This is a genomic window from Paenibacillus sp. NPDC058367 (genome assembly GCF_042723305.1).
In the GTDB taxonomy this organism is placed as follows: Bacteria; Bacillota; Bacilli; order Paenibacillales; family Paenibacillaceae; genus Paenibacillus_AQ.
In genome coordinates this window covers 1-115,343 of record NZ_JBHXIZ010000005.1, presented here as the reverse complement: position 1 = coordinate 115,343, position 115,343 = coordinate 1, and the positions used below count along the sequence as shown (strand labels likewise).

At 44.2% G+C, this 115,343-nt stretch carries 100 protein-coding genes, 10 tRNA genes, 1 rRNA gene, 1 other RNA gene and 1 pseudogene (1 of these 113 running past the window's edge); 27 read left to right on the top strand and 86 right to left on the bottom strand.

Features of this window, described 5'->3' with window-relative positions; all coding sequences use genetic code 11:
* The 4 genes from ACFWMP_RS23860 to ACFWMP_RS23845 form a co-directional block, all read right to left on the bottom strand.
* On the bottom strand, positions 1-387 hold the 5' end (the start) of the coding sequence (locus tag ACFWMP_RS23860; protein ID WP_042184130.1) for a LacI family DNA-binding transcriptional regulator. Its footprint begins 645 nt before the window's first position; the window shows 387 of its 1,032 coding nt (coding positions 1-387); its start codon is at positions 385-387; its stop codon lies off the left edge, out of view.
* Positions 388-487: 100 nt separating this feature from the next.
* Entirely contained in the window at positions 488-1,321 is an 834-nt protein-coding gene (locus ACFWMP_RS23855; protein ID WP_379424862.1) for a carbohydrate ABC transporter permease, read from the bottom strand.
* Positions 1,321-2,163 carry a carbohydrate ABC transporter permease gene (locus tag ACFWMP_RS23850; RefSeq protein WP_060626540.1) on the bottom strand — a complete coding sequence of 281 codons (843 nt, stop codon included), beginning with the start codon at positions 2,161-2,163 and terminating at the stop codon, positions 1,321-1,323. Before ACFWMP_RS23850 ends, ACFWMP_RS23855 begins: the two co-directional genes overlap by 1 nt.
* A gap of 156 nt (positions 2,164-2,319) precedes the next feature.
* Positions 2,320-3,702, bottom strand: a complete 1,383-nt coding sequence (locus ACFWMP_RS23845; protein ID WP_076286658.1) for an ABC transporter substrate-binding protein — start codon at positions 3,700-3,702, stop codon at positions 2,320-2,322.
* A 404-nt stretch (positions 3,703-4,106) separates the two neighbouring features.
* Between ACFWMP_RS23845 and ACFWMP_RS23840 the strand changes: the two genes are divergently transcribed.
* Genes ACFWMP_RS23840 through ACFWMP_RS23830 form a run of 3 tightly spaced genes read left to right on the top strand, consistent with a single transcriptional unit; the run spans position 4,107 to position 7,118 of the window.
* Positions 4,107-4,640, top strand: coding sequence for a hypothetical protein (locus ACFWMP_RS23840; protein WP_379424861.1), 534 nt, complete (start codon positions 4,107-4,109; stop codon positions 4,638-4,640).
* Positions 4,633-5,754 (top strand): hypothetical protein, encoded by a 1,122-nt coding sequence (locus ACFWMP_RS23835; protein ID WP_143759509.1) that lies wholly within the window; start codon positions 4,633-4,635, stop codon positions 5,752-5,754. The genes ACFWMP_RS23840 and ACFWMP_RS23835 overlap by 8 nt, the downstream gene beginning before the upstream one ends.
* 14 nt (positions 5,755-5,768) lie before the next feature.
* Positions 5,769-7,118, top strand: coding sequence for a bifunctional folylpolyglutamate synthase/dihydrofolate synthase (locus tag ACFWMP_RS23830; RefSeq protein WP_379424860.1), 1,350 nt, complete (start codon positions 5,769-5,771; stop codon positions 7,116-7,118).
* Here the strand turns inward: ACFWMP_RS23830 and ACFWMP_RS23825 are convergent.
* Complete coding sequence (locus tag ACFWMP_RS23825; protein ID WP_379424859.1) at positions 7,113-7,910, bottom strand: ATP-grasp domain-containing protein; 798 nt, start codon at positions 7,908-7,910, stop codon at positions 7,113-7,115. The genes ACFWMP_RS23830 and ACFWMP_RS23825 overlap by 6 nt on opposite strands.
* A 362-nt stretch (positions 7,911-8,272) precedes the next feature.
* Here ACFWMP_RS23825 and ACFWMP_RS23820 point away from each other — a divergent pair, with 362 nt between their 5' ends.
* The 7 genes from ACFWMP_RS23820 to ACFWMP_RS23790 all read left to right on the top strand — a co-directional run bounded on the left by ACFWMP_RS23820 (position 8,273) and on the right by ACFWMP_RS23790 (position 16,059).
* Positions 8,273-9,166, top strand: coding sequence for a carbohydrate ABC transporter permease (locus tag ACFWMP_RS23820; protein ID WP_042184117.1), 894 nt, complete (start codon positions 8,273-8,275; stop codon positions 9,164-9,166).
* Positions 9,163-10,041, top strand: a complete 879-nt coding sequence (locus tag ACFWMP_RS23815) for a carbohydrate ABC transporter permease (protein WP_042184115.1) — start codon at positions 9,163-9,165, stop codon at positions 10,039-10,041. Before ACFWMP_RS23820 ends, ACFWMP_RS23815 begins: the two co-directional genes overlap by 4 nt.
* A 52-nt stretch (positions 10,042-10,093) precedes the next feature.
* Positions 10,094-11,479, top strand: coding sequence for an ABC transporter substrate-binding protein (locus tag ACFWMP_RS23810; protein ID WP_042184113.1), 1,386 nt, complete (start codon positions 10,094-10,096; stop codon positions 11,477-11,479).
* A 133-nt stretch (positions 11,480-11,612) separates the two neighbouring features.
* Complete coding sequence (locus ACFWMP_RS23805) at positions 11,613-12,602, top strand: LacI family DNA-binding transcriptional regulator (RefSeq protein ID WP_042184112.1); 990 nt, start codon at positions 11,613-11,615, stop codon at positions 12,600-12,602.
* A gap of 30 nt (positions 12,603-12,632) precedes the next feature.
* On the top strand, positions 12,633-13,646 hold the full coding sequence (locus ACFWMP_RS23800) for an N-acetylglucosamine kinase (protein ID WP_379424858.1): 1,014 nt from the start codon (positions 12,633-12,635) through the stop codon (positions 13,644-13,646).
* Positions 13,594-14,940, top strand: coding sequence for a 6-phospho-beta-glucosidase (locus ACFWMP_RS23795; protein WP_042184108.1), 1,347 nt, complete (start codon positions 13,594-13,596; stop codon positions 14,938-14,940). Before ACFWMP_RS23800 ends, ACFWMP_RS23795 begins: the two co-directional genes overlap by 53 nt.
* A gap of 21 nt (positions 14,941-14,961) precedes the next feature.
* A complete protein-coding gene (locus ACFWMP_RS23790; protein WP_379424857.1) occupies positions 14,962-16,059 on the top strand; it encodes a polysaccharide deacetylase family protein in 1,098 nt (365 codons plus the stop codon).
* A gap of 80 nt (positions 16,060-16,139) precedes the next feature.
* Here ACFWMP_RS23790 and ACFWMP_RS23785 read toward each other — a convergent pair whose 3' ends face one another.
* Positions 16,140-17,483: an aminotransferase-like domain-containing protein gene (locus ACFWMP_RS23785; protein WP_379424968.1), complete on the bottom strand. Its 1,344-nt coding sequence runs from the start codon at positions 17,481-17,483 to the stop codon at positions 16,140-16,142.
* Positions 17,484-17,623: 140 nt separating this feature from the next.
* On the opposite strand from ACFWMP_RS23785, the gene ACFWMP_RS23780 reads away from it, so the two are divergent.
* Positions 17,624-18,562 (top strand): DMT family transporter, encoded by a 939-nt coding sequence (locus ACFWMP_RS23780; protein ID WP_339244316.1) that lies wholly within the window; start codon positions 17,624-17,626, stop codon positions 18,560-18,562.
* Between the two features lie 94 nt (positions 18,563-18,656).
* Here the strand turns inward: ACFWMP_RS23780 and ACFWMP_RS23775 are convergent, their stop codons facing one another.
* Complete coding sequence (locus ACFWMP_RS23775) at positions 18,657-19,319, bottom strand: hypothetical protein (RefSeq protein ID WP_379424856.1); 663 nt, start codon at positions 19,317-19,319, stop codon at positions 18,657-18,659.
* 158 nt (positions 19,320-19,477) lie between these two features.
* On the opposite strand from ACFWMP_RS23775, the gene ACFWMP_RS23770 reads away from it, so the two are divergent.
* The 3 genes from ACFWMP_RS23770 to ACFWMP_RS23760 all read left to right on the top strand — a co-directional run bounded on the left by ACFWMP_RS23770 (position 19,478) and on the right by ACFWMP_RS23760 (position 23,154).
* Complete coding sequence (locus ACFWMP_RS23770; protein WP_339244313.1) at positions 19,478-20,218, top strand: response regulator transcription factor; 741 nt, start codon at positions 19,478-19,480, stop codon at positions 20,216-20,218.
* The gene (locus ACFWMP_RS23765) at positions 20,196-21,563 is read left to right on the top strand and encodes a sensor histidine kinase (protein WP_339244312.1); all 1,368 of its coding nucleotides are present in this window, start codon (positions 20,196-20,198) and stop codon (positions 21,561-21,563) included. The genes ACFWMP_RS23770 and ACFWMP_RS23765 overlap by 23 nt, the downstream gene beginning before the upstream one ends.
* A 250-nt stretch (positions 21,564-21,813) precedes the next feature.
* Positions 21,814-23,154, top strand: coding sequence for an FAD-dependent oxidoreductase (locus ACFWMP_RS23760; protein ID WP_379424855.1), 1,341 nt, complete (start codon positions 21,814-21,816; stop codon positions 23,152-23,154).
* 54 nt (positions 23,155-23,208) lie between these two features.
* Here the strand turns inward: ACFWMP_RS23760 and ACFWMP_RS23755 are convergent, their stop codons facing one another.
* The 4 genes from ACFWMP_RS23755 to ACFWMP_RS23740 form a co-directional block, all read right to left on the bottom strand.
* Positions 23,209-24,603 carry an MATE family efflux transporter gene (locus ACFWMP_RS23755; protein WP_042184093.1) on the bottom strand — a complete coding sequence of 465 codons (1,395 nt, stop codon included), beginning with the start codon at positions 24,601-24,603 and terminating at the stop codon, positions 23,209-23,211.
* A gap of 120 nt (positions 24,604-24,723) precedes the next feature.
* Positions 24,724-24,807 (bottom strand) — tRNA-Leu (locus ACFWMP_RS23750).
* A gap of 138 nt (positions 24,808-24,945) precedes the next feature.
* Entirely contained in the window at positions 24,946-29,244 is a 4,299-nt protein-coding gene (locus tag ACFWMP_RS23745) for a bifunctional 2',3'-cyclic-nucleotide 2'-phosphodiesterase/3'-nucleotidase (RefSeq protein WP_379424854.1), read from the bottom strand.
* Between the two features lie 264 nt (positions 29,245-29,508).
* On the bottom strand, positions 29,509-29,886 hold the full coding sequence (locus tag ACFWMP_RS23740) for a hypothetical protein (protein WP_042184089.1): 378 nt from the start codon (positions 29,884-29,886) through the stop codon (positions 29,509-29,511).
* A 293-nt stretch (positions 29,887-30,179) separates the two neighbouring features.
* Between ACFWMP_RS23740 and ACFWMP_RS23735 the strand changes: the two genes are divergently transcribed.
* A complete protein-coding gene (locus ACFWMP_RS23735) occupies positions 30,180-30,599 on the top strand; it encodes an LSm family protein (protein WP_339244304.1) in 420 nt (139 codons plus the stop codon).
* 37 nt (positions 30,600-30,636) lie between these two features.
* Here the strand turns inward: ACFWMP_RS23735 and ACFWMP_RS23730 are convergent, their stop codons facing one another.
* The 5 genes from ACFWMP_RS23730 to ACFWMP_RS23710 form a co-directional block, all read right to left on the bottom strand.
* On the bottom strand, positions 30,637-31,551 hold the full coding sequence (locus ACFWMP_RS23730; RefSeq protein ID WP_379424853.1) for a polysaccharide deacetylase family protein: 915 nt from the start codon (positions 31,549-31,551) through the stop codon (positions 30,637-30,639).
* Entirely contained in the window at positions 31,523-32,845 is a 1,323-nt protein-coding gene (locus ACFWMP_RS23725; RefSeq protein WP_379424852.1) for an MFS transporter, read from the bottom strand. Before ACFWMP_RS23725 ends, ACFWMP_RS23730 begins: the two co-directional genes overlap by 29 nt.
* A 183-nt stretch (positions 32,846-33,028) precedes the next feature.
* Positions 33,029-33,574, bottom strand: a complete 546-nt coding sequence (locus ACFWMP_RS23720) for a DUF1854 domain-containing protein (RefSeq protein ID WP_339244302.1) — start codon at positions 33,572-33,574, stop codon at positions 33,029-33,031.
* The gene (locus tag ACFWMP_RS23715; protein WP_379424851.1) at positions 33,567-35,762 is read right to left on the bottom strand and encodes an ABC transporter ATP-binding protein; all 2,196 of its coding nucleotides are present in this window, start codon (positions 35,760-35,762) and stop codon (positions 33,567-33,569) included. The genes ACFWMP_RS23720 and ACFWMP_RS23715 overlap by 8 nt, the downstream gene beginning before the upstream one ends.
* A 276-nt stretch (positions 35,763-36,038) precedes the next feature.
* The gene (locus ACFWMP_RS23710) at positions 36,039-36,227 is read right to left on the bottom strand and encodes a hypothetical protein (RefSeq protein ID WP_042184077.1); all 189 of its coding nucleotides are present in this window, start codon (positions 36,225-36,227) and stop codon (positions 36,039-36,041) included.
* Between the two features lie 234 nt (positions 36,228-36,461).
* On the opposite strand from ACFWMP_RS23710, the gene guaD reads away from it, so the two are divergent.
* Positions 36,462-37,826: a guanine deaminase gene (gene guaD / locus ACFWMP_RS23705; RefSeq protein ID WP_379424850.1), complete on the top strand. Its 1,365-nt coding sequence runs from the start codon at positions 36,462-36,464 to the stop codon at positions 37,824-37,826.
* A gap of 38 nt (positions 37,827-37,864) precedes the next feature.
* The gene (locus tag ACFWMP_RS23700; protein ID WP_042184073.1) at positions 37,865-39,217 is read left to right on the top strand and encodes a uracil-xanthine permease family protein; all 1,353 of its coding nucleotides are present in this window, start codon (positions 37,865-37,867) and stop codon (positions 39,215-39,217) included.
* Between the two features lie 52 nt (positions 39,218-39,269).
* Here the strand turns inward: ACFWMP_RS23700 and ACFWMP_RS23695 are convergent, their stop codons facing one another.
* Positions 39,270-39,611, bottom strand: a complete 342-nt coding sequence (locus ACFWMP_RS23695; RefSeq protein ID WP_076299956.1) for a nitrous oxide-stimulated promoter family protein — start codon at positions 39,609-39,611, stop codon at positions 39,270-39,272.
* Positions 39,612-39,807: 196 nt separating this feature from the next.
* On the opposite strand from ACFWMP_RS23695, the gene ACFWMP_RS23690 reads away from it, so the two are divergent.
* The 3 genes and pseudogenes from ACFWMP_RS23690 to ACFWMP_RS23680 all read left to right on the top strand — a co-directional run bounded on the left by ACFWMP_RS23690 (position 39,808) and on the right by ACFWMP_RS23680 (position 40,895).
* Entirely contained in the window at positions 39,808-40,290 is a 483-nt protein-coding gene (locus tag ACFWMP_RS23690; protein WP_379424849.1) for an RNA polymerase sigma factor, read from the top strand.
* A pseudogene (locus ACFWMP_RS23685) lies at positions 40,287-40,382 on the top strand (zf-HC2 domain-containing protein); the annotation flags it as partial. The gene ACFWMP_RS23690 and the pseudogene ACFWMP_RS23685, both read left to right, overlap by 4 nt.
* A gap of 30 nt (positions 40,383-40,412) precedes the next feature.
* Complete coding sequence (locus ACFWMP_RS23680; protein ID WP_341126473.1) at positions 40,413-40,895, top strand: hypothetical protein; 483 nt, start codon at positions 40,413-40,415, stop codon at positions 40,893-40,895.
* An 83-nt stretch (positions 40,896-40,978) separates the two neighbouring features.
* Here the strand turns inward: ACFWMP_RS23680 and ACFWMP_RS23675 are convergent, their stop codons facing one another.
* The 3 genes from ACFWMP_RS23675 to ACFWMP_RS23665 form a co-directional block, all read right to left on the bottom strand.
* Positions 40,979-41,635, bottom strand: coding sequence for a 2OG-Fe(II) oxygenase (locus ACFWMP_RS23675; RefSeq protein ID WP_371915751.1), 657 nt, complete (start codon positions 41,633-41,635; stop codon positions 40,979-40,981).
* Positions 41,636-41,738: 103 nt separating this feature from the next.
* Positions 41,739-42,626 carry a DMT family transporter gene (locus ACFWMP_RS23670; RefSeq protein ID WP_379424848.1) on the bottom strand — a complete coding sequence of 296 codons (888 nt, stop codon included), beginning with the start codon at positions 42,624-42,626 and terminating at the stop codon, positions 41,739-41,741.
* Between the two features lie 214 nt (positions 42,627-42,840).
* The gene (locus ACFWMP_RS23665) at positions 42,841-44,229 is read right to left on the bottom strand and encodes an MFS transporter (protein ID WP_379424847.1); all 1,389 of its coding nucleotides are present in this window, start codon (positions 44,227-44,229) and stop codon (positions 42,841-42,843) included.
* Between the two features lie 262 nt (positions 44,230-44,491).
* Here ACFWMP_RS23665 and ACFWMP_RS23660 point away from each other — a divergent pair, with 262 nt between their 5' ends.
* Entirely contained in the window at positions 44,492-44,962 is a 471-nt protein-coding gene (locus ACFWMP_RS23660; protein WP_076286808.1) for a MarR family winged helix-turn-helix transcriptional regulator, read from the top strand.
* Between the two features lie 337 nt (positions 44,963-45,299).
* On the opposite strand, the gene ACFWMP_RS23655 is transcribed toward ACFWMP_RS23660, so the two are convergent.
* From ACFWMP_RS23655 to ACFWMP_RS23635, 5 genes are all read right to left on the bottom strand, one after another.
* Positions 45,300-47,120 carry a cyclic nucleotide-binding domain-containing protein gene (locus tag ACFWMP_RS23655; protein WP_379424846.1) on the bottom strand — a complete coding sequence of 607 codons (1,821 nt, stop codon included), beginning with the start codon at positions 47,118-47,120 and terminating at the stop codon, positions 45,300-45,302.
* A 12-nt stretch (positions 47,121-47,132) separates the two neighbouring features.
* Positions 47,133-47,756, bottom strand: a complete 624-nt coding sequence (locus tag ACFWMP_RS23650) for a hypothetical protein (RefSeq protein WP_379424845.1) — start codon at positions 47,754-47,756, stop codon at positions 47,133-47,135.
* Positions 47,757-47,900: 144 nt separating this feature from the next.
* Positions 47,901-48,584, bottom strand: coding sequence for a Crp/Fnr family transcriptional regulator (locus ACFWMP_RS23645; RefSeq protein WP_379424844.1), 684 nt, complete (start codon positions 48,582-48,584; stop codon positions 47,901-47,903).
* A 300-nt stretch (positions 48,585-48,884) separates the two neighbouring features.
* Positions 48,885-49,139, bottom strand: coding sequence for a hypothetical protein (locus ACFWMP_RS23640; protein ID WP_379424843.1), 255 nt, complete (start codon positions 49,137-49,139; stop codon positions 48,885-48,887).
* 253 nt (positions 49,140-49,392) lie between these two features.
* On the bottom strand, positions 49,393-51,534 hold the full coding sequence (locus ACFWMP_RS23635) for a pectate lyase family protein (RefSeq protein WP_379424842.1): 2,142 nt from the start codon (positions 51,532-51,534) through the stop codon (positions 49,393-49,395).
* Positions 51,535-51,869: 335 nt separating this feature from the next.
* Between ACFWMP_RS23635 and ACFWMP_RS23630 the strand changes: the two genes are divergently transcribed.
* Positions 51,870-52,046: a hypothetical protein gene (locus tag ACFWMP_RS23630; RefSeq protein ID WP_379424841.1), complete on the top strand. Its 177-nt coding sequence runs from the start codon at positions 51,870-51,872 to the stop codon at positions 52,044-52,046.
* Positions 52,047-52,187: 141 nt separating this feature from the next.
* On the opposite strand, the gene ACFWMP_RS23625 is transcribed toward ACFWMP_RS23630, so the two are convergent.
* Positions 52,188-53,441, bottom strand: a complete 1,254-nt coding sequence (locus tag ACFWMP_RS23625) for a mechanosensitive ion channel family protein (protein ID WP_379424967.1) — start codon at positions 53,439-53,441, stop codon at positions 52,188-52,190.
* Positions 53,442-53,527: 86 nt separating this feature from the next.
* Positions 53,528-54,385, bottom strand: coding sequence for a LysR family transcriptional regulator (locus ACFWMP_RS23620; protein ID WP_076299966.1), 858 nt, complete (start codon positions 54,383-54,385; stop codon positions 53,528-53,530).
* 128 nt (positions 54,386-54,513) lie between these two features.
* On the opposite strand from ACFWMP_RS23620, the gene ACFWMP_RS23615 reads away from it, so the two are divergent.
* Positions 54,514-55,503 (top strand): zinc-binding dehydrogenase, encoded by a 990-nt coding sequence (locus ACFWMP_RS23615; protein WP_341059059.1) that lies wholly within the window; start codon positions 54,514-54,516, stop codon positions 55,501-55,503.
* A 140-nt stretch (positions 55,504-55,643) separates the two neighbouring features.
* Here ACFWMP_RS23615 and ACFWMP_RS23610 read toward each other — a convergent pair whose 3' ends face one another.
* The 3 genes from ACFWMP_RS23610 to ACFWMP_RS23600 form a co-directional block, all read right to left on the bottom strand.
* Positions 55,644-56,960, bottom strand: coding sequence for a BaiN/RdsA family NAD(P)/FAD-dependent oxidoreductase (locus tag ACFWMP_RS23610; RefSeq protein WP_042184042.1), 1,317 nt, complete (start codon positions 56,958-56,960; stop codon positions 55,644-55,646).
* A 31-nt stretch (positions 56,961-56,991) separates the two neighbouring features.
* The gene (locus ACFWMP_RS23605; protein WP_052404105.1) at positions 56,992-58,299 is read right to left on the bottom strand and encodes an aminoacetone oxidase family FAD-binding enzyme; all 1,308 of its coding nucleotides are present in this window, start codon (positions 58,297-58,299) and stop codon (positions 56,992-56,994) included.
* Positions 58,300-58,741: 442 nt separating this feature from the next.
* On the bottom strand, positions 58,742-59,221 hold the full coding sequence (locus ACFWMP_RS23600; RefSeq protein WP_379424840.1) for a MarR family transcriptional regulator: 480 nt from the start codon (positions 59,219-59,221) through the stop codon (positions 58,742-58,744).
* 170 nt (positions 59,222-59,391) lie between these two features.
* Between ACFWMP_RS23600 and ACFWMP_RS23595 the strand changes: the two genes are divergently transcribed.
* Entirely contained in the window at positions 59,392-60,135 is a 744-nt protein-coding gene (locus ACFWMP_RS23595) for a nitroreductase family protein (protein WP_379424839.1), read from the top strand.
* A gap of 140 nt (positions 60,136-60,275) precedes the next feature.
* Here the strand turns inward: ACFWMP_RS23595 and ACFWMP_RS23590 are convergent, their stop codons facing one another.
* From ACFWMP_RS23590 to ACFWMP_RS23530, 13 genes are all read right to left on the bottom strand, one after another.
* On the bottom strand, positions 60,276-60,953 hold the full coding sequence (locus ACFWMP_RS23590) for a zf-HC2 domain-containing protein (RefSeq protein WP_379424838.1): 678 nt from the start codon (positions 60,951-60,953) through the stop codon (positions 60,276-60,278).
* Positions 60,950-61,441, bottom strand: a complete 492-nt coding sequence (locus ACFWMP_RS23585) for an RNA polymerase sigma factor (RefSeq protein WP_379424837.1) — start codon at positions 61,439-61,441, stop codon at positions 60,950-60,952. The genes ACFWMP_RS23590 and ACFWMP_RS23585 overlap by 4 nt, the downstream gene beginning before the upstream one ends.
* A 473-nt stretch (positions 61,442-61,914) precedes the next feature.
* Positions 61,915-62,280 (bottom strand): hypothetical protein, encoded by a 366-nt coding sequence (locus ACFWMP_RS23580; RefSeq protein ID WP_042184038.1) that lies wholly within the window; start codon positions 62,278-62,280, stop codon positions 61,915-61,917.
* A gap of 229 nt (positions 62,281-62,509) precedes the next feature.
* Positions 62,510-62,874: a transfer-messenger RNA gene (ssrA, locus tag ACFWMP_RS23575) on the bottom strand.
* Positions 62,875-63,072: 198 nt separating this feature from the next.
* Positions 63,073-63,552 carry an SsrA-binding protein SmpB gene (gene smpB, locus ACFWMP_RS23570; protein WP_339244261.1) on the bottom strand — a complete coding sequence of 160 codons (480 nt, stop codon included), beginning with the start codon at positions 63,550-63,552 and terminating at the stop codon, positions 63,073-63,075.
* A 732-nt stretch (positions 63,553-64,284) separates the two neighbouring features.
* Positions 64,285-67,167, bottom strand: a complete 2,883-nt coding sequence (gene rnr, locus ACFWMP_RS23565) for a ribonuclease R (RefSeq protein WP_379424966.1) — start codon at positions 67,165-67,167, stop codon at positions 64,285-64,287.
* A gap of 346 nt (positions 67,168-67,513) precedes the next feature.
* Positions 67,514-67,747 carry a preprotein translocase subunit SecG gene (gene secG / locus ACFWMP_RS23560; RefSeq protein ID WP_042123332.1) on the bottom strand — a complete coding sequence of 78 codons (234 nt, stop codon included), beginning with the start codon at positions 67,745-67,747 and terminating at the stop codon, positions 67,514-67,516.
* Between the two features lie 211 nt (positions 67,748-67,958).
* A complete protein-coding gene (eno, locus tag ACFWMP_RS23555) occupies positions 67,959-69,245 on the bottom strand; it encodes a phosphopyruvate hydratase (RefSeq protein ID WP_042123330.1) in 1,287 nt (428 codons plus the stop codon).
* A 68-nt stretch (positions 69,246-69,313) separates the two neighbouring features.
* Entirely contained in the window at positions 69,314-70,858 is a 1,545-nt protein-coding gene (gene gpmI, locus ACFWMP_RS23550; protein WP_042123328.1) for a 2,3-bisphosphoglycerate-independent phosphoglycerate mutase, read from the bottom strand.
* Position 70,859: 1 nt separating this feature from the next.
* A complete protein-coding gene (tpiA, locus tag ACFWMP_RS23545) occupies positions 70,860-71,612 on the bottom strand; it encodes a triose-phosphate isomerase (protein ID WP_042123325.1) in 753 nt (250 codons plus the stop codon).
* 27 nt (positions 71,613-71,639) lie between these two features.
* The gene (locus tag ACFWMP_RS23540; protein ID WP_042184036.1) at positions 71,640-72,821 is read right to left on the bottom strand and encodes a phosphoglycerate kinase; all 1,182 of its coding nucleotides are present in this window, start codon (positions 72,819-72,821) and stop codon (positions 71,640-71,642) included.
* A 116-nt stretch (positions 72,822-72,937) separates the two neighbouring features.
* Positions 72,938-73,948, bottom strand: coding sequence for a type I glyceraldehyde-3-phosphate dehydrogenase (gene gap, locus ACFWMP_RS23535; protein WP_036687120.1), 1,011 nt, complete (start codon positions 73,946-73,948; stop codon positions 72,938-72,940).
* Between the two features lie 102 nt (positions 73,949-74,050).
* Positions 74,051-75,103 carry a sugar-binding transcriptional regulator gene (locus ACFWMP_RS23530; protein WP_042123320.1) on the bottom strand — a complete coding sequence of 351 codons (1,053 nt, stop codon included), beginning with the start codon at positions 75,101-75,103 and terminating at the stop codon, positions 74,051-74,053.
* 433 nt (positions 75,104-75,536) lie between these two features.
* Here ACFWMP_RS23530 and ACFWMP_RS23525 point away from each other — a divergent pair.
* Both ACFWMP_RS23525 and clpP read left to right on the top strand, forming a co-directional pair.
* Positions 75,537-75,611, top strand: a tRNA-Arg gene (locus ACFWMP_RS23525).
* A gap of 193 nt (positions 75,612-75,804) precedes the next feature.
* A complete protein-coding gene (clpP, locus tag ACFWMP_RS23520) occupies positions 75,805-76,401 on the top strand; it encodes an ATP-dependent Clp endopeptidase proteolytic subunit ClpP (protein WP_042184034.1) in 597 nt (198 codons plus the stop codon).
* Between the two features lie 95 nt (positions 76,402-76,496).
* On the opposite strand, the gene ACFWMP_RS23515 is transcribed toward clpP, so the two are convergent.
* The 26 genes from ACFWMP_RS23515 to ACFWMP_RS23390 form a co-directional block, all read right to left on the bottom strand.
* Complete coding sequence (locus ACFWMP_RS23515) at positions 76,497-77,135, bottom strand: GDSL-type esterase/lipase family protein (protein ID WP_379424836.1); 639 nt, start codon at positions 77,133-77,135, stop codon at positions 76,497-76,499.
* 85 nt (positions 77,136-77,220) lie between these two features.
* On the bottom strand, positions 77,221-78,321 hold the full coding sequence (locus ACFWMP_RS23510) for a PdaC/SigV domain-containing protein (protein ID WP_379424835.1): 1,101 nt from the start codon (positions 78,319-78,321) through the stop codon (positions 77,221-77,223).
* A 126-nt stretch (positions 78,322-78,447) separates the two neighbouring features.
* A complete protein-coding gene (locus ACFWMP_RS23505; RefSeq protein WP_042184030.1) occupies positions 78,448-79,203 on the bottom strand; it encodes an SIMPL domain-containing protein in 756 nt (251 codons plus the stop codon).
* A gap of 150 nt (positions 79,204-79,353) precedes the next feature.
* Positions 79,354-79,623 (bottom strand): HPr family phosphocarrier protein, encoded by a 270-nt coding sequence (locus tag ACFWMP_RS23500; RefSeq protein WP_036687106.1) that lies wholly within the window; start codon positions 79,621-79,623, stop codon positions 79,354-79,356.
* A 97-nt stretch (positions 79,624-79,720) separates the two neighbouring features.
* Positions 79,721-80,650, bottom strand: coding sequence for a DNA-binding protein WhiA (gene whiA, locus ACFWMP_RS23495; protein WP_042123310.1), 930 nt, complete (start codon positions 80,648-80,650; stop codon positions 79,721-79,723).
* A 145-nt stretch (positions 80,651-80,795) separates the two neighbouring features.
* Positions 80,796-81,743: a gluconeogenesis factor YvcK family protein gene (locus tag ACFWMP_RS23490; RefSeq protein WP_179085868.1), complete on the bottom strand. Its 948-nt coding sequence runs from the start codon at positions 81,741-81,743 to the stop codon at positions 80,796-80,798.
* A gap of 57 nt (positions 81,744-81,800) precedes the next feature.
* Positions 81,801-82,700, bottom strand: a complete 900-nt coding sequence (gene rapZ / locus ACFWMP_RS23485) for an RNase adapter RapZ (RefSeq protein WP_042123306.1) — start codon at positions 82,698-82,700, stop codon at positions 81,801-81,803.
* A 45-nt stretch (positions 82,701-82,745) separates the two neighbouring features.
* Positions 82,746-83,696 (bottom strand): ROK family glucokinase, encoded by a 951-nt coding sequence (locus tag ACFWMP_RS23480; RefSeq protein WP_042184026.1) that lies wholly within the window; start codon positions 83,694-83,696, stop codon positions 82,746-82,748.
* 209 nt (positions 83,697-83,905) lie between these two features.
* Positions 83,906-85,168, bottom strand: a complete 1,263-nt coding sequence (locus ACFWMP_RS23475; protein ID WP_379424834.1) for a DUF438 domain-containing protein — start codon at positions 85,166-85,168, stop codon at positions 83,906-83,908.
* A gap of 40 nt (positions 85,169-85,208) precedes the next feature.
* Positions 85,209-85,436 carry a DUF1858 domain-containing protein gene (locus ACFWMP_RS23470; protein ID WP_076299971.1) on the bottom strand — a complete coding sequence of 76 codons (228 nt, stop codon included), beginning with the start codon at positions 85,434-85,436 and terminating at the stop codon, positions 85,209-85,211.
* A 202-nt stretch (positions 85,437-85,638) separates the two neighbouring features.
* The gene (locus ACFWMP_RS23465; RefSeq protein WP_379424965.1) at positions 85,639-87,129 is read right to left on the bottom strand and encodes a UxaA family hydrolase; all 1,491 of its coding nucleotides are present in this window, start codon (positions 87,127-87,129) and stop codon (positions 85,639-85,641) included.
* A gap of 34 nt (positions 87,130-87,163) precedes the next feature.
* Positions 87,164-88,633: a tagaturonate reductase gene (locus ACFWMP_RS23460; protein ID WP_379424833.1), complete on the bottom strand. Its 1,470-nt coding sequence runs from the start codon at positions 88,631-88,633 to the stop codon at positions 87,164-87,166.
* A gap of 162 nt (positions 88,634-88,795) precedes the next feature.
* Positions 88,796-89,794: a LacI family DNA-binding transcriptional regulator gene (locus ACFWMP_RS23455; RefSeq protein WP_379424832.1), complete on the bottom strand. Its 999-nt coding sequence runs from the start codon at positions 89,792-89,794 to the stop codon at positions 88,796-88,798.
* A gap of 57 nt (positions 89,795-89,851) precedes the next feature.
* Entirely contained in the window at positions 89,852-91,279 is a 1,428-nt protein-coding gene (gene uxaC / locus ACFWMP_RS23450; protein WP_379424831.1) for a glucuronate isomerase, read from the bottom strand.
* Positions 91,280-91,587: 308 nt separating this feature from the next.
* A complete protein-coding gene (gene trxB, locus ACFWMP_RS23445; protein ID WP_149647951.1) occupies positions 91,588-92,541 on the bottom strand; it encodes a thioredoxin-disulfide reductase in 954 nt (317 codons plus the stop codon).
* A gap of 40 nt (positions 92,542-92,581) precedes the next feature.
* Positions 92,582-94,318, bottom strand: a complete 1,737-nt coding sequence (locus ACFWMP_RS23440; RefSeq protein WP_076286824.1) for a tetratricopeptide repeat protein — start codon at positions 94,316-94,318, stop codon at positions 92,582-92,584.
* A 234-nt stretch (positions 94,319-94,552) separates the two neighbouring features.
* Positions 94,553-95,503, bottom strand: coding sequence for a ribose-phosphate diphosphokinase (locus tag ACFWMP_RS23435; RefSeq protein WP_042123288.1), 951 nt, complete (start codon positions 95,501-95,503; stop codon positions 94,553-94,555).
* A gap of 23 nt (positions 95,504-95,526) precedes the next feature.
* Positions 95,527-96,354, bottom strand: a complete 828-nt coding sequence (gene hisJ / locus ACFWMP_RS23430; RefSeq protein WP_379424830.1) for a histidinol-phosphatase HisJ — start codon at positions 96,352-96,354, stop codon at positions 95,527-95,529.
* A 15-nt stretch (positions 96,355-96,369) separates the two neighbouring features.
* Positions 96,370-97,086: a bifunctional phosphoribosyl-AMP cyclohydrolase/phosphoribosyl-ATP diphosphatase HisIE gene (gene hisIE, locus ACFWMP_RS23425; protein ID WP_379424829.1), complete on the bottom strand. Its 717-nt coding sequence runs from the start codon at positions 97,084-97,086 to the stop codon at positions 96,370-96,372.
* Positions 97,083-97,841, bottom strand: a complete 759-nt coding sequence (gene hisF / locus ACFWMP_RS23420; protein ID WP_339244238.1) for an imidazole glycerol phosphate synthase subunit HisF — start codon at positions 97,839-97,841, stop codon at positions 97,083-97,085. The genes hisIE and hisF overlap by 4 nt, the downstream gene beginning before the upstream one ends.
* A gap of 755 nt (positions 97,842-98,596) precedes the next feature.
* A complete protein-coding gene (gene hisA / locus ACFWMP_RS23415; protein WP_379424828.1) occupies positions 98,597-99,334 on the bottom strand; it encodes a 1-(5-phosphoribosyl)-5-[(5-phosphoribosylamino)methylideneamino]imidazole-4-carboxamide isomerase in 738 nt (245 codons plus the stop codon).
* Positions 99,335-99,376: 42 nt separating this feature from the next.
* Positions 99,377-100,000 carry an imidazole glycerol phosphate synthase subunit HisH gene (gene hisH / locus ACFWMP_RS23410; protein ID WP_379424827.1) on the bottom strand — a complete coding sequence of 208 codons (624 nt, stop codon included), beginning with the start codon at positions 99,998-100,000 and terminating at the stop codon, positions 99,377-99,379.
* A 1-nt stretch (position 100,001) separates the two neighbouring features.
* Positions 100,002-100,610: an imidazoleglycerol-phosphate dehydratase HisB gene (hisB, locus tag ACFWMP_RS23405; RefSeq protein ID WP_036687073.1), complete on the bottom strand. Its 609-nt coding sequence runs from the start codon at positions 100,608-100,610 to the stop codon at positions 100,002-100,004.
* Entirely contained in the window at positions 100,597-101,907 is a 1,311-nt protein-coding gene (gene hisD, locus ACFWMP_RS23400; protein ID WP_042184000.1) for a histidinol dehydrogenase, read from the bottom strand. Before hisD ends, hisB begins: the two co-directional genes overlap by 14 nt.
* Before the next feature lie 36 nt (positions 101,908-101,943).
* The gene (gene hisG, locus ACFWMP_RS23395) at positions 101,944-102,582 is read right to left on the bottom strand and encodes an ATP phosphoribosyltransferase (protein ID WP_042123270.1); all 639 of its coding nucleotides are present in this window, start codon (positions 102,580-102,582) and stop codon (positions 101,944-101,946) included.
* A 69-nt stretch (positions 102,583-102,651) separates the two neighbouring features.
* Positions 102,652-103,869, bottom strand: a complete 1,218-nt coding sequence (locus tag ACFWMP_RS23390) for an ATP phosphoribosyltransferase regulatory subunit (protein ID WP_042193089.1) — start codon at positions 103,867-103,869, stop codon at positions 102,652-102,654.
* Positions 103,870-104,248: 379 nt separating this feature from the next.
* Between ACFWMP_RS23390 and gntK the strand changes: the two genes are divergently transcribed.
* A complete protein-coding gene (gntK, locus tag ACFWMP_RS23385) occupies positions 104,249-105,778 on the top strand; it encodes a gluconokinase (protein WP_339248359.1) in 1,530 nt (509 codons plus the stop codon).
* A 72-nt stretch (positions 105,779-105,850) separates the two neighbouring features.
* On the opposite strand, the gene ACFWMP_RS23380 is transcribed toward gntK, so the two are convergent.
* The 17 genes from ACFWMP_RS23380 to ACFWMP_RS23300 form a co-directional block, all read right to left on the bottom strand.
* Entirely contained in the window at positions 105,851-107,005 is a 1,155-nt protein-coding gene (locus ACFWMP_RS23380) for an acyltransferase (protein WP_379424826.1), read from the bottom strand.
* Between the two features lie 42 nt (positions 107,006-107,047).
* A complete protein-coding gene (locus tag ACFWMP_RS23375; protein ID WP_379424825.1) occupies positions 107,048-108,244 on the bottom strand; it encodes an acyltransferase in 1,197 nt (398 codons plus the stop codon).
* 293 nt (positions 108,245-108,537) lie between these two features.
* Positions 108,538-109,047 (bottom strand): acyltransferase, encoded by a 510-nt coding sequence (locus ACFWMP_RS23370; RefSeq protein WP_179281711.1) that lies wholly within the window; start codon positions 109,045-109,047, stop codon positions 108,538-108,540.
* Complete coding sequence (gene ppaX / locus ACFWMP_RS23365; RefSeq protein WP_076286834.1) at positions 109,044-109,700, bottom strand: pyrophosphatase PpaX; 657 nt, start codon at positions 109,698-109,700, stop codon at positions 109,044-109,046. The genes ACFWMP_RS23370 and ppaX overlap by 4 nt, the downstream gene beginning before the upstream one ends.
* A 5-nt stretch (positions 109,701-109,705) precedes the next feature.
* The gene (gene lgt, locus ACFWMP_RS23360; RefSeq protein ID WP_042183990.1) at positions 109,706-110,737 is read right to left on the bottom strand and encodes a prolipoprotein diacylglyceryl transferase; all 1,032 of its coding nucleotides are present in this window, start codon (positions 110,735-110,737) and stop codon (positions 109,706-109,708) included.
* A gap of 12 nt (positions 110,738-110,749) precedes the next feature.
* The gene (hprK, locus tag ACFWMP_RS23355) at positions 110,750-111,688 is read right to left on the bottom strand and encodes an HPr(Ser) kinase/phosphatase (RefSeq protein ID WP_042183988.1); all 939 of its coding nucleotides are present in this window, start codon (positions 111,686-111,688) and stop codon (positions 110,750-110,752) included.
* Positions 111,689-111,898: 210 nt separating this feature from the next.
* Positions 111,899-113,020, bottom strand: coding sequence for an ABC transporter ATP-binding protein (locus ACFWMP_RS23350; RefSeq protein WP_042123255.1), 1,122 nt, complete (start codon positions 113,018-113,020; stop codon positions 111,899-111,901).
* A 114-nt stretch (positions 113,021-113,134) separates the two neighbouring features.
* Entirely contained in the window at positions 113,135-114,229 is a 1,095-nt protein-coding gene (locus tag ACFWMP_RS23345; protein ID WP_379424824.1) for a PucR family transcriptional regulator, read from the bottom strand.
* A gap of 149 nt (positions 114,230-114,378) precedes the next feature.
* Positions 114,379-114,451 (bottom strand) — tRNA-Lys (locus ACFWMP_RS23340).
* Positions 114,452-114,456: 5 nt separating this feature from the next.
* Positions 114,457-114,542: transfer RNA gene (locus ACFWMP_RS23335), tRNA-Tyr, on the bottom strand.
* Between the two features lie 9 nt (positions 114,543-114,551).
* Positions 114,552-114,624, bottom strand: a tRNA-Phe gene (locus tag ACFWMP_RS23330).
* Between the two features lie 65 nt (positions 114,625-114,689).
* Positions 114,690-114,767 (bottom strand) — tRNA-Asp (locus ACFWMP_RS23325).
* A 13-nt stretch (positions 114,768-114,780) separates the two neighbouring features.
* A tRNA-Thr gene (locus tag ACFWMP_RS23320) sits at positions 114,781-114,856 on the bottom strand.
* Between the two features lie 33 nt (positions 114,857-114,889).
* Positions 114,890-114,965 (bottom strand) — tRNA-Val (locus tag ACFWMP_RS23315).
* Between the two features lie 8 nt (positions 114,966-114,973).
* Positions 114,974-115,050, bottom strand: a tRNA-Met gene (locus ACFWMP_RS23310).
* A gap of 30 nt (positions 115,051-115,080) precedes the next feature.
* Positions 115,081-115,172: transfer RNA gene (locus tag ACFWMP_RS23305), tRNA-Ser, on the bottom strand.
* Positions 115,173-115,254: 82 nt separating this feature from the next.
* Positions 115,255-115,343 (bottom strand): 23S ribosomal RNA (locus tag ACFWMP_RS23300); the annotation flags it as partial.

Sequence of the window (115,343 nt, the reverse complement as noted above, 5' to 3'; positions counted from 1 at the left end):
TGAGAATAATCCCCCCAGGAACACAATTCCCTTCAGGCGCTTTTCTTTCTCCAGCTCAATTGCCACTTCAATCTCATCTTGATTCTCATCGACTCGCTGTAGGATAAAGGAGTACTTCTTTCGCTGGATCTCTTTTTCAAATACTTTAATCATCGGGCTGAAAAATGGATTAGATATCCCTTTGATCAATACAGCAATCGTTTTCGAATCGGAACGTTTTAAATTTCTGGCACTGTTATTCGGTACATAATGGTTTTCTTTGATGACTTTCATAACCATCGCTTTTGTTTCTTCATTAATATCCGGATGATTATTTATAGCTCTAGATACTGTAGTCACGCCAACCCCACATAATTTGGCGATATCTATGATAGTCAATCTCTCCATTTCTACCTTTCCTTTACACGTTAAATAAGAAAGTAGGGGATTCTTGAAGAGAAGACTCAACAAGAAAAGCACCCTACTCGCTTCTACATACATATTCTATTTAACCCTTAACGGCTCCTGCAACGACACCTTCGATAATATATTTTTGGCAGGTGAGGTAGAAAATAATGATGGGTACAATAGCTAGAACTAGCATCGCCATCATAGCTCCCATATCAATCGATCCGTATCCACCTTTTAGGTACTGTATCGCAATAGGAATGGTTTTGTATTCCGTACCGATCAATAGGTCAGGCAACAGGAAATCGTTCCATACCCACATTACATTAAGGATCGCTACGGTTACAGCTATAGGCTTAAGGATGGGCAATACCACTTTAAAGAACGCCTGCGGTGGATTACATCCGTCAATCATAACCGCCTCTTCAACCTCCAGTGGGATGGACTTCACAAATCCACTAAACATAAATACCGATAGCCCTGAACCAAATCCCAGATAGATCAAGATAATCCCAATCGGATTGTCGAGATGCAGTACATTGGCTGTCTTAGTCATTGTGAACATTACCATTTGGAAGGGTACGATCATCGAGAACACAAATGCGTAATACATCAAGTTCGTGAATTTTGATTTTACCCGAGTAATATACCATGCGGTCATGGAAGTGAATAACACGATTACAGCAACCGAACACACCGTGATAAACAAGGACATTCCGAAAGCACTGAAGAAATCAATCTTCGCTATACCGCTAGTATAGTTCTTCAAACCAACAAAAGTAGTTCCATTAGGGAATAAGAAAGGTGTATCACTGATGTAGAACTTCCCTTTAAAGGAGTTCATCAGAACAATAAAGATCGGAGATAAGAACGCAATGGCCAAGACCAACAAAATAGTGAATATGGAATAGTCTTTTGCTTTAGTCTGTTGCATTAGTTCTCAACCTCCTTTCTTCTAGTAATGACAAGTTGTACTAAGGCGATTAAGGCTACCAGTGCAAAGAATACGACGGCTTTCGCTTGACCGACACCTTCCCATCCTGTTTTTCCGTAGAAGGTATTGTAGATATCCAGTGCTAACATCGAGGTCTGCTTAGAAGGAGCACCAGCAGTCAACGCTAAGTTCTGGTCAAACAATTTGAATGAATTCGATAACGTTAAGAATAAACAAATGGTAATGGATGGCATTACGAGTGGAATCGTCACATTACGTAAAATCTTTGAACGTGAAGCTCCATCAATTCTTGCGGCTTCTACTATATCCTTAGGCACATTTTGAATACCTGCAACATAGATAATCATCATGTAACCTATCAATTGCCAATTCATAAGGATGATTAATCCCCAAAATCCATAAGTTGCGTCAGAGGTCAAAGTAACTCCAAATTTATACAGGATTCCATTAAAGATCAGCTGCCAGATGTACCCTAATACGATACCGCCTATCAAGTTAGGCATAAAAAAAATAGTTCTAAATACGTTAGTCCCTTTTAGCTTTCTAGTTAACAACATCGCCAGTATGAAGGCGAATACATTGATCGTAAGAACAGATAGAACTGTAAACTTAACAGTAAAGCCTAGTGCATTTAGAAATTCTTGATTTGAAAATGCTTTAGCGTAATTGCCAAACCCTATCCATGTTGCATCATTGACGGTAGTAAACTCTGTAAAGGATAAATATATACCTAGCAGAAAAGGTACAACAAACGCGATCCCAAAGGCTATTATGGTCGGTAATGCAAAAAGAGCAAAATATTTTCTTATCGATTTTTCCATGGAGTCTTCTCCTATCTCAGTATGGAAAATGATGAAACAGATGAATTTACTCGAATTGTTGCTTAGTGCCACTGAAATTCCAAAGGGAATCCAGTGGCACTAAGCTTTTATCTTTATAACAACTGAGAGTTATTCAATCATTTTTCCATGCATTTATTATTTTGCCTTTTCAGCCTTCCAAGTGTCCTTAAAGATGGTTACAACTTCATCCCAGGTTTTATTGCCTTGAGCATATTGCAAGAGCGCATCACCAAAGACATTTTTGAACTCTTCACTTGGGAATGCCGCAAATGTCCAAGCTACGGAAGTCAGATCTTTTTCCATCCAAGCGGATACTTCTTTAGCCAGTGGATCTGCTGGTTTTTCGCTGTCTTCAAACGTGTTGAATGGAGCGATGAAACCTAAGTCGTTCGTTACATAAGCTTTACCTTTTTCACTGGAGAACAACCATTCCAAAAATGCGATAGAAGCTTGTTGGTTCTCAGCAGAGGCTTTGCTGTTGATTGCCAAATAGTTTTCTGTACCTACAGCCAGACCTTGTTTTTCTTCGCCTTCCATACCTGTGTAGATAGGCAAGAATTTGATGTCCTCAGCTTTAACTACGTTACCATCTACATCATTGATTTGTGACCAAGCCCAGTTACCGTTTTGAACCATCGCTGCGTTACCAAGTGCGAATTCAGCCATGGAGTCCGCTACAGATTTACTACCCAGAAGGGATTCTTTAGTCACAGAGTTTTTGATGTAAAGATCAAAGATGTTTTTGAATTTATCGTTATATTTGAATTCAACTTCCTTAGAAGCTAGACCGGCAAGAACTGTGTTATCAAACTCAGTGTTGTCTTTGAATTCATAGTACAGCGGCAAGTTAGCCAAGTGAGTCTGCCATCTCCATTGTTCACCCGCAGCGAGGGAAGTCGAGGCGAATACGCCTTTGATACCCAGTTGATCTTTTTTAGCGGTCATATCTTCTACTACTGCTTTCAAAGTCTCGAAATTATTGATTTCAGTTGTGGAAGAGATCGAAACAGCTTTGTCAGCTAAAGCAAAGTATTTCTTCATAATGGCGTCGTTGTAGATAATACCGTATCCTTCAACTACGTAAGGGATACCATACACGCCTTCGCCTTCAGTTACAGCCAAGCTTTTGTCGGACAAGTAGCTGTATAGCTTAGTATCTTTTAAATCCAAGGTGTAATCTTTCCACGCTTGGAAACCAACAGGTCCATTAATTTGGAAGATCGTAGGTGCATCGGACTTAGAAATTTCGGATTTCAATTTAGTTTCGTAAGTACCTGCTGCAGCTGTTACGACTTTTACTTTAACGCCTGTCTCCGCTTCGTAATCCTTAGCGATTTTTTCATATATTTCTGCAATTTCAGGCTTGAAGTTTAAAAAGTAAACCGATCCATTTTTACCAGATGAAGCGTTTCCACCATTGGTTGCTGTATTGTTCTCTTTATTCCCACACCCTGCTGCCAAGACTACAACCATAGACATTACCAACATGAGCCCTAGATATTTTTTAATATTCTTCATTTTTCTTCCCCCTCGAACTTTTTATTAAATTACTTCTCTTAAAGACGTCTCCGAGCTTGCTCACCGAGAATAATGTCAGCGTTTTCATTTCACTTAAATATTCTCCGCTTTTTTTCCGGTATCCTTATCGGTAACGTTTTCAATTGAAATATTAGCACACCGTTTGGAACATTTCAATAACCATTTTATTGCAGAAACTCGCCATTACAAATCTTCAAACGTTATAATAGACAAGTATAAACGCCTTCGACTTTCTTATATTTTTTAAAATAACTATGAATAGGTGATGGCATATCTTATCTCTGATCGAAAAGTATGAGTTACAATTCTCTAATAATAATTATTTTGGCGATATCGGGGTAGAGCCCTCTTACTCCATTGTAGAAGGTACTCTTCCTGTCCTTGTGTCTGCTCCGCATGCCATTAACCACTATAGAGAACATGCTGTAAAACCTGCAGATATGTATACAGGCTCTCTTGCGCTGCTGTTACAAAAGCTTACCAATTGCTACTGTATCTATTCCAATAGCTTCTCCAAAGAAGACCCCAATTACATCCTTGGCGGAGAATATAAAGCTGCACTTGGAACAATTGTCAAAGAACATCAAATTAACTTTGTTATAGACTTGCATGGTGCCTCTAAGGAAAGGGAATTTGATATTGATTTAGGTACATTACACGGAACTTCCATACAAGAAAATAATATAAATGAAGCCGTACGTATTTTTTTCAATAATGGTATTACCAATGTTCATCAAAACCATACATTTTCTGCATCTCATCCGGGAACGGTCACATCGTATTCCGCCAAAGAGCTGTTAGTTCAAAGTATTCAAATTGAAATTAATCGAAATTATCGTAACCCGAAATCATTTGCTTTATTCCAAAAAACCATTCATTCCCTCGAACAAATCATCAATCAATTGGGAGGTGCCTAACATAAATATCGAGCAGACCTTCACCCTATTGGACAAACAAAGCTATACTGCCCGGGAAGAACTCACGATGAACCCCGATGAGCTGGCTGAATTAGGCTTAGTCCACCATATCTTTGTCGAGCTTAAAGCAGAGAATGATGCTCAGGTTAGCTGTTTGCTTTTATCTAAAAGTGATATCCCTAGAGGCAGTATTCAATTATCTAAAAGAGCAAAGGACAAGCTAGGAGATTGCCCCATAACAGGATTAACCATTACTAAACCTGAGTACAACACGATTCTTCGGGGAATTCCTAAAGTGGACGAGATTGCCAAACCTTATGTCAAAGCTTGTCCAACGCTCGTCCGCAAGTATTCGAACCATGTAGAGCTGATTAATCCTAAGAATGGCTTTCGGGTAAACTTAACGTTAAAAGAGGATGACACAGCCAAGCCGAATGCACTATATTTCAACAGATATATCATGTTGTTACTTGAGACTCATGCCACTGAGGATGATCAACTAATTATTACCCGTGCAAGAACAAGTCCTCAGTCCAAGCCAGGCATACATAAACTTATACATCTGGGAATCAAACGGCCCTTAACCGCATTAGGAAATCTTTTTATTGGCAAAAGAGAGCTTACACTAAGAGTAGGGCATCCCTACCCTTTTGATGAGCACCAAAATCTATGCCGAATTCACCCCAATGTTAGAAAGCTGCTGGGTATGGAAGAGACCGACAAAATCGTCATCACCTATAACAACAAAGAAATCACCGTCCCCATCTTAGATATAGACACTGAGCATATTGCCCAGTTGATCAAGCTAAATGAGGAGGATGATCAGCTCAAATTTATCGACAGCCACTTATTTATCGGAATCACCGCTTTGTCACGAAATGAACTAGAAATCCCCAGTATCGGCACATCGGTTACCGTAAAGAGAAGCATGAACTCCCTATTCTTAAAACACTTAAATAAGCTGGTCTTGCCTGTAATTGCTCTATTGTTTACAGTAGTACAGCTGTATAAGGATTTGAACTGGAGCATCGCTCTGACCGTTGCTATTTCTCTGATACTACTTCCGATAATCATCTACACGACACTATCTGAAGAACGAGCAAAAATTAACTAAATGGAGCGATGATCGTGGAATTCACTTCACAAGCCCAGGTAGAAGATATGATCTACAGCTCTTATCTAAGAGCCATTAACAACATCACAGAAACTTTGGATGGACAAGTTAGACGACCGGAATTAACCAGAGAATTGCTGGAACTAGTCGGAAATCCGGATCGAGATCAACAATACATACTAGTCACAGGCAGTAAAGGTAAGGGCTCCACCTCAAGGTTTATCTCTTCTTTGTTAAGTCACCTAGGCTATAAAGTGGGCTTGTTCACCTCCCCTCATCTGGTGGATTTCAACGAAAGAATACGGATTGACGGGCGGGCCATATCCGCAGAGGATTTTGTACGATTAGGAAATGTGGTTCGCGAGGGATTTCAAACGATTGAAGATCAGCTTGCCGCTGATGAGTATCAAGGTCCTGTTGGGGTGGGTCTGGCGATTGCGACGTTGTACTTCAAGGAGAATCATACCGATTTCAATGTAATTGAATGTGGAAGAGGCGGAAGGTTTGATGACACGAATGTCCTGAAGAATAATTGGGCTGTCATTACTCCGATTATGGAGGAACATGTAGCTAATTTGGGACCTGACCTGAACAGCATTACACTACATAAACTGGGTATCGTCAAAAACAAGGCTACTAACGTCTATATTAGCAAACAGAAATCGAGCGTACTTGCGTCTATAAAAGCGAACCTCACTTCCAACACTGTCCAGTATTATGAGGAGCAGTTCTGGGCTGACTCTATTGCAATAACACCCGTTGGAACTACTTTTAATGTTCAGACAAATCAAGCAATTTACCCGTCCTTAACGATTCCGTTATTGGGGCAATTTCAAGCTCTAAATGCAGCCACTGCAGTCGCACTATGTGAGGATATTACAAGTGGTCCTCTGAATAGGGAACTCGTTCTCAAATGCTTTGCACAATTGCAATGGCCGGGTCGCTGTGAAGTGATCTGCCATGATCCATTAACGATAATTGACGGAGCAATTCATAAAGAGTCGGCAGGCTATTTGGCTGAGCTTATTCAACTGGTGAATCCTGACCGCAGCCGAGCTGTAACTTCAATTATCGGTGTCCCTAAAGATAAAGATTACCCAGGGGTTATCGAAGTGATGAGTTCGGTCTCGGATCAATTAATCATCACAAAGCCCGATATTAGTCATCTTTCTTTTCCTACAGATGCACTCCATGTTGCCAAACGTTTTATCGAACAAAGTTACGAGTTCCCCTATTTAGAGGACGCTCTAACGCACATACAAACTCGCTCGTCTTCCGAGATTATTGTAATTGTCGGCACGCAAACCTTTATCGGAAATGCCAAAAGATTATTCGGGCAATCGCTGCTCGATATCGGCTTATAGCTTCTCAAAGCGCTGGAGAATGACTTCCTGATAAAGATCAGATAGCGCTGGCACTTCACTTGGATTCTGCTTACAATACTCATCTAGCATAACCTTATGATTCACTTCGATCACCCTGAGGCCTTGATCTGTCTCTAAAATATCCACGGAGCAAAAATCAAGGCCCATCGCTTTAGTGGTCTCGGAAGCAAGCGCCGCAAGCGCCGCTCGTTTGGCCTGATCGCTAACCTCAATAGCAACAGCCCCGTTAATCAAATTGTGCTTCCAAGAGCGAACTCTTTTTTTTCCAAGGAATACACGCGCCTGGTGATTAAAAGTTACGATTCTATACTCAATCTCCGCTTCATAATAGGGACCTATTGCCCCATTAAGCTGTAAAGAAAATAATAAATCCAGCTTTTCGTGCAGATCCGCTATCTCATTAATTTTGTACACATGGTTTCCCTGTGCCCCGTTATCCTGCTTCATAACTACCACCCCATTGAGCGTTTGGAAATAACGTTCAGCCAATGAATAAGGATTCAAGTTGTTAAATTTGGAGTCAGGATGTGGCAAATAGATATGTTCTACCGCGGGGATATTCGCCTTATGCAAAACGTCATAAGTTAGAGATTTACTCATAGCAATGATCGTAGAAGCACTGTTGTTTAGTCCGATCTCAGCGTCTACCATCACAAATGATTTCAATCCATCCGTAGCTCTATATACGAAATTCGGTGTAACTTCCTCAAAGGTAATCCCTGAGGTTGTAACAGAATGCTGGATCATTTTTAAGTAAGGTCTAGTCGTCATTCAGTTTCCTCATTTCTAACAAAATATGACCAAACCTAATCATAGCATGAGAAATATCAATCGAAAATAACATTAGCATGTTATAATTACTATCATAAAAACCTTAGAAGTCTTGTTCGAGGGACTTTCCAAAAAAAATAATAGGGTTAATGTTATGTTTAATGACTGATAGCGCTCTTATAGTTAAAAATAAGTATTGATTATTTAGTGATCATCCTCTATGATAAGCTTATCAAGCGAACCAAAAAAAGTTAAAGCGGTTAAACTTTAATACCAAGGTATCTATTATTATTGCTACTTAATAGTATTAGCACGACCAAAAGTTAAAGCGCTTATACTTTAAAATGAGAGGTTGGTGTGTCATGATCAATCGCGAGAACAGGCGGCAGACTTTCTACATGTATCTGTTCATTTCTCCTTGGATTATCGGCTTCCTAGTATTCGCCCTTTATCCTATCTTATCATCGCTTTACTTCAGCTTTACTGATTATGACATCATACACCCACCTAAGTTTATCGGGCTCGCTAACTACACAGAGATGTTTCACAATGACCTATTCTGGAAATCGGTGGTTGTCACGCTGAGATATACCTTCATCGGTGTACCTATCCAGCTTGTTCTCGGTCTTGGATTTGCGCTATTGCTTCACCAGACCATTCCCCTACGCGGCTTTTTCCGAACAGCCATGTATTTTCCAAGCATGGTATCCGGCGTGGCCATGTCCCTCCTATGGTACTGGATCTTCAACCCGCAGATCGGGCTCTTCAATTACATCCTTTCCTGGTTCGGTATTCATGGACCGGCTTGGCTGATGAACCCGGACACTGCACTATATGCCTTGATCATCATGACCTTCTGGACAGCAGGCTCAGGAATGATTTTATTCCTCGCAGGTCTGCAAGGCGTACCGGCTAGCTTGATCGAAGCCGCTAACCTTGACGGTGCCGGACGCTTCAGAATTTTCTTGAACATTACCTTACCGATGATCTCTCCCGTGCTGCTTTTTCAACTAATTATGGGACTGATCGATTCCTTCCAAGTCTTTACCCAAGCTTTTGTTATGACTCAAGGAGGTCCAAATTACTCTACCTGGTTCTATGTCTATAATCTCTACACCAGTGCTTTCAAAGAATATCGTGCCGGTTATTCCTCAGCCTTGGCATGGGTGCTCCTCATCGTAGTTATGCTGTGCACCGCACTAATTATGAAATTGTCTAACCGTTATGTTCACTACGAAGGAGGCGGACGCAAATGAGTACAGTCAGAGCGCTAAGCCCCCAGACTAAAGGAACCAAACGCCGCCGGAAAGTGGAGCCTGTTAAGATTTTTAGCTTTATTACTTTAGTAGTTACAACATTTCTGATGCTGCTTCCTTTGTTCTTCATGGTCTCCACTTCACTTAAGTCCAAACGTGAGATGCTGAAGTTCCCACCCACCTTTCTTCCAGAGAGCTGGCAGTGGAGCAATTACACAGAAATATTTGATACCCTGCAGTTCGGTACGCTTTACAAAAATAGTTTAATTATTGCCGGCCTCAGCGTTGTAGGCACCTTGATTTCTTCAGCACTGGTCGCCTATGGATTCGCCAGATTTAGAGGTAGAGGAAATCAGATATGGTTCATCCTATTGTTGAGCACAATGATGTTGCCTTATCCAGCCATTATGATTCCACAGTTCGTACTCTTTTCGCAAATGAACTGGATCGACACCTTCCTACCCTTGATTGTGCCTGCTTTTTTCGGCTCAGCTTATAACATTTTCCTGCTGCGCCAATTCTTCTCCACGTTGCCTGAAGAGCTGTTTGATGCCGGACGCATTGATGGATGCGGCGAAATACGGATGTGGGCTACTATAGCACTCCCACTCTCCAAACCCGCCCTTGCAACTGTAGCTATCTTTGCTTTTATCTACAACTGGAACGATCTGCTTACACCGGTGCTTTACCTAAGCTCGTCAGAGAAGTTCACGCTACCCGTCGGGATGGCTTCTCTCACCTCATCGAGATTCCGCATTCCACCTTGGCATTTGCTGATGGTCGCTTCGGTTCTAGCTATGGTTCCTATCGTTACGCTGTTTGCTGTAGCACAGAAACAGTTCGTCGAAGGGATTGTACTTACAGGGATTAAGTAATAATCCGCCATCCGGGCGGCCAAATATACTTGAAATCATGGGGGTTTAGCTAATGAACAAGAACAGGAAAAGTAGTGCGCTTTTACTTGCAACAACCATGCTTGTTGTTCTGGCATTGTCAGGCTGTAGCGGCGGCAAATCGGCGGGTAACACTCTATCTGAAGGAAATGGTGGCTCGACCAATTCAGGAGGCAAAGCAGAAACGGTAACCATCACCCATTACACAATAGATTCAGAAGACCGGACTTTTGTTGAGAAATTAATTCCTGATTTCGAAAAGCAGCACCCGAACATTAAAGTAAAAGTGGAAAAAGCACCTTATGAGCAGTTCGACAGCAAGCTGCAAACGCTAATTGCCGGTGGCAAATCACCCGATGTGACAAGTCACTGGGGTTATGGAGGTTTCGCAGAATACTACAACAAGGATATGCTGCTCGATTTGACCGACCTTTTAAAAGAGGATGGTTTCAAGGCAGCAGATTACAACATCCCAGAGAACCTGATGAACATTTATAAGGTTAAAGATCACACATATGGTATCCCAGTTAATATGTATGTCACCTTGATGCTCTATAACAAAGACATGTTTGATGCTGCCAAACTGACTTACCCAACAAGCGATTATGAAGATAAGAGCTGGACGTTTGAAAAGATGGTCGACCAGGCTAAACAAATGACTCTCGTCTCCGATGATATTGCCAAAACACAATATGGCGTAGACTTCACCTGGTCTGAACGCGATATGCGGCCATTATATTTTGGAGCGCAGCCTTATTCAGAGGATACATGGACGAATGGCGGCGTGCCTTCTGAGACTTATTTTGATTCCCCTGAAGTGATTGCTGCCTACAACAAACTCTTTGATCTGGTCTTCAAAGATAAAGTCTCTCCTTCCTCCGAGTGGAGCAAAAGCGTAGCCGGACAGAACGGCGATCCCTTTGTTGCAGGTAAAATCGGGATGTCTATCGGTGGCTCATGGAACCTTGCAGGTGCGAATGACTTTCCCTTCAAAATCGGTGTAGCCGCTGTACCATGGGGAGGCAACGATAAGGTACGCAGCACACTTTACGTCGATCCGCTGCTGATCTTGAAGGACTCCAAACATCCGAAGGAAGCTTTGGAATGGATCAAATATTTGATCACTACCGAAGTGCAGGAGAAATCCATTGAGCTTAGTGGCGGTAACCCGCCAGTCAACACCCAAGCTGCTGAAGCTTACTATAAACATTTTGATGGCATCGATCCACAAGATATCAAAAATGTCTACGAGGGTGCTGTGAACTATGGCTTCGAATCCTACAACCATTTGATCACCAACTACTCGCAAATTAATGACATGTTCATTAATGAATTGCAGCCAGTAGAAACTGGACATAAGACGGTGGAAGAGGTGATGACGACGATTCAGAAAAAAGTTACGGAGATCATTCATCGTTAATATTTGGCAGATATGCCGTCCCTTTAGGGACGGTATACCTGTTTGAAATCATACGTTTAGCGGACAGTCTGCCAACCCTGTATACTAAAGGTAGAAAACAGGATCGGAAAATCTGCCGCGAGGAGAACTAGAGATGAAAGTGAGTATTTTTGATGTAGCCAAAAAATCAGGATTATCGGTTGTAACCGTATCCCGGGTCTTAAATGGGGCCGAATCGGTACGCGAGAATAATCGCCAGAAGGTGCTGGAGGCCATTAAAGAGCTGGATTATCGCCCTAATGCAGCGGCACGCAGTCTGGCAAGCGGTAAGACGGGAATTATCGGGATTATTGTCACGACCCTGCAGGATTCTTTTTTTGACGCAGTGGTCAAAGAGCTGAATGAAGTCTTAGCGATGCATGGTTATTTTTTGGCCATCTCCATCTCAGCAGGCATCGAATCGGATGATAGCCATTATTTAATCCAGGAGGATCGTGTAGACGGTTTGTTTCTACTCTCTCCGATGGAAGAGGATAATTATATTGTGGAATTAAAACGGCGCGGCATCCCCTATGTGCTGATTGATAACCAAAAGCCCGAGAATGACACCTACTCTATCACGATTGACAACTTCAAAGGTGGCTACATGGCTACCAGTCATCTGTTAGCGCTTGGTCATACGTCAATTGCTCATCTATGTGGACAGGAGATGTTCCGTAGTACGCGGGAGCGGCGTGCCGGATTCCTACAAGCGCTTGAGGAAAAAGGTCTTACTCCATTTGAGATTGTACATGGTGATTTCGAAATTGGAATGGGATACGAAACCTGCAAGCGTTGGCTGAACGAAGGACAATTACCTACTGCGGTATTCGCTGGCGATGACAATATCGCCCTTGGCGTCATCAACGCGTTAATGGAAGCTGGCATTCGGGTACCCGAACAAGTAGCTGTGATTGGTTATGATGATCATTATATTGCTTCACAGCTTCATCCATATTTAACAACGATCCGTCAGCCTTCGGACAAAATTGGATTAGCAGCTGCCGAAATGCTCTTAAAGCGTATCTCTGGAAAGATGAAGCGCGGAGCTGGAGTAAAGATTGACCCAGAGTTAATTGTACGGGAATCTACTACTTCCAATTAATTAAATCATATAAACAAGGAGTGACAACCATTGACTTACTACTTGGGGATCGATGGTGGAGGCACCAAAACCTATGCTCTGCTATGCGATGAACATGGCAATGTTCTCGGTAAGGGCAGGAGCGGTAACGGCAACCACCAGACAGGCGCACTTGAGGCAGCCAACAGCATTCGAGAGGCCACATTCGGGGCACTAGATGAGGCTGGACTCCGATTGGAGGACATCCAACATACCTATCTTGGGCTTGCCGGTGCTGACCGAGAGGCCGATTATCTCATTCTCCATCCAATGATTCGCGAGATCGGATTTATCAATTACACCATTAACTGTGACACCATGATCGGATTACGTGCAGGGACGACTCGCCCTTATGGAGTTGCACTAATCTGTGGCACAGGCACCAATTCGGCAGGCAGAAACACGCGAGGAGAGCACTATCAGTGTGGTGGCTTTGACTACATGTACGGTGACTTCGGTGGTGGCGGTGCTCTCAACATTGAAGTCTTTCGTTCTGTCATAAGAGCTTGGGATGGGCGGGAGCAACCTACCCTCTTAACCGGACTTCTACTCAACTTGCTAGGTTATGAGGAAGTTGCAGATATGTTTAATGATTTCCTCAATCATTGGAAAAGGGTCCCTGTTCATGCTGCTCGCTTGCTCTTCGAAGCAGCAGCTGAAGGAGATGCTGTAGCCTTAGAGATTCTAAATCGGCAAGGCGTTGAGTTAGGGAAGTCCGCTGCTGCAGTCATCCACAAGCTTGGGATGGAGCAGGACACCTTCGATGTGGTTCTGGCGGGAAGTCTGCTAACCCGTGGGGATCGCGGCTGGATTCGCGGACCTATTGAGAAAGCTGTACAAGCCGCAGCTCCACAAGCAACTGTGGTGACTCTTGCCACAGAGCCCGTAGTAGGTGCCGTTTGGTCCGCGATGGATCAAGATGGTTTGACCCTTAGTAGTGAAGCGTATGAGACCATGCGGCAATTTCAAGATTATGAATCGATCCAACAAACAAAAAAGACAGGAGTGGTTGATCTTGGCAACTAATCAAGGATTAAAGATCGCAGTTATCGGTGGGGGTTCTTCGTATACACCCGAATTGGTAGAGGGATTTATTCTTCATTACAAGGAGCTTCCTGTTCGTGAACTATGGCTCGTAGACATCGAACCTGGACTTCGCAAGCTGAATATCGTTGGAAATCTCGCTAAACGCATGGTTGAGAAATCCGGGCTTCCGATTGAAGTTCATCTTACAACAGACCGCCGGAAGGCTATCGAAGGTGCAGACTTCGTCAGCACTCAGATGCGTGTCGGTATGCTTGATGCCCGCGCACGTGATGAATCGATTCCTCTTAAATATGGTGTCATTGGTCAAGAAACGACAGGTCCTGGCGGAATGATGAAAGCACTGCGTACGATCCCTGTCATTCTGGATGTATGCCGGGATATCGAAGAGCTGGCTCCTAACGCATGGCTGCTCAATTTCACCAATCCTGCAGGAATGGTCACTGAGGCTGTTCTGAAATACTCCAAAGTAAAGAGTATCGGTCTATGTAATGCACCTATCGGTCTGATCAAACAAGTATCCGCCAAATATAACGTAGCTGCCGACCGTGTTTATGCCGAATTCGTTGGTCTGAATCACTTACACTGGATTACTCGAATCGACGTTGAAGGTGAAGATAAGCTGGATGATATGCTCACAGAGGGCTACAGTGCCAAGAACGTGCCAGCCCGAGAGTGGAATCCAGAATTCCTAAAATCTCTTCGCGCCGTGCCTTCCTACTATTTGAAATATTTCTATATGACGGATGCCATGCTCGAAGAGCAGATGGAATCGTTTAAGCAAGGTATCAACCGTGCTGAAGTCGTCAAACGCGTAGAAGAAGAGCTATTTGAGCTATACGCCAACTTAGAGCTGAGTGAGAAACCGAAACAGCTAGAACAACGCGGTGGTGCTTTCTATTCAGAAGCAGCAGTTAATCTCATGAGATCGCTCTATAACGGTTCAAACGACATCCAGACCTTGAATGTTGCTAACCGTGGCATACTGGACTTCTTGCCAGATGATGCAAGCATTGAAGTGAACTGTGTTGTCACCAAGAACGGACCACTACCTCTACCACTGACTAAGATTCCACCGATGGCCAAAGGGCTTATTCATGCTGTCAAAACCTACGAGCAGCTAGCCATTGATGCCGCTGTGACCGGTGATCGTGCGCTTGCCCTTCAGGCAATGGTGCATCATCCACTCGTTCCATCTGTAGATGTGGCGGTTCGTATGCTGGATGAAATGCTGGAAGCCAATAAAGAGTTCTTGCCGAACTTTTTTACTAAATAACCATAGAGATGAGGCGTCAATATGTCAGCTAAAGCGGTTTGGAAAGGCGATGTGAACCAAGCCATCTGCGCGTTTACATTTGATGATGGGCCTTCCCAGCTTCCCGTTGAATTATGGCTTGATGTTTTGGAGGAGGAAGGTGCTGTCGGCACCTTTTTCTTCACTGGGGAATGGATGGATCGCCATCCAGAGAAGGCGAGATTGATCCTGTCCCGGGGTCATGTGCTTGCTCCGCATACGTACCATCATCGGCGAATGGCCCAAGTGCCAAAGGCGGTATTCTTAGAGCAATTGAAGCTGACTGAGCTGGCCTATCAGGACGCAACGGGTCTCCCTTCTCCCAATTTCATGCGTTTTCCGTATTGCTCATTCCGGGAAGAAAATCTCGAGTGGCTGACAGAATGGGGCGATTATCTAGATATTGAAGGCGTTGACTGCGGAGATTGGTCTGGTATTTCTGCTGAAGAGATCGTTGCCAGAGTTGAACCTACGCTTGAGAATGGAACCATTATAGTCATGCATAGTAATGATGTTGCAAAAGGTTCACCGGATGCACTGAGAGCACTTATTCGGATCGCCAAGCAAAGAGGCTTGGAAAGTGTCGGCGTACCTGAGATCCTTGGGTCCATTGGCGTAGAAGTAAACCACAGACCCTGGAAAATAGTCGTAGACGTTCCCGCAGAGTTAGATCATCCCTTGGAAAATTGGATCCCTTTAGAAAATAGTAAGCAGCTTGCCGACCTCGCGACCCAGACAACTGAGTGGAACATTCCGCAATATACACTACATTTCACTTCTGAAAAGGAGTGGCTGGAGCATCTGGAGAGTCCACTAGAAGAGGTTGGAGTGACAGAGGATCGCGAGTTGTTTACCGTACGGCAATTTGATGGCAGCTATTGGGGATATGTACGCGCCGGTGTCGTAGACAATACCCTTGTATTATTAGATTATGCGGCTAAAGAAGCGCAGGCTGATACCTTGGTGTACTTACTTCGCTGGGCTGCGGATACTTCGATCAGATTGGGACTAACCAAGATTGAAGCCAGACTCAATATTCGTAAAATGAGCGAGATGTGCAGACAGTTAAGCTGGCAGTCAGAGATAGTAGAAGATCAATAAGATATAATGTATTTCCTTAAGTCTGCTAAATTAAGCAGGCTTTTTTTATTCACCTCAAGTTTGCTGTAGCTTCTATTGCATTATCGTATTTCTCGAATCACCTGAGCAATGCCAGAAGAAATGTCAGGCTCTTTTACACTAGATACGTTGAGCTTTAGAATTCTCTCTTTTTTCGCAAAATAGGGAAGGTAACCGCTATTCGCCATCTCCACTCGAATGAACTTTTTTTGCAGCCTTTTGATTATCTGCTCTGCTCTAAAGTTATCCTCCAATTTCAGATACGTATGCACGCCTAGCTGACTGGCAGGAACATAGGAATAATGCTGTTCAGACGCTGCATTTTCCTCCCTCATAATCGAATCATGGAGAAGCATGGATCTTTTTCCGTAGCAGGAACGCATCTTTTTTCGGTGGCGCTCGAACATTCCACTTTTCAAATACAACTCCAAGGCAGCTTGAGACAGCATAGAACTATCTATATCCATCAGTCTTTTGAATCGGTTAAAGGACTCACAGAGCACCTCAGGAAGTACAGCCACACCAACGCGCAGACCTGGGAATATAATCTTGGAGAAGCTTTTTAAATAGATAACGTGTGATGTATTGTCATAGGCATAAATCGGATCTTGCTTCGTATCCTGCTCCAGATCTGCCATGTAGTCATCCTCAACGATATACACATCGTATTTAGCTGCAAGCTGGGCAATCGCCTTCTTCTGGTTGCGGGTATAGGAAACGCCAAGCGGATTATGAAACCGTGGTACGGTATAGAAGAACTTGAACTGGCCCGTCTTAAATAACCGCTCTAATTCATTCAAATCCACCCCGTCATCCGAACGCTGTATCCCCTCTGTCTCAATGTCGTACGTCTTCAAATACTCCATAAACAGTGGGTAACTCGGCTGTTCAATCAACACACGCTCCCTGCCATTCGGAAAAGGAATACGGGTTAAGAGTCCAAGTGCTTGCTGCACACCAGAGGTGATGAAAATCTGTTTGGAATCAGCAAATACCTGATATGAGGCCAGTTGCCGCTGCATTTCACGGATCAGAGACGGCAGCCCTTGCGGCGTTCCATAGATAAACAAATCCTTACGGTACATATCGATCGCCTTATTAATACAATGTTGAAAATCTAGATACGGAAAAATATCCGGGTCCGGTGCAGATGCTGTAAAATCAATCCAGTGCGCGCCCTCTTCTTTTCGCTCCCCACTGCGTTTCATGACATAATATCCACTCTTTGACGCGGCATAGATTAGATGTTTGTCCTGAAGGTCTTGGAGTGCTCGAATAACCGTGCTCTTATTGCAATCATAACGTAGCGCTAGCTCTCGAATAGAAGGTAACTTGTCGCCCTCACGATATGTATCTTCAGCGATTTGTAATTCCAGATCGTTGATTAACTCCGAATACTTATATATGCCCTTCACCTACCTCCGAGTCTATTTTGTACCGGTACAGATGAACAATAATTACATTGTAGCATAGCTGTTCTAGCCTTAGAATAAAGAGCATAACAGGACCGGTCCTAAATGCGCGCAACACTTTGGAGGTCTTATAGATGAATACATCTTCTACTCAAAAAGCGATAGTAGCTGCTGTCTTGAATGCTATTATTGTCGGGTTTTCTTTTATATTTGTAAAAATGGCTTTAACCGTCTCGGACCCATTCGATACGTTAGCTCACCGCTTCACGTTATCTTTCCTTGCCGCTTCATTATTTACTTTTCCAGGATGGGGGCGGGTGAAGTTTGGTATTTCCAAGGCAGCAGTGGTAATCCCACTTGCTCTACTATACCCATCGTTGTACTTTACACTTCAAGCCTTTGGACTTCTGCATACAACATCTGCTGTAGCGGGTATTATTCAGGCGACCATGCCCATCTTTACCATCATTTTAGCAGCGATGTTCTTGAAAGAAACTACAAGCGGATTCCAGAAGATCTCCACCTTAATCTCGGTTGCAGGCATCATTCTTATCTTTGCCATTCCGGGCGTGAGTATTTCTTCCTCTAGTCTGTGGGGCGTCTTACTCATCCTAATCTCAGCTCTATCCCTTGCCGGCTATAATGTTGCGGCCCGAAAGCTGACACGAACTTGGAGTCCTAAAGAGCTCACTTATATGATTACTTTATTTGGATTTATATTTTTTAATGGATTGTCGATCATTAAACATGGCTCAGCAGGAACCTTGAATCAATATTTCACACCTTTTCAGGAGCCAAAATTCATATTCTCCATGATTTATCTCGGTGTGCTATCTTCCCTCGTGACCTCCTTCCTCTCCAACTATGCTTTATCCCGAATGGAGGCTTCACGCGTGAGTATCTTCGGCAGTCTTTCGACGGTTGTCTCTATTCTTGGCGGTGTACTCCTGCTGAATGAACAGCTGGAATGGTATCATTGGACCGGCACGGTGATGATCATTGCCGGGGTGATCGGAGTGAATTGGCGGAAAAGGGCAAGGGTTCAATCAAAAAGCGAGATTGGGTTGGACTAGATACATTTACGTAACAAAAAGACACCCCTCGAGGTGTCTTTTTGCTTTTACCTTTTCATTCTCTCTATTCTGTATCAAGCTGCGGTTATCACTGTTACTTCGACGTTTCTAACGCCTTGATTTTCTCTTTATATTGATCCAATAGTTTAGTTAAAGCTTCCTTAATCACAGTGGAATCTTTGGTTTTAGCCGCGCTATTCAGATCCTCTTGGGCTTTGAAGAAGGCTTTATCAGCCTCACTAAGTTCTTGAATTGAAATCGTAGCTCCAGTCGCTTCTACAGCCGCAATTGCCGCTACACCTTTAATTGAAGTAGAGACAACACTCTCCATCTTCTGAGCTTCAGGTAATTGGATATCAACGCTGCGACCCGCTTCAATGTAACTCACGGGCAGAGCTTCAGCTGATCCAATCTCTTTCGATAATTGAACTCCCTCCGCCTGCTCAGAAGGTACAAGCTCAGAAACTGCGGTAATACTAAATCCAGCAGCCTTATAATATTGATCCAAAGTCTTCTTCCAGTCTTCCAGAGTATTAGGTGCGTATGTTTTAGCCAGTTCCAGGGGATCTACCCAATCAAAGCTTATTAAGCTTGCAGAAAGTGATCCACTATTTGCTGGAGTAACCACGGCTGCTGCTGTTGTCTTCGCACTTTGATCGTTTGCTCCACTAGCTGCGTTCACTGCAGTCGGTGCGACAACTGCGGACACTAGTAGGGCGGACAACGCTAACTTTTTAAATATCATCTGTTGATTCATAAATACAACACTCCTCGTCGATTTGAATGATCTTACAAGTCCAAGCTTACAAAATGGGTGTGGCATAACATTGGTTAATTTGTGGAAAAACGATGGCAGACCCCTATACCCACCTATGGATTGATATAATTGCAGAAGAATACTCTGGAGGTAACGAAATGAATACCAACTATCTCATTGCCGTAGTAGACGATGATCAGCATATACGTAATCTTGTAGAAGCCTATTTACAAAAAGAAAATTACCGCACGATCGGCCTTGGCAGCGCTGAGGAAGCATGGACCTTATGGCAGACAAGCCCACCCGATATGTGGGTGCTCGACGTAATGTTGCCTGGCATGGACGGGTACGAGTTTTGTCGGCGGATTCGCAATGAAGCCGAGGTACCGATTATTATGATCTCTGCAAGAGATAATGAAGTGGATAAAATATTAGGCTTAGAGCTTGGCAGTGATGATTATCTGGTCAAGCCATTTAGCCCCCGGGAGCTAGTTGCTCGCATTAAACGCCAGTTACAACGCTGGTATAAAATGAGTAATCCCGTGGAACCCGCAATTAGTACCCCACACCCATCGACGCAAATTGAAGTTAGCCACCTACAGTTATTATTGGAGGAAAGACGTGTGTTTTGGCACGGAAATGAGATTGAACTTACCAGCAAAGAATTCACCCTTCTAAAAGTTTTTGCAGCTTCTCCAAACCGCGCATTTACAAGAGATGAGCTGTTAACCTATGTTTGGGGAGATGACTATTTCGGGAGTGACCGCGCCGTGGACCATTTAATTAAACGAATGCGAAAAAAACTAGACCTGCTCCCGATAGAAGCCGTATGGGGACATGGCTATCGTATGCGTATTGAGGAGGGAATGGAGATCAATGAAGCTAGCACATCAGATTAATATAGCCTTTAGCATCGTATTGGTACTGCTCCTGTCTATTACCGCTGTCGTGATCCACTTTGTACTGCTCAATCATTTTGTCGGTACACAAAAGGCAGAATTGCGAACCATTAGCTCTGCCATGTCAGCCACTATGATTGAGGGAAGCACGTACAAGGGCGACATGGGGACTGAACTCCATGCGTTACCCGTGATCATGCCTTCTACTGTTGGTACTGCAGGCGTCGAGGCCATTCTTAGCGATGAGACAGGAAAAGTATTGTCCACCTCATCGAACATGAGTTCAATCGCGGTAAACTCCAATACGCAGTTTGTCGCAGGTCAAACCTCGGATCTCCAGAACATATGGAATGGAACAGATGCAAGATATATAACGGAAGTGAAGTCCACCCCGATAGGCACGCTAACTCTGCTTACACCTATGAGCGCAGTTACAACGATTGAACAAGCTCTGCTCAAAAGACTTCTAATCGTTTTCGGTGCAGCAGGGGCATTCATGCTCCTATTTGGCCTGTTTATCACGAAAAAGCTAATCCAACCTCTAATGAAGCTGCAGCAAGAGCTGAAAAAGGTAAAGGAACGCCACTTTTCGGATGTTAAGCTAATCAAAGCTGGCGGAGAGATTGGCGCTGTCGCTAAGTCGGTATATGACATGGCTGGCGAATTAAATCGTTTTAACCACGTACAGAAGCAATTTTTCCAGAATGCCTCACATGAATTAAAGACCCCACTAATGTCTATCTCTGGGTATGCTGAAGGGATTAAGGATGGTATCTTCGAGGGGGAAGGGATCGATAAAGGTCTGGATATTATTATGAGTGAGAGTAGTCGTCTGAAGAAGCTCGTTACTGAAATGACCCTGCTTGCGAAGCTGGATAGTGAGGAGGATATATTTAGAACTAGCGAGCTTTCTCTGGACGATTTAGTCGTAGAAACAATTGAACGCATGAACCCCCTTTTGATGAAAAAGGGACTGACCCTACATGTATCCTACGATGACTGCGAGCCACTTACGATCCGTGCCGATAGAGATAAGCTATTGCAGGCGCTGCTTAATGTAGTTTCCAATGCAACTCGTTATGCTAACCAGCATATCTATATTCATGCTTCGGTTAAAGATGATCAGGTTCTGCTCTCCGTTAGTGATGATGGCCCTGGCATATCAGAAGATCTGCTTCCATACCTGTTCCACCGATTTGTAAAAGGAAAAGATGGCGAATCAGGGCTAGGACTAGCCATATCCCGTGCGATCGTTGAGCGCTCAGGAGGTCTGATTTCGGCAGGGAACCGTAAGGATGGCGGTGCAGTGATCACCATGGGATTCCCTACACTCTCCCCTACCTAGACAGTTTCATGTCGAGCGGAACACCAAAAAGCGATCCTCCTGAGTACCTCGAACTCAGTTCTTTCATTGTTAAAGAAGGCGGCAAGGTAGCTATATTGACCATCAAGAGATTTCCTTTAGAGGAGATCTCTTTTTCGTCTTCAAATCTCTTTATCGTTCGTTTAATGGCCTTCGGATTTAGGGTAATAATAAAGCAACATGCTATTTAATGCATAATTTAAAACATCCTGTGTGACCCGGAGGTATTAAAATGAACAAGTTCGACGCTATTATTATTGGTTTCGGTAAAGGCGGAAAGACCCTTGCCACAGAACTAGCTAATCGAAAATGGAAAGTAGCCGTGATTGAACGCTCTAAGAAAATGTACGGTGGAACTTGCATTAACATCGCCTGTATCCCTACGAAATCCTTAGCTTATCAAGCCCATCAAGGGGAAGATTATATAGAAGCAGTCCATAATAAGGATCAGCTTATTTCAAGTCTACGCCAAAAAAATTACGATAATCTAAATCAGAACGAGAATATAGAAGTTATCAATGGTGAAGCTTCCTTCTTATCGGATCACGAAGTCCAAGTAAAGGATGCCGATGAGACGAAAATCTTAACCGCCGATAAAATCTTCATTAATACGGGCGCTGAAACCGTCATTCCTACTATTGATGGGATACAAGATAGTAAGTTCGTATATACCAGCACATCCATTATGGATCTTAAGGAGCTCCCAACTAAACTAGCCATCATTGGTGGTGGTTATATTGGATTGGAATTCGCTTCGATCTACAGTCAATTCGGCTCACAGGTTACGGTGCTGGAGGGTTCCTCGAAATTCATTCCTAAAGAAGACCGCGATGTCGCGGACGCCGTCCTCCAAACCTTTACCAAGAAGAACATTGAGGTCAAACTGAATGCAAAGGTTATAGGAATGAAGGATGTTAAAGATGGAACAGTTATCTCCTTTTCGATAGATGGTGCTATTCAAGAATTGAAAGTCGATGCTGTTCTGGTTGCGACAGGTAGAAAACCAAACATTGAGGGATTAAATTTAGAAGCAGCCGGTGTAGAAGTCACAGATCGGGGCGCTATTAAGGTGGACCCTTCCCTAAAAACCACCGTTCCCCATATATGGGCCCTCGGAGATGTCAAAGGTGGATTACAGTTTACCTACATCTCATTAGATGATTATAGAATTGTAAGAAATGATCTCTTCGGCGATCATTCCCATACCACAAATGACCGTGACGTTGTTCCATACAGTGTATTTATTGATCCCCCACTATCCAGAGTAGGAATAAGTGAAGAAGCAGCCGTCGAACAAGGACTTGAAATTAAAGTCGCTAAGTTGCCTGCAGCAGCTATTCCACGTGCTCGCTTAATTAACGAAACCGAGGGCTTCCTAAAAGCAATTGTGGATGCAAAAACCAATAAAATCCTAGGAGCTACAATGTTCTGTGCGGAATCTAGCGAAGTGATTAATATCGTGAGCATGGCAATACAAACAGGGCAAGTTTTTACCTTTTTGAGAGATCATATCTTTACTCACCCTACAATGAGTGAAGCTTTGAATGATTTGTTCTCACAGATCAAAGAATAATACTACATGCATGGCAAACAAAAAGACACCCACATGGGGTGTCTTTTACTTTTACTATATAACACGATGCTGAACCCACTTCTTACCCATGAAGCGCCGTAGAAATATGAATCCTCTAATTCCCCACTCACAGTTCATAGCTAACCAAACCCCAAGTAGACCGAAATCAAGAACAATACCTAAGATGTATCCGAGTACTACACGGAACAACCACATACTTAACATAGACACCATGGATGTGAACTTGGAATCACCCGCCGCTCTAAGCGCTGACGGTGTTATGAAGCTAACAGACCACAGCGGTATTTGTACGATTGTATTGATAAGTACAATTATGAAAATATCCCTCACAATCTCCGCAGGTGGATGAAACATCGACACTAGCGGATGGAAGAAAGGCATAACTAACAATCCCATCACCACAAAGGAAAGGGAAGATGCTACGAGAAACGATTTAATAAATTTCCGAGCATCCTTAACATTATTGCTTCCCATACATTGTCCGACCACTGTAATAATCGTTAAAGATAGCGCATTGCCCGGAATTTGCATAATCCCCGCAAAGGAAGAGGCGATAGCATTTGTAGCAAGCGCGTAAGTACCGAGACTGACGATAAAGACTTGCGTCAGAATCTTACCACCATTAAAGAACATCTGCTCCGCCGCAAACGGCATACCGATGAACATTATTTTTTTGAGCATGGAGAATTGAACCACCAGTAAGTCACGAATTCGAATATGCAGTTCATTGTCCATCCGGAACAGATAATACAGAGCGCATATCGCGCCCAAATATCGAGCTATATTTATAGAAATGGTCATTCCTAGAACGCCCATATGCAAAAGGTTAATAAATACGAGATTCAAGAGGACGTAAACTAAATTCATAATGAGCGATAGCGCAAGCGAGGCTCTCGTCCTTCCGATTCCCCGAAGAGCACCACACACTGCCTCTACCACAGCTATTCCAAGATAGGAGATACAGCTTCCAATCAAATAGATTCGGGCGTTGTGCATTACCTCGGGTGAAGCTGCTCCAAATAGTAAGTTCAACAGCGGATTATGAAAAAGAATACCAAACATACCAATAACAAAAGCCATAAGGGAAACTGATGAAGTCGCGCCTGCGGTAGCTTTTGATACCATAAGACTATTACCGCTTCCTTTATACTGCGCTACGACAACCGTACCACCTGTTGATACCGCGATAAACACACTAATGAGAAAAAGATTAAGGGAATCAATCATGTTCACCGCACTGATAGCCGCCACACCAGACGAACTGATCATAGCCGTATTCACTAGATTTAGCCCCACTATAAAGGCTTGATCTACCAGAATAGGGATAAATAAAGCAATCATATGGCGATAATCTAACGATTCTCCTGAAAAATATTTTTCAAGAAACCTCACACTTCGCTTCGTATTGACATTTACATTAGGTTCCATCTTCGCTTCACTTCTTTTACATTAGAGTTATCCAAATCTGAAATATCCTTATAAATAGAAAAAGGCTCTTCAGGTTGAAGAGCAATTCAAAAGTACAGCTAATTTATAAGCACTTAGGTATGCGGTCGAGAGGACTCGAACCTCCACGGGGATTAACCCACACGGACCTGAACCGTGCGCGTCTGCCAATTCCGCCACGACCGCACAAAATATAAAAGAATCATGCAGTGCAGAACTAAATTATCATATATTAGCGCAAAGGGCAATACCTAATGTAAAAAGAAAAAGTGTACCGAGTCCCTATTAGGGATCATCGATACACTTTTTAGAAGAACTATCGGATTATGAAGCTTGTTCAAGCATACGGTAGATAATGACTGCCGCTTGAGCGCGGTTAGCTATGCCCTTAGGTGCAAATTTACCACCCTCAACACCGTTAACAATCCCCAATTGGGTCAGTTGTGCTATAGCGTCCTGTGCGTAAGGAGCAATACTGGACTTGTCTGCAAACTTGCCCAGCGCTGCATTCTTATCAATCGGCTGTAGTTTATCTTTCAATGCATTAGCAATCATAATAGCCATTTCTTCACGAGTCACTTCACGACCCGGTTCAAATTTACCATTTCCAGAGCCTTTTACAAGTCCGGCCTTGACCGCAAGGGCGATAGAATCCGTGTACCAAACTCCTTGCTTAACATCGCTGAATGAACTGGTTGTTGCCGAACCCGTCAGATTCAGTGCGCGTACCAGCATAGTAATAAACTCTGCTCTAGTCACTGTTTTAGTTGGCGCAAAAGTATTTGCATCCAATCCTTTTATAATGCCCTTAGCAGCCAATGCTTGAATAGCTTCTTGCGCCCAAGCTACCTTACCCAGATCTTTGAAGCTTGCTGCTGGAGCAGTAGTTGGCGCTGGTGTTGCTGTTGGTGCTGGTGTTGCTGTTGGTTTCACGGTTGGAGTAGGTGTTGGAGTTACAACATTAGAACCTCCATCGCCATTGCCTGATCCCGTATCATCAGCCTTCTCTTTGTTAGTAATACGACCTTCAATTGCCGCCTTGATCTCTTTGCGATCAAACGTCTTCACAATGTAATCGTAGAATACGTCCAAATCAATCGGACCAGCCAGAGAATCACTCGCTTCAGTCAGAACCTTGTAGTTATCTCCACCCGCAGCCATAAAGTTATTCACTACTGCCGTATATTTCTGCATAGGATCAATTGGTGTTCCATTAGTCAAAGTAAGATTCGCAACACGATCCTTTACTGGAAGATACATATTCGCTGTATATTTCAGTCCGGAAATTTGTAACGTCTTGATATCTGGTTTTCCGTCAGCTGTCACATTCCATTGCTGCTGAAGTAATGTTTTGATCTGTGCTCCAGTTAGCGTCAGCTTCACTAGTGTATTACCGAATGGCTGGATTTTAGCGAGATCGCCAAAGGTTACAGGGCCTTTCGGAAGATCTGCACGGATACCACCTGGATTCATAAAGGCAAAATCAGCAGCACCTGCTTTGTCATCGAAGTCAGCAGTACGCATAGCGTCAGCGATCAAATTACCAAGTGCGCTTTCTTTGGTGTAAGCATCGGTACGAGTGATAGTTCCGTCTGTTGTACCCACTGGTTGGGTAAGTTCAGGATGCTTCTCAAGGTAAGCATTTACCAGTGCCACACTTTCCGGATCTGGTGTTACACCATCGTGATTGGTGTACGTTACTACAGCAGACTTGTCCTTCACATCACCCGTTTTAGGATCAATGGTCAGCTTAATATCTTCAAATGCCATACCGTAAGAATACGCTTGTACAATCAGCTTACCGTTTACAGTTCCGTTTGCCAGACCATGGTTGTCACCAGCAACGATAACATCAACCGGAGAATCAGCAGGAAGTGCTCTGGCCAGATCAGCAGCTTCACCTGTAGTAACTCCATTTTTAGTAGTGGCAGGATCATGTGCAAGCACAACAATCGTCTCTACGCCCTCAGATTGGAGCTCCTTCGCATATTTTTCAACAGCCGCTACTTCCTCATCAGGTGTGAGGAAATATACACCTTCTGTGCCGGAAGGTGAAACTTTGCTTGGTGTAGCCTTCGTCACAAGTCCAATAAATCCGATCTTTACACCACCCACTTCTTTGATTACATAAGGTTTAATAATCGGTTCGCGGGTGTCGGCTTTCACCGCGTTTGCATTGACATAGTCAAAATTTGTACCCTTGTGTATAACATTACTGTCCTTAGGGTCTTTTCCGCCGTTCAATTGTGTCATTAATGCATCGACACCTTGGTCAAATTCATGGTTCCCCAATGATCCAACATCAAATCTCATCATGTTCATCCACTCAATCGTTGGCTCATCACGCTCAAGTGAAGATACTGGAGCTGACGCACCAACAGAATCCCCATTATGAAAGAGCAAGGAGTTGTCATATTTAGCCTGTGCTTCATTCAGATAAGTTGCAAGAATTGCAGCTGTTCCCACATTTTTGTCATTCACAACAGAAACTGTATCCAGTTGTCCGTGGAAATCATTGATTCCGAGTAGGTGAACTTCAACATCCTTAGCTGGGAGAGCAAGCTTATAAATACTAAACCCCTTAATATCTTTTTCGCCAGTGTCTTCAATGTTGGCTGGCATAGTAACTTTTGCCGCTTCTGGTGATGAAGTAAAGGTGATATTCACATCTTTTAAAATAGGTGCCAATGACCAGTTACCATCCGCAGAAGGATCAATGGTACCTACTTCTCTGATGTAGTCCATAAGGATCTGACGATTCTCATCCTGAGAATCGACTAGAATCTCTGAACCTTTCACACCGGGAAAGTTCCCTCCACCACTTGCGCGGTAGTTGTTAGTCACAACAATGAAATCTTGGTTCGGATCCAAAGTTTTACCTTTATAAGTAATTTGCTTCACACGACTCGATAAGGCATCATTAATCTCACCAGAAGGAGTGTATTTTGCAGCTTTGGTTACATCAATTGTGTACTTAATGCCATCAATAACATCGAAGTTATATACAGCAAATTTGTCATTAAGCAGGCTTTGTGGTGCTGCACTCTCCACTTTGATGGTATTAAACGCACCCGCACTCATTTCAACCCATTCCTTAACAACAGACCCTTTAACTTTAATAGCTTTCAGCGTGTTGTCATACAGATACAAGTCACTTGCACTGCGAATCGTCAGTGGACCTTTCTCAATACTCGTGTACTCCGAAGGGCCGTTACGTCCAGCCTTGAAAGGAGCACCTACGCTAAGAATCGGAAGATTTTTATACTGTGGAAGGTTAGTGTTAATATACTTCTCCACATACCACTTTTGGGCATTGGTAACGATTTGCACTGTAGGATCGTCCTGAACCATTGCAAAATAACTATTCATCGAAGCAGTAGTAACGCCTAGCTCTTGACCTGTGTAGTCAATAGTTGCCTGGTGGTCTGCTGCAACAGCAGCATCTATAGCAGGATCTGGTTTTGTATCGGCTATGGAACGGGTCGAGGCTTTAGAGTTTTCTTTGTCGACTTTCCATTTGCCGTTCTCCTTCACTAGGTTAAGATCAATCAGCCCCAGATAACCTCCACCATAACCTGCTTGCACAGCTGGAGTACTATTAATGTGGCCGTAGACATTATCAACAACAGATTGAGCGCTATTATACGGCAGTCCCGTTAGTGGGTCCTTGAAAGAAGCATCGAGGGATTTATTATCACTTGTCGGGAACACTTTGTGGGTGTGTGAGAAGGTAATCGCATCGATGCCGTCAACTTTACTTAAAAGATTAATAGCATTTTCTGCATCAGTACCTGCAACTGCAGTTGCATCGAAGCCGGTATGTGCCATTGCTACGATTACATCGACATTCTCACTCTTCAGGATAGGAACAAATTTCGCTGCAGTTTCTGCAATGTCCTTGACGATGACATGACCTTCTAGATTAACCTTGTCCCATTCCATAATCTGAGGGGTTACAAGGCCAAGCACGCCGACCCTAATTTTCTGAGGTTGGTTATCGCTATCCATAATAGTCTTGTCGATAATGACATAAGGTTCAAAAGCATTTACGTCATTGTCTGGGTTACCATCTTTATCATCAATATATATATTGGCATTTACATAGGGGAAGTCGGCACCACTCAATGGATTATTAGCACTGCCCTTAATAGTACGTTTCAAGAAATCCAGCCCATAGTTGAATTCATGATTACCAAAAGTCGCAACATCATATTCCATAATATTCATAGCCGCAATCATAGGGTGTAGCTTGGTCTTTGATTCCATAAGGTTACTTTCGTTCGCAATGTAAGTCCCCAATGGTGTACCTTGAATCAGATCCCCGTTGTCGAGCAGAAGATTATTAAGAGGATATTCGCTTCTAGCATAAGTAACCAACGTAGCTGTCCGATCGAGTCCTACAGTTGTAGAGGCTGCATTCTTAAAATAGTCCCAGCCGTAGACATTGGTGTGTACGTCCGTGGTGCTCATCAACCGGAGTTTGGCTGTGGCATCGGATGCGGCTTCGGCTTTATCCGGACTCCAAACCGTACCCAAAACGACTCCACCTAGTACCTGTGCTGAAAGCACTGCAGTTGCTAGTACAGAAGCGAGAGGCTTGTTCCATCGTGTCTTCCATCCCATAAAGATTTATTCCCCCTAGTAGTTTTTACATAATTTCGGTGATATTATATCACACAAACATGACGAAAAAGTATAGGATTGTAAAATTAATATATATTCGTGTCAAATATATTAACGTGTGAAGAAAGACCTAGGTCACATTGTTATTTTATTAGATCAAGAGTCTCTAGACATATAAAAAAAACACACCTTATATAGGTGCGTCCCAAGAAAGCGCATACATAAAATCAAAACACGTCGAATCTTTATCTGATAATAACTCTCTCAAGACCCACTCATGATGGCAGTAAACCCAAAACAAATTGCCGTGATTAAAGACAAAGGTGTCATCACAAGTCTTTCTTTTCTACTCTTCGATAATATATTCATTACGGTATTGAGAATTAGATAGACTGTAAAAAAGTAACATACGCCTCTATCAAAAGGTAATCCAATAGAAATCACGTTGCCTGCCTGCAACAAGTACAAGATTGCAATCAGTTGTATAACAACTGAGATCGCACACGCAATCCTCATCTGTAAGGGCATGATTCTATGTTTGCCACCCATTGCAAATTCACCATAAGGTAATCCTAAAGACAGTAATATGTAAAGAATCGCCGCTCCCGCAAAAGTAATACTCCCAATCCATGCAGATAACATCCTTCCACCCCCTTCACTAATTGGTATTCGAATCGTATAAGCGGAAGAACACCTTTATAAATGCAATGGACTTTCACGAGAGATACTTAGGACTATAGCGTTGTTCATTCATTCGATCTATCAGCTTCTGTTGCTTTGACTATAATAAGAGACCTTTGAGATCAATATTTGTGTATAAATTTTTCTCATCCATTTTTTTGGACTTTCTTTTCATATTAATGATGAACCCGCACAAGCAACACCGGAATATCTGAGTAATATATAATTAAATAGACCAATGAGGTGATCCACAAATGTCAAACAGAGCAAAAATTCGCAAGCGAGCTGAACAGCTCAAGGGTAGACCTGTGTGCGTTACGCTTCATGATGGACGTACGTATGTAGGATGGATAACTGGCCTCGATAAGGATGGATTGACCCTCTCCAAACCACGTAAAAATAAAAATAAAAACAAAAAATCAAAAAAACACTCTTCTTCCCGCTCCCGGAAAGCGAACGTATCAGGACTCATGCCGTTATTCGGCTCACTTTTTGGAATGGGAGGAGGAGCTGCAGGGGCTACCGAGGCTGCAAGTTCAGGCGCTTCAGGATTCGGTGGAATTATGGGCTTCGTAGGGATGATCCAAAGAACAATGCCAGTTGTGAAAATGGGCTACAATATGATTAAATCTATTTCTCCATTCTTGAATGGACTGAAGGGTTTAATGGGATAGTCAAAAGACACCCCTCAAGGTGTCTTTTTATTTTTCCTCATGAACTTATCAGTTTCTTCAACAGTCTCCCCGCAGATTTTACTCGTGGGCGCTTTAAATGCTCCTGTACATAGCGATAGTCCGTTAATTCAACACTAGCATCACGAATCGCATAGGTAAAATCATCATCAAAGGGTAGACGGTATTCCCAGACTCGCTTCTCCCAATGTGGTATATTTGCAAGCATCCACGGATCGTCGATTCCGGGATGAATATAGGTTTCACTAACACCATCAGGTAGCGAATACATCTTGGCAATAATGGATTGTTTGAAACGATCGTACGTCTCACCCTCTTCCACACCAAAAGGATGCGACAACAAGTAATCAGGAATCGGGACTCCAAGTGTATCGGCCAGCCCGGATCCAAGTGCAACAGGACGTTCAATATTTTTCAGCGATCCCAGAAGAGGATCCTCTGGATGGATGTATCGAAAGAACCGTGATGGCAATCCCCAGCGCGAAATTCTCCACAACGTCTGCGGGAGCAAGCTACGTCCCGTTTCCATGCCATATAAACTTCCCATATGGTTGTCTACATGACTAATCACTATTCCCGATTTTTTCACTCTCTCATACTGCGCAACAATCTCCTTCAGCACAGCTTTTGTCTGCGCCCCCTGCTCAAACTCTTTTACCGTCTTATATTGATGCCCGCCATCGTCATGTAGTGAAGAGTCCCCCGTCAGGCTGCTCCAGCGTAAAGCCTCAAACTCACTAGTCATCGTCAAATGAAGGCCCACATTTTGTTGTTGCCTACGGCTACACCATCTAGCTGCCTCCTCGAATCCAGGGGCCACCGCCATGATCGTCGCTGAAGATACTTTTCCCTCTTCTAATAGATGCATAATCGCCTGATTCATGGCAGGACTTTGCCCAAAATCATCACAATTGATGATTAATTTTCTGATCATAGTCAGCATCACCTCTCAATTGCCCCGTAAATGTAAATTTAATAGTAAAAGATATGACAACAGATATCGCTAGCAGACATAACGGCACCACGCTTATTAAATACCGGAACGTTGCTTCTGGATCAGACCCTGGGTCATCGCCACCCTTGTAACCAAAGATCATCCCTACAATGAAAAAAGCCAGCGCCGAGATTAATCCGCTCGAGCGAGTGATGAATCCACTTACCGCGGTATAGATGCCTTCTCTTCTCAGACCTGTCTTCTCCGCATCCTCATCAATAATTTTGCCACCTACGATTGCCGGGGTTACTAGAAATCCTGCTAGTCCGAAACCGACAACAATGCCAGCGGCCACACCACTTACAAGATCATACCCGAACCATAGCGGAATGACAGATAAAGCATATAGGATAAGCGATAGCCGCCATGCCTTGACCCCATCCATCTTACGAATAATCCAATACCACACGAACACTAATGGAATGACCGAGACAAAGACAGCCGCGAGCATAATAGATACCTGTGCTTCTGAAATATGTAGAACATATTTTGCATAAAAGGGAATCATCGAGCTTATAAGTCCATTAACCGTTTGGGCAAAAGAGTTCGAAATATTAAACACCCAGAACTTCTTATTCCGAATCGTTTCCCGAAAAGCCGGGATGAGCTTCAACGGTTCAGTCTTAGTGGTCTCTTTCTTCTCTTGGACATTCATCATACATAAAAACATAAACACGCCGAAGACACAGGCATACACAATAGCCATATTAGAGAAGTTAATTGCTGCGAAAAGTTTTGGCGTTAGAGCCGTACCGATTAACAGAGCAACCACTTGATACCCTTGCTGAATCACCGAGGCTTTTGCCCGAATACGATCTCCACGGAACAGCTCCGGAAGCAGTGCGCCATAGTTCACCCACAAGACCGTAGCGACAGCCTCATAGAAAATAAGTGTCACTAGAAACCAAGTGAAGAGTCCATTCTCGGATAAACCGCCAGGAGGAGAGAACACCAGCACAAACGCCAGCATAAATAACGGAATCGAGCCGAACACCCAGGGTCTACGCCGACCATAGCGGGTATTTGTGCGGTCTGACCAGTATCCAAACAGCGGATTATTCACCGCATCCCAGATCAGAAAGATTGTTCTGGCCAGTGTAGCAAGTCCAATGCCCAAGCCCAATTTCTCCACATAAAAATAACTGTAAAAAGAACTAAAAGCCTGACTGGGAACCATCATCGCAAACATCCCTAATGCAAAGGTGTACGGCGAGTTCATCCATTTATGCTTCACTCACATACCTCCCATATAGTAATCATCTAGTTGTAATATATTACCACATATACTGGAAGTTTAGTGACAAATTTGCTCCAATCTAATGCGTTTCCTCATCATAAAGGAGGGATAACCGCGGATGTTTACACAGTTCAAAAAAGTGCTGAGTAGTATAAACTACCAAGCACTTTGCTTCTTCCACTATAAAACGTCTTTCAGCTTTTTCCGACTCTGAATATCCAAAGTGGAATAATCACGAATTTCGCATCTTTTTCCGTTGACGTCAGTAAGAATGATGCGGTAAAGACTCGGGTATTGCATATGCTCATGCAGGTTACGCATAACGATACGGGTCTGCCCCAGATTCGTTTGTAGCTCCCAAATCCACATATCTGCCTTCTGTTTGATGGAATCAATTCGGGTCACAACGGGAAGAAAGTATCGCAGCTGCAATTCTTTGTCCACTTCCCCCCGACTTTCCTCATCCAGCTGATCAATGTCACGAATGACACCAATCTCCTCACTCTTAGAATTTCTCACAGAAATATACTGGGTGTTGTATTGAAAAGGAAATATACGAAAAAGGATTAGTTCTTCATAAACCTTACCTTCTATTACCCCTTGAAACACCCCACCTTGACTACGGCTAAAGGAAATCAGACCCGGTTCAAAAATGTTAATTTCATAGGGATCTTTATCTTTATCTTGAGCTTTCAATTCATCACTGACGCTGATTGGATCACTCATGCACTTCTACCCCCTTGATCTGGGACATTTCTTTCTGTGCCTCGACCAGTTTGAAGTAAGCCCCTTCTACTGCTAGCAATTCTTCATGCGTACCCACCTCAATAATCTTACCGCGTTCCAGCACGACGAGCCGATTGGCATTTCTTAAAGTGGACAGTCGATGAGCAATGGCGAATGTCGTTCTACCTTTGACCAGACGCGAGATCGCTTCTTGGATTTGCCGCTCAGTCACTGTATCCACAGAAGCCGTTGCTTCGTCCAGAATTAGAATCCGCGGATCGTGAATTATTGCTCGGGCAATAGACACTCGCTGCTTCTCCCCTCCGGATAACTTATGCCCACGTTCTCCTACCCTTGTGTCATAGCCATCAGGTAGCTGAACGATGAAGTCATGTGCATTGGCAATTTTAGCAGCACGCATAATTTCCAGCTCTGTAGCGTCCGGTTTAGAATAAGCGATATTCTCAGCAATCGTGCCGTCGAACAGGAATGTCTCCTGCAGCACTACACCGATCTGACTCCGAAGGTCAGACTGGCTAATATTTCGGATACCCACCCCATCGATGGTGATGGTACCCTCATCTGTGTCATAGAATCGGCAAATCATGTTGATGAAGGTCGACTTCCCAGCACCTGAATGTCCGACCAGACCAATCATCTCTCCTGCACCTACTTTTAAATCCACGTTCTTGAGCACAGGGTGATGCTTTTCGTATCCATAAGTGACCTGTTTAAACTCTACCTCACCATTAACACGACCAATATCAGCTGGGTTCGTAGTGTCAGGCACATCGGATGGTGTATCCATAATTTCGAAAACTCGATCTGCAGCTGAAATCGCATGACTGGCCCAATTGATCATTTGACTTACCCACTGCAAAGGTCCGAGGAGCATCCCGAGGTAAGTCACCAAAGCGATTAGTGTACCAATAGATAATTGCCCATCAAGCACCGTTCTGCCGCCATAATACCAAATTAATAGCGTACCTACGCCAGCAACTAACGCAAAGGCGGGAAACATTCCCTGCCACAAGCCTTCAATCCGGATATTGTGCCGCACCAATTCCTTATTAGCGAAAGTATAACGTGACATTTCCGTAGTTTCCTGACCAAATGCTTTAACCACACGAATCCCCTGCAAAGAATCGCCAACCAGAGCGTTTAGTCTAAAAATAGATCTCCACTGCTGGTACCACCGTCTGCCAATCATCGGCCATAATACAGTCGATAGTACTACCATAAGCGGCATAGGTAGCATGGCTAGCAGTGTTAGCTTCCAATCCATACTAAACATAATGGCGAAGATTGCGATCACCCTTAATGATTCACCTGAGACCCATATTACGCCATCTGTCATGAATTGCCGCATCGCCTCAGAGTCATTATTTACCCGTCCAATGAATTGCGAAGACTGTCTTCGATCGAAGAAAGATAACGACAATTTCATCAAGGAATGATACACATCATGACGCAGATCACCCATAATTTTTGAGCCAATCCATACCCCGATAAGTCCACGTACAGTCTGCATTAGAGTAACCACCAGAGAGGTGGCTGCAAGCCCAATTACAATCCATAGCAACGTTGAACCCATGTCCTTTTTTGTTAGCACGTTATCTACAATCATTTTCGTCAAAAAAGGTGGAACAAGCTCTATCAATGTAGTGAAAATCAGCATAATCGCTGCTGCGATCATTTGGATTTTATACGGCTTAGCGTAACCTAACATTCGAAATAGAACCTTGCCGTTACTTTTACACACCGGACAGGTCTGAGAATCTTCAGGTAGCGGATTGCGGCATTTCGGACAATGTCTTGGAAATTCTTTTTCAGAAGCCGTTGGCCGCTCCTCCCCTTTAGCTACAGCAGCAATTAATTTAGACGCATATCCAAATATAGAGGTAAGCGATGCGGTATAACGTATAAGAATGATTGGACCCTCTTTAGTATCTACAAGTAACGAACCGCCTCCTACCCCACCTACTACTCGAGCATCGGTTATGCTCGAAACAAAAAACTTCGAAACCATTCTCCCGTCCGTTCCCCAAACGGACACTTCCTTCTCTGTCAATACAAGCCATTGCTCACCGAACTGTCCATCTTTCATTAAATCAGATCCAAAGTGGAATAACGGTTGTTCCGTAAGCTGCATTTCTATAGACTTGGGAAGTTTATCAACATATGGCATTCTTTTTCTCCCCTTTCTTTACCCACCTATTTACTCACATATATTTACAGTGGTAAAGATGAAAGAATGACTATAATTATTTTGTATAGTTACTTGAACAACCCAAAAAAGACACCCTTAAGGGTGTCCTTTTCATTATTTTCTATGATACTGGCTATGTCCTAAAAACAAATCCCGATGGATTTATTTTTATGTATAACGGGTCAGCAAATGCTCCTGCGCTAATTTCATATCTTATTAATTAACCAAATAGATCGGATTCTAGAAATCTGTTCGTTATTTTCGACGACGAATGTTCATGCGATTATACATCACTAAACCGGCGATGACCATGCCCAGCGTACCTATACTACTCGCTACTTCAGTCTGCATACCAAACAAAATACATACGTTAGTCACCAGGCTTCTCGTAAGCAACGCGACAATAATTAGCATGATCGGACGCCAAAAGTTATATCTTCTCATTTCAGTAACACTCCTAACCCATTTTTCTTAAGCGCTTAACCTTATTTATCTATATGTATTATAGCATAAGTAAGTAACCGCATACATTTTACGTAATCCTAACAATTTTGATCTAATCAGGGCATAATTCAGCGCCTAACCCCCTTGTTCGTTCGACTTTAGGTATAGACTTATCATTTTTTACGGATTATAATAACAAACGAACACCAAAAGACGAACATTAAGGCGGAAATCATGACTGAATATATGCAAATATTCCTAGGCACTTCATTTTCAAGCAAATCACCAAAGGAAATTCAAATTTTAAAAGACCATCTCTACTGCATTAATACAGATGGAATGATAGAAAAGATCGTTTCACCAGAAGAACCCGACTATCAAACTTTACTAGCTACTTATCAAGACCAAGACAACTTCCATCGATTAGCTGAAGGTCAGTATTTTTTGCCTGGCTTTATCGACTTGCATGTTCACGCCCCGCAGTGGGCTCAATCTGGAACTGCATTAGATATTCCACTCTATGATTGGTTAAATACGTACACCTTCCCACTGGAGTCTAAGTTTTCGGACCTGGATTTTGCTAAAAAGGTCTACTCTGATGTGGTTGATACTTTACTCGCGAACGGAACTACTACAGCACTTTATTTTGCAACGGTGCATAAAGAAGCCAGTTTACTATTAGCCCAAATATGTGCGGATAAAGGGCAACGCGGACTCGTTGGAAAAGTGGTAATGGACGACCCTCAAGGAAATCCAGAATACTATCGCGACACTGACACCGACACCGCAATTAAAGATACAGAAGAATTTATACTAGCGGTAAAAGAACTAGCCAAATCTACTAAGCAAGGCATTTATCCAGTAGTGACACCTAGGTTCATTCCTAGCTGTACAAATGAGGCTTTGCAAGGTCTAGGAGACTTAGCCGCCAAATATGATACTCATATTCAATCGCACTGTAGTGAAAGTGATTGGGCACATGGTTATGTACAAGAACGATTCCAGAAGAACGATGCTTTTGCCTTGCATGATTTCGGTCTACTCCGTGATAAATCTGTAATGGCACATTGTAATTTTTTAGAAGAAGAGGATGTAGAGTTATTTGCGGAGACAGGAACGGCTATTGCGCATTGTCCAATATCAAACGCTTATTTTGCCAATAGTGTCATCCCTATCGCTCATTTCCACTCCAAAGGTGTAGAGATTGGTTTAGGGTCTGATATTTCTGGCGGTTTTTCACCTAGCCTCTTCGATAACATAAGACAGGCTGTAATGTCTTCAAGAATGCTAGAGGATGGCGTTAATCCTTCCCTTCCTGCACAAGAGCGTGGATTACTAGGATCACGGATTAAGATTGATGAAGCTTTCTATCTTGCTACTGCTGGCGGTGGTAAAAGTTTAAGCTTACCTATCGGTCGGATACTAGAAGGCTATACATGGGATGTTCAAATTATTGATACGAAATTACCATCGGCTAAATTGCCTATTTTTGATGGGAATGAAGATTTAGAGAACGTGTTTCAAAAGATGATGTATTTAGCTCGACCTGAGAATATCCGTGAAGTCTGGGTACAGGGTGAAAAGGTTCATTCACGTTAAGGATCGATAAAACTAGAAAATATAAGGTGGGCATCTGAGTGGAAACACAAGCAAACGTACAAGATCAAGCGCCATTGAAGTCACAACTATTAACCGTTCTACCCGATGAAAAAGTTTCCTTCGGTAAATCCATCATCCTAGGCTTTCAACATGTATTGGCAATGGACGTTTATGTGGTTCCTTTCCTGATTGCAATGTTAATCGGCTTACAACCGAATCAGTCAAGCGCGTTGATTCAATCTACCTTTATTGCTGCTGGACTTGCAACGATTGTGCAGACTTATTTCTGTATGAAGCTTCCTATCGCGCAAGGTCCATCTTATGTTCCGCTTGGTGCGATTGTCAGTATTTATGCCGCTAGTGGCGGCGGGGAGCTGGGTTGGAGTTCCGTGTTAGGTGCCAGCTTAATCGGTGCGGTTCTAGTTATTATTTTGGGCTATGTGGGGATCTTTAATAAAATCGTTAAGAACTTTATCCCACCCATTGTAGGTGGTACGATCATATTCATAGTTGGTCTTTCTTTATTACCTGTTGCTATAAGAGACAATATCTATGGAGCTTCAGGCGCTTCAATCAATCAGAACGTTTTGTTAGCCCTTATTTCAGCAGGTACACTCCTTTTATTCGTGATTCTCGGTTCTATGTTCCGTAATAAAGGATCGATCTTCAGAATTATTTCCGTCATGATGGCGTTAGTAGTTGGATGTATCTCTGCTAACTTGATGGGTGTGTTAGATTTCTCAGCGATTAGCAAAGCGAACTGGTTTAGCATGCCTCGTATCGCTTTTGTAGATTTCGGATTCTCGTTCAACTTTTCGGCTATTATCACCATGGTTATTATTTATCTCGTACTGCTAGCTGAAACAACAGGTACCTGGTTTGCTGTCAGCAACGTAATCAATAAACCTTTAACAGACGAACATATTAATAAAGGGGTTATCGGTGAGGGGATTGGCTGTCTTATTGCTTCTGCACTCGGTTCAACACCTGTAACAGGCTATTCTACCAATGCGGGCATTATCTCCATCACAGGTGTTGCCTCCCGCCGGGTTTTCCTCGCAGTAGGAGGATGGTTTGTCCTCTTCGGTTGTTCTGGTAAATTAGCTGCTCTGATCTCTTCCATTCCATCCGCTGTAATCGGCGGCGTCTTCGCTATCGTCTGCGGGATCATTGCAATTAATGGTGTACAGGTGATGAAGAACGTAACGATTGGCGAGAAAGAAATGTATATTATCGCAATACCGATGATTATCACGTTAGCTTTGGTACTCATTCCTGGCGACTACTTGCATTCCTTACCTTCATTCGTGCAATATTTATTGGGCTCACCTATCCTAGCGGCTTCATTGGCAGCGATCTTATTGAATAAACTACTGCCAAGTGGAAAATAGAACGTAAAATGCTAGATCTTAAAACGGGCATCAAATGATGTCCGTTTTTTACTTATTTCCTCAGCTTATTGGGTAATGGAATATGCCTAATTGACTCAATGGGATGATACAGTAACATCCATGGACCTGAAAAACGCATAACCCCTTTTATTCTTTGACGATACTCCGGTTTATAACAATGAATAGGGCATTTAGCACAAGCCGTTTTCACTTCCCCGAACTTACAATATGCTAACCTCTTCAGAGCATAATCGTTTAGATCCTGACATTCGTTGCAAAGCCCCTTATGGTGATGTTTTTTCTTACAATATATACGAATCATTTTCGTGACAATATCTTGTTCTTTTTGAATTTTAGGACCTTCATTTAACTGTCGGTTCACCTTTATTGTCATTTATGAGCCCCCTTGTAACTTGTACAATAAGATCTCATCTAATTATAGAGGAAAAGCAGTCCTTCTTTTTTTACATTTCTAAGGATTTTTATCATACTACACACCCGAGGCGTTATTTCGTTATACTCATAATTATTTTAGAAAGGCTGTAACGTTTATAGCTTTTTACGGATATATAAAGTGAGGAGGTGAACGGATGCAGGACAACGAGGAATTATACAGGGAATATTCAACCCAAGTATATAAATTCGTATTTAGTTTTTGTCATAATCACTTACTGGCAGAAGAAATCACCCAAGAAACCTTTTATAGAGCTATAAAGTCCATACACAAATACGATGGAACCTGCAAAGTATATGTATGGCTTTGTCAGATTGCTAAGCATGTGTGGTATCAGGAACTGGACAAGCAGAACAAAAGGAAGACTTGTGAATTAGAAGACCCTCCTTTTTCTAACACAAATTCAACAGAAACTGAATTCATTTTAGCTCAAGACAAAATGGAGTTATTTAAACAGCTTCATTTACTTGATCCAAATACCAAGGAAGTATTGTATCTGCGTTTGACCGGAGAGTTCAGCTTTCGGGAAATTGGCGAAATTCTCGGAAGGGATGAAACCTGGGCAAGAGTTACCTTTTACCGTGGAAAACAAAAATTAATGAAAGGAAGATCTTCATGAAATGCGAGATCATTCAGGATTTATTGCCCTCCTATATCGAAAAGCTAACCTCTTTACATAGCAACGAAGAGATTGAAAAACATCTGCAAACCTGCGAAAGCTGCCTTCAGTCATATCATGAAATGACCGCAACAGCAAATCTAAACGTGCCTATTGTTGATAAAGAAGAAGTTAACAATCTTAATTATTTTAAAAAGGTGAAATCAAAAAACATAAAGGTAATCGTCCTCTCCATCTTATCGGTAATCATACTGGCTGCAGCTCTTATTGGACTTTTTGTGATTGGCTTCCCTGTGTCCTCTAAAGATGTGACCATCGATTATCAGAAGACAAAGACTCATTTGGAGGTTCATCTGACTTTGGAAAACGGCAAGGACTTGGTGTTCTCAGGAAAAACTAAATTTATCCGCGATGAAAATAATAATGTGATCGGTTCCGAAACTAGGTATACCCCTAGAGGCTTGATTCATAATCCCTTTGATGATGTAGGGAAAAAAGTTATGTTGGGGACGGAAATTCAAACCGATCTGGATTTCCCAAATAAATTTATCCTTGAATTCAAAGATAAAACTATGACGTTCATTAATGGCGTTTTGGTGGAGTAAACATTGCCGTTAAAATGAAAAAAGACACCTTTTAAGGTGTCTTTACTGATACTCCATATGGAACTTAGTATCTGTTCATACCTCTATGATGAGCGAAGGACTTGTCTTCTCATCCACATCGTTGCAACCCACTTTTCGCCTTTGATCACTGGCGTACCTGCATGCAAGGTGGACTCGTTTAATTCATGATTATCGTAAAAATATTCGAAGTAGACCGCCATACCTTTGTTAGGACTCACTGTTAAATTAAGCATAGGGAAAGCTGTTTCTCCACCTTCCTCCACATCATTCAAATACATCACGAGCGTACTAATTCGATTATTGCTACTTGCTCGACTCGTTTGAGTGAAGAAATCATGATGGGGTAAATACTCTTGGCCAGGGATATACAGCAGAACTTGCAAGCCATCACCATGCTCGATAGGAATATTCATAATTTGAGAGAATCGTTTCTCGATTCTTGTAACCGTCTCATTCTCCTCACAGAACACACCACTGCTCGTTCTAATCGGATTGACCGCATGGTCTTCACCAATTCTTGAACGTTGCAATCGTTGCCTAGAATATTCAATTAACTCATTACACTCCTCATCGCTAAGCACATTTCCTAACAAGACAACCAACGGTTCCTCATACTTGGCAAGAATTCGAATCTCTCGATCTTCTGTCTTAATCGTATTTCCAGCATGATCAAATATCGTCCGTTCTTTGTCTGTCGCATTCCCTGTCGTATTCCCTATCATCCTTATGCAGCTCCCAAGTTATAACATCCATCGCAAAAAACATACCATAAAATGGTTTTATTTGCTTGATTAACTTCAGAACATCTAAAGACTCAGAAAATCAGCCTATTGTACGCTTATATTGCATTTTTCGTTGATACGTAGATAGCATAACTCCTGCTAGAATGAACAAAGACCCTAATATTTCTACACCTGTGATCGGTTTATGCAATAATATCAATCCCATGATCATAGCTACAAAAGGTTCTAAATTAGATAATACAGACGCTTTTGAAGCATCAACATGGCGAATATTGTTATTCCAAACCAGTGTAGCTACACCATGTACAACAACAGCGGTTCCGATCAGAAGAGCCCAATCCGTAATATTCGAGCTCATTCGTAAAGGTGTATCTAACGAGAAGATAAACGGGGTCGATACAATAAAGCCCACCAGATTCGAATATAAAGTAATCGTGAGCGGATCTATTCTTTGTGAGAGTACCCTAGTCATAATAATCATAATGGCGAAGGTTATCATCGTTACAACAATCCACAGTAGTCCTTTATCAAAATGCAAAGAGGATGATCCCCCTTTTACAACGACAAAATAAATACCAATGATCGCTAGAATAGACCCCATCAACATACGGATCGTTAATCTTTCCTTTAAAAAAACTGCCGCTAATAAACCCGTTAAAATAGGAGTCATAGCTAAAATGATTGCAGATGTTGTTGGATCAGCTGTTTGCAGCCCTTTAAAAAAGGACCATTGATTAATAAACACACCAATAACACCTAGAGATAAAATTAGGAATACATCCGATTTACTCACCAGCTTAAAATTCTTTTTGTAAGCCGTTATTCCTACTAGACATAACACTATAAATAAAAGTCTCAGTGAAGTTAATAGACCGGGGGAGAAGTCCTCAACTAAGATCTTTCCAAACACAAAATTACTGCCCCATACGACTACACAAAAAGTGAGCCAACCATAAGCTTTTAACATTTAAATCACCTTTCAATAATACCGACTCCACAATTTTCCCATTACAGCCTTACGCCAAAAAAAATAGACCCCACCCATCGTAAGATACGGGGTCTATTGTACTGTTGGTTAGCAAACATCGGTTCTTCTTTGTATCTATTATAACCTCCATGGGTTTTTCATGCGCTGAATTTATAGAGGGAATAATATCCATAAGGCGCTGAATGCGGCATACTTAAACCTCCATTTTTTTCTTAATACTCATCGACCCGGGAGCACCCGTACCAAACTGATAACGGTAAATCACAACTACCGCAATAATCACTAGGGACATGACGAGAAAAATATTACTATACACATGAGCAGTAGCGTTAGTATTCAAAGGATTGAACTGCACAACAGCAGTACCCTTGTCGAGCATTTTCCCGACTACACTCATGGCCATCGCGCCAGAGATAAAATTGATCATGGAGAGTAGTCCCATACCCACTCCTGTTTCCTCTTTTGGCAGCGTCCGCGAAATCGTATTGGACATCGAGATTTGCATGAAAGTCTGGCCCACGTTCCCTAATATTAAAATGATGGCAATGAAATATGCCGATAATCCAATAAAAGTAGAGAGTAGGGAGAAAGCAAGAAATAACAATACCGAAGCGACGAACACAAGTACGAAATTACCACGATCATCAGCCAACCTGCCTCCCTTGCGTCCCATGATAGCCGAAGCAATAGCAGCTGGTACTAACACGAACCCAATGGTCGAAGGGGATAAACCATTCACTGTCGCTAGAAATTGCGGTGTCATGAATGTCATGCTAAAGCTCATAGCTGTCGTCGTAAAAGCAAGCAACAACCCAATCGAGTAGGTTTTGTTACGGAACAAAACGGGTTTAATAAAGGGCTCCTCAGCTTTCCGAATCCGAATGATAAATAAGGCTAATAAGACAAGTCCCCCGAGGAACAACCACACTTGCATCTGTGTGATGGCAAGCAAGAAGATTGCGACTGCTGCAGCTAGTAACCCGCCACCAAGGACATCAATACTTCCTGCCTTCCCTCTCGTATTATCTAAATACTTTCGGAAGAAAGGAAGCGTCAGTAGCGGAAGCAAGGAAAGGACGAACATGAGTCTCCAGCTTCCAAAGCTGGTGATAAGGCCTGCAGCGACCGGTCCCAAAGCATTACCAAGCGCTAACCCAACCGCAGAAGTCCCAAGTGCTCTCCCCCTCTTCTCTGGAGCAAAATATCGGATCGGAATGATCATTGCTGTTGCAGGAAGAACGGAAGCACCGGCAGCTTGAATTACACGGCCCAGAATAATAATCCAAAACTCACTAGCAAGCAGACCTATTAATGAACCGAGAGCGAATATAAGCAGTCCATACGTTAACAAATCCTTCAACCGATATTTATCCGCCAATTTCCCCATGACGATAGAACCTACCGCGTAAACCACCATATAACTGGTCATAATCCAACTAACCTGCGATGGAACGAGATTAAACTCTTTGCCGATCTCAGGGAGAGCTACATTGAACATCGTACCGTTCATAACCGAGAATATTAAGGTAACTACAAGTATTTTCAGCAGCTTATCTGCATTTTGTGATGATGTATCCGTCATGATCTAAACCTCTTTTCTGATTAAATTCATAATGAACTATAAGCAAAAAGATAAATAATGAGTATCCTCAGTAATATATAATACTGAGGATACTCATTATTTTCTCACCTGTCAAGTTATATCCTTTACATGGAACTATAGCTGGATACGCCTTATAAGAGTATAATATAAAGAGTGTACTCATTAAGAGTGCACACATATTCACCGTTGCCAAGAATTGAAAATGAAAAATTGACAATAAAGTCAAGGAGGCACTACATCCATGAACACAGATCATCCCAAGGCGATAGACGTCATTCACATATTAATGAGATCAACCAACTACATTAAAACAGAATTTCAATCCCAGTTATTAGCGCTTAATACGCCTTATCATCTCTCCGGTCCCAGGTTACGTCTGCTTTCAGTCGTTGCCGAAACAGGCAATATCCGTATGAATGAGTTAGCTGTTAAGTTAGGGATCAAAGCACGCACCGTTACCGATTTTGTTGATGCACTTGAGCAGGATAAGCTCCTCGTTCGAATTCCTGATCCAACCGACCGACGAGCTACACTGATCCAGCTTACGGAACTTGCACAATCCACGATTGAGGAGGTTCTTACTTTCCAGGATACAGTCGCTGACAACATGCTGGAGAATCTTTCAATGGAGCAAAGAAAGCAATTCTATGACCTTCTATTGCAACTAACCAAAAACAAAGCAATCTCCGATTTATGTGAAGAAGCTAAGTGAGTCGCAGCCACATCGAGGAACAGGAACTCACGGCACCCAGCTCACCTCCCCCGGAATTCATCCCTCAGCAATCTGCGGTTTCACCCTTGGCTGTCGATCCGGGAGCAATTGCTGATTGTTTGTTTCGGAATACGTACGTTTAGCTCGTGAATATTCTGGTTTTACCCGGTTTCGTAGGACGCACCTCGGTTGCGGGGTTTCAGTGAAGTGGAATATTTCGGGTCTACACTGGATTGAGCTTGCAATCCATCCAATCCTTCACATGCTTCTAAATAAACACGTAAAAAAGCTCCGTTCCTCTAGGAATGGAGCTTTTGGATCTATGTCAGAGTAATTATCATTTAACCCTTAATGCTTGGCCACAGCGTGCACAATAGCGGGTACCCTGAGGAGACAATGACCCGCAGCCTTCACAGTAAAGCTCCTGCGTCATGGGCTTCACTTGATCGTCATGCCTTATCGCCTCATGCGTGGTTGGATTCAACATATTCAATGCATGGAACTCCTCTTTTCTTCCCCTACGAATAAGTGAGAATAATAAATAGAGTCCTATAAACCCGACTACAGCCATAGCTCCCGCCTTCATCAGACCCGATTCAAAGTGATAATTCCATAGTGCATGCATCACGACTGCTGCCAAAAACATCCCCATTGCACGTAGCCCTCTCGTCCACGGCTTACCGTCCCCCAAATTCGAGTGCTTATGCATGCTGCTTGCATACCAGATGCCCACAGTTGCAATCGCAGTCCATGTTCCATGACCGAATGGCGATAATAATGCTCTCATCCATAGGACGGCGAGCATCCCAAGTGAAGAGGCTTCGTCTATATGCACCCATCCATAAATAATACTTTCCACTGCAGCGAATCCCATTCCTGCTGCGGCACCAAACACCACTGCATCCATCAGAAAATGGATTTTTCGCGTTCGAACGAGCATCACACAGACTAATAATTTTGCAGTTTCTTCTATTAGAGCTACAGACAAAGGCACGTAAAACTGCGAAAAGTCAAAGGAACTTGCTTTGACTTCAAAAAGCCAAATCCGCTCTAAATACCAAGCCAGAGGGATAGCAACAATTGCGGTAGACACAAAAACTAAACCAAGCCTCCTCTGACGAAAGCCTATTAACTGCTGATTTCTCACAAAAGCTACGAATGCTAGGGGACCCACCACACCTCCAACAATTAAGGCGGCGATCTTCCACCATTGGCTATGAAGGAACAGTGCCAAGAAGGATAAGACAAGGAATCCACCGACCAACCAGAGTAATTGCTCCATCCACTTGTCCTTGGCCTTAGGTAGCGATTTATTATCCTCTGCAACAGAATCCCCGCCGAAGGCGATGGTCACTTTCTCCAACATATGGGGTGTTCGTATATTTAGAACCTCTATGAGTTGTTGACGAACCGGAGCATAATAGTCAAGTATAGTTAAGAATTCTAACTTACCCATGATTAGCAGTTCACTATCTTCTAACGCGATCAACGTGTGCAAGGAGGCTGTGTCTGTTAGTAACTCTGTCTCGCCATAAAAATCCCCTTCACGAAGAACAGTCTTGCGCCGCTTTTGACCGTGAAGTTCGATACTCCCGCTACTAATCATGAAAAATTGATCCATTACCGCACCTTCTACGATAATCTCTTCGCCCTTCGTTACTTTCTTGATCGTCGTAATCTCTGCAAGACCCCGAAGTTCAGCATCAGGGATGACCGACCAGATTGTCGCTTTGCGAAGCATACTATGGATCATTCGAATCCGTATGTTCACAAGCACACTCTCATAAAATAGCGGACTCAGGCTCGCCAAATATTCGAACGAGGAACGGTCCAGACGCAACGCTTCTACTGTCCCGATTGCCGTAACACTAGCTGATCTTTGTACGTTCCGAATAAGACCAATCTCTCCTACTAACTCTCCCGGTCCAAGTTCAGCTAAGAGCAACGCCTTTCCAACTAAGTTCACTGAGGTGACTTGCACTTTCCCTTGCCATATAATGAAACAGTCCTTAGAGGTGGACTCTTCCATAAGAAGTCGTTGTCCATCCTCTAAAGACACAAGTTTTATAGCATTAATTACATTTCGTAGCTCATCATCAGGAATACCTCGTAATAACGGATGATCACGTAGAAAATCTACTGCAGCACTTGGTATCATAGGTTTAACTCATCACCGCATATTTCCAATAACACTACTTCTGGAATCTTGCATTTTTTTAATGAAATTTGTCATTGTATCAAAAGCTTCGTTACGTTTATTCGTTAGACTTTGCAGGCGCAGCATGTCCATTTGCTGACTATTACTTGCACTATCAATCTGTGATTTGATTTGTCCCAACAGATTCTCAAGTTGCCCTTTTGTTTGCGGTATAGCCATACTCATAGCAGTAAACATGGCCCCCTTGTCATCTGCCAGCTTTACAGCAGCGTTGGCCTCGGCACCTGAAGGAAGCTTCGCTAGCTCTTCATTGATCACTCCTAGCAATTGATTCAGTTTTGAGATTGTTTCATTCTTGGCTTGTACGGATGCGATTTGATCTTTCAACTGATCCTCTAACATACTTGCACGACTCGACTGTACAGCCATCATTGCTGCTTCAAGATCCATGCCCTGAATGTTAACCTGTGTCATACCACTCATATCAACGCTACCTACCGAATTTTGCGTGGCATTTCCATTCAGGGCATCCTTAACAGAGTTATACACCGAATTGTTATACAACAAAGCCCCTCCTACAATGATCCCCAGTACAAAAGTACCTGACATAGATAAAACTAATCTTTTCACGCTCATTTCATTTCCTCTTTTCATTTATGGATGATCATTGCGTCATTACGATTAACAAATCCAAATATGCGCTTTCTTTGTTAATATTGTTATATCATTTTGGGCGATTAATGGTCTGTAACCCCAATTACAATTTCCAAATACTCGAACTCAAATCACATCAAGTATCTTTCTAAGTCTATCTATGTTGCACACAAGTATTTTCCTCTGATCAATACGTATCAACTGCTCATCCTGTAATCCAAGCAATGATTTTGTCACGGTCTCGCGCGCCGTTCCTGTCATATCCGCCAGGTGTTGATGCGTCAGCTTCAAATCGATTAGAACACCCTCATCAGAGGGCACTCCATGCTGTTCTGTTAGACGCAACAATACACGAGCAATGCGCGTACGCACGTCAATAACGGTCAAGTCTGTTATTAATTTATTGGCATCACGTAGACGATCTAACGCTGTTTCCAAAATGCCGATTAATATATCTGGATTACTTTTTAATAAGGGTATGAAATCTCGTTTTTTCAGAATACATAAGGTGGATTTCTCAATGGTTCTTGCAGACGCAGAACGTGCTCTTTCATTTTGCAATAAAGCCATCTCTCCAAAGAAATCACCTTCTCTAAAAATAGAAAGGATTACATCCCTTGAGTGGTTATCTTGATAGATTTGAACAACTCCAGATATAACCAGATAGAGTTCCTCTCCCTCTTCACCTTCAAAAAAGATAGACTCTCCCTTTATATAAGTACGCTCGCTACATAACTTGGCAATTTCAGCTAAATATTCATCATCAAGATGTTCGAAGAATGGGAAATCTCGTAACAGTTGTGGGTTCATCTTCAAGAGCAGCCTCCAGTGTATCATTTTATAATTTCTATTAGGCTTCAACTCTAGCAAAAGTTAAATCTTTAGGACCATCCTTTATTGTAATACTTTTAAATTAAGATAAATAGTGACTGTAGTCATCAAATTATCATATGACATTTTTACATTTTATGGAGATTTAAATAAAAAAGAATCAAACGCATGGATCATCGAAAGGATGCTCATGGCTTGACTCTTATTTTCTACTTAAAAGCTCTTCGTAAGGCCTCAATTCTTCTTGCTACACTCTCTACACAATTTCACTTTTTTCCGCTATATCATACCCATGAATGGCCCCCTTGGTATAATACACTTCAACCTCAATCCAAGTTCAATTATCGTTAGCTCGACTGTTCCGTCTTTATAGCCTGGAATAACTTCTGTCGTTACATTCATACCTTCAGGTGAGTTGAATTTATTCATACTTCTCGCAATGAGTTTATTCAAAATTGGTAATAACAAAGGATTTAATGGAAGTGTCGTCTTCGCGTAGGGTTCAAAGTCGCAATGGATATTGTATTTATCCATTGGATTCCTCCTCTATTAAGTTATTTACTTAAGTACATATTAGCAAATCGTACTAAACTGTCTAGCAATCGTAAGATCAGCGTTAGCGCATCCGACCACGGCTGCGTCGGCATGATTCAAGTAATAAGATCACAAGAAAAAAGCAAAGAAAAGCGGCCATTATAGGTCGCTTTTCTTGTGACCCTTTTGAAGCTGAGGCACGTCGAACCGCTGCTTGAAAAGTTTATGGAAGCACGGTTTAGAAAAAAACTATCTATTCCAACTTCATATAATACAGATTCGCCGTACTATCCTTCGTAATGGTATGTGCGCCCGCCGTAAGGGAGACAGTGGAAATGCCATTCGTTATAGGATAACTTGTTCCATCCACTTTGATTTTAGTTCCTTCTGTATTGAACACCAGGGTTAGGGTTGAAGCTTTGGCAGCTGTGAACTGAATACTGGTTGCACTCTCGATTTTTAGACATTGAGTTAGGGTTAACCCCTGATATGTCACAGTTCCCTTACTTGTTGAGAGATTCCCTTGGATATTGAAGAAGCTGCTCGTTGTTCCATCAGTGGTAAAGTTATGAACGGTTGCTGCCGCTGTCGGCACTGGCGTTGCCGTAGGTGTCGTTGTCGGTGTTGGTGTTGCTGTTGGTGCTATTGTTGGAGATGGAGTCGCTGTTGGCACAGGAGTAGCTGTTGGAGTTGGTGTCGGACTTGTTGGGTTTGAATTGCCCCCTACGGAGACGAGCCCCGTTGTGTAGCTTCTGATTGCAGACATCAGTGCTGTGTTCAGTGCATACGATGCGTCATCCACGGAATCAATAAATGCCCATGTGAAGTCTCCGCCATTCAGGCGTCCGGCTTTTGCCGTAACAACCTGTTCCACATTGCTTACATTGTCAATATTCGATACGTTCACTCCGGTTTGGACGTTTGTATCGAAGTTATTGTAGGCTGTTCCGCCTTTTAATGCTTTGTATGAGCTTGGGACGGTTTCATTTCTCGAGGAGGCTAAGTAGGCATCAAATGAGGCTGCATTTGCCGGAGCTGTCCCTGTATTAGAGTTAGCGTAAATAAGACTTGAAGCATCAACAATTAGATTGTTATAAGCTTTAATCATACCTCCATTTTCACCCGAGAACGTACCCTCACCTAAAGCATCTGTACCCTGTAAGGAACTAAGCATTGGGTCTTTAGTATTTCTAAAAACATTGGATTCCACAAAGGCCGAAGCTCCGGTTGTAACGCCGACACCATATTTTGAGACTCCATCATAGAAGTTATTATAGACATGAACAGAGGCCACTCTGATCCGCGGATGACGGGAGTCCGAATGATCGAACCAGTTATGGTGGAAGGTAACAAAGAATTCTGCAGACTCACTAAGTCCGACTAGAGCAGCCTTTCCGGAATCAAAGTAATGGTTGTACGAGATCGTAATATACGTTGATCCTTTTTTGAGGTCCGTAGACCCGTCGCCTTTGGCTTGGTCCGCATCGCTCCCTGCAGATCCATAGAAAATATCATTATTATGCACCCATACATTCGCATTGCCTGTATCCATTGAAATGCCATCGTCAGGAAATAACATTACACCCATATTTCTTACTTCCAAATTACCAACATATCTAAGAAGCAATCCCCAACCGTATGCATAAGCATCTTTTCCGATACCTTCGATTGTAATATTCATTTCCGAATAATTATTTTTACCTTTGACTTCAAGATATCCACTGCTGTTAAGCTGTCCACTCAGGTCAGCAGCTGTAACTTTACCGATAATTCGGATGGCAAGTGGGGTTGTATCATAACCCTTTTGTCTCAGAGCCAAGATGCTACCAAGACCAACGCCTGTTTGTACAGCACCTGAGCTGTTGATTTTCACATCAAGTGTTACGGTTTTCGCATTCTGAGATGTTATATACAGCACTTGAGCACCATTCTTGAGGGTTCCATTCTCATTATAAGCGCCAGAACCCGTACCAAATGGCGAGCTTGCCGAAAAAGCAAACCCAGATCGATCATATGACGTTACGGATAACGTATTTGATACCGAACTTGCCGTTCCTCCCCCTGATAGGGCAGCTTCAACCTTCATTACATAACTTCCAGCTGCAAGCCCTACAGCATCCGCTCTCCAATAGGAAGAATATTTGCGGATCAATTCATTATCAATCTGTTGGTACCCCGAATCTGATGCGCTTGCCTGTTTAACATATACGTTATATCCTGTCGCATTACTTACAGGTGACCATTCCACATATGCCGCTTCATTCCAGCCTCCACTACCTGTTATCGAAAGACCAGCAGCATGCACTACTGTATTTGTCCATCCACCTGCTATCAAAGAAAGTGCAAGAGAAAACAACACACCAATACTGATTACCTTGGCAATACTTTTTTTCATTTTATTCCCTCCTGATTCTAATTTGTTGCAGATAGAATTGTAACCGTTTGCAAGAAGATATAAAGTTTCCTTTTCACCTCCTGAAATATTACATTTTATGGGACTAAAACATCCTCAACATATCAGAACAGAAATCAGTTCCGATACAATCATTTCCTCATATTTTTCACATCTAACAGTATTCTGAGTTAATGATTATAGGACAGAGCATTGATACACCCGTACTTTCAGCAATGTATCCTGTGCTCTTGTGAAAATACAACACGAATAACCACACAGTAGCCAGCACATAATAAAATTCACAACCATTAGATAATCAAGGGAGGAGCTTTCAAATGAGTGCAAATCAACCAGATAAGAATCTAATCAACACAGTAAAAGAACTGGAAGCCACGCCCGTAAACAGCCTGGAGGCCCAACAGCAGCAGCAAGCCCGTAATGATCGCCGCAAACAAGCTCAGCATGACAGCGATGGTAAATTCTCAGAAAATGAATCTGGGAACTTTCATTAGAGTCTTCAGCTATGTCCGCACCCCAATAAATCGCACGTTTTATGATCTTTTCCAAAATGAAAAAAACGTAAAAAAGCGACCACGATGGTCGCTTTTTTACTGATATTAAGAAATGCCTTCTCCTGCAAATCATTCTTATCTTCAGTATTCAGACGAATACTCTTTGCTTTCTTTTAAGCGAGCAATATCATGGCCCGTCGGGTTTTGGAAGACACGAAGCCCAAATATCGGTACAACTGCAAAAATGTGATCAAAGATATCTGCTTGAACCGATTCATACACCACCCAGTTAGTATCATTGCTAAACGCGTAGATTTCTAAGGGCAGTCCATTATCCTCTGGTGCTAGCTGTCTGACGATCAGCGTCATATCCTTATGAATTTTAGGATGATTCCTCAGATATTCATGGATATATTCTCTGAATACACCAACATTCGTGAGATGTCTTCCATTTACTTTACTCTCCGTATTGATTTGATGTTCGATATTATAAATGCTAATTTCATTTAATCTCGCCCTTATAAAATCGGAAAGGTAGTGAATCTTCTGGAATTCCTCCATCATTTCTTTTGTACAAAAGCATATGCTGCTTGTATCGATATGAACGCTTCGTTTAATCCTTCTGCCGCCAGATACTTGCATACCCCTCCAGTTTTTGAACGAGTCTGAAATAAGGGCGTAGCTGGGAATCATGGTGATTGTTTTATCGAAATTCATAACCTTTACCGTATTCAATGTAATGTCAATTACATCACCATCCGCATTATATTTAGGCATTTCGATCCAGTCACCTACACGCACCATATCATTAGATGATAATTGAACACCTGCCACCAAGCCCAATATAGAATCTTTGAAAATCAGCATAAAAACAGCTGATAATGCACCTAACCCACTAAGAATAATCAATGGATTCTGACCAATGAGGTTAGAGATTACCACAATAACACCAATGATAAATAGAATAATCTTTGCAACCTGAATGTACCCCTTGATCGGTCTAATCTTGGAGACCTCGAATGAGCGATAAATAGCATCGATGGCATTAAGTAGTGCATTAAACACCGTGATAGTTACGATAATCATATAAGTTAAGGCGGATTTTTCAATAAAAGCCTGATATAGCGGAAAGATAGACGCAGAAAAATAGATGATGAAGGCTGGCGCGAGATGCGACAGCTTGTGAAACACTTTTTTCTCCAAAACGATATTATCCCATGCATACCGATCCTTACTAATGAAATGAATAATTATCTTCAGCACGATTTTTTTGGCTATTAAATTGGCCAGTACAGAGAGTAGTGCTATAAATAAGACCATGATTATATTCGAAAGATAACCTGTCATTTGTTCGTTTACACCGTATCCTGCTAGTTGATCTTTTATAAAATTCATCATTTCCTCCTGCTGCGTGTTACTTAAATTGTTTGATGAAATGGTCTGTACTAACATTCGACGTATCGATCGTTGCGGGTGAACTATTATTGCCTAGTTTCAACTAATTGTATTAACCTGGTCAACGCGCTTGAGTAAATTGTGTCATGTCTATGCACAAACCATACCTGCAAATCTCGATACTCTTCAGGCAAACGGTGGGAAGTGATTATGCCCTGTTCTTCCGCCTTGGCAATCGATGACTGTGGCAGCATAGACACACCAAGTCCAGAGGAAACGCCATCTAGAATAACTGCTAATGTGCCAAATTCCATAATCTGATAAGTGGTCAGGCCAGTGCCTCTCAGAAAACTCTCTGCTTTTGCCCGATGCGTACATCCAACGTCAAAGAACAACATCGGTTTCATAAGTAGCTCATACATTCCGTTTTGTCCCGGCTCAGAGATCAACACCAACTCCTCTTCAAAGGCCGCGATATGTTCTATATCTGGCTCATCAACAGGACCATAGACGAACGCTCCATCAAGCTCGTAATCCAACACCTTTTGTAAGAGCGCATGTGTCACACCCGTAGTGAGCGATAAATTAACATCCGGATATCGTGATTGATACTCGGCCAATAAAGGAGTCAGATGAATGACTGCTGTCGCTTCAATGGACCCTATCCGAAGAGGCCCTGCAGGATGGTCCGAGTATTGTGTAGTTTTCACAGCCTCGTCCATCAGAGTCAGTATTTTATCCGCATATCCCAGTAAATTCTCGCCAGCCAAAGTTAGCGTCATTCCTCGATTGGATCTCCGAAAAAGGGGTGTTTTCAACTGAGCCTCAAGATACTGAATTCGAGTCGTCACATTAGACTGTACATAGTTCAACATTTGCGCAGCCTTGGTTATGCTCCCCTCTCGAGCCACAGCCTGAAATATTCTTAAATCTCCGCTTTCCATTTCTATGTCACCTGCTTGGTATGATCATTTATGATACTCACAATCGGTTTTGTTCATTTTACTGTATGATTCCCACTCTGTACAATTCAATATAGATTCATTGAAAAACGAATTACTGGAGGATTAGGATGAAAGCAATCGTACATGCTGGGATGAACGGCTTGAAGAGCCTGACATATGAAGACGTTGTTGATAAACAGCCAGGCTTCGGTGAAGTAAAAGTAAGGCTGAAAACCGCAGGGTTAAATCATCGAGACTTATTTCTCATAGCGGATCGAAAAAATGAGGATGCTCCCCTGATTATGGGCTCTGATGGGGCGGGTATAATTGAAGCGGTAGGTGAAGGCATAACATCACTTACAGTAGGTACCGATGTAATCATTAATCCGTGTATCGGATGGGAAATCACCCACGATGTCCCGAACGTTCCGGCCATAGTGGGCGGCCCTTCAGATGGTACATTTGCCGAGTCTATCGTCATCCCTGCGCAAAATGCCATCAGCAAGCCAGCTTATTTGTCTTGGGAAGAAGCGGGCGTGTTGCCCTTATCTGCCTTGACAGCCTATCGGGCTTTGTTTACGAGAGGCCGCTTACAGCAAGGTGAACATATCCTTATTCCGGGTATTGGTGGCGGTGTGGCTACTTATGCCATGCTTATGGCTTCAGCAGCGGGTGCAAGAGTCAGTGTCACATCACGAAGTGAAACAAAAAGGCAAGTTGCTCTTGCACATGGGGCAGATCATGCCTTTGACAGTCATAGTGATTGGAAGGAAAGTATGAAAGGAGAAACAGTGGATCTCATCCTGGATAGTATCGGGCCAGCGACGTTCCAACAGTACTTTGATATCATTAAGCCAAATGGCCGGATCGTTACGTTTGGAGCAAGCTCAGGAGATCGAATGGAAATAGCAGCACGATCCATATTTTACCCCCAAATCAGTATCATCGGCACCTCAATGGGAAGCAGTGAGGAGTTTGTTGCGATGCTTCAATTTATGGAACTCCACTCGATACGCCCTATCATTGATAGTGTGTATCCTTTACAAGACACCCTTCAAGCCTTTCAGCGAATGCAACAGGGGGAGCAGTCTGGGAATATTGGAATAAGAATTGATTGAAAAAAGACACCTCACAAGGTGTCTTTTATTTACTCTATATGGAACCGAGGTGTGGCACGGTAAACCCATTAGCCGCCCTGTGTTCATTGCATGCAAGTATTCCACCGCAACGTACCAAGAGTTAGCAACTATCTATCCTTTTACGTGGCGCTAACACGTCGTTTAGCAAGTGCCATCGCTGCGGCATAGCCGGAGCTCCAGGCCCATTGCAGGTTATAGCCGCCGCAATCTCCATCGACATCCATCACTTCACCTGCCAAATACAGCCCAGGGACTAACTTAGATTCTAACGTTCCTTCGATTAGCTCCGTCGTATCGATGCCACCGGCTGTTGTTTGTGCATTCGTGAAGCTATTGGTATCGGTCACTTTAAATTCCCAACGTTTCAAGATTCGATAAAATATTTTCTTGGTTTTCCATGATAAATCCATACAAAGCAAGTGCGGCTGTTGATCAATTCCAGCCTCCTTCAGCAGAACTGGAATCAGTTTCTTGCTGACGATGCCCACAAAAGAATCGGCAACCGTCCGGTGTCCGAAGATCCCCCAGTGGATCTCCAGAAAATCAATTAACTCTTCCTCCGTGCGCTCCGGCATTAAATCAACCGACAATGTCACCGATTCTCCTATTCCGAGATTATACGCAGCCTTTCTGCTGAGCTGAAGTATGGGCGGGCCCGAGATACCATAGTCCGTAAAAAGAATCTCACCAGACTCAGTGCGGATGACTTCATTGTTTACGATAACATGGGCCTCTCCCTCAAATTTGATGCCCGATAGTTCCTTCAAATACGGATAATCCAGCTTCAATTGTACAATGCCTGGCACCGGGTTGATCAGGGTGTGCCCCAGACGTTGGACAAGCGTATAACCGGAGCCGTCTGTTCCCGTTTTGGGAGCGGTAAGGCCGCCTGCACATAGAAAAAGATAGTCGCTGGTATACACAACCTGTTCCTCTGTCTCCGTCTGGCAGGTTATCGCGAACCGCGGATGTCCCGCCGAAACGGTAACATCCAACACTTTATGTTTATAATATACGGGAACATTCCGATCCTCCAGCGCCAGCTTAAATACACCCGGCACCGAAGCCGCCTGCAGCGACATCGGATACATCCGGCCATTCTCCAAGCTTACAAAAGGAAGCCCGAGCGAGGAGAAAAATTCGATCGTTTGGCGGACACCGAATTGCCGCAATACATGTATTGGGAATCCTTCTTGATTACTGTGATACTTGCGTGATAAAGCGGCCGCTTCATCCGTACCGGTGGCGGTGGATTGGTTCGTAATGTTGCAACGCCCGTTACCCGTCGTTATTATTTTCTTCCCAAGCCGGTCATTGCTTTCAATAATTGCTGTATCAATACCTTGATCCCTCGCTGTAACTGCAGCCATTAGACCTGCAGCACCCCCACCGATAATGAACAGCTCGTGGTGCTTAGAAGTCTGATCCTTATACATGTTAATTGATGCATCCCTTTTCCTAATAAATTTATTGAATTGACTTAGCTAGCGCCATGGCGGCCACATATCCGGAACTCCAGGCCCATTGCAGGTTATAGCCGCCGAAATCTCCGTCGACATCCATCACTTCGCCAGCCAAATACAGCCCAGGCACCAGCTTGGATTCCAGCGTTCCTTCGATGAGTTCCGACGTATCAATGCCGCCGGCTGTCACTTGCGCATTCGTAAAGCCATTGGTATCCGTCACTTTAAACTCCCAACGCTTCAAGATTCGATAAAATTTCCCCTTGGTTTTCATCGATAGATCCTGGCAAAGCAGCTCTGGCTGTTGATCTAAGCCAGTCTCTTTTAGTAGGACAGAAACAAGCTTCTTATTAAAGATGCCAACAAGGCAATCCGCCACAGTCCGGTGTCCAAAGGTCTCCCAGAGCCTTTCTAAAAACTCAACTAACTCTTCCTCCGTGCGGCCCGGCATCAGATCAACCGACAATGTTACCTGTTCTCCTCTTGCAAGATGATACGCAGCCTTCCTGCTTAGCTGAAGAATTGGCGGGCCGGTAATACCATAATCCGTGAAGGCAATTTCGCCCTGTTCACTGCAGATGACTTTACCGTTCACAATGATATGAGCTTGTCCCTGAGATTTGATAGTGGACAGTGCCCTCATGTTCGGATATTGCAACTTCAATTGCACAATGGCCGGCAAAGGCTTAATCAGGGTGTGTCCCAGACGTTCGGCAAGTGTATACCCAGGAGGTTCTTTTCCCGCATTTGGACCGGCAAGGCCACCCGCAGATAGAAGTAGATAGTCGCTAGTATAAACAACCTCCTCCTCTGTCTCCGTTTGGCATTTTATCTTGAAGCGCGGATGATTCTTCGAAACAGTAACATCCAACACTTTGTTATTGAGGTATACCGGAACATTCCGATCCTCCAGCGCAAGCTGGAAAATATCCAGCACCGCTGCTGCCTGCAGCGACATTGGATACATCAAGCCCTCCTTCAATCTTGTAAGCGGAAGCCCAAGAAAGGAGAAAAAATCTATGGTCTGACGGATGCCAAATTGCTGCAATACCGCAAGTGGAAATCCGGCCTGATTACTGTGATACTTGCGCGATAAAGCGATTGCTTCATCCGTACCCGTTGCAGTGGATTCATTCGTAATGTTACAGCGGCCATCACCTGTCATTAATATCTTCTTTCCAATCCGGTCGTTACCCTCCAGAATGGCAGTATCGATACCCATATCACGCGCAGTAACGGCGGCCATTAGTCCGGCAGCACCTGCGCCGATAATAAACAGCTTGTGGTGCATAGAAGTCTGATTCTCATACATGGTTGGTCAATGCATCCTTTATCCAATTTTCTAAAAGCACAGAGTCACTTTATTAAATTATAGCATAAGTATACTGGTTTTCATTTATATCTCCCTATTAACTCTTCCTATCCTATGTTTGCCTTTTTTATCCCTATATAGAACCTTAAGTTTTTTTGGCCTTCAAAACTTTCACAACTCTAAGACTGAATGAATAGCATTTCCAGAGCTTATCAACTTTGATTACGGGACGAGCATGCTTTCTACACTGCAATCTTTAATTCCATACACGAAAGATACTGGACCTAGCAAAATACGCAGTTTTTTTGAACCACCACACATAGTCTAGATCATACTTTGAAAAACATAAAAAAAGACACCCTTCAAGGTGTCTTTCACTGGTACTCCATATGGAGGAGAACCGTGGCGATGCAAAACCGTTACCTATCGGAGCACCCATGCCCTATCGCAGACGGGCTAGCTTCTCCAAAAAGTCTGCCACAATTTCCAACGACGCTGCATCGAAACTTGTCAACAGTTCCATCACCTTTTGATCTTTCTCCTGGTGGAATACCCGATGCAGTTCGGCCAATTCGGTGCCGAGCGGAGTCATGGAGAAATAAATTTCTTTCAGGTTGTCCGGCAGCTGGGTTTTCCGGATCAGGTCATAATCCAGCAATTTGCGGGTGATTTTGGAGACGGCGCCTTTCGTTATCTCCATATCGCGGGCGATATCAGCCCCTTTAATACCTTCATGCATATTGATGACGTCCAAAACGTGCAGGCTTGAGACGGATAGGCGGGGCAGCAACCTTTTTAGCCGGTCGTCGGAGATGTGCTCTATGAGCCAAAGCCGATCCTGGTCCTCGTCGGTTTCGCTGATGAGGATCCGGTAAATGGACTTTTCGATACGGTTTTTGAGCTGAAGCAAATCATCATTCATATCTGGCATAAGGCAAGCCTACCTTTTTTCTTTTTATTATATCATGGTTTCCACGGAAACCATTTGACAAGATATCTTTTTCTTGTTATCATCGTTTCCATGGAAACCATTTTGCAAAACACAATTTTCTTACAGCTTCCACAAAAACCATCGATTGGGAGGGAATTTTAATGAATGAGGTCATGCAAGTGATCCGCCAGCATCGCTCCATCCGTAAGTTTAAAAATATTCCGTTGACTGGCAAGCAAATCGAAGCCATTGTCGATGCAGCGCAAATGGCACCGACCTCGGCGCATATGCAGCCGTTCTCGATCATCGGCGTTACCGATCAGGAACTTCGGAAGAAGATCGCGGTGCATTCGAAAAATCCATCGATTGAGGAATGTGGGTACTTTTTTATTTTTTGCGCCGATCTTCATCGGATGATGTTGGCCGCCGGCCCGGACCAACAAGAAAAAATGGGTCGTAACCTGAGCTTCTCGTATTTTTACCAAACCGCTGTGCTGAGTGCCGCGCTTGCCCTGCAAAATGCCAATCTGACGGCCGAATCGATGGGGCTCGGAGCCGTGATTATTGGCGGAATTAACGAGGCCCTGCCTGGACTGGACGAATGGCTTGGACTGCCGGACTTCGTCATTCCTTTGGTCGGTCTTGCAGTAGGTGTTCCCGACGAGGTTCCAGAGCAAAAGCCACGGTTGCCACGGTCTGCCGTATTTTTTGAAAACAAGTATGATCCAGATCTTAAAGCAAAGGTCGAAAGATATGACCGGGAAATCGAGGAGTACTACGGCGCGCGAACGAATAACAAACAAATGGCAAGCTGGTCCGGAAAATTCATCGCCATGCTGGATAAAGATTTGCCGTTGGATGGTTATACGGAATACGTAAAAAGCAAAGGATTTGATTTGAAATAGTGAGAATTCTGTATAAAGAGCATCTTATTCTATAGTTTCTTATCCCTGAAACGCAAAATCCACAACCGAATTCGGTTGTGGATTTAACATATGGAGCCGAGGGGAGTCGAACAGCCCTTGTCTCAACATGAGCCCCCTAATTATCGACTTGCCGTCGGCAGTTCCATTCCCTTCTTCCAAATCAGAATCGGATGATCCGGTGAACCGTAGTAGATGGACGTAATCTCCACGTCCTTACCATACTTCTTCTGATAGGCCCTTACATTCAGAGGATTGACGAACATCTCGCCATTGACTGGATTGGAGGCATTATATTTCTTCGATATGATAAGAGGATGAACGGGGATCATATAGAAACTCCCATCATCCTTAACGGTATTCTCCACATGAGCGAAACTATACCCGTCCCTGATTTGAACACGAAAAGCAATTTCACCGCTTGATATGGTTCTTATATCAGAAATAATAATATGGTCGGATGACACCGGTAGGATATTCCAGCGGAAAAGACCGAAGTAGCCAACAATCAACATTCCAAATACGGAAGCAGCCACAAACAATCCTTTCATAAAAGCCATCGATCGGGTACGGCTCCACATTCTTTTAATGCTTTGCAGCCCTTTTCCCTCCAATTTATTTACTTCCATATCTTGAATGGGCAAGCTCAGGCTGGATTTCAATTGTTCCAGAGAAGAACGGCAGTCAGGGCAATCAACAAGGTGTTCCTCCACCAGTCCCTTACTAGTTTCACTGCATATGTCATCATAATACAAGGGGAGAAGATCTTGAACTACGTCACATGAGATTCGGTTCATCATTTATCCTCCACTAGCAGATTTTGTATTCTTAGCCGAGCACGGTGATAGGTCACTCTTGCCCAGCTTTCCGTTCGCCCAAAGATTTGACTAATATGATCGAAAGATAGTTCTCCAAATAACCTGAGCATAAAAACCTCCTTATACGGCTCGTTCAAAACGTGCAAAACCTTATGAATACGCATAGCTTCAGTCTGATCAATGAGTTTTTGCTCCAGATTAATGCTACCCTCTTCTTCCTGTACAGCCAACGAAGCTAACTTCCGCTGCCCGTCCATATAGGAGAAATAAGTATTTTTCGCAATCTGACACAGCCAGACGCTCATTTTGCAGTCCCCCCTGAACTGGTCAATTCGCTTCAGCGCTTTAAAAAAGGTTTCCTGTGTAATTTCCTCGGCAATCTGCTCGTCCCTGCTTAACGACAGCACAAATATGTATACATCACGGAAGTATTGATCATAGACTCCTTCTAATTCATCTGATTTGTCCAATGGTTCACCACCTTACATATATAAGACTAACTAAACATAAAAACGTTACAATGAATTCAGTTTATTTTATTGTACTTGTAATAGAAAAAAAGAAATAAAAAAGACACCCCTAAAGGTGTCATCACTTACACTCCATATGGAGCCGAGGGGAGTCGAACTCCTGTCCGAAGATAACGGCACATTAGCTTTTACGAGTGTAGTCACAGTTTTGATGTCACCCTAGAAGCATTCTAACCAGCATTTGATGAGTCCGTCTGATTTTACTTAGATAAAAATTGGCTATATTACTGTTCTTCCTTGTTATATATTTAACAAATTATAGAATCGTATAGAAATTACTTATCTATGGTTAAAAAAGGAGACTGATCATAGGAATATCTCCTTAGTATAGTGATGCAATTATATAAGTTAATACGCAAAAGTACCTTTGCCGCTACAGATGATGGCTGGACCCTTTTAATTATTAGAAGTTGCTAATTCCCTGCAGAATCAAGATACGTTTCAGCTTCTTCTATCGATTCGTACAAGTTTGCAATATCTTTAAACATACGATGCATTTGCGTTTTGTAGAAAGAGGTAGGCGCAACATACACCCATTTGTGTTTTGTAGAGATTCCAGCTTTCACAGCATCTTCACTAGTTGGAGCAAGAATTGCCAACACTTCTTGCTTAAATACCAGGCCACCAGTAATTACAGTCATACCTGTAAACCCTCGCTTAGTTTTCTTCAGTACTTTCGGAAATTGTTCCGCGTACGCAAGGGCATCCTCAACATCCATACCGTCCGATGTTACAATAATTCTGTTTTTGTTTTTAACATAATCAATAGTAAAACTCATGATAGTAATTCCTCCGAATGTTTTTGTTTTTGGATGCTTAATACTATAATTTTATATCAGTTCGGGCTCTTATAGATATTAATAACTTCAAAGTGAATGATCTAATTTTAGATGTAGACAACATGTCTACAATAATGAACACATTTAGTTCCCTATAACTCCTTGTCTACATTCGGTCTGCAATCCAACCACTAAACAGCAAAAAACCCGCTATTTTAGCGGGTTTTTCTTATGGAGCCGAGGGGAGTCGAACCCCTGTCCGAAGATAACGGCACATAAGCTTCTACGAGTGTAGTCACAGTTTTGATGTCACCCGAGTATCGCCCCGTAACCGGCTATACGTTGGGTCAGCCTGATTATCTTCTTCCGTTGACCCCAGGCGGAGACCAGACGGCGTATCCCACTACTTGTTAGCCCCTATCCCTGTCACATGGGCGATGCAGGGTAGAAGCACGCGCGCAGTTTCTTAGGCTGCGAAAGCGTAGTTGTTTTGTTGTTTGCCGTTTAATAGGCTTTAGCGTTGATGAAGCGGACGCGTCCCCACTACTCGCTACTCATGCTCGAACTACCCCCGTCGAATCCAAGAACGGCCCCTCATTAAAAAGGGCGCTTCGGATCAAGCGGATCTTCCAAGCAAGAGAGATCCTATCCACAGCTTCTTCTTCAAGAAGTCTGTAACGAAGCAATAATCTTACTTACTCAGTATATCACATTTATCAATACTTTAACACGTAGGTTAAAGGAATTGAAGGTGGAAACTGGTACTCATTTGAATCGTACATTCTTCCTAGATTATCTGGCGATCTTTTGCTTCTCACGCAATACACGCTGAATATCACGTTGAGCATCACGCTTAGCAGCAGAGTCACGTTTATCGTACTCTTTCTTACCTTTACCAAGACCAATTAACAGCTTCGCATAGCCATTTCGCACATAAATCTTGAGTGGCACAATCGTAAATCCATCTCGCTTGGACAAGCCCAGCAGTTTATGAATTTGCTCCTTATGCATCAGCAATTTACGAGTACGCGTCGGGTCCGTAGGGTTAGCACGATTACCTTGTTCAAAAGGGCTGATATGCATGTTGTGAATGTGAATCTCACCGTTACGGATCGTAGCAAAAGCATCTCCAATATTAGCGCGGCCATTACGTAGCGACTTGATTTCTGTACCTGTCAGCACCAAGCCAGCTTCATAAGTATCCTCGATAAAATAATCATGGGAAGCTTTTTTGTTCTGGGCAAGTACTTTCCCGTCTGCTTTTTTACCCATGAGAATCACTCCTTGAATCATATTCATAAGTTAAAGTAACCATGTCTCTCTAATCTTAAACGACATAGTCATCGAACGTCTGATCTATATTGTAACAAATGGAATCGATTGTGCGCAAGGAAGGATCAGGTAATCCTTTCCCAGCCATTTTGACAACTAGTTGTCAGTAAGTTTGCCCAATAGTTAACTTTAATTACATTTATTTATAAAAAATTGTTTATGTTTCTATATTCACACATCTCAGTTAACTCATACCCTTTTCTATTCACTCTCTCCCTCCGACGCTACCCTAAAGCTACATAAATGCACTTTATACATCTATTTAATATATTTAGATGCTCGATGGTTGTTTAGTTGTACTTTCTGCAGTTAAAAACTCAAAATCATGCCGTTTTGAAGATACTGATCACATTTTAATGTACAAAGTGCAATTAACCTCAATCTCTACTGAAACGCCGGAATTTTAACTGCACATTATGCAATTAAAAAATAAGCATCGTGATAGCACGGGTTACTTTGCTCCAACCCAAGTGTCATAGTTACAAACAATGCTGCAACCTAGCTTCTTCTGATTATTACTCAACAAACTTGTGGCAACCAATAGTCTCGGTCATAAATGAGAATTTCACACTTGAGCCGCGAAAAAGAATTAAAAAAGCACCGCCCCCAATCAAAGGGGGCAGTGCTTAATTTTGCGTCATAGAGCTACGTAATGTAGCCCAATAACGTTATTTATTTCTTCTTTCTCTTACGAGGAGCACCGTCTGGTGCGTTACCTGTAGTTTCACTACGTTTAGAAGCGGCTTGTTCTGACGTCTGAACGTTGCCTGGTGTCACGGATTGACCGATGAACACACCGCTTTTGTTCTTCTTTTTCCGGCGACCTTTACCTGTTGGAGCGCCGCTACGGCCTTCTCCACCGCCAAAGTTACCGCCGCGGTCCTCTCGGCTACGGAACTTCGTGCTGCCGTCCAGGCCGCGGACCTCGCCGCCGGAAGAGTCAGACGCAGGAGCGCCGTATCCGCCTTTGCCGGAGCCAAAGCCGAAGCTGATGCCGCGTCCACCACCGGCACCGCCGTTGTCACCGCCGCGGCCTCGCCCGCCGCTGCGCTCACGTGGCGCGCCTACGTTACCGCCAGCTTCGCCCCCGCGCTCTGCGCCGGTGCTTCCGCCCGGCGCCGCAACTACCCGGCTCGCATCCTCGCCGGCATCACGCCCGCGCTTCCGCTTTCCGCGTCCGCCCGGTGCGCCAACGCCGGCCGCTTCGCGCGGCCCTTCGCCGGCGCGCACACCAGCGCCCGGCTTGCCCTTGCCCGCGCCTACAGCAGCGCCGGGCTTGCCTTTACCGCCGCGGCCCTTGCTGCCCGCGCCGCCTTTACCCCCGGCTGGCGCCTTGAAGCCGCCGCTACCTGGACGGCCGCCTTTGCCACCGCGGCCGCCTCCAAAACCACCGCCGCGATGCTCACCTGGCGCGCGTGGTTTCATGTCGACCAACTCGAAATCGATCGTGTGGTCATCCATGTTTACCTTGGCGACTCGAATTTTCACCTCGTCACCAATACGGAACACCCGTGATGTGCGCTCGCCGATGAGCGCCATATGGGCCTCGTCGAAGTGATAATAATCGTCGCTCATAGCGCTGAGACGAATAAGGCCTTCGACAGTATTGTCCAGCTCGATGAACATTCCGAAGCTGGTCACACTGCTGACCATTGCCTCGAATTCCTCGCCTACTTTATCCTGCATGTATTCAGCTTTCTTCAGCTGCTCTGTATCGCGTTCTGCTTCTACCGCTACACGCTCACGCTCCGAGGACTGCTGAGCAATGTCAGGCATCCTGCCGGCCAAATAATCATGTCGTTTCTGGCTCAGCGCCCCTCCATTCTCAATCACTTCACGCATTACGCGGTGAATGACCAGATCGGGGTAACGGCGAATCGGCGAAGTGAAGTGGGAATAGTATTCCGCAGCCAGTCCGAAATGGCCTGTGCTCTCCGCATCATATTTTGCCTGCTTCATGGAACGCAACATCATTGTGCTAATAACGGTCTGTTCTTTAGTCCCTTGGATTTGCTCCAACAGATCCTGCAAAGCACGTGGATGAACTGAATTGCCACGTCCCTTCACGTGATATCCGAAATTAGCCGCAAAAGCCATAAAATTCTGCAGCTTCTCTGGATCTGGATCTTCGTGAATCCGGTAAAGGAACGGAACCTTCAACCAGTGAAAATGCTCCGCGACTGTTTCATTCGCCGCCAGCATAAATTCCTCGATAATCTGCTCAGCTACAGAACGCTCACGCTTCACAATATCTACAGCCTTGCCGTTCTCATCTACGATGATTTTGCTCTCTTCAAAGTCAAAATCAACCGCGCCTCGCCGCATCCGTGCATCACGCAGCTTCATCGCCAATTCTTTCATGAGACGGAAATCATCAATTAATGGACTATAGCGCTCCAGCAATTCAGCGTCTTCATCCTCCAAAATTTTGCGGACATTGGAATAAGTCATTCTTTCCTTGGTGCGAATCACACTTGTAAAGACATCGTGCTTCACGACCTTCATGTGTTCGTTAAATTCCATCTCGCAGGACATCGTTAAGCGGTCTACCTGTGGATTCAAACTACAAATCCCGTTAGACAAACGATGAGGCAGCATCGGAATCACCCGATCCACCAAGTACACACTACAGCCCCGATCATAGGCTTCTTTATCGAGCTCAGAGCTCTCGCGTACGTAATAACCTACATCCGCAATATGCACGCCTAGCTTGTAGTTTCCGTTCTCCAGTCGCTGAACATTAACCGCATCATCCAGGTCCTTAGCATCCTCACCATCAATCGTGACAATGTTTAGTCCGCGCAAGTCGCGACGTCCCTGCTCAGCAATTTCCTCTTCTGTGATTGAATCCGGAGCGTTGTCCGCTTCGTTCATCACTTCAGCCGGAAAAGCCTCTGGCAGCTGATGCTTACGGATGATAGATAGAATATCAACTCCTGGATCATCCTTATGTCCGAGGATCTCAATAATTTCACCCTCTGCCGCTGATCGGCCTTCTGGATAATTCACGATACGTACAACGACCTTTTGACCGTCTACCGCCCCCATGAAGGATTGCTTCGGAATAAAAATATCGCGGTTAATCCGTTTATCATCAGGCAGCACAAAGCCATAGGTCTCCAGATTTTGAAATACGCCAACCGTCTGCAATACTCCCCGTTTTACAATGCGCTCAACTTCGCCTTCCATACGTCCGCCGGACGGACTTTTAGAGGTAATACGGATAAGGACGATATCACCATTCATAGCTCCCTTAAGATCATTCGCATGGATATATACGTCAGGATGATCACGATCATCCGGGATAAGAAAAGCGAAGCCTTTCGCATGAGCCTGTAACCGGCCTCGCAGTAAATCCATTCGTTCCGGCACGCCATAACGTGCATTACGAGTTAATACAATTCTTCCGTCCTGCTCTAATTCAATTAGTAGTTCCTCGAACTTTTTAAACCCTGTGCTATCTTCTAGAGCAAAATGGCTCACCAGCTCTTCATAAGTCATTGGTTTATATGCAGTTTCCCGCATGAAATCGAGTAATATTTCTTGTGTTATCATGTTCGTCACCCCAGCCCTCCGCGGCTCCAAGCCGCTGGCAAATATGTATGTCTTGTCCTGCTCTGTAGTAATGCCAAGTAAAATTTACCTTTACCTACTTCATACCCTAGTATACACGAAATCAATCCTGCGCATCCCTGTTACTGTCATCCAAAGGTAAACGCAGTACGAAATTTCATTCACATCGAAGGAGAAAGTTTATTTATTAAGGCTTTACCGTATCGAATCTTATTCTTTCTGCTATCCAAAGAAAAGCACCTGCAGGTGCTTTATCCCCTTTTTATTATAACAAAAAAGCCTTCGCTCCATTCCATTCAGAACAGAGCGAGGGCTTACTGTAGGTACTTTAGTCAATGAAAACAGCAGCTAGAATCGCCATAATGAAGAATCCTGCAGCAAGTCCAACTGTTACACGTTGTAGTACGAGTTCCATACCACGAGCTTTTGTTTTACCAAAGAGATGCTCAGCACCACCGGAGATGGCACCGGAAAGACCCGCGCTTTTCCCCTTTTGCAGAAGAACGACCGCAATAAGACCGACGGAAAAAATCAGGAGCACAACTTTCAAAAAGATATCCATTCACTTCCACCTCCTACGCCTAAGCATCACTATCTATGGTAATTGAGGTTATCACGATACATAAACAGTACTCTTATTTTATCATAGCAGTGCCGGTAATACAACCGCCTAGACTGTTAAGTCGTAGCTTTTCTTGAAAGATTAGGATAAACACATATTAAAAAAAGACCCGCCATAATGGCGGGTCTTCGTACTCTGCTATAAAAGCAGATTATCTTTTAAGGTTGTAGAAGGATTTCAGGCCGTTGTATTGAGCCAATTCACCCAACTCGTCTTCGATGCGAAGCAATTGGTTGTATTTAGCAACACGGTCTGTACGGGAAGGAGCACCTGTTTTGATTTGACCAGCGTTAGTCGCAACAGCGATGTCAGCGATTGTGCTATCTTCGGATTCACCGGAACGGTGAGAGATAACTGCTGTGTAACCAGCACGTTTAGCCATTTCGATAGCATCGAAAGTTTCAGTCAATGTACCAATTTGGTTAACTTTAACCAAGATGGAGTTACCGATACCTTTTTCGATACCTGTTGCAAGACGCTCAGTGTTTGTAACGAACAAGTCGTCACCAACCAATTGAACTTTGTCTCCCAATTTTTCAGTAAGCAATTTCCAACCATCCCAGTCGTCTTCGGACATACCGTCTTCGATTGTGATGATAGGATATTTCTCAACCCATGAAGCAAGAAGGTCAACATACTCAGCGGAAGTGTAAGATTTACCTTCGCCAGCAAGTGTGTATTTACCGTCTTTGTAGAACTCAGTGGAAGCAACGTCCATACCCAAGAATACGTCAACGCCTGGTTTGTAACCAGCTTTTTCGATAGCTTCGATAATTGTAGTGATTGCTTCTTCATTCGAACCAAGGTTTGGTGCGAAACCACCTTCGTCACCAACAGCTGTGTTAAGGCCTTTGGATTGAAGTACGGATTTCAAGTTGTGGAAGATTTCAGCACCTGTACGAAGAGCTTCTTTGAAGCTTGGAGCTCCTACAGGAAGAACCATAAACTCTTGAACGTCGATGTTGTTGTCCGCATGCTCACCACCATTGATGATGTTCATCATTGGTACTGGAAGAGTTTTAGCGTTGAATCCGCCCAGGTATACGTACAAAGGAATATCCAATGCTGCTGCAGCTGCACGAGCTACGGCCATGGATACAGCTAGGATTGCGTTAGCGCCCAATTTCCCTTTGTTATGAGTTCCGTCCAAAGTGATCATCAATTTGTCGATGCCCACTTGGTCAAGAGCGTCCATACCAATAACTTCTGGAGCGATGATTTCATTTACGTTCTCAACAGCTTTCAGAACGCCTTTACCCATGTAACGGGATTTGTCGCCATCACGAAGCTCTACAGCTTCATGAGCGCCAGTGGAAGCGCCGGAAGGAACGATAGCGCGGCCTTTAGCACCGGATTCAAGATAAACGTCAACCTCTACAGTAGGGTTACCACGGGAGTCAAGGACTTCGCGAGCATAAACATCAGAAATAATAGTCATTTTAGTTAATCTCCTTTAAACAATGTTTTGGTTTTGATTGTTGAAGCTTAATCTTAGGTATTGTTTCCTTATTTGCGACTAGCGATCATGGATTGACCAGTCATTTCCGCAGGTTGCGGAATTCCCATCAGATCCAGAATGGTTGGTGCTACATCAGCAAGGATACCGCGATCGCGCAATACAACATTTTCATCCGTAAGGATGAACGGAACCGGGTTAGTGGTATGAGCTGTGAACGGACGACCGTTCTCATCAAATACCATGTCTGCATTACCGTGATCGGCGATAATGATCGCAACGCCACCCTTGGCAACTACTGCGTCCACTACTTTACCTACACACTCATCAGTTACCTCTACAGCCTTGATTGTTGGCTCCAGCATACCGGAGTGTCCAACCATATCAGGGTTTGCAAAGTTAAGGATAATAGCATCCTGTCTTTCCGCTTCGATTTCTGCTACGCAGGCTGCAGCCACTTCGTAAGCACTCATCTCAGGTTGAAGATCATAGGTTGCCACTTTAGGAGAGTTGATTAAGATACGAGTTTCTCCTGGAAGTTCCTCATCACGTCCACCACTGAAGAAGAACGTTACGTGGGGATACTTCTCAGTTTCCGCGATGCGCAGTTGCTTCTTGTTGTGTTGCACAAGTACTTCACCCAATGTGTTATCCAGGTTCTTCGGTGAATAGGCTACATAACCTTGTACCGTTTCACTGAAAGTAGTCAGGCATACGAAGTGCAAGTCTTGCGGGAACAAAGGACCCCGGTCGAAACCACGGAAATCTTGATTCGTGAACACTTGTGACAACTGAATAGCACGGTCAGGGCGGAAGTTGAGGAACACGACAGAATCGCCGCTCTCTACTGCCGTTACCGGCTTGCCTTCACTGTCTACAATCACGCTAGGTTCAACGAATTCGTCGAACACGGAATTTGAATAAGATGCAGTGATAGCTTGCAGAGCATCTGTGTATTTCGGTCCTTCGCCATAAACCATAGCACGATAGGCTTTTTCTACACGATCCCAACGTTTGTCACGGTCCATGGCGTAATAACGTCCGGATACCGTTGCAATTGTACCTACTCCAACTTCTTCAATCTTAGCCACCAGATCTTGGACAAACTTCTTACCACTATCTGGAGGCACATCACGGCCATCCATGAAAGCATGGATATACACTTCGTGCATATCTTCTTTCTTAGCCAGGTCAAGCATAGCAAACAGGTGATTAATATGGCTATGTACCCCTCCGTCGGATACAAGCGCGTAAAGATGAAGCTTTTTACCTGTGTTCTTAGCATTTCTAACTGCGGCTACCAGTGTTTCATTATCGAAGAATTCGCCCTCACGGATCGATTTATCGATACGAGTCAAATCCTGGTATACAATCCGTCCTGCACCAATATTTAAGTGCCCTACTTCAGAGTTGCCCATTTGGCCTTCTGGAAGACCAACAGCTTCACCACAAGCAGTAAGGGTAGTATTAGGATATTGTTTCAAGTAACGGTCATAGTTAGGTTTGTTAGCTTGAGCAACGGCGTTACCTTCAGATGTTCCACGCAAACCGAAACCATCCATGATGATCAAAGCTACAGGTCTTGGAGCTGACATCTTACTTCGCCCCCTCAACCAATTGAACGAAGGAAGCAGGCTGCAAGCTGGCACCGCCAACAAGCGCACCATCGATGTCGCTTTGGCCCATGTACTCAGTTACATTCTCAGGCTTCACGCTGCCGCCGTATTGAATACGAACAGCTTCAGCTGTTGCAACATCATACAAATCTTTTACAAGACTGCGGATGTAAGCAATAACTTCGTTAGCATCTTGGGAAGTGGAAGATTTACCTGTGCCAATAGCCCAGATAGGTTCGTATGCAATGACAACTTTTGCTGCTTGCTCGGCACTAAGTCCTTGGAATGCAGCTTCAGTTTGTACTTTACATACTGCTTTAGTTTGATCAGCTTCACGCTCTTCGAGCTTTTCGCCAACACATACGATTGGAGTGATACCATGACGGAATGCAGCATGCATTTTCTTATTCACGATTTCATCTGTTTCGCCAAAATAAGCACGACGCTCTGAGTGACCAATGATTACATAGTCTACGCCAAGATCGCTAAGCATTACACCACTGATTTCTCCTGTGTAAGCACCGTTATCTTCAAAGTGCAGGTTCTGTGCGCCAATCTTGATGTCTGTACCTTTTGCAGCTGCTACAAGTGCAGGCAGGTTAGTGAATGGGGCGCAGATTACAGTCTCAACGCCTTCTACTTCTGCTTTGCCTTTGATGTCAGCAATAAAGCTTTCTGCTTCAGGAACTGTTTTAAACATCTTCCAGTTACCCGCAATAATTGGTGTTCTCATGAATTAAATTGCCTCCTTCTATACGTCTTACTTGTCGTTCAGTGCTTCTACGCCAGGAAGCGCCTTGCCTTCCATGAACTCAAGGGATGCACCGCCACCAGTGGAGATGTGATCCATTTGGTCAGCCAGGTGGAATTTTTCTGCTGCTGCTGCGGAATCTCCGCCGCCAATAACAGTGTAACCTTCAGTTGTTGCACAAGCTTTTGCTACTGCAAGTGTACCTTCAGCGAATTTATCGATTTCGAATACGCCCATAGGTCCATTCCAGACAACCAGCTTGGAGTTCTTGATAATATCGGCATAAAGTTCACGAGTCTTAGGTCCGATATCAAGTCCTTCCCAACCTTCTGGGATTTCATTGTAATTAACGATTTTAGTGTTAGCATCAGCACCGAATTTATCAGCAACCACAACATCAACAGGAAGCATGAAGTTTTTGCCAAGTGCTTTAGCTTTTTCGATGAATCCAAGAGCAACGTCAAGTTTGTCGTTGTCTACAAGTGACTTACCGATTTCAAAGCCTTGTGCTTTAGTGAATGTATAAGACAATCCACCGCCGATCAGGACGTTATCAGCCAAAGACAACAAGTTATCAATAACATCAATCTTGTCTTTAACTTTCGAACCACCGATGATCGCAGTGAAAGGACGTTCTGGGTTAGTAAGAGCTTTACCAAGAACGGTCAATTCTTTCTCCATCAAAAGACCGGATACAGCTGGTAGGAAATGAGCGATACCTTCTGTCGATGCATGTGCACGGTGAGCCGCACCAAATGCATCATTGACGAACAAATCAGCCAGTTCAGCGAATTGTTTAGCCAATTCAGGATCGTTCTTTTCTTCGCCTGGGTAGAAACGAACATTCTCAAGTACAAGTACGTCGCCTTCGCCTAGCTCAGCAATTTTTGCTTTAACAGCTTCGCCAACAGCTTCGTCAGCTTTAGCTACTGGTTTGCCGAGAAGCTCGGACAGACGTTCAGCAGCAGTAGTCAAACGCATGGAATCTACGAATTGACCTTTAGGACGACCCATGTGACTCGCAAGAATGATCTTTGCACCGTTCTCAATCAAATATTTAATGGTAGGAAGGGTTTCGCGAATACGAGTATCATCAGTAATCTTACCGTCTTCTACAGGTACGTTGAAATCCACGCGTACAAATACGCGTTTACCCTTTACTTCTACATCACGGACGCTCTTTTTGTTCATGATTAATTCCTCCACACCCAAAGTTGTTTCTAGCAGGAAACAAGAAATACATTTAGAAAGAGCGGAAACAAGGAACTTCTGTTTCCGCTCTATAGATGTTACTTATATCAAGTCAATTACTTAGCGATTTTAGCGAATTTCTCCAAAGTACGAACCAATTGTGCAGTGTAGGACATTTCATTGTCATACCAAGCAACAGTCTTAACGAGTTGTTTGTCGCCAACAGTCAATACTTTAGTTTGTGTAGCATCGAACAGGGATCCGAAAGTCATACCTTTGATATCGGAAGATACGATTTCATCTTCAGTGTAACCATAAGTGTCTGGATCGGAAGCTGCTTTCATTGCTGCGTTGATTTCTTCAACAGTAACGCTCTTATCAAGAACAGTTACAAGCTCAGTCAGGGAACCAGTTGCAACTGGAACACGTTGAGCCGCACCATCCAATTTACCTTTAAGTTCTGGAATAACAAGACCGATTGCTTTAGCAGCACCAGTAGTGTTAGGAATGATGTTCTCAGCTGCTGCACGAGCGCGTCTGAAGTCACCTTTAGCGTGTGGAGCATCCAAAGTGTTTTGGTCACCAGTGTAAGCGTGAATTGTAGTCATCAAGCCTTCAACGATACCGAACTTGTCGTTCAATACTTTTGCCATTGGAGCTAGGCAGTTCGTTGTGCAAGATGCGCCGGAAATAACAGTCTCAGTACCATCAAGAATGTCATCGTTAACGTTGTAAACGACAGTTTTCATGTCGCCAGTAGCTGGAGCGGAGATAACTACTTTCTTAGCTCCACCTTTCAAGTGTTTTTCAGCTGCTTCTTTAGTTGTGAAGAAACCTGTGCACTCAAGTACGATATCAACGCCTAGGTCGCCCCATGGCAATTCTTCAGGGTTGCGGTTAGCAAGAACCTTAACTTCTTTGCCATTGACTTTGAAGAAGCCATCATGCACTTCAACATCACCTTGGAATTTACCTTGAGTTGTATCATATTTAAGCAAATGAGCAAGCATCTTAGCGTCAGTCAAGTCGTTGATTGCTACCACTTCGATACCTTCTACATTTTGAATACGGCGGAAAGCAAGGCGTCCAATACGTCCAAATCCGTTAATTCCAACTTTTACACTCATTGAATAGTTCCTCCTAGAATTCGTTTTATTTATTCAAAACAGACCGTGAAGCCTGTCATGACAACAATGTTAAGTATGATGCAAGATATATGCTCTAGTGAGTTACGAGGATATCTGTAACTGATTATCAATTTCCTTGCCGATTTCCACAGCAGCAGCCTCGTCGGTGACGAGTATATTCTCCTGCCCGAAACGCAGCATGGCATGAATGGCTTTGGCCTTTGGTTTGCCTCCAGCAATACCGATGACTGTCTCCGTCCGAACAATATCTTCTAGACGTAGTCCCATCGTAAGCATCGTATGGACAACCTGACCATCTTCGTTAAAGTAATACCCAAAGGATTCAGCCACGGCTCCCTCACCCTGGATTTCTGAGACAGTTGCCTCATCCAGCTTGCGGCGGCGAGTCATTTCAATGGCATCCCCAATCCCATGTACAATAATACGCGAACTGCGGATGATTTGTACAATCTCTCCAATATTAGAGTCAAGTGCTAGTGACTGGTAGGCATCCCCACTAAGTAAATCAGGTACATGCAGCAACCGGTAATTCGCTCCTACCCGTTTTGCCATTGTTGAGGCAATCGTATTGGCTTGAATCTCCATACTCTCTCCTAATCCACCACGCGCCGGAACAAACCAAGCGTTCTTATAGGAAAGGGATAACGGCGGTGTCAGTTGATCAGCCATATCGGCAAGCGTTGATCCACCTGTGACAGCAACTATATCATCTGTACGAAGTACACTGAGCAGTGCTTTTGCACCCGCTCGGCCAAGCTCACGTTTGGTGAACGGCGATGACTCACAATCACCCGGCACCACAATAACTTTATCCAGACCGTACGTTGCCCGAATTTTCTCTTCCAGCTCATCCAGACCAAACAGGCTCTTAACAACCGGCTCTAGCAAATCAAGCAGTCTACGCCCAGCAGCGCTAATGCGCATGCCAACGCTCTCGATCTCAATGAGCCCTTGCGATTTCAGAAGATCCGTCTCGGCACGCAGTACCCGCTCAGTCATATCAAGCGAAGCGGCAAGCGTTCTGCGCCCAATTATATCGGACAGCATGATCTGATGAAGAATCGTGTACCGTCTCTTAAGGGTTTCCATGAGATCAGGCAGAAGCTGCTTTTGGATATCTAATAAATTACGCATACTTTCACTCCTGCAACTTCGTCTTCCTCTATTCCCTTGTTCATGGTCTCAAAATGTCCCGGGTAAACTTTTTAAGTCCCACTCATATTCTAACCAAATATTGCTCGAAGTGCAAGTCTTCCGAGAGTAGAATTCTCAAGCGCTTGTCTTCTTATACATTTATAGGATTGGGAAAGAGATTCAGCTCCAAAAAACCTGTCATTAACAATCCAGATTCTTTAGCTAAGTGAAACACAATGTACGCTTGTCCACCTTGAAGACAAGGGATAGAGCCTGAGTACAGTATTATTAAAAATATAAGAAATTACAGGTTTCACGTTATATATCATCCTTATATTTCTACGAGAAACGGTTGTCGTCAATAAAGGACGACAGCGTCGTTTCTTCCTGTCCATTGCAATTGCACAGAAATTGTATTATAATCATTTTTGTTGCGCCCGTGGTCCAATGGATATGACGTAGGCCTCCGAAGCCTGAGATCCAAGTTCGATTCTTGGCGGGCGCGCCATTAATTTCACTTTTGTACATAATTTAGTAGTGCCTATACTACTACTTAACCAAAGAGCCGCGTGTCGGCTCTTTTTTTTGAATATAAGTTTGACTTTCTTTGACTTTTTGTTTGAATTTGTTTATCATGTGGGTAATACGGCAAGAGTAAAAATGAATACATTTGAAGAACCAATATCAAGGAGGTTTTCCACGTGAGTTATATTCCTATGGTAGTAGAACAGAGCAACCGCGGTGAGCGCGCTTATGACATCTATTCCCGCCTGCTGAAGGACCGCATCATTTTCCTTGGAACGGAGGTTAATGACGTGGTAGCCAATTCTATCATCGCACAAATGCTGTTCTTGGCTGCCGAAGATCCGGAGAAGGACATTCACCTTTACGTGAATAGCCCCGGCGGTTCCATTACTGCAGGTATGGCTATTTTTGATACAATGCAGTACATTAAACCGGACGTTTCCACCATCTGTGTGGGTATGGCAGCTTCTATGGGAGCTTTCCTACTTAACGCTGGCGCTAAAGGCAAACGCTTCGCACTGCCTAACAGTGAGATCATGATTCACCAACCTCTGGGTGGTGCTCAAGGTCAAGCAACGGATATCGAAATCCGTGCCCGTCGTATCCTCAAATTGCGTGATAAGTTGAATCGTATTCTTGCAGAACGTACGGGTCAACCGCTAGAACGTATTGAGAAGGACACTGATCGTGATTACTTCATGACTGCTGCAGACGCGGCAGCTTACGGTATCGTTGATAAAGTCATCGAGAAGACACTGCCTAGCGGTGTGTAAGCTATAAAACAACACAAAGAGGCTGTGCCCTATCCACTTGATGGTTAGTGCACAGCCTCTTTACTTTTCAGACCACTACTTCATACGAATCTCAATTAATACAAACCACCATAACCAAGCCCATCCAGTTTCTCAGCAATCACACGGTAGCCTCGACCATTAGGATGTAAGTGGTCAATTGATAAAAGCCCTCTCTCGTTTCCTGCAAACTCACTATAAATAGAAGCAAATCCACATACCCGGCTACTGTACTGTGAGGCATAACTGTTAAACTGCCTTACCCACTCTGTAGCACCTACTACCTGAGGATAGGGATTATACAATCCCACAATTCGAATGATATAAGGTCTACGCGTTCCCGCCTTCAATTGGAAGAGGATACTCATAATTGCAGCAAAATTCTGTTTGCACTCTTGCAATGATCTTCGCAGCTCTTTAGATAAATTTTCAGGTTGTCTAGCTGCAGCCTTCGCTGCATGGATTAAATCATTACCACCAATGGATAGAGTGATAATATCCGCTGCTCGAATGGCTTCACGCGTCATAGAGCTTCCGCGTAGCCGCTGTTCCAATTCAGAAGTAGTCAATCCATTCACGCCCAAATTCGTGGAGGCTACGTTAGAACGCAGTCTCCCTTCCGCCATTCTACGGTACACCGGTACAAAACCGTTACCTGGCAGAGCGCCAAATCCAGTCGTCAAGGAATCGCCAATTGCAGTGTATTGATAGCTCATAGCTCTCCCCCGTTCATAAACTAGTTACTCCATTTAGCATATGAATTCGAGGTGATTCTGGTAAGGGGGAGATGTCCAGTTCTATTTATTTTACAGCAGCAAATGGGCTGCCGCCTTCCGGCAACAGTTCTTTGAAAGTAAAGATGTATTCCGGGAACCCCGCAGCATAAGCTGTGTATTCATACAATTGGAAGAACAGAACGACCTGATCATCCTTCAGATAAAAATACTTTTCCGTATTCAATCCGTTGAATCCTCCCAAATAACTTTCCTCCGCTTTTACTAGCTTGTTTAACTTAGCATTCAACTCTTTTTTGTAGTTTGGGTTAGCTCCGAACAGGTCGCCCAACAGCAGACGTTTGCCATCCTTGAGCGAAAAGGTAAAAGCCTCTCGATTGGTCATACCATGAGCGCCGCCCGTATCGCTATACTCTGACATCACTAAACTGATCACACCATCCTGATTGTAGGTCACCACATAATCTATATCATAAGTATACTTAGGCTCTGACCCGGATCGATTCGAGATATCCTTCTCCGCGCCTTCAGCGAATTTCATGGCACTGTCTTTCAAAATATCATTCATGGCCTGCTGTGCATTGGAATTGCTTAATCCACTAAACTTCGGATAATCAAGCTGGATCAAAGCCTCTTTTCGATCCTTAGCATAGGTTTCAGTGGTTACCGTCAACGCATTCTGTGATCTGTTCACCACATTCAACTTACTAGAGCCCTGACTCCAATCCACTTTATAGCCCAAATAATCATTTAACAGACCGGATGGAACATAGAGCCGGTTGTTTATTAGCTTTCCTTCATACTCTCGAATGTAATAATTATTCACCCAAATTGAAGTACCATAGCTAGATATCAGCAACTTGGCCTTAGTCGTTCCCTTTCCGATCGAGTATGCATTTTCTTTTTTATCATAAGTTAGAGGTAATTGCAGCACATCACGCATAAAGGTAATCGGAATCCAGACCTTCCCTTCCTGCAAAATACCTGTCTGCTGTGAAATCACCCCATTCGCCTTTAAAACTATACTTGTAGCAATAGCCTTGCTCTTCATCTGATCAGAAGCTGCATAACCCGTATCACTGGGCAGCAATCCTCCACCAAGCAATAATCCCGCCGACATCAAACCTATGCCCCATTTGCGTACTGTTTCTTTTGAGATATTCACCATCTAATTTTCCCACTCCTTTCCAGTTTATTAAACCTAATCTTAGAGAATTTACACAAAAAAAGAGGCATCCCCCACTATTACTAGTGGAAGATCACCTCTCCTCTCTGCAATCATCTTGTTCTGCTACTATTTCAATTCATACATTACGCTCAGCTGTGTTGTAACTTTAACTACTCCCGGTTGAACGGATGTGCTTGCACCAGCATCTGCTGCAGCCATTTCCATTTTTAGATTCTGTTCAAAATAAACCGGAGTGACATTGCCATCATTTTGGCTGACCGTGATTACTTGACCCAAGCTACGTTTAGCTGCCTTAGCAATAGCACCTGCTTTAACATCTGCGTTCGCCATCGCCTTTTCAATCACCTGAGCTTCAAAGGCAGAAGTATCTTCCACGGAAAAACGTGCATTTCCGATATTATTTGCCCCCGCCGCAGATGCAGCGTCTAGCAATTCACCAACCTTAGTCAGATCTCTATAGGACACTAACAGTGTATGATTCGCGTTGTATCCTTTCACTTGCTGTCCTTCTTTTTCACTATAACTATAGTTGGGTTGCACATAGAATTGGGTACTTTGAATATCCTTATCTGCGATTTTCCAAGTCCCCTTCAGTAGAGTAGTGATCTTTTGGATTTTAGCAGCATTTGTTTTTTGCGCTTCTTGCGCAGTTGTAGCCGTAGTATCCACACCGATGGACAAGTATACAATATCCGGCTTGATGGACAACTCACCTTTACCTACTACACTAACAACATTTTTCTGCACTTCATCTGCATAAGCCTTTGCAGGACCTTGGAAGACACCACTCATGCTAATCCCTCCAATTAACAAACTTCCTACGATCAACACTGAACCAATCTTTTTTACCAAACCTTTCATATTTGCCAGCCCCTTTCATCCTTTGTGATTTGTTATTATCCTCTAGACGAGTCTTTTTGGTAAATGTTGCACAGTTAAAATCTATTTTTTGGTATAAAAAAAAGCCCCTAGGGGCTTTTTAGTCATTCGATAAAAAGTCACTTCAAAAGATTATTGGTTCTCAAGCTCTTCTTTGCTAACGAGACTCGTCAAAGCGTTTACAGCTTGATCCGCGTCTGCACCATCCGCGCTGATATAGATCTCCGTGCCGGAACTGATCGCTAGGCTCATAATACCCATAATACTTTTGGCGTTTACTTTTTTATCGTCTTTTTCCACGAAAATCTCCGACGAAAACTTGTTAGCTTCTTGCACAAACAATGCTGCCGGTCGAGCGTGTAGCCCTGTCTTCAACCGAACAACTACCGGGTGCTTTGTCATGAAACGCTTACCCCCTAATTGAGTTCTCCCCAAAAATTTCACATTAATTTTATATTATTATATCATTATAACGTAAACCACACTAGAAAAAAAGTGACTAGCCGCCTCGAACCTTGTCCGCCAGTTCATCAATCTTACGAAGTCGATGATTTACTCCGGACTTACTAACCGTACCTTTCAGCATTTCACCAACCTCTTTAAGGTTGATATCTGGATGTGCCATTCGAATTTCTGCAACTTCCCGCAGTTTATCCGGTAAGCTCTCCAGACCCACTTCTCGCTGCAGCAGTTTGATATTCTCAATCTGCCGCACCGCGGCACTTATCGTTTTATTGAGATTCGCGGTCTCGCAGTTCACGATCCGATTCACGGAATTACGCATATCGCGCATAATTCTTACATCCTCAAATTTGAACAACGCTTGATGCGCCCCGATCAGACTTAAGAATTCGATAATCTTCTCGCCTTCTTTAATGTATAGAATGAACCCTTTTTTACGTTCAATGCAGCGTGCGTTTAGGTGAAATTCACCAGCCAGATCGACCAGCGCCTTACAATGCTCCTCATACATCGAGGAAATCTCCAAATGGTAAGAGGAACCCTCCGGATTATTAACGGATCCGCCCGCCAAAAAGGCACCCCGCAAATAAGCACGCTTACAGCAGTTATTCCCAACAATCTCTTTATCAATACCGTCGGTAAAAATAAATCCTTCGGACACAATTCGGAGATCATTTAAGATTTCCTGTACGCGACTAGGGATTCTAACGATATAAACGTTATTTTTCTTCAAACGCATTTTTTTACGCACGAGTAGCTCAATATGGACCTGGTAATATTTCTTAAGCAAAGAATATACCCGCCTTGCAATCGCGGCGTTCTCCGTCGAAATGTCGAGAATCACCTTTTTGCTTGAAAGCTGCACAGATCCATTCATACGGATAAGCGCTGACATTTCCGCCTTCTCACAACAGGGCTCACTCTCCACCATCGTCAGCTCTTTTTTGGTAAGGGCCGCAAAAGACAAGGGTCTCACCTCTTTCTGAAAATAAGTACGTCATTCATATATACAAGCATAAACGCCTTCGGCGTCCTTTTGAGGACGGTAAGCGTTTAAGCGAGAAATATAAAAAAAGTATAGGTTTAAAACTTATACTTTCTTATATTTTAAGTTATACCCTAGGGTTTCTGTTTATCCAATCTTGCACAAGCTGATAGATATGATGACTAAGCTTATCGGTATCATGCCTTAAATAAGTTCGGAATAACACTAGCTTATCCGCTATAACTTTATATGCACTGCCTTCTAGTACATCCTTGTCGAGCTGTACCGGACGTGCACCCTTCTCAGCGTATTTCGACTGCACCTGCTCTGGAATTTCACCGTCATTCACAATAATATAATCAAATAAATGAATCCCAATATGATCATAAACGGCTTGTAGATGGTCATTTACAGTATAATTATCCGTTTCACCAGGCTGAGTCATTACATTGCAGACAAAAATTTTGATTGCATCAGAAGATACAACTGCTTCTGCTAACTTCGGAACAAGTAGGTTCGGAAGAATGCTCGTATATAGACTACCTGGCCCCAAAAGAATTGCATCAGCATTTCGAATCGCTTCAAGTGCTTCAGGCAACGGTTCAACATCAGCAGGCTCCAAAGAAACCCGTTTAATGATCCCGCCTGCTTCCGGTATCTTAGACTCACCCGTGATAATCGTGCCGTCTGACATTTCTGCACGCAATACTACGGCATCCCCCGCAGCGGGTAATACCCTTCCGCGAACAGCAAATAATCGGCTAAGCTCACGAACAGCTGTGACAAAATCGCCTGATATATCTGTAAGCGCGGCAAGAATTAAATTGCCAAGACTATGACCCGCCAAGCCTTCGCCCGTGTTGAAACGATATCTCATAATATCCGCCATGAGCGGCTCTACATCAGCCATAGCTGTTAATACGTTACGGATGTCCCCAGGAGGCGGCATTTGCAGTTCACTGCGCAAAATGCCCGAGCTTCCTCCATCATCTGCTACGGTAACTATAGCTGTAATATCTAGCGGCTTTTCTTTTAAGCCGCGAAGCATGACAGATAGCCCCGTGCCACCGCCCATAACGACGATACGTGGACGCTGTCTTTGTTCTTCAGCCACTATGGACCCCTTCTCTCATTAGTGCCGATCACGCTCGGAATCCCGATGACTAACGGCTACGGATTCCGTTTCGCTGACGCCCAGCATTTTGCCCAAATATTCAGAAATGGCTACTGAACGGTGTTTCCCGCCTGTACAGCCAATGCCGATAATAATCTGGGATTTACCTTCCCTACGATATTGCGGAATTAAGAAATGAAGCATATCGAGCAGTTTGGTCAGGAACACCTGTGTTTCAGGCCACTTCATTACATAGTCATAGACATCGCTGTCCTGACCTGTTTTTGGCCGCAGGTGATCCACATAATGTGGGTTAGGCAAAAATCGAACATCGAAGACGAGGTCTGCATCAATAGGAATACCATACTTAAATCCGAACGATGTAATGTTGACGGAGAGTGTACTTTTTCCTAAATGCGAGAACCGAGAAACGATCTTCTCCTTGAGCTGCACTGGTTTCATACTGCTAGTATCCAGACATAATGTAGCTGAATTCTTTAATTCCTCAAGCATTTTACGTTCCAGCTTGATACCATCAAGCGGAAGTCCCTTAGGCGCTAGAGGATGATGACGCCGGCTTTCCTTGTAACGCTGCACAAGCACCGAATCCGTAGCATCCAAGAACAAGATTTCACAGCCAATGGTTGACTCATCTTTAATATAGGCTAGAGACTCGGACAAAGCAGTGAAGAATTCCCTACCGCGCAGGTCAATCACAAGCGCTACCTTGGCGATCTTACCCTTCGACTGCTCAATCAGTTCTGCAAACTTAGGGATCAGCACCGGCGGCAAATTATCGACACAGAAGAACCCTAGGTCTTCCAGACTCTGCACAGCAATTGTCTTACCCGCACCTGACATTCCGGTAATAATGATCAGGGTGGCTCCAGCCGTTGGAGTATTGTCCAATTCGGTCATTAAAGCGTCCCCTCCCTAAATTAGTATATGAATACTCCCTATCTTTTAAGAACGAAGCAGAAGACCTGCTGCACCCACAATACCTGCATCATTACCAAGCTCTGCAGGAATAATCGAAACACCAGTCTGAAGCGGAGCCGGTGCGAGCTTAGCAAACACACGACGAACTTCATCAAATAGAATATCTCCAGCCTTAGACACACCACCACCAATGATAAAGACCTCAGGGTTAAGCACGGCTGCAACAGAAGCCATAGATTTACCCAGGTAGTATGCTGCACGGTTTACTATGCGAATCGCTACTTCATCGCCAGCCTTAGCCGCATCAAAGACTTCCTTCGCAGCAATCTTCTCTACCATTGAGAGGGAAGTACGATCACCACGAGCTACTGCATCGTTAGCCATACGAATAATTCCTGTAGCAGAGGAAACGGTTTCCAGACATCCCATATTACCGCAACCACATTGAATGGCTTCCAAATCCGGCACTACAGTGATATGGCCAAGCTCACCTGCTAGACCTGCAAAACCTTGATAAATCTTTCCGTTAATAATGATTCCGCCACCAACACCTGTTCCTAGCGTATAGCAGACACAGTTTTCAATCCCGCGTCCTGCACCACTCCAGGCTTCACCCAGTGCAGCCACGTTCGCATCATTGTCTATTTTGACAGGCTTGTTCCAGCGGTCTTCCAAAATGGAACGAATCGGCACATCTTTAAATCCTATGTTGGGCGCAAGGATAATGATTCCTTCACGAATATTTGTGAACCCTGCTACGCCCGCGCCTACACCTGCAAGCTGATCCCAAGAGTACGGGGAATCCTCCACAATTTGGCGTACATACTTCTCGATATTATCGATAACAGTATCGACACCTTCTGCAGTTCCTGTGGGTCCCTCATAAGTATGCAGTAGCGTTCCCTCAGCATTGCAGATTCCAACCTTAATTGCAGTTCCACCCAAATCCACGCCAACGTAGATATTCTCAGACATGTAACAAGCCACCTTTTTTTATACTAAAATAGTTAATCCTAAGTACCAACTATAATAGAAGCCCCCTCTGTGGTCAAGGAAAGACAACACACCCGGGAATTCCTTATTTTAATACTATACTCTATTATATTCTAAAAAGACCCCCTTACGACTAAGTAAGAGAGTCTTCTGACTATATTATTATCTGGAAAATAACCTAAATCACCCATTTATTCTGACAAAATACGCTTTTGCCCCTCCAGTGCACGGATAGGTGCGATATTCTGTGTAAACTCCAGCGTACCCATATACCGACCAGTCTCGTCTCGGACGGCGAAATAACGGATATAGATAAATTTATCCTTGATGTTGATCCAGAAGTCCTCAGCATCCTTACGACCTGCCTTAAAGTCTTCCAGAAGCTTCTCCACCACATGAACACTTTGAGGCGGATGACAGTTCTGTACCGTGCGGCCGATAACTGCCTTAGTTCGGGCAAAGATACGTTCCTTCCCGTGTGAAAAATATCGAACGACATCATTCTCATCAATGAATGTCAGATCTACTGGCAGGTGATTGAGTACTGTTTCGAGCTGATGCAATGACAACAGCCCTGTCTCAAAACGGATGAACCCTTCTTGCGGAGCGGCTCCCACTGCTTCACCCTGCAATGCTGCACCTTCCGGCTCTGCGGCACGTTCGGGTATCCACTCCTGCTCCGGCGCCGTTAGGCAGAATCCAATCTCATCGCTCTCCCGTGCGATTTTGACCCATTCGTCTTCCGTCAATTTATCCAGCGACATAGGCAATAAAATATTTTCTTCCTTAAAAATCATTTCATTAACTTCCTTGATGATCTCCGTAAGTTGAACACCAATATCTGCTGCATTTCCGCTGTAGCTGCTGAGCGCTGCTTTTGCCTCTTTAATCATACGACGGATATGATCATCCACGCCCCACATTACCTTGGTTGGTCCATAAATGCCGTATTTTTCAAGGTAAGGGAACAACAGATTTTCTTTTCGACTATAGTGTTTATCTAGATCCAGCAGTAAGCTAAGATCCTCCAGCAGCTTAAAGATCAGCTCCTCGCTGTCATTCTTCTGGAATTTTGCAGCATGCAAATCTAAACGGAAGTTCACAAGTCTTTCAATCTCACGGTTTTCTAGCTTGAAGGTGTGGACTGGGTGACCGGGTTGTTCTTCAGGCTTTGAGGAGCGGTGAATTTGCTCAATAGAGCCTTTGAATATTGCTGTATGCACCGAACAAAGCCGCTGTACCTCGGATACTGGAATTCCCTCTTCAGTCATTAACGAATGCTCCATTGCAGAGATTTCCGCAACAGTAACATCACCTACAGCTTCCTCGAAGCGTGCCTTAACCTCTTCAACACTTTTGCCTGCATGCAGTTCTTTAATAATCTCCTTGAGCATGGCTTGGCGACGAGTTTGCTCCGGTACATCAACCTCGCGGTTATTTATCAGTTCACTCATTATTGATCTCTCCTTAATGAAATTTTGATGATAGATTCCTTTATTTCATAATCTCGAAGCCGTGTCGTTCAAATGCTAACTTCACGGTATCGAGATCCATTTTCTTCAGCTTGATTCCTTTGGATAAGGTCATGAAACGGCCAGCGGTCTGCAGCATACCTGGCTTAGCAATGTCCTTAAAGCCCAGCTCTACCATAATCTCAACGACCTCCGGATGCCGGGATACCATCTCGAAGATAGACTCATCCATTCGCAGCATTTTTTCCATTGGACTCTTCTCCTTTATATGAGAACTATTCTCAACAACAGATTAGCATAGGCCGTACAAAGCAATTGTGATTGCAATCACTAAATCAGAAGAAAGCAAGGACTGTTCTTTTAAAGATGGATTATGAATAATGTGAAATTAAAAAAACTGCCCCCTACGCTAAATAGCATAAGGGACAGTCTAATTCGTAATAAATTATTTATTATAGCGTTACTCCTGTTTTAAATATGGATATCTCGCGGAAGTTATTCTTCTCGTTATTTACCCATTCCCCACTAGCCACGCTGATAATGTAGTTAATGAAGTCACGCAGGACCTCATCTGGAGAACCATCTTCAACCAACACACCCGCATTAAAATCGATCCAGTGACGTTTGCCTTCGTACAATGGGGTATTGGTAGACACCTTCATTGTTGGCACGAATGTACCAAAAGGTGTCCCCCGTCCGGTCGTAAAGATCACCAATTGGCAGCCGGCAGCAGCCAGAGCCGACGAAGCCACTAGGTCATTGCCCGGCGCGTTAAGAAGATTTAAGCCTTTGATAGTGATAAGCTCTCCGTACTTGAGTACATCCATTACCGTGGAATTACCGGATTTTTGAGTGCAACCCAGCGATTTATCCTCAAGCGTAGTAATCCCTCCGGCTTTATTGCCTGGTGAAGGGTTTTCATATACCGGCTGTTTATAGTCCATGAAATACTGCTTAAAGTCATTGATGAGATCAACAATTTTGTGGAAAATAGCTTCGTCTGCAGCACGTTCCATCAGAATCTTTTCGGCGCCAAACATTTCAGGTACTTCAGTGAGTACAGTTGTGCCGCCTTGGGCAGCCATATAGTCAGACAGACGTCCAAGAAGGGGATTCGCTGAAATCCCGGACAGGCCATCCGAGCCTCCACACTTCAGACCAATCTTCAGCTCAGAGAGTGCCACTTCTTCCCGATGATCGCCCTGTACGTTATTGTAGAGTTCCTTCAGCAGCTTTACGCCTTCTTCAATCTCGTTTCCAACCTCTTGGGAGACAAGAAAACGCACTCGATCCTCATCGTAACTACCCAGCATGTCTTTAAAAATATGCAAATTGTTATTCTCACAACCTAGTCCGAGCACAAGTACGGCGCCCGCATTTGGATGCTTAACCGCGTTAGCAAGTATTGTACGAGTATTGTCATGATCATCACCCAGCTGGGAGCAACCATAGTTATGCTTCAGTACGAGCACGTTATCGAACGGAGCGATATCACCAACCTCTGCCTTAAAAATATTGATGATCTGCTCCGCCACTCCATTCACACAACCAACCGTTGGGACGATCCAAAGCTCATTACGAATACCTACATATCCGTCAAAGCGACGATACCCCTTAAAGGTCAAATTCTCTACTTTAAAAGGATTGGGTGTCAGCTTCTGTTCAAAAGTATATTCCTCAACCCCTGTTAGGTTTGTCTTCGTATTATGGGTATGCACCCACTGGCCCGGCACGATAGGCGCTTTAGCATGACCGATGGGATAACCATACTTCAATACATTCTCGCCTTCGCTAATGCTGGTTAGTGCAATTTTATGACCTCTAGCAATATCTTCCGTAATTTTAATCTCTTTTGAACCAATCACAATGGTGTCGCCTGCTTGATAGTCTTTAAGTGCAACTGCCACGTTATCAGCCTCGTTGATCTGCAGTACCTCTTTCATAGTCTTAATCATGTCGTTATCCACCTCCTGTGTATTAGTTGTGTGCAGGTCTCTTCACGTACGCATGCAGCGCTTGCTTCATACCTGTTCTCTCAATCGCAATGAGCCCTTCTGTCACCTTGTCAGTAAGATCAGCCACTTCATTCAGGTCACAGCCCCAGCGATTTGTCGCTGCTAATACTTCGACAGCCAGTGCGCGTAACCCAGGGTCTGTGCCATCCCATCCTCCCCACAAGGAGGCGAACCATTCCAAAATATCCGCATCGTCCGCCAGCTGAATCTCTTCTTCCCCTCTACGTCCTTTATAGAAGGCAATTAATGCACTCAATGAGAAGACAAGCTTCTCGGGCAATTGTCCTTTGGACTCTACATATTGCAATAAAGAAGGTAGATCTCTTGTCTTAAATTTCGAGATAGAATTAAGGGAGATGCTCATCAAGTAATGCTGCACATAAGGGTTCAGGAACCTTTCTAATACCGCGTCTGCAAAAGAATTCAATTCCTCTACCGGCAGATCCAGCGTCGGAATGATCTCATCGTAGATTAAGGACTTCACGTACGCCCCAACCTCTTCGTGCTCAATGGCCTCGGCAACCGTATCAATGCCGTACAAATACGCTACTGGTGTCAATGCGGTATGAGCTCCGTTTAGAATTCTCACTTTACGCGTCCGGTAAGGGGTCATATCATCTACCACGAGCACATTAAGACCTGCTACTTCAGCCGGGAATTCATTTTTAATCCATTGAGGCCCTTCAATTACCCAAAGATGGAACTGCTCGCCGACAACGACCAGCTTATCCTCATAGCCCAATTCTTCCGTAATCTCAGCGATGCTGTCTCTTGGATATCCGGGAACAATGCGATCCACCAGACTGCAGCAGAAGGTGTTGGCTTCATTCAGCCATTTTACAAAGCCCTCTCCCAGATTCCACAGGTCAGCATATTTCAAAATGACCTTCTTAAGCTCATCCCCATTTCGGTCAATCAGCTCGCACGGAATGATGATAAAACCTTTAGAAGCATCACCGTTAAAAAATTCAAAACGCTTATACAATAAGGCCGTCAGTTTACCTGGAAAACTGCTCTGCGGAGCATCGGTTAACTTGTCGCCTGCTTCAAAAGCAATTCCCGCCTCAGTGGTGTTGGACACGATAAAGCGCAGCTCTGGATTTTCGGCAAGCTTCATATACTCCTCATGCTGGGCAAAAGGATTAAGCGTTCGTGTAATACAGTTGATGACCTCATGTTCTTTTACCGCTGCTCCATCTTTGATTCCTTGGAGATACAACGTGTATAAACCGTTCTGAGCATTTAGCATTTCTGCAAGTCCGTTGCCCAGCGGTTGTACAACCACCACGCCACCATTGAAATCCGTTTTTTGATTCATGGTATGAATCTGCCAATCTACAAAAGCGCGCATGAAATTGCCTTCACCAAATTGCAGAACCTTCTCAGGATATTGCTTGTAGGCTTTCCAACTATCACTATTTAATCTGCTCATATAAACGCCTCCTGATTATTAATGCACACGATAAACTAATTAAATATACTTTATAATACAATATTTATATTAATATTTTATTAATTAATGCACACGTGAAAATTTTAATTCAAAATCCTTTACGAGTGAAAGGATCAAGCTGCTATGCGCAGCTTTTTGCTTCTACAGTTTCCTAACCGATTCTCTCGTAATAAACTCCGTATCAATGGAGGTTAGCCCGTCATTCTCCAAAGGTTCTTTAATTAAGCTTAGCAGCTTGCGGGCTCCATGCTCGCTGATCTTCTCAATAGGACGTTTAACTGTGGTAAGCGAAGGATTCGCAAAGAGCGAAAATCCAATATCATCAAAACCAACAATAGAAACATCACTTGGCACCTGCAGCCCGCGCTCAAACACAGCTTTCATAGCCCCGATCGCCATATCGTCATTGGAACAAAATACTGCCGTCGGCGGTTTTTCCAAATCTAGCAGCTTGCCCATCGCCTCATATCCACTTTGCATATCGTAATTACCACTGATTATGTAGTCATTACGTGCAGGAATATTATAGTCAATCAATGCTTTTATAAAGCCATCTCTACGTTCCTGCGTGGATTTAAAACCCTCGACACCTTCAATAATCGCAATGTCTTGATGCCCGGCTTCAATTAGATGTTTGCCTGCATTATATGCGCCTTCCCGGTCATTCGAGATGATGTTGATAATGGAACGGTCATCAATTTGTCGGTTCAGCACAACGATTGGAATGCCTTGCTGTACTACATGGTAAATGAATTTATTATCTGCTTCGCTTTGACTCATTAGAATAATTCCATCAAAACGTCTGCGATGAATAGAAGAATACTCTGCATAATCGTCGATCCCACGTATAAACAGATTATATTCAACATCCACTACCCTATTCACACCACGAATCGTGTCAGAGAAGAAACCGGACGATGTGCCCTTCGCAATGCTTGTGAAGAACAGGCCAATGGTATACGAACGTTGCATCACAAGGCTTTTGGCATTGTAATTGGGGACGTAACCCACTTGTGCAGCAATCTCGGCGATTTTTTTACGTGTGACCTCTTTAATTAGGGGACTGTTGTTAAGTGCTCTCGATACAGTTGTATGTGAAACATTCGCCAGCTTGGCGATATCCTTGATTGTAGGTGCCATGGGTCAACCTTCCTTATCAAACGGGTTTGGCTATTCCATGTAAGGATATCATAACGATTACCTAGTCACCAATGCCTGTTTCGAGAAATTGAAATAATGATCAGCGTTATTGTAACAGATATTCTCAATCATACCGTCTAACAGTTCCATATCATCCGGGGCTTCTCCATCCTCTACCCAAGAACCTACAAGATCACATAGAATTCTTCTAAAATACTCATGTCTGGTATATGATAAAAAGCTTCTGGAGTCTGTTAACATTCCGACAAACTGGCTAAGCACACCTAGATTAGCCAGCGTCTTCATCTGTTCCAGCATGCCATCCTTGTTATCGTTGAACCACCATGCCGTCCCGAATTGAATCTTCCCTGGAATTCCGCCGCCTTGGAAGCAGCCCATTAAACCAGCAATGACATGATTATCATTTGGATTCAGTGAGTACAAAATCGTCTTAGGCAGCGCATTCTCACGATCCAGCGCATCTAGCAGACCTGCCAGCGGTTTAGCAATCACGCCGTCATTGATGGAATCATAACCCGTGTCAGGACCGAGGCGCCCGAACATTACACTGTTATTATTACGCAGCGCATGGATATGGAATTGCATGGCCCAATCCAGCTCGCTATATAATTTCCCGAGGAACACAAGGGTGAACCCTTTATATTTCTTTTCTTCACTCTCACTTACAACGCCTTCACGAAGAGCTTTGTTGAATATAGCCGTAGCTTCCTCCAAGGTAGCAGGCTCAAACATTACTGCATCCAAAGCATGATCGGATACACGGCCCGCTCTGGCGTGGAAGAATCTCACTCTGCTCTCCAATGCTTCTAGAAACTGACCATAATTCTCAACATCCATTCCTGAGACTTCGCTTAGCTGAGCTACCCAAGGCTTGAAGGTAGGACGATTAATCTCAAGGGCTTTATCTGGACGAAACCCCGGAACTACGCTGGTATCGAATCCACTCAAGCTGCTGATTTTTTCATGATATTCCAGAGAATCTACTGGGTCATCGGTGGTGCAAACAACAGTTACTTTCGATTTAACAATTAGGTCTCTTGCCCCATATCCTTCACCTTGCAACTGTCTGTTCACTTCATCCCAAATCTTCGGTGCATTAGCTTCATTTAGCAAATCATATACTCCAAAGAAACGCTGCAACTCAAGATGTGTCCAATGATAGAGCGGATTCCCGATAATCTTAGGAACGGTTCTAGACCATGCCAAGAACTTTTCATAGTCACTAGCATCACCAGTAATGAACTTCTCCTCTATACCATTTGCCCGCATCACTCTCCATTTGTAATGGTCGCCATACAGCCAAGCTTCGGTAATATTGTTGAACGTCTTGTTCTCATAGATTTCTTGAGGACTGAGGTGGCAATGATAGTCGATAATAGGCATATCTTTCGCATGATTATGAAACAGCTTAATGGCGGTCTCGCTCGACAACAGGAAGTTCTCATCCATGAATTTTTTGCTCATGAGATTTGCTGCGCTCCTTTATAATCATAATGGGAGTTACAATTAGTTTAACGTGAACATTTTTTTGAATTATGATATTTAAACTTAGTTATTTCTTTAAATTACAATAATTTCGTTGCTAAATATGTTAAAATTGTTCACGTTAACATTATCTCTTATTGTAAACGTATTTTTTAAATGCGCAAGCCCTTTTCGAAAGACATTTTTACAGTTATTTTAACAGCACCCAGCTTCCTGCTACAAAAAAGCAGGCGCCCCTTTAAAATAAGGATCACCTGCTTGAATTCATTCCGATTAATTTAGTTATATTAACTACCCAAGTTTTCGCTCCAGTCATGTACCATTGTGCCCTCAAGATATTTCTCAGCGTCCATTGCTGCCATACAGCCGGTGCCCGCTGCGGAGATCGCTTGTCGGTAACGGGTATCCTGTACGTCGCCGCAAGCGAATACACCCGGAATGTTCGTCTCAGTAGTACCTGGATTTACTACAATATAACCATTGGTATCCGTCGTAATCTGACCGCCCAAGAATCCGGTATTCGGCGTATGACCGATAGCGACAAACACTCCGTCCGCTTCGATCAGTTCTTCAAGCCCTGTATCATTGTTGCGAACCGTCAGTCCCTTAACTCCAGACTCGCCGGTTGTTACTTCAAGCGGTGTACGGTTAAGTGCCCACACAACCTTACTGTTATCGCGTGCGCGGTCCTGCATAATCTTTGAAGCTCTGAGCTCATCACGACGATGAACCACGGTTACGCTAGAAGCAAATCTTGTTAAGAAGCTGGCTTCCTCCATCGCAGAGTCACCACCACCGACCACGATAATCTTCTTGTTCCGGAAAAAGAAGCCATCACAAGTAGCGCAAGTGCTGACCCCACGGCCCACATTCTCCTGCTCCCCTGGTATTCCTAAATATCTGGCAGAAGCACCGGTAGAGATAATTACCGACTCTGCCTCTAATACACCCAAACCATCTACTGTCACTTTAAATGGACGCTGTGAAAAATCCACTGAATCCACCCAACCATTCTTGAATTCAGCACCAAAACGTTCAGCCTGCTTCCGCATGTTGTCCATTAAATCCGGGCCGAGAATCCCTTCGGGAAAACCTGGAAAATTCTCCACTTCCGTTGTCGTTGTCAGTTGTCCACCTGGCTGCATCCCTTCAATTACAAGTGGGTTAAGGTTGGCACGTGCCAAATAAATAGCAGCAGTAAGCCCGGCCGGGCCTGTTCCGATTACAATCGTTTTGTACATAACAGTGGCCTCCTCACAATAGGGTTTATGCATCAAGAATTTAGATATTTTCAGTAAACGGGGGAAGACTGTCGCTCACACTTCCCTGAAAACTACATTCATCATCGATACGCCGAGCATAACGGCTGACCATCGACACGGATACGTCATAACGCTGAGCTACCTCGCGGTAGGTGACTGGAAGGTTATGCATTTTTGCGATCAGATATTCTAAGGCAGCACACCAGCCTTCCGTTTGACGGATAAAAGGAACATCTGGATATATGCTACTCACGAATTGCTTCCAAAGTAATTCAGCATCTTTTTTCTGGACGGCATCAAATCTCCGGTCCATCATACTTACCGTCTGGTCGATGACTTTTTGCCAATCTTCTCTCCATTCTGGCAATCCCTTCAGACGCGCATTAGAAGTTTCTTTGGCTTCCTGAAGTACATTTTCCTCCGGAACACTACCAATCAGTCGCTGTAGGCTCAGAAGCGCAGCTTCCTGCAGCTTTTCTTCCTGCAATGGCTGTTGCTTCAGAAGTCCTTGTAGAATCTCGGACATTTCTTCATCTTCAATCCAGCGCAGAGCTTCCGTAACCTGAAGCTTCGTATTGGCATCACCGTAGCGAAGTGCCCAGAAGAAGGAAGATCGAAGCAGCGGATTGTTCCGCACCTCTTCAGCAAAGCTGCCTTTGTTGTCTTTCCACAGCTTCAGCTGCTCTTGAAAGGGGAGCTGATAGTTGTAACTGATTGGAGACAACGCCTTGCCTTCCCCCTGTGCTTGCTGCAGTTGGGCCAGAAAAAATCTCGGCACAGCCGATTCCGGATCCAGCTTAGCAGCTTTTTGCCAGCAACGCTGAGCCTCTGCATAGAGACCGCTATTACTTGCTGCTGCCGCACAGTAATGGTACAAACTGGCGTCACCGCCGACTTCCTCATCTTTCAGCAGGCGCCGAAAATGACCATAGGCGGTTCTATGCCGTCCCAGAATCCCCATCGTAGTGGCCATCTTGAATAAATGCTCCTGGTGAAAAGGAATAGTCGTCTCTAGCAGACGTAATAATCCAGCAAGTTGCCCGCGGTCACCTTCATACTGCAAAAAGATCGCCAAGTTACAAAGTGCGTGCAAATTCCCAGAGTCCTGTTCAAGCACCCGCATAATGCATTCTTTGGCTTTGGTAAAACGACCCATATAGAAATACGCAAGGGCTAGATTGTTATGCGCCGCCAAGAAGTCTGGCGTATTGCTCACAATCTCTTCAAGCAAAGTTACGGCTTGTGTAAACTTGCCTTCCTCCAACAGCGCTCGGGCCCGCTCATGCTCTATTACCCCTTCCCGGCTTCTAATCCGGATAAGTGGTGCAGGACGATCGAGCTCATATTGCAGAAGTTCCATCAACTCTTCCGATTCGGCTAGAAATTCACCGTTCACATCTTCTTCGAGATAAGTAACGAGTGAGCGTTCTGCCTCCTCATAGCTTTCCATATTGGCGAAGTTGTTAGCCATATAGAAATAACATTCCGTCATTCCAGGATCAATATTCTCCAGCACATGGGTCAAAATGTCGTTAGACGCCTCATAATTACCCATCTCTGATAATACACCTGCTACGTTACAATGATTTACCGGGTTCTCCGGTTCGTACTCTACAGCTTTGCGAAAATTCTTTAATGCCTTATCATATTGAAAGCGATCCAAGGACCGAACGGCTCTTTCAAAGAAAAAATTGGCATTCAGAGTGACAGGAATAACATTACCATTCTCCTCATACTCTGAAGTTCTCTCCATCATGGAAGCAAGGCACCCCCTTATAAGAAGCTTCCTTTTATACTAACGAAAAAATAGGAGGACGGCGCCCAATGGGGTATACCGGAGCTCCAAACTTAATCGCTATTCCGTTCCCTTTATGGGTGCGGCTATCTTCACACAGTATACCACATGTGACCGCGAGATTCTCAAATTGAGAAAGACTCTACCACTCCACAAACAGCAACTTTTTCACATAAAAATAAAAAAGACGGGGAATTAAATTCCCGCGTCTCTGAAAAGCTTATCGATCGAACCGCCCTCAAGAATAATACGTGTAGCTTGTGCAAGCATCGGTGCCACCGATAAGACCGTAAACCGACTTGAATGATCATCTGGCAGTGCAATAGAGTCCGTAATGACCACTTCCTGAACAGAGGGATGGTCAAGCCGCTGCAGCGCAGGTCCTGAGAACAATCCATGCGTTGCACAGACGATACTGTCCTTCGCACCTCTCTCTTTCAGACCCTCAACCACATTCACGATGGTAGTCCCTGTATCAATAAGGTCCTCGATAATGATCGGTGTACGTCCCTCGACATCACCAATGACATGAGTGATTACAGATTCATTATGGGCTGGACGCTTCTTGATCATAATGGCAAAAGGTGAATCCAGCTTATTTGCGAGCTTCTCAGCCATAGATGCACGTCCCGCATCCGGAGAAACAATGACCAAATCAGACATAGCCTTGGCCTTCAAATGGCTGCTGATCAAATCGAGAGCAGTCAAATGATCGACCGGAATGTTGAAAAAGCCTTGAATTGCCGCTGCATGCAAATCGATAGTAATTACACGGGTTGCGCCCGCGGTCGTAAGTACATCAGCTACCATCTTAGCCGAGATCGGTTCACGAGGTGCAGACTTACGTTCCTGTCGAGCGTATCCATAATACGGCACAATAATGTTAACTGTACGTGCTGATGCCCGTTTAGCAGCATCTATCATCACGAGCAGTTCCACGAACATCTCATTAATGGGATGGGATAGGGATTGCACCAAAAATACGTCGCAGTTCCGGATGCTCTCTTCGTAATGCACGTAAATCTCGCCGCTCATGAAACGGGTCAGCTTAATCTGCCCCAATTCAACACCAAGTCGCTCTGCAATATCTGCCGCCAGCTTTGGATTCGACGAACCGGAAAAAATACGTAATTGTTGATGATGCATAATACCCTCCTGCGGATTATAAATTATAGTTTGAACGGAACAGTGGTACGACGGCGTCCCTCATATACAGCCAGCTCACGGAAGCCTGTGTGCCAAAGCATGCTACGTGCCTCTTGCAAGCCGTCACCAAGCTTGGCAGGGTCATGTGCATCCGAGCCAAGCGTAAGCGGTATACCGAGCTTAAAAGCTTCCTGTAGCAGATGCTCCGCCGGGAACATCTCAGCACATGGCTTGGTAAGTCCTGAAGCATTCAGCTCCATGGCGATTCCGCTATCCGCTATAACCTTTAAGGTTTCCAGCTCCAGCGTTCTCACCTCTGCTTTACCTTCTGGTGTCTGAGGACCATAGCCGAACCGTTTAATAACATCCATATGTCCTATAATATCATATAATCCTGATAACGCCGACTTCTTTACAGCATCATAATAAAGGCGATATACCTCTAGTTCATCCTTGCCTTCCCAGCCATCAACCTGTCGATAATCTGTGATATCCCACTCCCCGAGAAAATGCACAGAGCCTATCAGATAATCCCATGGGTAAGGAGATAAAATCTCACGAATTTGATCCTCGTAGCCTTCAATATAATCTGCTTCCAGCCCTACCCGCAGGTCTATGACTCCGCGGTAGCGTTCCTTCAGCGTCAGACATTCCTCCACATAACGAGGCAGTTCAGCCATTGGCATGGCCATTTCAGGGTAATAGCTAGCGGGATCAACATGGATGAGCGGCAAGTGGTCGGATAACCCTAGCTGCTGAAGACCAAGCTGTATCCCACGCTGCACATACTCCTCAAGCTTGCCCACGGCATGACCGCAGCGCTCATGATGCGTGTGGTAATCGATATGCATCCGTCAGTTCCCTCCCTAGTACTGGTCCCGGCGTGGGCGCTCGTGGCGGGTACTCAACTCTTCCATGATTTCATCCAGCGGAAGCTTGCGCTCTTGTAGCAGTACTAGTAAGTGGTAGATCAGATCACTAACTTCAAGACGCAGCTCGGCATTATCTTTATTTTTGGCGGCAATAATCGTTTCAGAGGCTTCTTCGCCTACCTTCTTAAGGATCTTATCGACACCTTTATCGAACAAATAAGTTGTATACGCGCCTTCCGGACGCTCTACTTCCCGCTCAGCAATCACGCGCTCCAGCTCACCAAGAACAGCAAAACGCTCAGCATCCGTAAGGCTAGTGGCTACCGATTTCTGAGATTCCTCAGCTTGGTTATTCAAAGGAATGTCACGGAAAAAGCATGACGTAGCTCCAGTATGGCAAGCTGGTCCTTCAGGGACAACCTTCACGAGCAGTGTATCACTATCGCAATCATAGGCTATGGAAGTAATCGCTTGTGTGTTGCCTGAGGTTCCACCTTTGTGCCAAAGCTCACTGCGTGAGCGGCTCCAGAACCAGGTCTGGCCACTTTCCAACGAGAGCTGCAACGATTGCGAATTCATATAAGCAACCATCAAAACTTCTAGTGTGTTAGCATCCTGCACAACGGTAGGCACCAACCCCGCTTCATTCCAGCGAATGCCGGCCAGCGCTTCTTTTTGGCTAATGGATGTATTCTTTTCTGTTTCGCTCATCGGATCTCTACCCCTTTTTGCTTCAAGTCAGCCTTTAAGTCGTTAATGGCAATCTCTTTATAGTGAAAAATGGTCGCCGCCAGTCCCGCATCGGCTTTCCCTTCCGTAAATACATCGTAAAAATGCTCCTTCTTCCCAGCGCCGCCAGAAGCAATCACAGGAATACTAAGTAAATTGCTTACTGCTGAGGTCAGCTTCAGGTCGAAGCCATCTTTCGTCCCATCTGCATCCATACTTGTGAGCAAAATCTCGCCTGCACCCAGCTTTTCAGCTTCCTTGGCCCAGGTCAGAGCACGGATGCCAGTGGGCTTGCGACCACCATGCGTATACACTTCCCATTCACCAAATGCCTCGTTATATTTAGCATCTATTGCTACCACAATACATTGAGAGCCAAAACGGCGTGCACCTTCCAAAATTAACTGTGGATTAGTGATAGCAGCCGTATTAATGCCGATTTTGTCTGCACCTGCACGAAGAATCCGCTTCATATCATCAGGTGTAGAGATCCCGCCACCCACTGTAAAAGGAATGGCGATTTCACCTGCGGTCTGCCGCACAACCTCAATCATGGTCGCCCGGCCTTCTACGGAAGCCGATATATCGAGAAACACAAGCTCATCTGCACCCTCACGGTCATACAGCGCCGCCAGCTCAACCGGATCTCCGGCATCACGCAGATTCACAAAGTTAACGCCTTTGACTACCCGTCCGTCCTTAACGTCAAGACAGGGGATGATACGTTTTGCTAACATAATAAATCCCTCCTTTATTGCAAAGGCTTTTTCGATCCCCTAAATCCCGCTCCACTCACTCTATAATCACTTTGTTCCCACGATTCTTGCTCCTAGCAGGACGACGGGCTCGCGACAACCGCAAGACCACATTCATATAGGCGGCCTGTGGGCTTGCGCTCATGAAATAATAAGCATAATTAGTTGCACAATGTGCAGTTATTTCACCGCTCGTCCAGCAAGCCCTCCGTTTAATTGCATTTCGTACAATTAAATCTGAGAATGAGCTTAGAAATAAGCTCAACTCTCATTTATAGCTGCACGAAATACAATTAAATTAGCTAAAGGATTCTGAATTGGAACAATAGTTGTATGAAGTACACTTATACTATCAAAGGATAATGCCCAACCTGCCGCTTAATTAACTTATTGCAGCAGTTCCCACATCAGGCTTAAGCTGAAACCACCTTCGTCGCTCAATAGCTTAGTGGCTTATTAGCCTAGTTCAACGTTCTATTGCATTCTGTACAATAGAATCGACCTCAAACAATCTAATTGTGCCGTCTGTTGCATTTCGTGCAATAGATTCCTGAGAAATCCACAAAAATAAGAGCTTTGAACTGTTTGGATTGTACAAAGTGCAGTCAGATAAGCATTCAGCTTCTTTAAGCAGCTTTCTATTGCACAAAATGCAACCAGCACCCCTAAATGAGACTTTTCACAGAGTAAGAACGAGTTAATTAGTCAGGTTCGTCAACTAACGCACATACTCAGCACTACTTCTGCCCGAGCGCCTGCAAAGCTTTGGAAAGATCAATATTGCCCGTGTACAACGCCTTGCCAACAATAGCTCCGCCCACACCGATGCCGCTGTGTACGTTCAGACGTAACAGATCATCAAGACTGGTGACTCCGCCGGAGGCGATCACCGTTTTACCGCTGACCTTCGCCATGGACACAATGCCCTCCACGTTCGGACCCTGCATCATCCCGTCGCGGGAGATGTCGGTGTAAATGAACGTCTCGGCTCCTTTTGCAGCCAATTCCTTAGCCAGATCCTCAGCACGTACTTCAGAGGTGTTCAACCAGCCATGTGTCGCAACATAACCGTTGCGCGCATCAATGCCGATAGCTACTTTATCACCGTATTTAGCCAATACCGCTTCAGTAAAAGCATGATCGTTAATCGCAGCAGTTCCGATAATAACCCGACTAACGCCAAGCCCAAGCAATTTTTCCACGTCCGCAAGATTACGAAGGCCACCGCCCACCTGAACAGGCACATTAGCATTAGCAGCAATAGCGCCGATAATCGCATCATTCACAGGATGACCTGCTTTCGCGCCATCTAAGTCCACCAAATGAATGAACTTTCCGCCTTGCTCTTCCCATGATTTTGCCACCTCCAGTGGGCTATCATTGTATATCGTTTCCTGACTGTAATCCCCTTGCTGCAGCCTGACACATTTTCCATCCCGGATATCAATCGCCGGATATACAATAAAAGAAGACATTTGGCGCTCCCCACTTTCGTTACATTATATTTATAGCGCGGCTTACGCCCGCTCTCCCTTTAATTTCAAAAAATTGCCCAGCAGCTTGATTCCCAGCTCCCCACTTTTTTCAGGATGGAACTGCATGCCGAACACATTATCTTGCCCCACAATAGCTGTGACTGGGTAACCATAATCGGTGACAGCCAGCAGATCACTCTCATTCGCTACAAGCGCATGATAAGAGTGCACAAAGTACACATGACCCTCATCAAGATCTGCAAAAAGCGGACTTTGCGGCTGCCTAAAGCTCAGCTTGTTCCAACCCATATGCGGTACCTTATAGCCATCTCTAGGAGCGAAACGCACCACCGAGCCTGAGAGAATATCAAGTCCCTCATGGCTGCCATGCTCTTCACTGCTGCAAAACAGTAGTTGCATACCAAGACAGATTCCTAGCAGCGGCTGGGTTCCGGCAGCTACCTGTTTGACCACACGATCCAAACCACTTTCCCGCAGCTGCTCCATCGCATCGCCAAATGCACCGACACCAGGCAGAATGACACTATCAGCAGCGAGAATTTGCTCGGCTTCCCCCGTCACTACACACTCATAACCGAGACGTTCTACCGCCTTGCTCACACTGTGCAGGTTGCCCATGCCATAATCGACGATTGCAACAGTCATGCTACAGCACTCCCTTCGTAGAAGGCACACCCTTCACACGTGGATCAATCAGTGTCGCTTCATCGAGTGCCCGTCCGAGCGCCTTGAATACAGCCTCAATCATGTGATGTGTGTTAGAACCGTAGTGTACGATCACATGCAGCGTAATCCGAGCTTCCAGTGCGAACTTCCATAAGAATTCCTGAACAAGCTCCGTCGAAAAGCTTCCCACCTGCTGTGAAGGATACGTTGCACGATATTCAAAGTGTGGGCGATTGCTGATATCGATCACAACCTGCGCCAACGCCTCATCCATCGGTACAAAAACACTCGCATAACGTTTGATTCCCTTTTTATCACCAAGTGCTTCGTGCAGCGCTTGACCTAGGCAGATCCCGATGTCTTCAACCGTGTGGTGATCATCAATTTCGATATCTCCTCGCGCCTGTACTGACAGGTCAAACTGGCCGTGCTTCGTAAATAGGTCCAGCATATGATTCAGAAAAGGAACATCCGTCTCCAGCTCGGAAACTCCACTTCCATCTACGTTAAGAGACAGCTTGATATCCGTCTCGTTTGTTTTACGGCTTAATCCTGCTTGGCGCAAGGCCTGTTCATTATTGTTCTCCATATCCGTCTCCACCTTTTCCTTCGTTCTTGAGTCGAATCTCAATAGCTCGTGCGTGGCCCTCTAACCCTTCGCGACGTGCCAGCTCTATAATGGTCTTCCCATCCCGCAGGAGGGCTTCTTTACTGTAATAGATCAGACTTGATTTCTTTATAAAATCATCCACATCCACTGGCGACGAGAAGCGTGCCGTACCATTGGTCGGGATAATATGATTCGGTCCGGCAAAATAGTCGCCCACAGGCTCCGAGCTATACGCTCCCAGGAAGATCGCCCCAGCATTCTCGATGCTGCCCACAAGGCCCATTGGATCCTCGACAACAATCTCTAGATGCTCTGGTGCCAACCGATTCACTACGGAGATTCCCTCCTCCATAGATTCCACAACAATGATCGCCCCGTAATTTTCTACGGATGAACGGGCGATCGCCTGTCGCGGCAGCTCCTGTAGCTGACGCTCCACTTCAGCAGCCACGCTATCCGCCAAGCTCTGCGATGGCGTGACTAGAATCGCTGAGGCCATCTCGTCATGCTCGGCCTGCGAGAGCAGATCCGCTGCGACATAGGCCGGCTCAGCGGTCTCATCTGCGAGCACGACAATCTCGCTTGGTCCCGCGATACTGTCGATGTCCACGGCGCCATATACCTCGCGTTTTGCTAGCGCGACGTATATGTTGCCGGGCCCACATATCTTATCTACCGGCGCTATGCTCTCCGTCCCAAAAGCCAAAGCAGCTACCGCCTGCGCTCCGCCCACACGGTAGATTTCATTCACCCCTGCTTCTGCAGCAGCAACCAGGATGTAAGGATCAATCCCTTCTTTGCCGCCGGTGGATGGCGGGGTTACCATAACGATCTCCGGCACGCCTGCGATCTGTGCAGGGATCACGTTCATCAGCACCGAGGAAGGATAAGCTGCCTTACCACCAGGAACATATACCCCTACCCGCTTCAGCGGACGAATAATCTGTCCCAGAATAGTGCCATCGGGCTGCAAATCCATCCACGAATTCCGTTTCTGTCTAGCATGAAAAGCCCGGATATTGGCTGCGGCTGCTTGAATAGCGGATACGAAAGATTCCTCTACTCGACCATACGCCGCCTGAAGCTCTTCCGGCGTTACCCTCAGCTGATTCGGCGTAAGCGTGACCCGATCAAATTGCGCCGTGTAGCGAAGAAGTGCCGTGTCTCCTTCTTTTTTAATCGCGGTCACAATTTCCTTTACCGCCTGATTTTGTTCTGGCGTTCCATACTCGACTTCTCGCTCTAGCTTAAAATCCTTGCTCGATACAACCTTCATCGCCGGTTCCTCCCTTTACCCCTTAACATCTGTCACCTACCGCAAATTTGGTTCCCCTATAACCGCCTGTAGTCGGTCACACAGCTGCTGTATCTCTTCATTTTTCATCCGATAGCTCACACGATTGGCCACAAGACGGCTCGTAATTTCGAATATGCTCTTCATTTCAATTAATCCGTTATCCCGCAGCGTTTGGCCCGTCTCTACCATATCCACGATACGATCAGCGAGACCAATCAGCGGCGCAAGCTCAATTGAACCATTCAGCTTCACGACTTCAACCTGCTGTCCCTGCTCCCGAAAATATTTTGAAGCCACATTCGGATATTTCGTCGCTACACGCTGCTGAATCCCCGGCTGCCAGTTCGGCAATCCAATGATCGACATCCGGCATCGAGCGATGCCAAGATCAAGCAGCTCATATACATCACGATCTTCCTCCAGCAATACGTCCTTGCCCACGATTCCAATGTCGGCCACACCATATTCTACATATGTAGGTACATCTACTGGTTTAGCTAATATAAATTCCATGCCTGCCTCAGGCAGCGGAATAACAAGCTTGCGGGATGCCTCACCATCCGGTGGAATCGGGAGACCTGCCTGGCGGAACAGCTCAGCAGCCTTTTCATAAATCCGACCTTTTGGCATAGCGACCTTCAAAATCTGTGCCATCGTTAAGTTGCCTCCTTTTCCATTTCCATACAAAATTTATCTTAACCGCTCATTCTTGCTAGCGATATCTCAGCCATGCTCACTTACAAAAGATACAAAGGTATAGATTTCGCCGTACCGCATACCATCTGCTTCGATCGTATCCGTATCTAGACGCTTCACCGTTTCAAGCTCTTCTGGACCTGCTGCCAGTCTAGTCACTACTGCGTGCCCTTCCGACCGTAAGCGTGTTGCCTCTTCCAGACCTTCTTTTCTGCGAGTAGCATCATATTGGATCAAGATAGGCAGCTCTTCCTCTTCGCTCGATCCAGCCACACCATCGAGAATACGATTCGTTTTTAAAGAAAAACCTGTAGAAGGGATCGGACGTCCAAACTGCTGAAGGAGATTATCATATCTGCCTCCACTACATACCGGAAACCCTAATTCCGCTGCATAGCCTTCGAAAGTCATCCCTGTATAATAAGAGAAGTCCCCGATCATCGTCAGATCGATCAGCACATGCTGTGATACGCCGTAAGAGACCAGTACCTCCCACACCTTGCATAAATGATCTATCGAATGACGGGCAAGCGGATGATCGCTAAGCTCCAGCGCCTGTCCACAAATCTCCTTGCCTCCACGCAAACGTAACAGTCCATCCAGTTCATTCTTCTGAGCTTCCGTCAGATCCAGCCGGCGTAAGGTCTCCCGAAAAGAGACGTAGTCACGGCCCAACAAATGACTTTTGAGCTCCTCCTGAGCCTCCGGCAATTGTGGAAGTGCCTCTTGAAATAAACCATTCAGAAAGCCTACATGCCCCATAGCGATTTTAAAAGATTTCACACCCGCAGCCTGTAAAGATGAAATTGCGAGCGCCACTACTTCAGCATCAGCCTCAGGTGAATCGTCACCTACCAGCTCGACCCCTGTCTGGAAAAACTCCGCTTCCCGCCCTGCTTCTTCCTCAATGGCACGAAAAACATTAGCGTGATAGGACAACCGCAATGGCAATGGCTCATCCTTTAATAAAGATGCCACAACACGGGCAACCGGAGCTGTCATTTCAGAACGAAGCACTAGCGCCTGACCACGATTGTTGAGCAATTTATAAAGCTTTTGGTCGGACGTAGAGCTAGCCACGCCAACTGTATCGTAATATTCTAGCGTCGGAGTCATCATTTGCTGATAACCCCAGCGACTCATGCAATGCAGTACATCATTCTCAATTTTGCGTAATTTCGTTACAGCCCGGGGCAGATAGTCCCGAACGCCGGACGGCTTCTCAAATCCCTTTGGTTTGGACATCTTCATTGTTCACCTCGTCAGTTATCATTAGATACTGTTTATATTTACTTTACTATGGTAAAGTGGTAACAAATTAAAGTATTTTCAATATCGTATCATGGTCACTGCTTTTTCGTCAATCTAACGGGGTAAAGCTATGACTTCAATTCTAATGCTTGTATGCTTAAAGCTTGTCTACCTAGGTTGAATTGTTCACAAAGAAAATCTAAATCAAACACTTATGTACTTCGAACCAATACTTGGGAATCCCTTTATTTTGCCTCCACGTTTATCCAATACTATAATGAGCTAATATGATTGTACTTCATAATTCTGTAATTAGTGTTCTAAAAATCTACTTACAACTAGAAAGAAGGGCTAATGCGTGACTAAATCCTATATGATTGGCGTTGATATTGGAACTACAAGTACCAAAGCAGTTCTCTTCGAGGAAAAAGGAGCCATAGCTGCACAAGCTAATGTAGGATATCCCTTACATCAGCCCTCACCCTCAATAGCGGAGCAGGACCCAGAACAAATCCTGAGTGCAGTCTTCCATACTATCTCTGAAGTTATGCGGCAAAGCGGTGTATCTGCGGATGCAATCCTTTTCGTCTCCTTCAGTTCTGCCATGCACAGTGTCATTGCAGTTGATAAACTGGGTAAGGCCCTAACTGCCTGCATCACATGGGCTGATAATCGCAGTGCCGGATGCGCACTTCGTTTGAAGGATGAGCTAAACGGCCATGAATTGTATCTACGCACAGGTACACCTATACACCCAATGTCTCCGATCACCAAGCTAATGTGGCTTCGGGAAGAACATCCAGAAGTGTTCCAACAAACCTATAAATTTATTTCCATAAAAGAATACATATTCGCAAGACTGTTTGGCGAATACATCATCGATCATTCCATTGCCTCTTCCACAGGCATGCTCAATCTGGAGAATCTAGAATGGGATAAAGAAGCTTTGGAGATTGCCCACATTACAACAGATCAACTCTCGCGGCTTGTTCCCACCACGCAGATTATGCAAGGGCTGCTCCCTGGTCTGGCAGAGGAGCTTTTGCTGCTCCCTACAACTCCATTTGTTGTTGGCGCCAGTGATGGCGTCCTGTCCAACCTCGGCGTAGGCGCAATTGAGCCCGGTGTAGTGGCCGCTACGATTGGTACGAGTGGAGCAATTCGTACCGTAGTCGATCACCCGCTCACCGATCCCAAAGGACGGACCTTCTGTTATAACTTAACCCCAAAACATTGGGTGATCGGAGGCCCCGTCAATAATGGTGGCATGCTGTTCCGCTGGGTACGTGACGAGTTCGCGGCCTCTGAAGTTGAAACCGCCAAACGACTAGGCATTGATCCTTACGAGGTTCTGACTCGCATTGCAGAGCAAGTTCCTGCGGGAAGCGGTGGACTTTTATTCCATCCTTACTTGACTGGAGAACGAGCACCGCTGTGGAATCCGGATGCTCGGGGCTCCTTCTTTGGCCTTACTATGAACCACCATAAGGAGCATATGATTCGGTCAGTACTAGAGGGCGTAATCTTCAATATGTATATGGTTCTCCTTGCTATGGAAGAGCAAATCGGACGCCCAAGCAGAATCCTTGCCACAGGCGGTTTCGCCCGCTCCTCAGTGTGGCGGCAGATGATGGCTGATATCTTTGATCAGGAGGTTGTCATTCCGGAGAGTATCGAGAGCTCCTGCCTCGGTGCGGTTGTACTTGGCCTTTATGCTACGGGTCGTGTAGATTCATTTGATGTGGTGTTTGACATGATTGGTTCAACCTATAAACATGATCCATTGGATGAACATACCAAAATATACAAGCAGCTGCTGCCGATCTATATTTCTGTCTACCGTAGTCTCGAAAGCCAGTATCAAGCCATTGCAGAATTTCAGCGAGAACAAGCTGGAGAATAAGGCAAAAATAAAAAGCGTCGGCCTGCCCACATATGTGGGAAAACCGACGCTTTTATATTTCCTTGCAATAGACTATGCACTTTTAGATTCTGCTTTTGCTTTCTGTGGACCCGAGCCGAAGATGATCCAAGCCGATTTAATATATCGGAAGGCAAAGGCCACTACCACCCATGAACCTAACAACGCAAAGAGCCAACCCCCAGCAATCGCTGCGGTATATGCAAGAGAACCCCCGTGAAACGGTAATTTTCTATAGAAAAACAGTAGTAACGGATGCAGTAAATAGATTCCAAAAGAGCAAGCTCCGGCAGATAACAACAGTCTTGTGAGCAAGCTTCGGCCCGCTCCGTACAATAAGAAGGAGACTTGTAGCAACACCACACAAGAGAGTAGCGCATGAAGGTTAGAGAATCCTTCATACCATAAACTATTGATGACTGTTTTCTTCGTATAGTTGTTAAACCATAGCTCAACATGAACAACCCCAGCTACGATCCACAACAACCACAACGTAATCCATACCGGACCTTTACCGGCACGCCAGCCTTCACGTGAAGGTACCAGCCATTTTTTCAAAGAAGGATAATATACTGCAATCCCAGCACCCAGCAAGAAATACGAGAAATAAGTGATTGCCAGACTGCCCTTGGACAACTGCCAATACCCGTTATTAGTCATGTATTTATTCAGCAGCACAAAACCCCATTGTAGAATCAATCCGATTAGCGGTGCCCAAGCCGCCAGACGACGAACCTTTTGCAGACACCACAGAATGAGTGGAAACAATACATAGAACTGAATAATGATAATAATATAATACAAGTGCGTGTATGCTGTTCCTGTCCACAAATACTTCCAAAGCTTAGAAGCCATCTCCCCTGGAGGTAAACTCCATGTATGTCCCGCCGTCATTTTTAATGCAAAATACAACAGTGAAAATAGTACATAAGGCACGATAATATAAAGCAGCCTTCTACTGTAGAACTTCCCCAGCGTCTTTCCGCCCAGAGGACGATCAATATAGTTATAGAACAGCACGAACCCACTCAAAAATATGAATGAAGGTACAGCGAACTGGCTGAATTTATTAATAAATAAGAACGGATGAAACATGTTTGTACCTAGTGTCTCCGCCAACGTTCGCGAAGTAGCATGAATAGCTAGCACTGTAAAAATAGCAATCGCTCGAAAAATATCCAGCTGCGGAATTCTTTCTTTTTGTCTCATTATCTTTCCTCCTGTTAAGCTCCGCATCAAAATGATGCCAAATCAAGTATTAACCTTCCTCATCTCCTCCGAGGCATGTCCTGACTTTACCTTGGAACTAGACTCTAGAGACCGAGGAACACTTCCCAAGAAGATCCATGACTTAGGAATTCGGCGAAAAGCAAACTGCACCATGAACCAGCTTCCTCCCAGTGCAACTACAAGTCCTCCATAGATGAAGAAAACATAAGTTAGCGATTCGAGGGGAATATGATATCGGAACCTGCGATATATCGCCAGCAATAGCGGATGAATCAAATAAATTGCAAATGACAACTCACCTAAACGAGTCAAGAAAGCAACGATCACACGAGGGGCCTTTCGATAAAGCAAAAATGTAGCGTACAACAGAACCAATGCCGATAACATCGTATGAACATTCCATAACAGCTCGTACCACAGCGAATCCGTCCACACCCCAAAATGGCGGGCTACATACCATAGCTGCACATGGATAAAGGCTGCAATTAACCACAAGCTCACTAATAAGGCAGTCCATCTCTTTTGCTTGGCAGCCAGCTCACTCCATGGCTTTATCAGCCACAGCTTCACCTTCTCAAAGTGAATGGCGAGATAAGCACCCATCATATAATAGGCCAGGTAGGAGATCGCCAAGCTCCCTTTTTCAACAATGTGCAGTTCGTACTTATTCCAAAAAATAAAACCCCACTGAAGCGCCAAACCCACCGGTATCGCCCATTTCATTAAGAAGCGGGAACTCTGCAGTAGCTTAAGCAGCACTGGAAAAAGCAAATAAAACTGAATGCTAATAAAGACAAAATACAAATGCGCATATGCGGAACCCGAGAATAACGCTCTAGAAAAGCTTAACAAGTTATCTCCAAGGCTCTGCATCAATCGTCCGTTCACATATAGAGTTAGTGCATAATAGCCCATAGAAGCTAGCAAATAAGGCAGTAAGATATACTTTAATCGCCGACGGTAGAAATTAATGATCAAGCTACGTGTCACAGGACGACCATAATAATTATAAAACAATACGAAGCTGCTAAGGAAAATAAATGAGGGCGTACCGAATTTAAAGAAAATGTTAATCCAGTTCAGCCAGTAATAATAAGGTGAATGCAGTGCCTGCTCTCCAGCAGCAAAAGATGAGGCATGCACATGCAGCACACCTAATATAGCTAGAGCTCTGAAAATATCCAGCTGGGGCAGCCTTTCCTGTCTCACAGTATTCATATTAAATTCCTCTTCTCTACTATGATGGTTGTTCATAGAGACGCTAAGCGGAATGTGGAAACTGAACATACCAGGAAGTCTGCACTTGCTGAATTTACATTCTGATATTTGACGCTGAATGCCTAGCGTGGGATTTACGTGATTACTAAGGTTAATTATACCGCCTACATCCGAATAAAAAACTTAAGAAGATCTTAAAGTTTTCTTAATATGCTTCTCCAAGACGCAAGAAACCCTGCAGATCCTGCGCTAAAAAAACGCAATATGAAACTGCAGGGTTTACGAAGCATCTTTTACACTTGTTCCGAAGAATCTTCCGATGAAGCTGGACGTAGCTCTCGCAGTGGATTGCCTCCTACAAAAGAGCCAGCCGCCACGTTCTTGTGTACTACTGATCCTGCGGCAACAACTGCCCAATCACCGATGGTTACACCGGGAAGAATCGTTGTATTCGCGCCAATCAATACATTTTCACCAATCACTACTTCTCCCAGGCGATACTCCTTGATTAAATACTCATGCGCCAGAATCGTCGTGTTATAACCGATAATAGAGTTCTCACCCACCGTTATTTTTTCCGGAAAAAATACATCTACCATCGCCATCAGACCGAAGGAGGTATGCTTGCCTACCTTCATCCCGAGAATCCGACGATAGATCCAGTTCTTTAACGGTAGAATCGGGCAATAACGGGCAATCTGAATAAAAATAAAGTTGCGGACACCCTTCCACGGGCTGACCGTACGGTAAATGTACCAAAGTGAGTTATGACCTTCTACAGGATATCGGGTTACGTTTCTCACGATTCACTCGTTCCTCGCTCCACAATTTCTATAATATCTTTCATGTTATGGATGATATAGTCGGGATCATACTTGCGGAGAGTCTCTTCGCCTTTTAAAGACCACGATACTCCAGCCGCATATACACCAGCAGCTTTTGCTGACTGAATATCAACCGTACTGTCACCCACCATCAGTGTTTTACGAGGATCAACGCCAAGGTTATTGACTGCTGTCAGAACAGGCTCTGGATGTGGCTTTGGTTCAGTAACATCGTTCACCGTCACAATCGTATCCATGTACTTTAGCAAATCAAACATCTCAAGCGATTTAATCGTTGTTGGACGAATTTTTGTAGTCACAATCCCCATTTTAATTCCACGACGTAAGAGCTCTTCCATTGTCTCATTCACTTGAGGAAAGGGACGTACTAACTCATCGTGATGTTCATAATTATAAGAACGGTAGGATTTCTCAAGCGCACCACTTACATCCTCAAGTCCAGAGAAGACTCTCATCTGTTGCTGAAGGGTTGTGCCCATATGCGGAATAATCTCTTCCCTAGTGAGTGGAGCTAGACCATTGTCCTTCAGCGCGTACATAAACGAACTAATAATTAGCTCATTCGTATCGACAATCGTTCCATCTAGATCAAAAAGAACGCATTCTATCATAAGCTTTACTGCTCCTTCTTATCTCCGTCCGCAGGCTGTCCTTGCTCAGGTTGAGCCCCGTGACGAGCTTTCTGCGGTGTATTTACTGCGCTTTCAGGCACTATGGTATCTGCTTTGATCGGTTTAGTACATACGATAGGATCAGAATAATGTGCTTTAGGCTCTCCAGTGACCCTACGAATAATGATAAGCAGTACAGCTGCGACGATGATCAGTAGAGCAAGCAGCTGAGAAATACGAATATTTCCATAGCTTGGGTCCAAGTATCCTTGCTCAAAGCCTAACCATTCCATCGGTTTCCACAATCCGTTCATAAAGGATGCCAAGCCTGCACTTCCATTAAAGGCCAAGCTGTCCGTACGTATGGCTTCAATGAAGAAACGACCGATGGAATACCATATAAAGTAAGACATGAAGATCTCACCGGCTCGCACAAACTTCTGACGACGAAGAACCATTAGTAGCGCGATACCCAGTAAGCTCCAAAGAGATTCATACAAGAAGGTCGGATGATGAAAAGCATCCCCTATGTACATTTGGTTCACAATGAAGTCAGGTAAATGCAGTTTATCCCGTAAAAAAGACTCTTCAACCACGCTGCCGTATGCCTCTTGGTTGACAAAGTTTCCCCAGCGTCCAATCATTTGACCTGCAAGTAGTCCAGGTGCACAAATATCAACGATACGCCAGAAGGGGTAGCCTTTATAGCGGAAATAAATAATTCCGCAAATAATGGCTCCAATTAACGCACCGTAAATGGCGATGCCACCATTCCAGATCTTAAAGACATCTATTAAATTATCCTTATAATCCTCCCATTTAAACGCTACAAAGTAAATCCGTGCCCCAATAATGGCCGAAGGCACACCTAGCAGCAGCATATCCATAAAGAATTCTTGTGGTATACCAAACCGTTTGCCCTCGCGGATCGCAAGAAATAACCCCGCGAGTGCACCGAAACCTAGTATTAATCCGTACCAGTGTACTTGCAGTGATCCAATTGAGAAGACAATAGGATTTAGTGCTAATGGGAACATTCTCTCACACTCCTAATCGAGATCATCCATATCTTCAGATATGGTCGCAGTTAGCTTATTCGTGAACTGCAGGGCTGCATTAAAGCCCATTTGTTTCAGGCGATAGTTCATCGCTGCAACCTCTATAATAACTGCAAGGTTACGTCCTGGGCGTACGGGAATCGTTACAAGCGGAACATCAGTGTCAATAATCCGTGTCGTTTCCTCATCAAGTCCAAGTCGATCATACTGCTTGTCTTGCTGCCAAGCTTCCAATCTAACAACAAGTGTAATCCGTTTATGATTACGAATGGCACCCGCACCAAAAAGTGTCATTACATTAATGATACCTACTCCACGGATCTCCAGTAAATGACGGATTAACTCAGGGGCTGTACCATGCAGCTGGTTATCTGAAGTCTGACGGATTTCTACGGCATCATCAGCAATCAATCGATGACCGCGTTTTACAAGCTCAAGGGCTGTTTCACTTTTACCAATCCCACTACTACCCGTAATTAGCATACCTACACCATATACATCACAAAGTACGCCATGAATAGTCGCTGTAGGAGCTAATTTTCCTTCTAGGAAGCTCGTCAAACGGCTGGAGAAAATAGTCGTAGCCATCGAGCTGCGAAGCACAGGAAGAGCCTTTTCATTACTTATGTCAATTAACTCTTGAGGCACTTCTAAACCACGTGTAATTACAATACAAGGTGTGTTATCATTGCAAATTCCACGAAGTCGGCTTTTCCGCTCAGCTTCGGGCAGCATGGAGAAAAAAGCGAGTTCTGTTTTGCCTAGCAATTGAACACGTTCTTCTGGATAATATTCAAAATAACCAGCAATCTCTAGTCCAGGGCGATTCAGGTCATCGACCGTAATGGGTCTCTTTAGACCTTCCTGGCCGGAAATAACCTCTAATTGAAAATGCTGTACCAATTCAGATACTTTTACTTTCTTAGCCATGTAATTTCGTCCTTTCGTCACCTGCGGTATTTGTCCGCTTACTGCGTCCGGTTGGCAGCGATCTCTTTACATTCCGGAGGTAATTCTCCTGCTATCTTAATTGATAACGCTTATGAATGCAATCTTAGCGCCTAACCAAACAGGGGCCATCTAAACAATAAAGCCACCCTTTCGGGTGGCTTTATCAAGAGAGAAAAGATCTTTACAATCTTATCCCAACAAAATGTTAGCTTCGGATTCTTTATCAAAGAAGTGAATTTTGTTCATATCAATAGCCAATTTAGGCTTGCTGCCTTCGCGAGTAGTGGAACGTCCATCTACACGAGCGATTACAGTAGATTTACCAAGGCCGCTCAAGTAAAGGAGCATTTCGTGACCAAGGTTTTCAGTAACATCAACCAATGAAGTGAAGATTGTGTTCGGGGAAGCTTCCAAGAATACTGGCTCTTCATGGATATCTTCTGGACGAACGCCCATGATTACTTCTTTACCGATGTAACCTTTGTTGCGGATGATTTGAGCTTTTCCGCCTGGTACTTCAACATCAAGGTTCTCAGCACGGAAACGGATAGAACCGCTCACTTCGGACAAAGTACCATTGATAAAGTTCATTGTAGGGGATCCGATAAATCCAGCTACGAACAAGTTTGTAGGTTCATTGTACAACTCTTCAGGGGAAGCTGCTTGTTGAATGATACCATCATACATAACTACGATGCGATCACCCATTGTCATAGCTTCTGTTTGGTCATGCGTTACGTAGATACAAGTAGTTTCAAGGCGCTTAACCAGTTTAGTGATTTCAGCACGCATTTGACCACGAAGTTTAGCATCCAAGTTGGAAAGAGGCTCATCCATCAAGAAGACTTGTGGATCACGTACGATAGCGCGTCCCAAAGCGACACGTTGGCGTTGACCACCGGAAAGCGCTTTTGGTTTACGATCTAGCAAATGCTCGATATCAAGAATTTTAGCAGCTTCGCGAACTTTCTTGTCGATTTCATCCTTCTTCACTTTACGAAGTTTCAAACCGAAAGCCATGTTTTGGTATACGCTCATATGCGGATACAGGGCGTAGGATTGGAATACCATCGCGATATCGCGGTCTTTAGGTGCAACGTCATTAACTACACGATCGCCAATGTACATTTTACCTTCGGAGATTTCTTCCAAACCAGCGATCATACGCAAAGTTGTGGATTTACCGCAACCGGAAGGTCCAACCAATACTAGAAATTCCTTATCTTTAATATCAAGATTGATATCGATTACTGTTGCTTTATCTGAACCCGGGTATTTTTTGAAAATATGCTCTAAACGTACGCCTGCCATTGTATTTCCCCCTCGAGTTAATTATTAATTAGTTAATATAAAAATTCTGTTTCCTTGTACATTTATATTACCCCAGTCGGGACACTATGGCTATTTGTAAGGTTCACAAAAAACCTATTTCCTTTTCGTCACTTTATACAAAAGCATAGTAAGCTTCACAATAGCAGCGTCCCCAAAGCTTCGTACATCTGCTCCGGTCTCTTGTTTTATCTTATCCAGACGGTAAAGCAGCGTATTTCGATGGATATACAACTTCTTGGCGGTTTCACTTACATTACAGTCCATCTCAAAAAAGGTCTCCAAAGTCAGCAGCATTTCTTTATCTGATAGTACAGAGGAGTAGTCACCAATTTGTCCAAGCAACTGTTTGCGGCGTACATCAGGAATGCTGTTAACCAGACGTTCCAAATGCAGTTCCCAAGGTAAATGAATATACTCTCCTACTTGAAAAATACGACCGAGTACAATCGTCTCCCTGAGCAAAGCTACAGATCCAGTCAATCCCTTAACAGGGACTATAGCCGGAGCTACTGCCAAATGGAATACTCCTACCCATTCACTAGCTATCAGCTCATGTAACCCCATACTAGTCTGTGCTAGAAGATCATCCACACTCTCTTCTTCATCATCCTTATCATCCCCGCCCGTAAGTAATTCTTTACGAGCTAAAATTAACCATTCCTTCTCTTGAAGGGGAATGAGCAGAATTTCGTTCTCAAAATAGCTACGCAGTAATTTCATCAGTGAACGATAAGAGATCTGTGGACTATGGGCAATCTCACTACTAAGGAGGAATGGAACCATATCTCCGAATAGACGTCCCTTTAGGGTGATCTCATCGGGAATTTCAGTGTCATTCTTCTCTTGCTCTAGCTCCGTGTTCAACCAAGCGCCAAGCTGCCGCGCCTCCACTTCACCTTCTTCTCTAAGCCCTGTAGCTTTAAGTGCAATAGCAAAATTTCGAACTGCATAGTTGACCAGTTGTACTTCCAGAGAGGTGAGCCCCTCCATTTCTACCCAGACAGCGGTTATACGTCCGTCACTCTCATACAAAGGTGCCCAGAGATGACCCTCATGGATTACCAGCTGATCCTGTCCTTCTAATCCCATGCTAAAAAGAGAAGCTGAATGCTGCCTCCCTAACTGCTTGATTCCGGTTCTCTTTCCGGTGAGCTGCTCTAATTTTTTCCGCAATGTCTCACTATCCATAGTCACCATGCTCCACCACTTTTGCTCTTTTCGCCTATTTTAGCATATTCTCTTATATTATGTTAATCGCTACAGTAGCGCGCTACTATAATACAACCATAAAACACAAAAAAAGCCACCACCATAAGGTGATGACTTTCTGTTTGGGATGAGCCATGAAGGACTCGAACCTTCGACACCCTGATTAAAAGTCAGGTGCTCTACCAACTGAGCTAATGGCTCATAAATGGTGGGGGATGATGGATTCGAACCACCGAACACGTACGTGAGCAGATTTACAGTCTGATGCGTTTGGCCACTTCGCTAATCCCCCAGGGAAAAGTGGCTCGAGACGGATTCGAACCGCCGACACGAGGATTTTCAGTCCTCTGCTCTACCGACTGAGCTATCGAGCCATATTAAATTGACATAAAAATAAAGTGGTAGTATTATACTTCCCACCCTAGTCTTGTGGAAAAAATGGCGGAACCGACGAGATTCGAACTCGCGATCTCCTGCGTGACAGGCAGGCATGTTAGGCCAACTACACCACGGTTCCGCATTGATAATAATGGTGCCGGCGAGAGGACTTGAACCCCCAACCTACTGATTACAAGTCAGTTGCTCTACCAGTTGAGCTACACCGGCACGGTGTAAAAAGTATTTCTTAAAAAGTAATAATGGTGGAGGCTGAGGGGATCGAACCCCCGACCCTCTGCTTGTAAGGCAGATGCTCTCCCAGCTGAGCTAAGCCTCCAGGTATTATGGTAGCGGCGAAGGGGATCGAACCCCCGACCTCACGGGTATGAACCGTACGCTCTAGCCAGCTGAGCTACACCGCCACAATAATTAGAAATGCTATGGATTGAAAATGGCGGAGAGAGTGGGATTCGAACCCACGCACCGCTTACGCAGTCTAACCCCTTAGCAGAGGGTCCCCTTATAGCCACTTGGGTATCTCTCCAAACGATATCAGTACCACAGCAATCCAAACAGGAATTTGACTCCCTGAAAACTGAATCCGAATTGAATTTGCGTATTAAGTATAGGATAAGCCCTCGACCGATTAGTATTGGTCAGCTCCATGCATTACTGCACTTCCACCTCCAACCTATCTACCTCGTCGTCTTCAAGG

Bases quoted from the DNA above. Each gene is read 5' to 3' on its own strand.
- ACFWMP_RS23855 (WP_379424862.1), bottom strand. From the start codon at position 1,321: ATGCAACAGACTAAAGCAAAAGACTATTCCATATTCACTATTTTGTTG.
- ACFWMP_RS23850 (WP_060626540.1), bottom strand. From the start codon at position 2,163: ATGGAAAAATCGATAAGAAAATATTTTGCTCTTTTTGCATTACCGACC.
- ACFWMP_RS23845 (WP_076286658.1), bottom strand. From the start codon at position 3,702: ATGAAGAATATTAAAAAATATCTAGGGCTCATGTTGGTAATGTCTATG.
- ACFWMP_RS23825 (WP_379424859.1), bottom strand. From the start codon at position 7,910: ATGACGACTAGACCTTACTTAAAAATGATCCAGCATTCTGTTACAACC.
- ACFWMP_RS23820 (WP_042184117.1), top strand. From the start codon at position 8,273: ATGATCAATCGCGAGAACAGGCGGCAGACTTTCTACATGTATCTGTTC.
- ACFWMP_RS23815 (WP_042184115.1), top strand. From the start codon at position 9,163: ATGAGTACAGTCAGAGCGCTAAGCCCCCAGACTAAAGGAACCAAACGC.
- ACFWMP_RS23810 (WP_042184113.1), top strand. From the start codon at position 10,094: ATGAACAAGAACAGGAAAAGTAGTGCGCTTTTACTTGCAACAACCATG.
- ACFWMP_RS23805 (WP_042184112.1), top strand. From the start codon at position 11,613: ATGAAAGTGAGTATTTTTGATGTAGCCAAAAAATCAGGATTATCGGTT.
- ACFWMP_RS23795 (WP_042184108.1), top strand. From the start codon at position 13,594: ATGAATCGATCCAACAAACAAAAAAGACAGGAGTGGTTGATCTTGGCA.
- ACFWMP_RS23790 (WP_379424857.1), top strand. From the start codon at position 14,962: ATGTCAGCTAAAGCGGTTTGGAAAGGCGATGTGAACCAAGCCATCTGC.
- ACFWMP_RS23780 (WP_339244316.1), top strand. From the start codon at position 17,624: ATGAATACATCTTCTACTCAAAAAGCGATAGTAGCTGCTGTCTTGAAT.
- ACFWMP_RS23775 (WP_379424856.1), bottom strand. From the start codon at position 19,319: ATGAATCAACAGATGATATTTAAAAAGTTAGCGTTGTCCGCCCTACTA.
- ACFWMP_RS23770 (WP_339244313.1), top strand. From the start codon at position 19,478: ATGAATACCAACTATCTCATTGCCGTAGTAGACGATGATCAGCATATA.
- ACFWMP_RS23765 (WP_339244312.1), top strand. From the start codon at position 20,196: ATGAAGCTAGCACATCAGATTAATATAGCCTTTAGCATCGTATTGGTA.
- ACFWMP_RS23760 (WP_379424855.1), top strand. From the start codon at position 21,814: ATGAACAAGTTCGACGCTATTATTATTGGTTTCGGTAAAGGCGGAAAG.
- ACFWMP_RS23755 (WP_042184093.1), bottom strand. From the start codon at position 24,603: ATGGAACCTAATGTAAATGTCAATACGAAGCGAAGTGTGAGGTTTCTT.
- ACFWMP_RS23745 (WP_379424854.1), bottom strand. From the start codon at position 29,244: ATGGGATGGAAGACACGATGGAACAAGCCTCTCGCTTCTGTACTAGCA.
- ACFWMP_RS23740 (WP_042184089.1), bottom strand. From the start codon at position 29,886: ATGTTATCTGCATGGATTGGGAGTATTACTTTTGCGGGAGCGGCGATT.
- ACFWMP_RS23735 (WP_339244304.1), top strand. From the start codon at position 30,180: ATGTCAAACAGAGCAAAAATTCGCAAGCGAGCTGAACAGCTCAAGGGT.
- ACFWMP_RS23730 (WP_379424853.1), bottom strand. From the start codon at position 31,551: ATGATCAGAAAATTAATCATCAATTGTGATGATTTTGGGCAAAGTCCT.
- ACFWMP_RS23720 (WP_339244302.1), bottom strand. From the start codon at position 33,574: ATGAGTGATCCAATCAGCGTCAGTGATGAATTGAAAGCTCAAGATAAA.
- ACFWMP_RS23715 (WP_379424851.1), bottom strand. From the start codon at position 35,762: ATGCCATATGTTGATAAACTTCCCAAGTCTATAGAAATGCAGCTTACG.
- ACFWMP_RS23710 (WP_042184077.1), bottom strand. From the start codon at position 36,227: ATGAGAAGATATAACTTTTGGCGTCCGATCATGCTAATTATTGTCGCG.
- guaD (WP_379424850.1), top strand. From the start codon at position 36,462: ATGACTGAATATATGCAAATATTCCTAGGCACTTCATTTTCAAGCAAA.
- ACFWMP_RS23695 (WP_076299956.1), bottom strand. From the start codon at position 39,611: ATGACAATAAAGGTGAACCGACAGTTAAATGAAGGTCCTAAAATTCAA.
- ACFWMP_RS23690 (WP_379424849.1), top strand. From the start codon at position 39,808: ATGCAGGACAACGAGGAATTATACAGGGAATATTCAACCCAAGTATAT.
- ACFWMP_RS23680 (WP_341126473.1), top strand. From the start codon at position 40,413: ATGACCGCAACAGCAAATCTAAACGTGCCTATTGTTGATAAAGAAGAA.
- ACFWMP_RS23670 (WP_379424848.1), bottom strand. From the start codon at position 42,626: ATGTTAAAAGCTTATGGTTGGCTCACTTTTTGTGTAGTCGTATGGGGC.
- ACFWMP_RS23665 (WP_379424847.1), bottom strand. From the start codon at position 44,229: ATGACGGATACATCATCACAAAATGCAGATAAGCTGCTGAAAATACTT.
- ACFWMP_RS23660 (WP_076286808.1), top strand. From the start codon at position 44,492: ATGAACACAGATCATCCCAAGGCGATAGACGTCATTCACATATTAATG.
- ACFWMP_RS23655 (WP_379424846.1), bottom strand. From the start codon at position 47,120: ATGATACCAAGTGCTGCAGTAGATTTTCTACGTGATCATCCGTTATTA.
- ACFWMP_RS23650 (WP_379424845.1), bottom strand. From the start codon at position 47,756: ATGAGCGTGAAAAGATTAGTTTTATCTATGTCAGGTACTTTTGTACTG.
- ACFWMP_RS23645 (WP_379424844.1), bottom strand. From the start codon at position 48,584: ATGAACCCACAACTGTTACGAGATTTCCCATTCTTCGAACATCTTGAT.
- ACFWMP_RS23640 (WP_379424843.1), bottom strand. From the start codon at position 49,139: ATGGATAAATACAATATCCATTGCGACTTTGAACCCTACGCGAAGACG.
- ACFWMP_RS23635 (WP_379424842.1), bottom strand. From the start codon at position 51,534: ATGAAAAAAAGTATTGCCAAGGTAATCAGTATTGGTGTGTTGTTTTCT.
- ACFWMP_RS23630 (WP_379424841.1), top strand. From the start codon at position 51,870: ATGAGTGCAAATCAACCAGATAAGAATCTAATCAACACAGTAAAAGAA.
- ACFWMP_RS23625 (WP_379424967.1), bottom strand. From the start codon at position 53,441: ATGAATTTTATAAAAGATCAACTAGCAGGATACGGTGTAAACGAACAA.
- ACFWMP_RS23620 (WP_076299966.1), bottom strand. From the start codon at position 54,385: ATGGAAAGCGGAGATTTAAGAATATTTCAGGCTGTGGCTCGAGAGGGG.
- ACFWMP_RS23615 (WP_341059059.1), top strand. From the start codon at position 54,514: ATGAAAGCAATCGTACATGCTGGGATGAACGGCTTGAAGAGCCTGACA.
- ACFWMP_RS23610 (WP_042184042.1), bottom strand. From the start codon at position 56,960: ATGTATAAGGATCAGACTTCTAAGCACCACGAGCTGTTCATTATCGGT.
- ACFWMP_RS23605 (WP_052404105.1), bottom strand. From the start codon at position 58,299: ATGTATGAGAATCAGACTTCTATGCACCACAAGCTGTTTATTATCGGC.
- ACFWMP_RS23600 (WP_379424840.1), bottom strand. From the start codon at position 59,221: ATGAATGATGATTTGCTTCAGCTCAAAAACCGTATCGAAAAGTCCATT.
- ACFWMP_RS23595 (WP_379424839.1), top strand. From the start codon at position 59,392: ATGAATGAGGTCATGCAAGTGATCCGCCAGCATCGCTCCATCCGTAAG.
- ACFWMP_RS23590 (WP_379424838.1), bottom strand. From the start codon at position 60,953: ATGATGAACCGAATCTCATGTGACGTAGTTCAAGATCTTCTCCCCTTG.
- ACFWMP_RS23580 (WP_042184038.1), bottom strand. From the start codon at position 62,280: ATGAGTTTTACTATTGATTATGTTAAAAACAAAAACAGAATTATTGTA.
- smpB (WP_339244261.1), bottom strand. From the start codon at position 63,552: ATGGGTAAAAAAGCAGACGGGAAAGTACTTGCCCAGAACAAAAAAGCT.
- rnr (WP_379424966.1), bottom strand. From the start codon at position 67,167: ATGATAACACAAGAAATATTACTCGATTTCATGCGGGAAACTGCATAT.
- secG (WP_042123332.1), bottom strand. From the start codon at position 67,747: ATGGATATCTTTTTGAAAGTTGTGCTCCTGATTTTTTCCGTCGGTCTT.
- eno (WP_042123330.1), bottom strand. From the start codon at position 69,245: ATGACTATTATTTCTGATGTTTATGCTCGCGAAGTCCTTGACTCCCGT.
- gpmI (WP_042123328.1), bottom strand. From the start codon at position 70,858: ATGTCAGCTCCAAGACCTGTAGCTTTGATCATCATGGATGGTTTCGGT.
- tpiA (WP_042123325.1), bottom strand. From the start codon at position 71,612: ATGAGAACACCAATTATTGCGGGTAACTGGAAGATGTTTAAAACAGTT.
- ACFWMP_RS23540 (WP_042184036.1), bottom strand. From the start codon at position 72,821: ATGAACAAAAAGAGCGTCCGTGATGTAGAAGTAAAGGGTAAACGCGTA.
- gap (WP_036687120.1), bottom strand. From the start codon at position 73,948: ATGAGTGTAAAAGTTGGAATTAACGGATTTGGACGTATTGGACGCCTT.
- ACFWMP_RS23530 (WP_042123320.1), bottom strand. From the start codon at position 75,103: ATGCGTAATTTATTAGATATCCAAAAGCAGCTTCTGCCTGATCTCATG.
- ACFWMP_RS23515 (WP_379424836.1), bottom strand. From the start codon at position 77,135: ATGAGCTATCAATACACTGCAATTGGCGATTCCTTGACGACTGGATTT.
- ACFWMP_RS23510 (WP_379424835.1), bottom strand. From the start codon at position 78,321: ATGGTGAATATCTCAAAAGAAACAGTACGCAAATGGGGCATAGGTTTG.
- ACFWMP_RS23505 (WP_042184030.1), bottom strand. From the start codon at position 79,203: ATGAAAGGTTTGGTAAAAAAGATTGGTTCAGTGTTGATCGTAGGAAGT.
- ACFWMP_RS23500 (WP_036687106.1), bottom strand. From the start codon at position 79,623: ATGACAAAGCACCCGGTAGTTGTTCGGTTGAAGACAGGGCTACACGCT.
- ACFWMP_RS23490 (WP_179085868.1), bottom strand. From the start codon at position 81,743: ATGGGCGGTGGCACGGGGCTATCTGTCATGCTTCGCGGCTTAAAAGAA.
- rapZ (WP_042123306.1), bottom strand. From the start codon at position 82,700: ATGACCGAATTGGACAATACTCCAACGGCTGGAGCCACCCTGATCATT.
- ACFWMP_RS23480 (WP_042184026.1), bottom strand. From the start codon at position 83,696: ATGTCTGAGAATATCTACGTTGGCGTGGATTTGGGTGGAACTGCAATT.
- ACFWMP_RS23475 (WP_379424834.1), bottom strand. From the start codon at position 85,168: ATGAGTGAACTGATAAATAACCGCGAGGTTGATGTACCGGAGCAAACT.
- ACFWMP_RS23470 (WP_076299971.1), bottom strand. From the start codon at position 85,436: ATGGAAAAAATGCTGCGAATGGATGAGTCTATCTTCGAGATGGTATCC.
- ACFWMP_RS23465 (WP_379424965.1), bottom strand. From the start codon at position 87,129: ATGAAAGAGGTACTGCAGATCAACGAGGCTGATAACGTGGCAGTTGCA.
- ACFWMP_RS23460 (WP_379424833.1), bottom strand. From the start codon at position 88,633: ATGAGCAGATTAAATAGTGATAGTTGGAAAGCCTACAAGCAATATCCT.
- ACFWMP_RS23455 (WP_379424832.1), bottom strand. From the start codon at position 89,794: ATGGCACCTACAATCAAGGATATCGCCAAGCTGGCGAATGTTTCACAT.
- uxaC (WP_379424831.1), bottom strand. From the start codon at position 91,279: ATGAGCAAAAAATTCATGGATGAGAACTTCCTGTTGTCGAGCGAGACC.
- trxB (WP_149647951.1), bottom strand. From the start codon at position 92,541: ATGTACAAAACGATTGTAATCGGAACAGGCCCGGCCGGGCTTACTGCT.
- ACFWMP_RS23440 (WP_076286824.1), bottom strand. From the start codon at position 94,318: ATGATGGAGAGAACTTCAGAGTATGAGGAGAATGGTAATGTTATTCCT.
- ACFWMP_RS23435 (WP_042123288.1), bottom strand. From the start codon at position 95,503: ATGCATCATCAACAATTACGTATTTTTTCCGGTTCGTCGAATCCAAAG.
- hisJ (WP_379424830.1), bottom strand. From the start codon at position 96,354: ATGCATATCGATTACCACACGCATCATGAGCGCTGCGGTCATGCCGTG.
- hisIE (WP_379424829.1), bottom strand. From the start codon at position 97,086: ATGAGCGAAACAGAAAAGAATACATCCATTAGCCAAAAAGAAGCGCTG.
- hisF (WP_339244238.1), bottom strand. From the start codon at position 97,841: ATGTTAGCAAAACGTATCATCCCCTGTCTTGACGTTAAGGACGGACGG.
- hisA (WP_379424828.1), bottom strand. From the start codon at position 99,334: ATGTCTTCTTTTATTGTATATCCGGCGATTGATATCCGGGATGGAAAA.
- hisH (WP_379424827.1), bottom strand. From the start codon at position 100,000: ATGACTGTTGCAATCGTCGATTATGGCATGGGCAACCTGCACAGTGTG.
- hisB (WP_036687073.1), bottom strand. From the start codon at position 100,610: ATGGAGAACAATAATGAACAGGCCTTGCGCCAAGCAGGATTAAGCCGT.
- hisD (WP_042184000.1), bottom strand. From the start codon at position 101,907: ATGAAGGTTGTATCGAGCAAGGATTTTAAGCTAGAGCGAGAAGTCGAG.
- hisG (WP_042123270.1), bottom strand. From the start codon at position 102,582: ATGGCACAGATTTTGAAGGTCGCTATGCCAAAAGGTCGGATTTATGAA.
- ACFWMP_RS23390 (WP_042193089.1), bottom strand. From the start codon at position 103,869: ATGTCCAAACCAAAGGGATTTGAGAAGCCGTCCGGCGTTCGGGACTAT.
- gntK (WP_339248359.1), top strand. From the start codon at position 104,249: ATGATTGGCGTTGATATTGGAACTACAAGTACCAAAGCAGTTCTCTTC.
- ACFWMP_RS23380 (WP_379424826.1), bottom strand. From the start codon at position 107,005: ATGAGACAAAAAGAAAGAATTCCGCAGCTGGATATTTTTCGAGCGATT.
- ACFWMP_RS23375 (WP_379424825.1), bottom strand. From the start codon at position 108,244: ATGAATACTGTGAGACAGGAAAGGCTGCCCCAGCTGGATATTTTCAGA.
- ppaX (WP_076286834.1), bottom strand. From the start codon at position 109,700: ATGATAGAATGCGTTCTTTTTGATCTAGATGGAACGATTGTCGATACG.
- lgt (WP_042183990.1), bottom strand. From the start codon at position 110,737: ATGTTCCCATTAGCACTAAATCCTATTGTCTTCTCAATTGGATCACTG.
- hprK (WP_042183988.1), bottom strand. From the start codon at position 111,688: ATGGCTAAGAAAGTAAAAGTATCTGAATTGGTACAGCATTTTCAATTA.
- ACFWMP_RS23350 (WP_042123255.1), bottom strand. From the start codon at position 113,020: ATGGCAGGCGTACGTTTAGAGCATATTTTCAAAAAATACCCGGGTTCA.
- ACFWMP_RS23345 (WP_379424824.1), bottom strand. From the start codon at position 114,229: ATGGATAGTGAGACATTGCGGAAAAAATTAGAGCAGCTCACCGGAAAG.